General features: G+C 55.0%; 106 protein-coding genes, 4 tRNA genes, 2 rRNA genes and 1 riboswitch (2 of these 113 only partly in view). Of the genes, 54 read left to right on the forward strand and 58 right to left on the reverse strand.

The genetic code is table 11. The features are described 5' to 3' along the window. The 4 genes from ABDK75_RS03300 to ABDK75_RS03315 all read left to right on the forward strand — a co-directional run. Nucleotides 1–608 (forward strand): 23S ribosomal RNA (locus tag ABDK75_RS03300) (it extends 2,129 nt beyond the left edge of the window). Between the two features lie 80 nt (nt 609–688). Continuing rightward, nucleotides 689–803 (forward strand): 5S ribosomal RNA (gene rrf / locus ABDK75_RS03305). A 48-nt stretch (nt 804–851) separates the two neighbouring features. Beyond that, nucleotides 852–928 (forward strand) — tRNA-Met (locus ABDK75_RS03310). A gap of 222 nt (nt 929–1,150) precedes the next feature. Then, nucleotides 1,151–1,510 carry an arsenate reductase gene (locus tag ABDK75_RS03315; protein WP_346004961.1) on the forward strand — a complete coding sequence of 120 codons (360 nt, stop codon included), beginning with the start codon at nt 1,151–1,153 and terminating at the stop codon, nt 1,508–1,510. Nucleotides 1,511–1,519: 9 nt separating this feature from the next. On the opposite strand, the gene ABDK75_RS03320 is transcribed toward ABDK75_RS03315, so the two are convergent. Continuing rightward, a complete protein-coding gene (locus ABDK75_RS03320; protein ID WP_046900841.1) occupies nt 1,520–2,425 on the reverse strand; it encodes a helix-turn-helix domain-containing protein in 906 nt (301 codons plus the stop codon). Between the two features lie 407 nt (nt 2,426–2,832). On the opposite strand from ABDK75_RS03320, the gene ABDK75_RS03325 reads away from it, so the two are divergent. Together ABDK75_RS03325 and ABDK75_RS03330 are read left to right on the forward strand one after the other, a co-directional pair. After that, entirely contained in the window at nt 2,833–5,304 is a 2,472-nt protein-coding gene (locus ABDK75_RS03325; RefSeq protein ID WP_346004962.1) for a membrane-bound PQQ-dependent dehydrogenase, glucose/quinate/shikimate family, read from the forward strand. A gap of 74 nt (nt 5,305–5,378) precedes the next feature. Next, nucleotides 5,379–6,269 carry a transporter gene (locus ABDK75_RS03330; RefSeq protein WP_086633956.1) on the forward strand — a complete coding sequence of 297 codons (891 nt, stop codon included), beginning with the start codon at nt 5,379–5,381 and terminating at the stop codon, nt 6,267–6,269. Nucleotides 6,270–6,317: 48 nt separating this feature from the next. On the opposite strand, the gene ABDK75_RS03335 is transcribed toward ABDK75_RS03330, so the two are convergent. Continuing rightward, the gene (locus ABDK75_RS03335) at nt 6,318–7,217 is read right to left on the reverse strand and encodes a delta(1)-pyrroline-2-carboxylate reductase family protein (protein ID WP_346004963.1); all 900 of its coding nucleotides are present in this window, start codon (nt 7,215–7,217) and stop codon (nt 6,318–6,320) included. An 83-nt stretch (nt 7,218–7,300) separates the two neighbouring features. Further along, a complete protein-coding gene (locus ABDK75_RS03340; protein ID WP_346004964.1) occupies nt 7,301–8,776 on the reverse strand; it encodes an aminotransferase class V-fold PLP-dependent enzyme in 1,476 nt (491 codons plus the stop codon). Nucleotides 8,777–8,888: 112 nt separating this feature from the next. On the opposite strand from ABDK75_RS03340, the gene ABDK75_RS03345 reads away from it, so the two are divergent. Then, nucleotides 8,889–9,350 (forward strand): Lrp/AsnC family transcriptional regulator, encoded by a 462-nt coding sequence (locus tag ABDK75_RS03345; RefSeq protein WP_046900845.1) that lies wholly within the window; start codon nt 8,889–8,891, stop codon nt 9,348–9,350. Nucleotides 9,351–9,375: 25 nt separating this feature from the next. Continuing rightward, on the forward strand, nt 9,376–10,689 hold the full coding sequence (locus ABDK75_RS03350) for an amino acid permease (RefSeq protein ID WP_086633960.1): 1,314 nt from the start codon (nt 9,376–9,378) through the stop codon (nt 10,687–10,689). Here the strand turns inward: ABDK75_RS03350 and ABDK75_RS03355 are convergent. Continuing rightward, nucleotides 10,671–11,069 (reverse strand): DUF4186 domain-containing protein, encoded by a 399-nt coding sequence (locus ABDK75_RS03355; RefSeq protein WP_264649174.1) that lies wholly within the window; start codon nt 11,067–11,069, stop codon nt 10,671–10,673. The genes ABDK75_RS03350 and ABDK75_RS03355 overlap by 19 nt on opposite strands. Nucleotides 11,070–11,162: 93 nt before the next feature. On the opposite strand from ABDK75_RS03355, the gene ABDK75_RS03360 reads away from it, so the two are divergent. Then, nucleotides 11,163–12,200: an exodeoxyribonuclease VII large subunit gene (locus tag ABDK75_RS03360; RefSeq protein ID WP_346004965.1), complete on the forward strand. Its 1,038-nt coding sequence runs from the start codon at nt 11,163–11,165 to the stop codon at nt 12,198–12,200. A 3-nt stretch (nt 12,201–12,203) separates the two neighbouring features. On the opposite strand, the gene ABDK75_RS03365 is transcribed toward ABDK75_RS03360, so the two are convergent. Further along, nucleotides 12,204–13,646, reverse strand: a complete 1,443-nt coding sequence (locus tag ABDK75_RS03365; protein ID WP_346004966.1) for a glycosyltransferase family 2 protein — start codon at nt 13,644–13,646, stop codon at nt 12,204–12,206. 27 nt (nt 13,647–13,673) lie between these two features. Continuing rightward, the gene (locus tag ABDK75_RS03370) at nt 13,674–14,129 is read right to left on the reverse strand and encodes a hypothetical protein (RefSeq protein WP_346004967.1); all 456 of its coding nucleotides are present in this window, start codon (nt 14,127–14,129) and stop codon (nt 13,674–13,676) included. 186 nt (nt 14,130–14,315) lie between these two features. On the opposite strand from ABDK75_RS03370, the gene gap reads away from it, so the two are divergent. Both gap and ABDK75_RS03380 read left to right on the forward strand, forming a co-directional pair. Then, complete coding sequence (gene gap, locus ABDK75_RS03375) at nt 14,316–15,335, forward strand: type I glyceraldehyde-3-phosphate dehydrogenase (RefSeq protein WP_211501279.1); 1,020 nt, start codon at nt 14,316–14,318, stop codon at nt 15,333–15,335. A gap of 3 nt (nt 15,336–15,338) precedes the next feature. After that, nucleotides 15,339–16,553: a phosphoglycerate kinase gene (locus ABDK75_RS03380; protein WP_346004968.1), complete on the forward strand. Its 1,215-nt coding sequence runs from the start codon at nt 15,339–15,341 to the stop codon at nt 16,551–16,553. Nucleotides 16,554–16,602: 49 nt separating this feature from the next. On the opposite strand, the gene ABDK75_RS03385 is transcribed toward ABDK75_RS03380, so the two are convergent. Next, entirely contained in the window at nt 16,603–16,791 is a 189-nt protein-coding gene (locus tag ABDK75_RS03385) for a helix-turn-helix transcriptional regulator (RefSeq protein ID WP_346004969.1), read from the reverse strand. Next, nucleotides 16,788–17,168 (reverse strand): hypothetical protein, encoded by a 381-nt coding sequence (locus tag ABDK75_RS03390; protein WP_346004970.1) that lies wholly within the window; start codon nt 17,166–17,168, stop codon nt 16,788–16,790. The genes ABDK75_RS03385 and ABDK75_RS03390 overlap by 4 nt, the downstream gene beginning before the upstream one ends. 197 nt (nt 17,169–17,365) lie before the next feature. Between ABDK75_RS03390 and ABDK75_RS03395 the strand changes: the two genes are divergently transcribed. Next, nucleotides 17,366–17,818 carry a hypothetical protein gene (locus ABDK75_RS03395; RefSeq protein ID WP_346004971.1) on the forward strand — a complete coding sequence of 151 codons (453 nt, stop codon included), beginning with the start codon at nt 17,366–17,368 and terminating at the stop codon, nt 17,816–17,818. 4 nt (nt 17,819–17,822) lie between these two features. Here ABDK75_RS03395 and ABDK75_RS03400 read toward each other — a convergent pair whose 3' ends face one another. From ABDK75_RS03400 to ABDK75_RS03410, 3 genes are all read right to left on the reverse strand, one after another. Further along, on the reverse strand, nt 17,823–19,259 hold the full coding sequence (locus ABDK75_RS03400; RefSeq protein WP_346004972.1) for a glycosyltransferase family 39 protein: 1,437 nt from the start codon (nt 19,257–19,259) through the stop codon (nt 17,823–17,825). A 172-nt stretch (nt 19,260–19,431) separates the two neighbouring features. Further along, entirely contained in the window at nt 19,432–20,325 is an 894-nt protein-coding gene (gene rpoH / locus ABDK75_RS03405) for an RNA polymerase sigma factor RpoH (RefSeq protein WP_046900857.1), read from the reverse strand. Between the two features lie 224 nt (nt 20,326–20,549). Then, on the reverse strand, nt 20,550–21,536 hold the full coding sequence (locus tag ABDK75_RS03410) for an RluA family pseudouridine synthase (protein WP_046900858.1): 987 nt from the start codon (nt 21,534–21,536) through the stop codon (nt 20,550–20,552). Here ABDK75_RS03410 and ABDK75_RS03415 point away from each other — a divergent pair. Both ABDK75_RS03415 and ABDK75_RS03420 read left to right on the forward strand, forming a co-directional pair. Then, nucleotides 21,535–21,903, forward strand: coding sequence for a hypothetical protein (locus ABDK75_RS03415; protein WP_346004973.1), 369 nt, complete (start codon nt 21,535–21,537; stop codon nt 21,901–21,903). The two genes, ABDK75_RS03410 and ABDK75_RS03415, sit on opposite strands and share 2 nt — an antisense overlap. 68 nt (nt 21,904–21,971) lie before the next feature. Continuing rightward, on the forward strand, nt 21,972–22,448 hold the full coding sequence (locus ABDK75_RS03420; protein ID WP_099213073.1) for a TspO/MBR family protein: 477 nt from the start codon (nt 21,972–21,974) through the stop codon (nt 22,446–22,448). Here ABDK75_RS03420 and ABDK75_RS03425 read toward each other — a convergent pair. Next, entirely contained in the window at nt 22,421–22,753 is a 333-nt protein-coding gene (locus ABDK75_RS03425) for a helix-turn-helix transcriptional regulator (protein WP_046900860.1), read from the reverse strand. The genes ABDK75_RS03420 and ABDK75_RS03425 overlap by 28 nt on opposite strands. 95 nt (nt 22,754–22,848) lie before the next feature. On the opposite strand from ABDK75_RS03425, the gene ABDK75_RS03430 reads away from it, so the two are divergent. Continuing rightward, the gene (locus tag ABDK75_RS03430; protein ID WP_346004974.1) at nt 22,849–23,922 is read left to right on the forward strand and encodes an alkene reductase; all 1,074 of its coding nucleotides are present in this window, start codon (nt 22,849–22,851) and stop codon (nt 23,920–23,922) included. A 59-nt stretch (nt 23,923–23,981) separates the two neighbouring features. Here ABDK75_RS03430 and ABDK75_RS03435 read toward each other — a convergent pair whose 3' ends face one another. Continuing rightward, nucleotides 23,982–25,910: a Hint domain-containing protein gene (locus ABDK75_RS03435; RefSeq protein ID WP_346004975.1), complete on the reverse strand. Its 1,929-nt coding sequence runs from the start codon at nt 25,908–25,910 to the stop codon at nt 23,982–23,984. 305 nt (nt 25,911–26,215) lie between these two features. Beyond that, entirely contained in the window at nt 26,216–27,022 is an 807-nt protein-coding gene (rlmB, locus tag ABDK75_RS03440) for a 23S rRNA (guanosine(2251)-2'-O)-methyltransferase RlmB (RefSeq protein ID WP_346004976.1), read from the reverse strand. Nucleotides 27,023–27,092: 70 nt separating this feature from the next. On the opposite strand from rlmB, the gene ABDK75_RS03445 reads away from it, so the two are divergent. From ABDK75_RS03445 to ABDK75_RS03455, 3 genes are all read left to right on the forward strand, one after another. Beyond that, a tRNA-Tyr gene (locus tag ABDK75_RS03445) sits at nt 27,093–27,178 on the forward strand. 130 nt (nt 27,179–27,308) lie between these two features. After that, nucleotides 27,309–28,880, forward strand: coding sequence for a hypothetical protein (locus ABDK75_RS03450; RefSeq protein ID WP_346004977.1), 1,572 nt, complete (start codon nt 27,309–27,311; stop codon nt 28,878–28,880). A 55-nt stretch (nt 28,881–28,935) separates the two neighbouring features. Continuing rightward, nucleotides 28,936–29,691: a hypothetical protein gene (locus ABDK75_RS03455; protein WP_346004978.1), complete on the forward strand. Its 756-nt coding sequence runs from the start codon at nt 28,936–28,938 to the stop codon at nt 29,689–29,691. A gap of 126 nt (nt 29,692–29,817) precedes the next feature. Here the strand turns inward: ABDK75_RS03455 and ABDK75_RS03460 are convergent, their stop codons facing one another. Beyond that, nucleotides 29,818–31,221 (reverse strand): hypothetical protein, encoded by a 1,404-nt coding sequence (locus tag ABDK75_RS03460; RefSeq protein WP_346004979.1) that lies wholly within the window; start codon nt 31,219–31,221, stop codon nt 29,818–29,820. Between the two features lie 297 nt (nt 31,222–31,518). Beyond that, complete coding sequence (locus ABDK75_RS03465) at nt 31,519–31,938, reverse strand: hypothetical protein (protein ID WP_346004980.1); 420 nt, start codon at nt 31,936–31,938, stop codon at nt 31,519–31,521. 857 nt (nt 31,939–32,795) lie between these two features. Here ABDK75_RS03465 and ABDK75_RS03470 point away from each other — a divergent pair. Next, on the forward strand, nt 32,796–33,461 hold the full coding sequence (locus ABDK75_RS03470) for a recombinase family protein (RefSeq protein WP_346004981.1): 666 nt from the start codon (nt 32,796–32,798) through the stop codon (nt 33,459–33,461). An 18-nt stretch (nt 33,462–33,479) separates the two neighbouring features. Here the strand turns inward: ABDK75_RS03470 and ABDK75_RS03475 are convergent, their stop codons facing one another. After that, nucleotides 33,480–33,776, reverse strand: coding sequence for a hypothetical protein (locus tag ABDK75_RS03475; RefSeq protein ID WP_346004982.1), 297 nt, complete (start codon nt 33,774–33,776; stop codon nt 33,480–33,482). Nucleotides 33,777–34,610: 834 nt separating this feature from the next. Between ABDK75_RS03475 and ABDK75_RS03480 the strand changes: the two genes are divergently transcribed. Further along, nucleotides 34,611–34,862, forward strand: a complete 252-nt coding sequence (locus tag ABDK75_RS03480; RefSeq protein ID WP_086633972.1) for a hypothetical protein — start codon at nt 34,611–34,613, stop codon at nt 34,860–34,862. 118 nt (nt 34,863–34,980) lie between these two features. Here the strand turns inward: ABDK75_RS03480 and ABDK75_RS03485 are convergent, their stop codons facing one another. The 4 genes from ABDK75_RS03485 to ABDK75_RS03500 all read right to left on the reverse strand — a co-directional run bounded on the left by ABDK75_RS03485 (nt 34,981) and on the right by ABDK75_RS03500 (nt 39,187). Beyond that, a complete protein-coding gene (locus ABDK75_RS03485; protein WP_346004983.1) occupies nt 34,981–36,099 on the reverse strand; it encodes an L-dopachrome tautomerase-related protein in 1,119 nt (372 codons plus the stop codon). Between the two features lie 108 nt (nt 36,100–36,207). Next, nucleotides 36,208–37,431 carry a DUF2075 domain-containing protein gene (locus ABDK75_RS03490; protein ID WP_346004984.1) on the reverse strand — a complete coding sequence of 408 codons (1,224 nt, stop codon included), beginning with the start codon at nt 37,429–37,431 and terminating at the stop codon, nt 36,208–36,210. Then, nucleotides 37,415–37,894, reverse strand: coding sequence for a Cys-tRNA(Pro) deacylase (ybaK, locus tag ABDK75_RS03495; protein ID WP_346004985.1), 480 nt, complete (start codon nt 37,892–37,894; stop codon nt 37,415–37,417). Before ybaK ends, ABDK75_RS03490 begins: the two co-directional genes overlap by 17 nt. A 204-nt stretch (nt 37,895–38,098) precedes the next feature. Further along, complete coding sequence (locus ABDK75_RS03500) at nt 38,099–39,187, reverse strand: purine nucleoside permease (RefSeq protein WP_346004986.1); 1,089 nt, start codon at nt 39,185–39,187, stop codon at nt 38,099–38,101. A gap of 347 nt (nt 39,188–39,534) precedes the next feature. On the opposite strand from ABDK75_RS03500, the gene ABDK75_RS03505 reads away from it, so the two are divergent. Both ABDK75_RS03505 and ABDK75_RS03510 read left to right on the forward strand, forming a co-directional pair. Further along, nucleotides 39,535–41,919, forward strand: a complete 2,385-nt coding sequence (locus ABDK75_RS03505; RefSeq protein WP_064275127.1) for a TonB-dependent receptor — start codon at nt 39,535–39,537, stop codon at nt 41,917–41,919. Between the two features lie 106 nt (nt 41,920–42,025). After that, nucleotides 42,026–42,107, forward strand: a riboswitch (Fluoride riboswitch). A 36-nt stretch (nt 42,108–42,143) separates the two neighbouring features. Beyond that, complete coding sequence (locus ABDK75_RS03510; protein ID WP_346004987.1) at nt 42,144–43,460, forward strand: voltage-gated chloride channel family protein; 1,317 nt, start codon at nt 42,144–42,146, stop codon at nt 43,458–43,460. Nucleotides 43,461–43,462: 2 nt separating this feature from the next. Here the strand turns inward: ABDK75_RS03510 and ABDK75_RS03515 are convergent, their stop codons facing one another. Genes ABDK75_RS03515 through ABDK75_RS03530 form a run of 4 tightly spaced genes read right to left on the reverse strand, consistent with a single transcriptional unit; the run spans nt 43,463 to nt 47,673 of the window. After that, nucleotides 43,463–43,756, reverse strand: coding sequence for a hypothetical protein (locus ABDK75_RS03515; RefSeq protein ID WP_346004988.1), 294 nt, complete (start codon nt 43,754–43,756; stop codon nt 43,463–43,465). After that, the gene (locus ABDK75_RS03520; RefSeq protein ID WP_346004989.1) at nt 43,753–45,216 is read right to left on the reverse strand and encodes a PepSY-associated TM helix domain-containing protein; all 1,464 of its coding nucleotides are present in this window, start codon (nt 45,214–45,216) and stop codon (nt 43,753–43,755) included. Before ABDK75_RS03520 ends, ABDK75_RS03515 begins: the two co-directional genes overlap by 4 nt. Continuing rightward, nucleotides 45,213–45,536 carry a hypothetical protein gene (locus tag ABDK75_RS03525; RefSeq protein ID WP_346004990.1) on the reverse strand — a complete coding sequence of 108 codons (324 nt, stop codon included), beginning with the start codon at nt 45,534–45,536 and terminating at the stop codon, nt 45,213–45,215. Before ABDK75_RS03525 ends, ABDK75_RS03520 begins: the two co-directional genes overlap by 4 nt. Beyond that, nucleotides 45,490–47,673, reverse strand: a complete 2,184-nt coding sequence (locus ABDK75_RS03530) for a TonB-dependent siderophore receptor (protein ID WP_346004991.1) — start codon at nt 47,671–47,673, stop codon at nt 45,490–45,492. Before ABDK75_RS03530 ends, ABDK75_RS03525 begins: the two co-directional genes overlap by 47 nt. A gap of 309 nt (nt 47,674–47,982) precedes the next feature. Between ABDK75_RS03530 and galE the strand changes: the two genes are divergently transcribed. Next, on the forward strand, nt 47,983–48,969 hold the full coding sequence (galE, locus tag ABDK75_RS03535) for a UDP-glucose 4-epimerase GalE (protein ID WP_346004992.1): 987 nt from the start codon (nt 47,983–47,985) through the stop codon (nt 48,967–48,969). Between the two features lie 37 nt (nt 48,970–49,006). Here galE and ABDK75_RS03540 read toward each other — a convergent pair whose 3' ends face one another. Further along, entirely contained in the window at nt 49,007–50,440 is a 1,434-nt protein-coding gene (locus tag ABDK75_RS03540) for an LTA synthase family protein (RefSeq protein ID WP_346004993.1), read from the reverse strand. 268 nt (nt 50,441–50,708) lie between these two features. Here ABDK75_RS03540 and ABDK75_RS03545 point away from each other — a divergent pair, with 268 nt between their 5' ends. From ABDK75_RS03545 to ABDK75_RS03555, 3 genes are read left to right on the forward strand one after another with little or no spacing between them, the layout of a single operon-like run. Then, nucleotides 50,709–52,235 (forward strand): hypothetical protein, encoded by a 1,527-nt coding sequence (locus ABDK75_RS03545; protein WP_346004994.1) that lies wholly within the window; start codon nt 50,709–50,711, stop codon nt 52,233–52,235. Then, a complete protein-coding gene (locus ABDK75_RS03550) occupies nt 52,232–53,599 on the forward strand; it encodes a capsular biosynthesis protein (protein WP_346004995.1) in 1,368 nt (455 codons plus the stop codon). Before ABDK75_RS03545 ends, ABDK75_RS03550 begins: the two co-directional genes overlap by 4 nt. Then, the gene (locus ABDK75_RS03555) at nt 53,596–54,810 is read left to right on the forward strand and encodes a glycosyltransferase family 1 protein (protein WP_346004996.1); all 1,215 of its coding nucleotides are present in this window, start codon (nt 53,596–53,598) and stop codon (nt 54,808–54,810) included. Before ABDK75_RS03550 ends, ABDK75_RS03555 begins: the two co-directional genes overlap by 4 nt. A 67-nt stretch (nt 54,811–54,877) precedes the next feature. Here the strand turns inward: ABDK75_RS03555 and ABDK75_RS03560 are convergent, their stop codons facing one another. The 6 genes from ABDK75_RS03560 to ABDK75_RS03585 form a co-directional block, all read right to left on the reverse strand. Further along, a complete protein-coding gene (locus tag ABDK75_RS03560) occupies nt 54,878–56,026 on the reverse strand; it encodes a glycosyltransferase family 1 protein (protein WP_346004997.1) in 1,149 nt (382 codons plus the stop codon). Nucleotides 56,027–56,031: 5 nt separating this feature from the next. Next, a complete protein-coding gene (locus ABDK75_RS03565) occupies nt 56,032–56,565 on the reverse strand; it encodes a sterol desaturase family protein (RefSeq protein ID WP_346004998.1) in 534 nt (177 codons plus the stop codon). Nucleotides 56,566–57,171: 606 nt separating this feature from the next. Beyond that, on the reverse strand, nt 57,172–57,957 hold the full coding sequence (locus tag ABDK75_RS03570; protein ID WP_346004999.1) for an SDR family oxidoreductase: 786 nt from the start codon (nt 57,955–57,957) through the stop codon (nt 57,172–57,174). A gap of 58 nt (nt 57,958–58,015) precedes the next feature. Then, nucleotides 58,016–59,251 carry an MFS transporter gene (locus ABDK75_RS03575; protein WP_346005000.1) on the reverse strand — a complete coding sequence of 412 codons (1,236 nt, stop codon included), beginning with the start codon at nt 59,249–59,251 and terminating at the stop codon, nt 58,016–58,018. A 24-nt stretch (nt 59,252–59,275) separates the two neighbouring features. Further along, nucleotides 59,276–59,674, reverse strand: a complete 399-nt coding sequence (locus tag ABDK75_RS03580; RefSeq protein WP_211496727.1) for a heme-binding protein — start codon at nt 59,672–59,674, stop codon at nt 59,276–59,278. Between the two features lie 95 nt (nt 59,675–59,769). Then, a complete protein-coding gene (locus tag ABDK75_RS03585) occupies nt 59,770–60,495 on the reverse strand; it encodes an IclR family transcriptional regulator (protein ID WP_046901088.1) in 726 nt (241 codons plus the stop codon). An 854-nt stretch (nt 60,496–61,349) separates the two neighbouring features. On the opposite strand from ABDK75_RS03585, the gene ABDK75_RS03590 reads away from it, so the two are divergent. Then, nucleotides 61,350–63,725, forward strand: coding sequence for a Hint domain-containing protein (locus ABDK75_RS03590; protein WP_346005001.1), 2,376 nt, complete (start codon nt 61,350–61,352; stop codon nt 63,723–63,725). Nucleotides 63,726–64,237: 512 nt separating this feature from the next. On the opposite strand, the gene ABDK75_RS03595 is transcribed toward ABDK75_RS03590, so the two are convergent. From ABDK75_RS03595 to hisB, 8 genes are all read right to left on the reverse strand, one after another. Further along, nucleotides 64,238–64,313: transfer RNA gene (locus tag ABDK75_RS03595), tRNA-Glu, on the reverse strand. 50 nt (nt 64,314–64,363) lie between these two features. Continuing rightward, nucleotides 64,364–64,729, reverse strand: a complete 366-nt coding sequence (locus ABDK75_RS03600; protein ID WP_346005002.1) for a histidine triad nucleotide-binding protein — start codon at nt 64,727–64,729, stop codon at nt 64,364–64,366. Nucleotides 64,730–64,740: 11 nt separating this feature from the next. Beyond that, nucleotides 64,741–65,115 carry a phosphoribosyl-ATP diphosphatase gene (locus ABDK75_RS03605; protein WP_046901090.1) on the reverse strand — a complete coding sequence of 125 codons (375 nt, stop codon included), beginning with the start codon at nt 65,113–65,115 and terminating at the stop codon, nt 64,741–64,743. Between the two features lie 4 nt (nt 65,116–65,119). Further along, nucleotides 65,120–65,881, reverse strand: coding sequence for an imidazole glycerol phosphate synthase subunit HisF (hisF, locus tag ABDK75_RS03610; protein ID WP_346005003.1), 762 nt, complete (start codon nt 65,879–65,881; stop codon nt 65,120–65,122). After that, nucleotides 65,875–67,221, reverse strand: coding sequence for a 1-(5-phosphoribosyl)-5-[(5-phosphoribosylamino)methylideneamino]imidazole-4-carboxamide isomerase (hisA, locus tag ABDK75_RS03615; RefSeq protein ID WP_211496723.1), 1,347 nt, complete (start codon nt 67,219–67,221; stop codon nt 65,875–65,877). Before hisA ends, hisF begins: the two co-directional genes overlap by 7 nt. Beyond that, the gene (gene hisH / locus ABDK75_RS03620; RefSeq protein WP_211496722.1) at nt 67,218–67,856 is read right to left on the reverse strand and encodes an imidazole glycerol phosphate synthase subunit HisH; all 639 of its coding nucleotides are present in this window, start codon (nt 67,854–67,856) and stop codon (nt 67,218–67,220) included. The genes hisA and hisH overlap by 4 nt, the downstream gene beginning before the upstream one ends. Next, on the reverse strand, nt 67,841–68,233 hold the full coding sequence (locus tag ABDK75_RS03625) for a hypothetical protein (protein WP_346005004.1): 393 nt from the start codon (nt 68,231–68,233) through the stop codon (nt 67,841–67,843). The genes hisH and ABDK75_RS03625 overlap by 16 nt, the downstream gene beginning before the upstream one ends. Beyond that, entirely contained in the window at nt 68,230–68,826 is a 597-nt protein-coding gene (gene hisB / locus ABDK75_RS03630; protein WP_346005005.1) for an imidazoleglycerol-phosphate dehydratase HisB, read from the reverse strand. Before hisB ends, ABDK75_RS03625 begins: the two co-directional genes overlap by 4 nt. A 175-nt stretch (nt 68,827–69,001) precedes the next feature. Between hisB and ABDK75_RS03635 the strand changes: the two genes are divergently transcribed. From ABDK75_RS03635 to ABDK75_RS03645, 3 genes are read left to right on the forward strand one after another with little or no spacing between them, the layout of a single operon-like run. Continuing rightward, a complete protein-coding gene (locus ABDK75_RS03635; protein ID WP_046901096.1) occupies nt 69,002–69,604 on the forward strand; it encodes a nitroreductase in 603 nt (200 codons plus the stop codon). Between the two features lie 5 nt (nt 69,605–69,609). Next, nucleotides 69,610–70,794, forward strand: coding sequence for a 5-demethoxyubiquinol-8 5-hydroxylase UbiM (ubiM, locus tag ABDK75_RS03640; RefSeq protein WP_346005006.1), 1,185 nt, complete (start codon nt 69,610–69,612; stop codon nt 70,792–70,794). Between the two features lie 19 nt (nt 70,795–70,813). Beyond that, nucleotides 70,814–71,830, forward strand: coding sequence for a zinc-binding alcohol dehydrogenase family protein (locus ABDK75_RS03645; protein WP_086632838.1), 1,017 nt, complete (start codon nt 70,814–70,816; stop codon nt 71,828–71,830). 9 nt (nt 71,831–71,839) lie between these two features. Here ABDK75_RS03645 and ABDK75_RS03650 read toward each other — a convergent pair whose 3' ends face one another. The 4 genes from ABDK75_RS03650 to ABDK75_RS03665 form a co-directional block, all read right to left on the reverse strand. Next, nucleotides 71,840–73,297 carry a glycosyltransferase family 2 protein gene (locus tag ABDK75_RS03650; protein WP_346005007.1) on the reverse strand — a complete coding sequence of 486 codons (1,458 nt, stop codon included), beginning with the start codon at nt 73,295–73,297 and terminating at the stop codon, nt 71,840–71,842. Between the two features lie 17 nt (nt 73,298–73,314). Further along, complete coding sequence (locus tag ABDK75_RS03655) at nt 73,315–73,797, reverse strand: hypothetical protein (protein ID WP_346005008.1); 483 nt, start codon at nt 73,795–73,797, stop codon at nt 73,315–73,317. Between the two features lie 86 nt (nt 73,798–73,883). Then, complete coding sequence (locus ABDK75_RS03660) at nt 73,884–76,262, reverse strand: DUF3772 domain-containing protein (protein ID WP_346005009.1); 2,379 nt, start codon at nt 76,260–76,262, stop codon at nt 73,884–73,886. 184 nt (nt 76,263–76,446) lie between these two features. After that, nucleotides 76,447–77,520: a quinone-dependent dihydroorotate dehydrogenase gene (locus ABDK75_RS03665; RefSeq protein WP_346005010.1), complete on the reverse strand. Its 1,074-nt coding sequence runs from the start codon at nt 77,518–77,520 to the stop codon at nt 76,447–76,449. 102 nt (nt 77,521–77,622) lie between these two features. Here ABDK75_RS03665 and ABDK75_RS03670 point away from each other — a divergent pair, with 102 nt between their 5' ends. Further along, a complete protein-coding gene (locus ABDK75_RS03670; protein ID WP_346005821.1) occupies nt 77,623–77,838 on the forward strand; it encodes a hypothetical protein in 216 nt (71 codons plus the stop codon). A 2-nt stretch (nt 77,839–77,840) separates the two neighbouring features. Here the strand turns inward: ABDK75_RS03670 and ABDK75_RS03675 are convergent, their stop codons facing one another. Both ABDK75_RS03675 and ABDK75_RS03680 read right to left on the reverse strand, forming a co-directional pair. Then, nucleotides 77,841–78,686 (reverse strand): sugar phosphate isomerase/epimerase family protein, encoded by an 846-nt coding sequence (locus tag ABDK75_RS03675; RefSeq protein WP_346005011.1) that lies wholly within the window; start codon nt 78,684–78,686, stop codon nt 77,841–77,843. A gap of 5 nt (nt 78,687–78,691) precedes the next feature. Then, a complete protein-coding gene (locus tag ABDK75_RS03680; RefSeq protein ID WP_346005012.1) occupies nt 78,692–79,501 on the reverse strand; it encodes an alpha/beta hydrolase in 810 nt (269 codons plus the stop codon). Nucleotides 79,502–79,629: 128 nt separating this feature from the next. Between ABDK75_RS03680 and dusB the strand changes: the two genes are divergently transcribed. The 6 genes from dusB (at nt 79,630) to hflX (ending at nt 86,846) form a co-directional block, all read left to right on the forward strand. Further along, the gene (dusB, locus tag ABDK75_RS03685) at nt 79,630–80,721 is read left to right on the forward strand and encodes a tRNA dihydrouridine synthase DusB (protein ID WP_046901104.1); all 1,092 of its coding nucleotides are present in this window, start codon (nt 79,630–79,632) and stop codon (nt 80,719–80,721) included. A 21-nt stretch (nt 80,722–80,742) separates the two neighbouring features. Next, nucleotides 80,743–81,471 (forward strand): sigma 54-interacting transcriptional regulator, encoded by a 729-nt coding sequence (locus ABDK75_RS03690; protein WP_346005013.1) that lies wholly within the window; start codon nt 80,743–80,745, stop codon nt 81,469–81,471. 68 nt (nt 81,472–81,539) lie between these two features. Further along, a complete protein-coding gene (locus tag ABDK75_RS03695; RefSeq protein WP_244974490.1) occupies nt 81,540–83,834 on the forward strand; it encodes a PAS domain-containing sensor histidine kinase in 2,295 nt (764 codons plus the stop codon). Next, nucleotides 83,824–85,230 carry a sigma-54 dependent transcriptional regulator gene (locus tag ABDK75_RS03700; protein ID WP_046901107.1) on the forward strand — a complete coding sequence of 469 codons (1,407 nt, stop codon included), beginning with the start codon at nt 83,824–83,826 and terminating at the stop codon, nt 85,228–85,230. The genes ABDK75_RS03695 and ABDK75_RS03700 overlap by 11 nt, the downstream gene beginning before the upstream one ends. A 96-nt stretch (nt 85,231–85,326) precedes the next feature. After that, nucleotides 85,327–85,542: an RNA chaperone Hfq gene (gene hfq / locus ABDK75_RS03705; RefSeq protein WP_369826498.1), complete on the forward strand. Its 216-nt coding sequence runs from the start codon at nt 85,327–85,329 to the stop codon at nt 85,540–85,542. Beyond that, nucleotides 85,539–86,846 (forward strand): GTPase HflX, encoded by a 1,308-nt coding sequence (gene hflX / locus ABDK75_RS03710; protein WP_046901109.1) that lies wholly within the window; start codon nt 85,539–85,541, stop codon nt 86,844–86,846. Before hfq ends, hflX begins: the two co-directional genes overlap by 4 nt. On the opposite strand, the gene ABDK75_RS03715 is transcribed toward hflX, so the two are convergent. From ABDK75_RS03715 to ABDK75_RS03730, 4 genes are all read right to left on the reverse strand, one after another. Further along, entirely contained in the window at nt 86,819–87,985 is a 1,167-nt protein-coding gene (locus tag ABDK75_RS03715; RefSeq protein ID WP_211508654.1) for an OpgC family protein, read from the reverse strand. The two genes, hflX and ABDK75_RS03715, sit on opposite strands and share 28 nt — an antisense overlap. A gap of 203 nt (nt 87,986–88,188) precedes the next feature. Next, nucleotides 88,189–88,614, reverse strand: coding sequence for a cupin domain-containing protein (locus ABDK75_RS03720; RefSeq protein WP_264649219.1), 426 nt, complete (start codon nt 88,612–88,614; stop codon nt 88,189–88,191). Further along, the gene (locus ABDK75_RS03725; RefSeq protein WP_346005014.1) at nt 88,611–89,225 is read right to left on the reverse strand and encodes a cupin domain-containing protein; all 615 of its coding nucleotides are present in this window, start codon (nt 89,223–89,225) and stop codon (nt 88,611–88,613) included. The genes ABDK75_RS03720 and ABDK75_RS03725 overlap by 4 nt, the downstream gene beginning before the upstream one ends. An 84-nt stretch (nt 89,226–89,309) precedes the next feature. Continuing rightward, on the reverse strand, nt 89,310–90,764 hold the full coding sequence (locus ABDK75_RS03730; RefSeq protein WP_346005015.1) for a SulP family inorganic anion transporter: 1,455 nt from the start codon (nt 90,762–90,764) through the stop codon (nt 89,310–89,312). Nucleotides 90,765–90,937: 173 nt separating this feature from the next. On the opposite strand from ABDK75_RS03730, the gene ABDK75_RS03735 reads away from it, so the two are divergent. Together ABDK75_RS03735 and ABDK75_RS03740 are read left to right on the forward strand one after the other, a co-directional pair. Then, nucleotides 90,938–91,801, forward strand: coding sequence for an SDR family oxidoreductase (locus ABDK75_RS03735; protein WP_346005016.1), 864 nt, complete (start codon nt 90,938–90,940; stop codon nt 91,799–91,801). 76 nt (nt 91,802–91,877) lie between these two features. Beyond that, nucleotides 91,878–91,953: transfer RNA gene (locus ABDK75_RS03740), tRNA-His, on the forward strand. A 178-nt stretch (nt 91,954–92,131) separates the two neighbouring features. On the opposite strand, the gene ABDK75_RS03745 is transcribed toward ABDK75_RS03740, so the two are convergent. The 3 genes from ABDK75_RS03745 to rplM all read right to left on the reverse strand — a co-directional run bounded on the left by ABDK75_RS03745 (nt 92,132) and on the right by rplM (nt 94,376). After that, nucleotides 92,132–93,211 (reverse strand): branched-chain amino acid aminotransferase, encoded by a 1,080-nt coding sequence (locus ABDK75_RS03745; RefSeq protein WP_046901115.1) that lies wholly within the window; start codon nt 93,209–93,211, stop codon nt 92,132–92,134. Between the two features lie 190 nt (nt 93,212–93,401). Further along, nucleotides 93,402–93,893: a 30S ribosomal protein S9 gene (gene rpsI / locus ABDK75_RS03750; protein ID WP_010502298.1), complete on the reverse strand. Its 492-nt coding sequence runs from the start codon at nt 93,891–93,893 to the stop codon at nt 93,402–93,404. A 9-nt stretch (nt 93,894–93,902) separates the two neighbouring features. After that, nucleotides 93,903–94,376 carry a 50S ribosomal protein L13 gene (rplM, locus tag ABDK75_RS03755; RefSeq protein WP_346005018.1) on the reverse strand — a complete coding sequence of 158 codons (474 nt, stop codon included), beginning with the start codon at nt 94,374–94,376 and terminating at the stop codon, nt 93,903–93,905. A gap of 325 nt (nt 94,377–94,701) precedes the next feature. On the opposite strand from rplM, the gene ABDK75_RS03760 reads away from it, so the two are divergent. The 4 genes from ABDK75_RS03760 to ABDK75_RS03775 all read left to right on the forward strand — a co-directional run bounded on the left by ABDK75_RS03760 (nt 94,702) and on the right by ABDK75_RS03775 (nt 99,835). Next, nucleotides 94,702–96,117, forward strand: coding sequence for a hypothetical protein (locus ABDK75_RS03760; protein ID WP_346005019.1), 1,416 nt, complete (start codon nt 94,702–94,704; stop codon nt 96,115–96,117). After that, complete coding sequence (locus tag ABDK75_RS03765; protein WP_346005020.1) at nt 96,114–97,025, forward strand: NAD(P)H-binding protein; 912 nt, start codon at nt 96,114–96,116, stop codon at nt 97,023–97,025. The genes ABDK75_RS03760 and ABDK75_RS03765 overlap by 4 nt, the downstream gene beginning before the upstream one ends. Before the next feature lie 87 nt (nt 97,026–97,112). Continuing rightward, complete coding sequence (locus tag ABDK75_RS03770; protein WP_346005021.1) at nt 97,113–98,048, forward strand: DMT family transporter; 936 nt, start codon at nt 97,113–97,115, stop codon at nt 98,046–98,048. Nucleotides 98,049–98,413: 365 nt separating this feature from the next. Beyond that, entirely contained in the window at nt 98,414–99,835 is a 1,422-nt protein-coding gene (locus ABDK75_RS03775) for a mannose-1-phosphate guanylyltransferase/mannose-6-phosphate isomerase (protein ID WP_099213132.1), read from the forward strand. A gap of 9 nt (nt 99,836–99,844) precedes the next feature. Here ABDK75_RS03775 and ABDK75_RS03780 read toward each other — a convergent pair whose 3' ends face one another. Next, nucleotides 99,845–100,435: a nucleotidyltransferase family protein gene (locus ABDK75_RS03780; RefSeq protein WP_346005022.1), complete on the reverse strand. Its 591-nt coding sequence runs from the start codon at nt 100,433–100,435 to the stop codon at nt 99,845–99,847. Beyond that, nucleotides 100,435–101,400: an XdhC family protein gene (locus tag ABDK75_RS03785; RefSeq protein WP_346005023.1), complete on the reverse strand. Its 966-nt coding sequence runs from the start codon at nt 101,398–101,400 to the stop codon at nt 100,435–100,437. The genes ABDK75_RS03780 and ABDK75_RS03785 overlap by 1 nt, the downstream gene beginning before the upstream one ends. Nucleotides 101,401–101,546: 146 nt before the next feature. Between ABDK75_RS03785 and ABDK75_RS03790 the strand changes: the two genes are divergently transcribed. The 6 genes from ABDK75_RS03790 (at nt 101,547) to ABDK75_RS03815 (ending at nt 106,359) form a co-directional block, all read left to right on the forward strand. Continuing rightward, a complete protein-coding gene (locus ABDK75_RS03790; protein WP_346005024.1) occupies nt 101,547–102,743 on the forward strand; it encodes a molybdopterin molybdotransferase MoeA in 1,197 nt (398 codons plus the stop codon). Further along, nucleotides 102,733–103,770, forward strand: a complete 1,038-nt coding sequence (moaA, locus tag ABDK75_RS03795) for a GTP 3',8-cyclase MoaA (protein WP_346005025.1) — start codon at nt 102,733–102,735, stop codon at nt 103,768–103,770. Before ABDK75_RS03790 ends, moaA begins: the two co-directional genes overlap by 11 nt. Nucleotides 103,771–103,788: 18 nt before the next feature. Further along, a complete protein-coding gene (moaC, locus tag ABDK75_RS03800) occupies nt 103,789–104,271 on the forward strand; it encodes a cyclic pyranopterin monophosphate synthase MoaC (protein WP_346005026.1) in 483 nt (160 codons plus the stop codon). Continuing rightward, entirely contained in the window at nt 104,268–105,095 is an 828-nt protein-coding gene (locus ABDK75_RS03805; RefSeq protein ID WP_346005027.1) for a MoaD family protein, read from the forward strand. Before moaC ends, ABDK75_RS03805 begins: the two co-directional genes overlap by 4 nt. After that, on the forward strand, nt 105,092–105,598 hold the full coding sequence (locus tag ABDK75_RS03810; protein ID WP_099213138.1) for a molybdenum cofactor biosynthesis protein MoaE: 507 nt from the start codon (nt 105,092–105,094) through the stop codon (nt 105,596–105,598). Before ABDK75_RS03805 ends, ABDK75_RS03810 begins: the two co-directional genes overlap by 4 nt. Nucleotides 105,599–105,798: 200 nt before the next feature. After that, nucleotides 105,799–106,359, forward strand: a complete 561-nt coding sequence (locus ABDK75_RS03815; protein ID WP_198942027.1) for a hypothetical protein — start codon at nt 105,799–105,801, stop codon at nt 106,357–106,359. A gap of 128 nt (nt 106,360–106,487) precedes the next feature. Here ABDK75_RS03815 and ABDK75_RS03820 read toward each other — a convergent pair whose 3' ends face one another. Together ABDK75_RS03820 and ABDK75_RS03825 are read right to left on the reverse strand one after the other, a co-directional pair. After that, the gene (locus ABDK75_RS03820) at nt 106,488–106,694 is read right to left on the reverse strand and encodes a molybdopterin-binding protein (RefSeq protein ID WP_046901128.1); all 207 of its coding nucleotides are present in this window, start codon (nt 106,692–106,694) and stop codon (nt 106,488–106,490) included. Between the two features lie 118 nt (nt 106,695–106,812). Next, on the reverse strand, nt 106,813–107,952 hold the full coding sequence (locus tag ABDK75_RS03825) for a type III PLP-dependent enzyme (protein ID WP_211498528.1): 1,140 nt from the start codon (nt 107,950–107,952) through the stop codon (nt 106,813–106,815). Between the two features lie 383 nt (nt 107,953–108,335). Between ABDK75_RS03825 and ABDK75_RS03830 the strand changes: the two genes are divergently transcribed. Further along, on the forward strand, nt 108,336–109,484 hold the full coding sequence (locus ABDK75_RS03830) for a YihY/virulence factor BrkB family protein (RefSeq protein ID WP_346005028.1): 1,149 nt from the start codon (nt 108,336–108,338) through the stop codon (nt 109,482–109,484). A gap of 31 nt (nt 109,485–109,515) precedes the next feature. Here the strand turns inward: ABDK75_RS03830 and ABDK75_RS03835 are convergent, their stop codons facing one another. Continuing rightward, nucleotides 109,516–110,076 carry a septal ring lytic transglycosylase RlpA family protein gene (locus ABDK75_RS03835; RefSeq protein ID WP_408874420.1) on the reverse strand — a complete coding sequence of 187 codons (561 nt, stop codon included), beginning with the start codon at nt 110,074–110,076 and terminating at the stop codon, nt 109,516–109,518. A 212-nt stretch (nt 110,077–110,288) separates the two neighbouring features. On the opposite strand from ABDK75_RS03835, the gene aroQ reads away from it, so the two are divergent. The 4 genes in view from aroQ to ABDK75_RS03855 are tightly spaced (at most 15 nt apart) and all read left to right on the forward strand, a layout consistent with a single transcriptional unit that may run on beyond the window. Beyond that, nucleotides 110,289–110,738 (forward strand): type II 3-dehydroquinate dehydratase, encoded by a 450-nt coding sequence (gene aroQ, locus ABDK75_RS03840; RefSeq protein ID WP_023943307.1) that lies wholly within the window; start codon nt 110,289–110,291, stop codon nt 110,736–110,738. Then, nucleotides 110,735–111,190, forward strand: a complete 456-nt coding sequence (locus ABDK75_RS03845; RefSeq protein WP_099213141.1) for an acetyl-CoA carboxylase biotin carboxyl carrier protein subunit — start codon at nt 110,735–110,737, stop codon at nt 111,188–111,190. Before aroQ ends, ABDK75_RS03845 begins: the two co-directional genes overlap by 4 nt. Continuing rightward, nucleotides 111,190–112,539 carry an acetyl-CoA carboxylase biotin carboxylase subunit gene (gene accC, locus ABDK75_RS03850; RefSeq protein ID WP_046901132.1) on the forward strand — a complete coding sequence of 450 codons (1,350 nt, stop codon included), beginning with the start codon at nt 111,190–111,192 and terminating at the stop codon, nt 112,537–112,539. Before ABDK75_RS03845 ends, accC begins: the two co-directional genes overlap by 1 nt. A 15-nt stretch (nt 112,540–112,554) precedes the next feature. Beyond that, nucleotides 112,555–113,110, forward strand: the 5' portion of a protein-coding gene (locus ABDK75_RS03855; RefSeq protein ID WP_346005030.1) for an NIPSNAP family protein. Its footprint extends 14 nt past the window's final position; 556 of the gene's 570 nt are visible here — the first part of the coding sequence; it begins with the start codon at nt 112,555–112,557; the stop codon falls past the right edge of the window.

The following is a 113,110-nucleotide window of genomic DNA, read 5'->3' on the forward strand; positions in this document are numbered from 1 at the left end:
GGAGGCGCGCGATGGTGGGCTCAGGCCGGTCGGAAACCGGCTGTCGAGTGCAATGGCATAAGCCCGCCTGACTGCGAGAATGACAGTTCGAGCAGAGACGAAAGTCGGCCATAGTGATCCGGTGGTCCCACGTGGACGGGCCATCGCTCAACGGATAAAAGGTACTCTAGGGATAACAGGCTGATCTCCCCCAAGAGTCCACATCGACGGGGAGGTTTGGCACCTCGATGTCGGCTCATCACATCCTGGGGCTGGAGCAGGTCCCAAGGGTTCGGCTGTTCGCCGATTAAAGTGGTACGTGAGCTGGGTTTAGAACGTCGTGAGACAGTTCGGTCCCTATCTGCCGTGGGTGTAAGAGACTTGAGAGGATTTGTCCCTAGTACGAGAGGACCGGGATGAACATACCTCTGGTGCACCGGTTGTCACGCCAGTGGCACAGCCGGGTAGCTAAGTGTGGACGGGATAACCGCTGAAAGCATCTAAGCGGGAAACCCACCTCAAAACGAGGTCTCATAGAGCCGTGACAGACCATCACGTTGATAGGCCGGGTGTGAAAGTGCAGTAATGCATGCAGCTAACCGGTCCTAATCGCTCATACTTCTCACATCAAACACATGCACAGAAATCAGCCACACTCATAAAACACCAACCTCCACCCACTCTCAAAAAGACTGGGTGGGCTAGAAGACCTGGTGGCCATTGCGAGGGCCCTACACCCGATCCCTTCCCGAACTCGGCCGTGAAATCCCTCAGCGCCTATGATACTGCACCTCAAGGTGCGGAAAAGTCGGTCGCCGCCAGGTCCCCTAGCCCACTCATCACTCCCAAAACACCAACATCACCATTACCACCGCGGGGTGGAGCAGCCCGGTAGCTCGTCAGGCTCATAACCTGAAGGCCGTAGGTTCAAATCCTACCCCCGCAACCATATAATAAGTCCTGTCCAGGACCCACAAAAGCCACCCTCCAGGGTGGCCTTTTGCGTTCCAGACTACCCAATCACACCACACATCACTCGAAGACCAGAACCACCAATCGGTTGAAAAATATAGCTACCTAGGTCGGGCCAGAATTAATCACTTTGTTGATGCACAAGTGCACCCGAAACTCATGGTAGTGTAAGGGGCAGAAAGATTGTGAGGAAAACAGGATGGATAATCTAATCATATTGTATGGAATCAAAGCCTGTGACTCTATGAAAAGAGCCCAAGCTTGGTTGACTGATCACGATATTGATTACGCATTCCATGACTACAAGAAGAATGCGATCTCAAGGGCGGTTCTTGACGGTTGGGTCGGTCAGGTCGATTGGGAGATATTGCTCAACAAAGCGGGCACGACGTTTCGCAAGCTGCCACCAGAGCAGAAGGAAGATATGACCCAGGCGAAAGCTATTACCTTGATGCTTGCTCAACCTTCCATGATCAAACGACCTGTTCTGGAACGTGAGGGCAACATCGTGGGTGTCGGTTTTAAGCCTGTCGAGTACGAAGCACTATTCGCGAGCTAAACCCCATGCTTACGGCATCAGGTTTAGCATCTTGATTTTGCGATGAAGCGTAGAGCGGCTGATGCCAAGCGTCCGAGCTGCTGCGCTGACATTGCCCTGCGTGGTGGCTAGGGCTGAGCGGATGACATGGACCTCGGCTTTTCGGAAACTCAGCTCATCTTCTGAGTCCAGAAAGTTCATCAGAGCAGGCAGGTGCTCCAGTTCGCCTTCCGGCCAGTGCATGCGTTCCCGGCTCGCATGCGTGGCGCCTTGCACATGTCCATCAGTATTCAGCGCAACCAGCGGTGTTGAACTCGCTGTCGCCAGACCCAGCGTAATGATCGTCTCGTTGGGGAAAAATTCCCGGAACAGCCTTTCTTCGATCTTACGAGCCGTGGTCGTCATGGTCTCCATCAGCAGACCTGCAAATGGTAGGATATCGTTCCCCGCAAAGGAACAGATGTTCAGAACACCGGCGAGTTTTCCACTAGCATTATAAAGAGGGGCGGCAATGCCGGTCAGGCCCCGGAAGCATAGCCGCCAGTGCTGGCTTTGAAGCACCATGACAGGCTTCTTTTCCTGAAGGCATGTTCCGATGCTGTTGGTGCCGGCATTCGCTTCGTCCCAGAGTGCACCAGCCTGAAAACCCCACCGACGGCATCCTGTCAGATCGTCACGGCTGGTCTGGCGTGACAGTACAACCCCGTTTGCATCAGCCAGCATCACGGTAAAGCCGAGCGCCATCACCATCGTATGCAGGCGCTCCATTTCTGGCAGGGCATGCTGGATCAGGAGGCGCGTGCGGTTGCTGATAAAACGCAACTCCGGCTGGCTCAGAAGACGTGTTTCCCACCGCTCTGCCGGATCAAGGTTATAGCTGGTGGAGCACCGGATCCATGACTCGGACAGACCGGTTTGTGGCGTAATGCCGGTCATGAGTGTCTCTCGATTTTCAGATGTGTCTCAGAACTGCGACAGGTGGCGACGATGTAGTCACAATCGGGTGAAAGAGATCCGATCATGGATAGCGTCGCGCGGGTTGTGGAAGGAACAAGGCAGTCAGAGTGCGTGACTGACTGGTGCCCGTATCTTTCAGACGAAAGTTTCGTCCACCGGTAGCTCTCACCTTTCTGTTGTAACGCTCTTGGCGAGGGGTTGGATGCATGGATGAGAAACAAGCTTTTCAAGACAATCATCCGGCCGGCAGGGAAAGACCTGCGCAGCAGTTTTCTGCCCTCGCACAGTCATATGGGGGACGGATCATATCCTGCTCCTTAAGCGATTAAGAGAGACAAAATATTTCAGAAAAAGTGGTTTTCCATATTTTTGAAAAACGAGGTGTCATGTCTTCTTCTCTCCAGAGGGTGCTGTCTCCAGTAACCTCTATCCTGCTCGCGCTTGTTGGGCTGTTCCTGCTGGGTGGGGGCGGTTATCTGCTCGTGCTCGGTGGGTCTTGGTTCTATGCGCTGGCTGGTCTCGTCATGCTTGCGGCGGCTGCCGTCAGCCTGAAGAACCCGTCTCAGGCAGGCCGTATTTATGCAGGTCTGCTGCTGGTTGCCACGATCTGGTCTGTTGTTGAAGTCGGCTTCAACATCTGGGGGCTGGAAGTTCGTCTGTTCACTCTGGTTGGCATTGCCTGCTGGATGCTTCTGCCGTGGGTTTGGCGCTCCAATGCGTCCTGGGCTACGGACAAGCGGGAACTGGCTGGTTCTGCTGCCATCGCCGTTGTGGCGATCGTTGCAAGCTGCTTCACCTCCTACTCCATCAATGGCACGCTCCCGGCCGAGCGTATGGCTGCATCTGGCCAGGTTGACGAGACCGGCAAGGGCACGCCCGCAGCTGACTGGCCTGCTTATGGCCGTACGGTCGGCGGTGATCGTTACAGCCCGCTGGGTCAGATCACGCCTGCCAACATCAGCAACCTGAAGCGCGCCTGGGTTACCCAGACGGGTGACGTCCAGAAGGCTGACGAAGGTGTTGTGGCCGGTCCGGATCAAGGCCACGAGTTCAACCTCGAGGTTACCCCGATCAAGGTTGATGACACGCTCTACCTTTGCACGCCGCATAACTGGGTCATGGCCCTTGATGCCGCAACGGGTAAGGTGAAGTGGAAGTTCGATCCGAAGCCTGCTGCTGAAGATCTGGCTGCCAACGTCTATCTCGCCTGCCGCGGCGTCTCCTATTACAAGGCTCCGGACGACTATACCGCTCCTGATGGCTCCAAGGCCTGCCAGAAGCGTATCTTCTCCCCGGTTGGTGACGTTCGTCTTCTTGCTGTCGATGCCGAAACAGGCAAGCCCTGCGAAGACTTCGGCGAGCACGGCTTCATCTCCCTGCGCCAGTATCTTGGTCATGTGCCGCATGGCTTCCACTTCGTGACGTCTCCGCCGCTGGTGGTGAAGGATCGTGTGGTTCTTGGTGGCTGGATCTTTGATAACCAGGCGAACTTCGAGCCGTCCGGTGCAATCCGTGCGTTCAACCCGATTTCCGGTGAGATCGAGTGGGCCTGGGATGCCGGTCACAACCCGGAAAACTGGAAGCCCGGCCCGAACGACGAGCTGACGCGTGACACCCCGAATGCATGGGGCGTTTACACGGCAGATGAGAACCTCGGCCTGCTTTACCTGCCGATGGGTAACTCCCCGCCGGATAACTGGGGTGGTTCACGCCGTCCGTTCGACGACGCAACCTCCAGTGCAACGATTGCTCTCGACATCGAAACCGGTGAGCGTCGCTGGACCTTCCAGACCGTGCATCACGATCTGTGGGACATGGATCTGGCCATTGGCCCGTCGATGGTTGATTTGCCAGGCCCGAACGGTGAAACCGTCCCGGCTCTGATCCAGACCACGAAGCGCGGTGAGTTCTTCGTTCTGGACCGTCGCACAGGCAAGCCAGTTCCGGGTTACCCGGTTGAGGAACGTCCGGTTCCAACTGCTGGTGTTGCCGCAGACGACCATGTTTCTCCGACGCAGCCGTTTGCTGTTGGTCTGCCGTCTCTGACGCCGCCAGACCTCAAGGAAAGCGACATGTGGGGCGCGACGCTGCTGGATCAGATGATCTGCCGCATCCAGTTCCGTCAGTCCGCTTATGAAGGTCAGTTCACGCCGCCGCATGTTGGCAAGACGACGATCGTCTATCCGGCATTCTATGGTGTGGTTGACTGGCAGGGTGCGTCCATCGACCCGCAGCGCAAGCTGCTGATCGCCAACGCAAGCTACCTGCCATTCCGGATCCGTCTGGAGAAGCGTAACCACGCTGAAACCAGTGGTATCCTGCCGAAGTGGGATGGCAAGGGTGACAAGCCGGAAGCCAAGGGCGATGCGCTTAGTGTCTCTCCTGACTACGGTACGCCTTACATCGCTTACACCAGCCCGTGGCTGAACCCGCTTCAGATCCCCTGCAAGGGACCAGTCTGGGGTACGATCACCGCTATCGATCTGGTGACAAAGAAGATTGTCTGGCAGCACCCGGTTGGTACGACGCGCGACACCGGTCCTTTCCGGACGCACAACAACCTTCCGCTTCCGACCGGCATGTACAACATCGGTGGCAGTGTCATCACAAAGGGTGGCGTATCCTTCATGGGTGCGACAGCTGACGATTACCTGCGTGCCTTTGATGTTTCGACCGGTAAGGTTATCTGGCGTGACCGTCTGCCGGCTGGTGGACAGGCAACCCCGATGTCCTATCAAATCGGCGAGAAGCAGTATGTTTTGATTGCCGCTGGCGGTCATGGGGGCCTTGGCACCCGCAGCGGTGACTATATCATCGCTTACACGATTGACGGACAGCAGGGCGCAGCCGCGCACTGATCTGGCCTTATTACTGCTGGAGCGCTTTCTTTACTGGAGGCGCTCCAGTTTCTTCTTCTACGGAAATAAAAGTCATGGTTCGCAAAATCTGGTCCGGAGGGTGTCTCCGGGCCCTGAGCATTCTATTGCCCGCTTCCTCCCTCCTGCCAGCCCTTGCGGCACATGCTGCTGATATTCCTCTGGCCATCATTGGCCCGCATGAATACGACCTGCCGGTGGACTTCAAACCGTTCAACGTGCTCGTGCAGTACGGAGATGGAAATGTCGCGGGAAACACTTATGACAGTGGTGGCCGGCGTCAGCCCACTGGGGGAAGCCACACCTGGGCGGGTATGACGAAGTACGTGCATTTTCGCAGCTTTGACGCTCTGCCGCATGTCGGTTTTGCGTTTGAAGTCATTCAGTCGGAAAGCTTCGTTCTGGCACAGGGCAAGGATTACGGTGGCCTCGGTCCGACAATCGTGGGCCCTGCTGTCTGGTTCAAGCCGAATGCTCACAGCACCTTCGGTATCCAGACCTTCATGCAGACGCCGGTTGGCACACGGGATGCGTTGTCCCCGAGCTACTGGTCAAACCTGTCCAGCTTCATGTTCGATTATGAATGGAAGCATTTCAGCTTCGATGGGGATCTGGGTGCAATTGTAGCATCCACGAAGCACAAGACAGGCGAGCACAGCTATTCGCCCGGGACGGTCTTTCATTCCAACCTGCGTTTCAGCTGGAAAGCGAGCAAGATTGTTGAGCCGTTCTTTGCATTCGACTGGCAGAACACAGCCGGAATGCGGGACAACACGGCCAACAGTTGGGTCAGTGAATCCAGTGGGCGTGAAGTCGCACTGGGTGTGGGCGCCATGGTCAATATTTCCAAGCGCGTCTCATTAACCGGTCGGTATTCTCATTCTGTTGATGGCAGAAACGTGCCTGAGACGAATGCGTATTACATGAAGCTGGTCTATCTCTGGTAAAGATGGCTTCTCCCGTCCGAGCAGTATTCTCGGACGGGGTGCCACCTCCTAGAGGCCCAGTGTTTGTCGGGCGAGGCGACACGCTGCCAGATCCCAAGCAGCACAGCCGACACTCTTGAAAAATACTGGACCTTCCGGTTTTTCTTTGCCGGATAGGTAAGCAGCCAGAGGTTGGACCTCTTCCCAGTTTTTCCCTGCCTGAATGATATCTCCCGCCTCTGATGGTGCGCCAACGGGATCATCTACGACACAGGTGCTTCCGTTGACGATGGCTGGACCTATTTCAATCATTTCCGGTCGATAAGCCCCCACACCAATAATCAGCCGCGTAGACTTTGGCGGCGCGTCATACAGAATACTTTGGCTGCTGGTCACGGTGATGACTACATCCGGGTCGCAAGTTTCGTCATCATTGCGAAGCCTCAGGGCGGGGTATGCTTCGCTTCCTGTCAGTGCGGCTACGCTCTCGCCAGAGCGACCACGAATATAAACCGTGAGGCCCGGATAAAGCACATTCAGCGCTTCCAGATGAGCTTTGGCCTGTACGCCTGTACCAATGAGAAGAACCGTTTCCAGAGTGTCTGGGCGAAAGCACTCCAACCCCAGCATGGAGATGGCAGCGGTGCGTCGTTCCGTCGTAGCAACGCCGTCCAATGCGAACAGAAACTGACCATCGACAGCATCCATGCACATGACTTGCCCCTGAATAGCAGGAAGACTGCGTGCGGAGTTGCCAGAATAAAGGGTCAGAAGTTTTGTCGTGAGAATATCAGGCGCACACGCAACCATCGACATGACCGTTCCGGAGCGATCAAGCGTTGGCACAACCATGCGTTCAGGGCAGGAAATCTGTCCAGCATGATAGTCCTGAGCTGCTCTCCGAAGTGTTTCCACGAGAGCGGGAAAGGGAAGCAGTTTTCGCGTTTCGGCGGCGGTCAAAGTCTTCATGGAGCATCTTCCTGCTGTTGTCCGGAAGATGCCCCGTTTTGGCTTGAAGATGAAGGGATGGCGAGAGAGCGTCCCTGTCCCGGTTAAGCAGCCGCTTTTGGACGGAACCGGGCTGTCGAGATGTCGCATTCGTAAGCGGCTGCGACCGAATGCGGGTCGAGCGCCAGATCATCGACAGCATCGAGAATGCGTTCGACTTTGGCATCATCCATCAGCACGCTGAAATTCAGGCGTGTCCAGCCGGGCTTCTCGATTTCCTGCCCAGACAGAATGGCCTGACGAATTGCATCCGAGGCCGCTTCGTCAATGTCGAGCAGGCGATGGGCATACGGTCCTGCACAAGCGCATCCGCCACGCACCTGAATGCCATAGCGGTCCGACAGCATGCGCGTGAAAAGCTGCTGGTGGATGAAGCCACCTGTGCTTTCGTCCCGGACCTGGAAGGAGAAGATGGGCAGGGCTTCAGCTGTGGCGTGACCAAGAATGCGGATATTCGGGTTTTTGCTCCAACGGGCAACAGCGCGGGCGCGAAGCTCCGCATTGCGGTCGCTCATGAAAGTCTGGCCGATGACGTCCTTGACGATAAAGGCCAGTGCCGCGCGGATGTCTCCCACCACGTCTGGTGTTCCACTCTCTTCGAGAGCTGCAAGGCTCGTGGTGTAGTCATGGTTCCAGGGGGAAACGAACCGTACTGTTCCTCCGCCTGGGAGAACCGGGCCGCATCGCGTCACGACGTCATTGCGGACGATCAGAACGCCTGAGGCTGCCGGGCCACCGATAAACTTGTGACAGGACACCGCCACGGCATCTTTTTCGAAAGGCGTGCCGGGCTTCATGTCGATGGGAAGATACGGAGCGGCACCGGCATAATCCCAGATCGCCAGAGCACCGTGCTTTTTCAGAAGTTCCGTTACGGCATCTACATCCGTCATGATGCCGGTGACGTTTGATGCTGCCGAGAAAGAGCCGACTTTCAGGCGGCCTTCGTCGCAGGCGGTCAATGCCTGTTCAAGAATGGCAAGATCTGGACCACCATTCTCGGCTTCCGGGATCTCGATGATCTCGGCGCCACTTTCCCGCCAGGGGAGGATGTTGGAGTGATGCTCGTACGGGCCAATGAAAATGATCGGGCGATTTCCAGCAGCACAGCGGGCAGGGATTTCCAGCAGATGTACGAGACGGTTCAGGCCTGCCGTCGCGCCGTTGCCCATGAAAATGGTCGTGAAACGATCCTTGGGGGCATGGCAAAGGCGAGCAATCGCATCACGCGCCGCATTCCGCATCCGCGTCATGTATGCCCCACACAAAGACGCTTCAGTGTGGCTGTTGGCGTAGTAGGGAAGAACTTCGTTCATGACGAATGTCTCAACCTGAACAAGCGCGCGGCCTGAAGCGACATAGTCTGCATAAAGAAGCGACTGAACACCAAAAGGGCTCATGAACTTCGTGCCGTCTCCGAGAACGCCCTTGCGGAGGGCGTCGCGACCACCTGCACGGAGCATTTTCTCAAATTGCTCAAGCGCTGTTGCACTGTTGTCGAGACTGCCGATCGTTTCCATGATGCCCTGTCCTCTTACCTGATCTCGTAAGAGGAAAATATCTCAATGACGGCTAGGAAACTGTCTCTTTCTTGTAGACGAAAACCGGTTTTTTGTTGTCATTTACATCATTATGAGCAGAATTATCGATCAAACGGACCGTGCCATCCTTCGCATTCTCCAGAAGCAGGGGACGCCGTCCCAGCGCGAACTGGCCGAACAGGTTGGCCTTTCCCAGAATGCCTGCTGGAGGCGCCTGAACGCCCTGCGGGAAAGTGGAATCATCAGCCACGATACCGTCCGTCTCAATGCTCAGGCGCTTGGCCTGACATTGACGGTCTTTGTGCTGATGAGGACGCGTCATCATTCACACGAATGGTTTGAAACGTTCCGCAAAGTGGTCGTTTCGATCCCAAACATCGTTGATTTTTACCGGATTGCCGGTGAGTATGATTATCTTCTCAAGGTCGTGGCATGCGACATGAACGATTTCGATCGTGTCTATCAGCAGATCATCAGCAAGGTCGAGCTGGATGCCATCACCTCATACATGACCATGGAAACCCTGGCAGATAACAGGGATCTTCCAGTCTGACACAGACCACGGACAAGGACACTTCATGACCCAGACAGATCAGCTCGCCCAAAGTCTCCGGACGAGACATGTTGTCATGATTGCCTTGGGCGGGGTGATTGGTGCTGGGTTTTTCATCGGTTGCTCGGCTGCCCTGTCGATGGGTGGACCGGCCGTCATCGTGTCATACGTTCTGGCGGGACTTCTGGTCTGGCTTGTGAACGGCATGATGCGAGACCTTGCTTCACAGACACCAGGGCGAGCGTCATTTCTCGGACAGATCCGCCATGCTCTTGGAGATCGCTTTGGTTTCGTCGCAGGCTGGACCTACTGGCTGACCTGGGTGACGGTCATTGGCGTTGAAGCCATTGCCGTAACATCCATGCTCACGCCCTACATTCCGGTTCCTTATGCCGTTTTAGAACTTCTCGTTCTGGGCGTGATGACCGCCATTAATCTCCTGTCCGTCAAAGGGTATGGCGAGTTCGAGTACTGGTTTTCAGCCATCAAAGTGGCTGCCATCGTGCTTTTCATCGGAATTGGTATCTGGGCATTTGGGGCACATTCCATTCCCGTGCAGGAAAACCTGTTTGCGCATGGCGGTGTCATGCCCCACGGATTGATGGCACTTCTTGCTGTCATTCCGACAGTGCTGTTCTCAATGGGCGGCAGTGAGATTGCAACAGTGGCCGCGGTCGAGTCCGACAACACGGAAGTGAACATTGCCCGCGCAACACGGACCATTCCTCTTCGTATTGGTGGCTTCTACCTTGTGACCATCTCGATGATTCTGTGCCTGGTGCCGTGGAGTGACATCGTACCGGGCCAGTCACCATTCTTGTTGGTTCTGAACCGGTTCCATGTGCCTTTCGCCGGGTTGGCAATGGGCATTGTCATTCTCGTAGCGGCCCTTTCCAGCCTGAACTCCGGGATTTACGTCACCTCGCGCATCCTGTTCGAACTGGCTGAACAGGGAGATGCTCCCGCGGTCTTTCTGGCGGTTGAGCCTAAAACGCAGCTTCCTCGGCGCGCGCTTCTCGCCAGTGTTGGAAGTGCCATTCTGGTTGCGGTAACGGCCGTTCTGTCGCCGGGCGTCATTTTTGCTGTTCTTGTCAGCCTGACGGGCGGATTTATGCTTTTTAATAACGCCCTGCTTGTTCTGGGACGATTAAAGCTCATGCCCCAGAAGGCCGTTGGGGCCTACGTGGCGCTTGCGCTGATAGCCCTTGCGATCATTGCCATGATGATTCAGGCGGAAACCCGTTCGCAAATCGAAATGGGCGCTTTTGCGATTGTTGTTATTCTTCTGGCGGAGCGATTTCTGCCGCGAGGTAAGAAAATTCAGAACAACACGCCTTGAGCTGGCGTACTGGGAACATCTGCCCCCATGTCCTTCAGAATCCAGGCTCGTAACACGGCGAGGATTGCCTCTTGATCTTCGCTGGTTAGAGGCTTTCCTGCGGCAATACCATGCCATTTCGCGAGACATCCCCGGCAGCATGAGCCCGTTGCATGCTGTGCGATGAAAACTGGATGCCCTCGCATTGGCGTCTGCTTTCCGTCCTGTGCTGGCCATGCAGGCGCCAGACGATCCCGGATGAAGGCAGCACCATGTTCCATGACAGCATTCAGGCCGCGACTTTCCAGGTAGAGGCGGGCCTGTTCATCCAGATGAAACCGTGCCCGAAAACTGGACTTTTGAAGTCGGAGGAGAAGATCCTGAGGAGCAGAACCGGTCAAGACGGACCAACCTTCTGAAAATACATAAAAAAATGCTGTGAGGGCTGCTGCACCCTCTGTGAGAACATCTGTTCTTACTCCATATGGTGCGGCATGGACGCTTTTCCGAGACGCACCCGAACTGATTCTTCAGCCAGTGATATGGCTGCCATGCCAGTCCTGTCACCGCTTCAGGTTCAGGATCTGTTCACGGCCCGGCTGGATGAGATTTGTGCCCACTTCGAAGAGTGGGGTTTCCCGCTTGCGGTTGAGGGGCAACTGGGGGACGTCGCGCCTAACGCATACAAGAAATATTATCAGCTGCCCCTGGTCGATCCGCAGCTTGGGACATCCATTTCGCTGGAAGCGACCAAGCTGGTTCTGGCGGCAGCAGATGTGCGTGCCGGAGATTATGTCCGTGTGACAGGGTGTCTGCGAGCCCGCCATCTGCGGGGACAGGTTGCCCTCCGGTTTGAAGTGCTTACCGTTGAACCACATGATCCCGGCCGTCAGAAAGTGGACCGGGCAGAACGATCTCTGCTGGATGTTCTGAGAGGATTGAGCTGGCAGTTTCAGCCTTACCCTGACCGCCGGGACGCCCGACTGCTTCTCATTCATTCTGCGTCCTCCAGCGCACTAGTCTCGGAAGACTTCCTTCAGGCGCTGGGCGGCGGCTGGCGTTCAGAGCGTATCCGCGCACTTCCTGTTGCCATGACCGATCCGCACCGTATTGCGGACGCCATAGGCACGTGCCGGGAAGATATTATCGTTCTGATCCGTGGCGGCGGAGATGTTTCCGACTTCGCAGTGTTTGAGCATCCGCTGGTGCTGGAGGCGCTCTCCAACTGTGTGGCACATCGTGTTCTGGGTGTTGGGCATACCGCCAATCGGACGTTGGCGGAGCGGCTGGTGGATCATTCCGCAACGACGCCTGCTGATGCGGGCCATTACATACGCAGAATGAGCGGTCGTGTCTGGCAGCGGCAGGAGGAAGAGCGCGCGCAACAGGAAGAAATTGTCGCGCTGCGGGAGAGTGCAACGTCTATGGCAGCGCTCCCGGCGGGAGCACCATTTGGTGCCCGTCTGCGGAATGGCCTGATCTTGTTGGTTCTGGGAACGCTGGCCGGTCTGGTACTGTCACGTATTCTCTGAAAGTCAGAGGAACGTTTGCAATTCTGGTACAGCGTTTCCCAGATCTTTCCGTCCCATTTCAGAGAGCAGAGCTATCACGCGCGCTACATCTCTCAATGCGCAGTGAGGATGGCGAATAAACCACGCGCAGAATCCTTTGAAAGACAGACCTTCCGCTGTGTCGGGGGCTGGAAGGGCCGGCAGATCCAGAGAAATTGCCTCCTCGGTTGGCACGAACTGGAACAGGGTGTCACCAAACCCGCTATCATCCGCAAAAATGAATGTGTCGGCCTCAATCCAGCGTATTTTCAGAACAGGCCGCAGAAGAGACTGGTCCGCCAGTTGAACAGGATGCCCATTGAGAGACGAGAGCATCAAGATTTCAGGATGGCTATCCTGATAAATGCCGACCAGTTTGTCTGTCGTTTTTATATTCGGATCGCTGGAAAAGCGGGGAGATCCATCTGCCCTTACGACCAGAAAATCGCCCGTTACATCCTGAATGAAACAGGCCCGTGTGCGCGTTGGCAGAGGAGCACTCTGAGGCGTTAGAAGGAGCCGCTCTTCGGCAGATGGCCGGATACGATGGAAGGAAAACTGCTCATGCTGACCATGGTCCGGCATGGAGCTTCCTGCATCCGACAGTTCAGGGAGTGCCAGGGAAGGCTCTTGCGTCAGGCTTTGAAGAAGACTTTCCAATCCCCGATAGGCCTGAGTATCCATGAGATCGTGCCGGATCATGGAGACGTCAGGCAGTCGTCGTCTTGGGGATAGATCTTCCTCATCCCGGCAGAAATAATGATCTGCAAGATGAGGAGGCATATCTGGATCTCCTGTCCAGACATAATGAAGAATGCGCGCGCCTTTCCATGAGACAGCGACACCAGGGCCGATCCGATCGACTGGCGTGCCATCCGGATGGACGATGCATTCACGGGATAAGTCCGGAGACAGGACGTCTATCGAAGTTGGGAGTTTTTTCGTCCGGACAAGCAGACGGGCCATCCGGTTGTCAGGGAAAGTGACGGCACTCCGATAGGGGGACGCCTGAATGACAGAAGGAGCCGGAACAGGCTTGAGGGGCTTTCCGTAGATGCACCAGTTGATGGCGATGGCGTCAGCGTCTCCCGCTGTCGCCAGCAGGTTCTCCAGCGTTGTTTCCGGATCTAGAAATTCATCAACGTCCAAAACCAGGAGCCAATCCTGTTCCTGACCTACCAGACGAGCCGCCTCGGCCGTTAAAGTCTTGCGGAGCTCTTCAGGCGAGAGCTCATCGCCGCTGACGAACTCATGAAGTTCAACCGGGCCAATATGTTCTGCTGCGAGTGCAACAGCCTGCGTCTCGTCTGTGGACCCTGCATCGAGAACGAGAATGCGCTCGAAACCGAGTGCCAGGTGCCACAGCAGCCACTCCTTTAGAAGAGGGGCGGCATTATGGGTCAGGACGGCACAGGCTGCACTTGGCATAAAGTGATGTTTCCGTGGTGTCTGGTTTTAGCGAACATCCACGCGGATCAGCGGACGCTGGACCGATGGATCAGTGAGAGCATGCATCTCGAGCTGGATAGGCTGGGCACCGGCCGCGCTGATCCTGTGAGCAACAGGCTCCAGATCTGTTTGTGTAGCTTCTGTCATGGCTTTGGTTTGTGCTGCCGGATCAGACTGAAGCGGGACCAGAAGCCTGACGACAAAGAGGGCATTCTCCTTGCGGGCCAACGCTGACTTAACAGCCTGATCTACGACAGGTCCGTATTCGGATTCCGGAGTCCCACCTTCGATTTGCAGGAATGGCGGTTTCGCTTTCGGGGCCGGGGGCGGTGGCGGGATATACGGCTGAGGCGGTTTGCCTGCCTGCGGGTTGAACGTGCGCTGATCAACCAGTTTGCAGCCCGCAAGCAGGGGCGTAGCCAGCAGGATGCAGCCTGCCAGAGAGAGAGCGCGTGGAGCCATGATGCCTCGGGGCGAACGAAAATGTCGGACAAATGCAGCCATATTGCGCGGGACCGTCGCAGGAACGGAGGGTTTCGGCAAGATTAAGCGCATCAAGTTCATGAAAAACTATGCCAACCCCCTGTTGCTTCGCTGTGGCGGTGCTATGGAAGAAGCCCTTTCGTCAGAATAGCGGAGTAGGCAGGCATGGCGGTAAAAATCGCAATCAACGGTTTCGGACGTATCGGACGTCTCGTTCTGCGCGGCATCATTGAGAGCGGTCGTACGGACGTTGAGGTCGTAGCCATCAACGATCTTGGTTCGGTCGAAGCAAACGCACACCTTCTGGCCTATGACAGCGTTCATGGCCGCCTGCCGGGCAAGGTCCGCGCTGAAGGCAATACGCTCATCATTGAAGCAAACGGCCGTACCTACGGTCCGATTACCGTTTCTGCCGAGCGTGATCCGTCCAAGGTTCCATTTGAAGGCATCGATGTCGCCATGGAATGTACGGGTCTCTTCACCACGCGTGAAAAGGCCGCTGCCCTGCTGGATGCTGGCGCAAAGCGCGTCATCGTCTCCGCTCCTGCAACGGATGTGGATGCCACCATTGTTTTCGGTGTGAACGACGACGTTCTGACGCCGGACATGAAGGTCATTTCCAACGCATCCTGCACTACGAACTGCCTTGCTCCTGTCGCTTACGTTCTGGACGAAGCGTTCGGCATCGAGCGCGGCTACATGGTCACGATTCACTCCTACACCGGTGACCAGCGCACGGTGGACACCCTGCACAAGGATCCCCGTCGTGCCCGCGCTGCTGCCCTGAACATGATCCCGACGTCCACGGGCGCTGCGAAGGCTGTTGGCCTGGTTCTGCCGCACCTGAAGGGCAAGCTGGACGGCACGGCGATCCGCGTTCCGACGCCGAACGTCTCTCTTGTCTCGCTCGATTTCGTGCCGAAGACCGTTCCTGCTTCTGCTGAAGCCGTGAACGAAGCAATCCGCGTTGCGTCCGAAGGCAAGCTCAAGGGCGTTCTGGAGTACAACACGGCGCCGCTGGTCAGCACGGATTTCAACCACTCCCCTGCGTCTTCCACGTTTGATGCAACACAGACGGCACTGGTCGATGGCGGCCAGCTCGTTCGCATCTGTGCCTGGTATGACAATGAGTGGGGTTTCTCCAACCGCATGGCCGACACGGCTGCTGCTTTCGGGAGCCTCTGACCCATGGTTTTCCGCACGCTCGACACCCTGGAGGCACGCGGCAAGCGCGTGCTCGTCCGGGCTGATTTGAACGTGCCGATGCATGACGGCGTCATCACTGACGCCACGCGCATCGAGCGCGTTGCCCCGACCATCAATGAGCTTGCCGGTAAGGGCGCGCGCGTTGTGGTCCTCAGCCATTTCGACCGCCCGAAGGGTAAGGTCGTTCCTGGCATGTCCCTGCGTCCGATTGCTGAAAAGCTTGGGGAAGTTCTGGGTAAGCCTGTTGGTTTCGTTCCGGAATGCGTAGGTCCGACTGTTGAAGCCGCTGTTGCGGCTCTCAATGATGGGGAAGTGCTGGTTCTGGAAAACACGCGTTTCCATGCGGGTGAAGAAGCCAACGATCCGGAATTTGCTAAGGCGATTGCGCAGAATGGCGACATTTTCGTCAATGATGCCTTCTCGGCAGCGCATCGCGCCCATGCCTCTACGGAAGGTGTGGCGCACGATCTTCCGTCTTTCGCCGGGCGATTGATGCAGGCTGAGTTATCGGCTCTGTCGGCTGCGCTGGAGAATCCGGAGCGTCCGGTTGGTGCCATCATCGGTGGCTCCAAGATCTCCACGAAGCTGGATCTGATTGGCAATGTCATCGCTAAGGTGGACACACTGTTCATCACTGGTGCCATGGCCAACACGTTCCTGGCGGCAGAAGGTATGAATGTCGGCAAGTCCCTTCAGGAAGCGGACATGCACGAAACAGCTCGCAAGATTGCGCATCTGGCGCAGGAAAAGGGCTGTGAAATCATTCTGCCAGTGGATGCCGTTGTGGCGCGCGAGTTCAAGGCCGGTGCAGAAACCGAAACCTGCCTGATTGGCGAAGTGCCTGACGACGCCATGATCCTTGATGCTGGTCCGCGCACTGTTGCGCTGATCAACGAACGTCTGGCTACGTTGAAAACGCTGGTCTGGAACGGTCCACTCGGGGCGTTTGAGATCGAGCCGTTTGATCGTGCAACGGTTGAGGTTGCACAGGAAGCTGCTCGCCTGACACAGGAAGGCAAGCTTCGCACTGTGGCGGGCGGTGGAGACACCGTTTCCGCGCTGCGTCACGCCGGGGTTGCTGGCCAGATGAGCTACGTTTCCACGGCGGGTGGTGCATTTCTGGAATGGCTGGAAGGAAAAATTCTTCCAGGCATCGAGGTGCTTCGCACAACCGGACACCAGCTTGGTCTGGACTGAGTTCTGAAAAAGCGGGGAGGGCAATCTCCCCGCTCTTTTTATGGTCGGTTTACGGGAAGAAAATTTCCTCAATACTGCGGCCGAAAAGCTGTGAAATTGTGAACGCCAACGGCAGGCTCGGGTCGTAACGCCCCTTTTCAATGGCATTGACTGTCTGCCTTGAAACCGCCAGCTCTGCTGCCAGTTCGGCCTGGCTCCAGCTTCGTTCTGCCCGAAGTTCCTTGAGGCAGTTGTTCATCGATAACGCCTTTGAGCGACAAGACCACCGATCCACCAGAGGGTTCCCATGATCGGCCAGACTGCAAAGGCCCTGAGTTTCGGTAATCCGGCACTTTCGGCAAAGCCCCAGCCAAAGGTCAGTAGAGCGGTTCCCAAAAATGATATTGCAATGGCATCCAATTGAATCCGACGTTGTAATTCATCCATTCGCCAGATTGCACGCATGATGACCCATGCTGCTGTCACAGCTCCCACCATGGGGGTGAATGCCAGTATTATTCTTGTTAAAGGTGCCGGGTGGAGTGCCTGTTGCAGATAATTGGCTCCGAACAGCAGCACAAGATACAGCGCGAGCGCGCTACCGAGTTCGATGAGATATTGACGACCATACAGCATGTCTGAGCCCTCCTACTGTAAAGCAGGCTTTACTTTTTGGGCTTGAATGTCAAGTGAGCTTTACAAAATGCTCGTTTCAGATACCTGCGCGGATCACGTTTTGTGACGTCACGAAACTTTCTAATTTTTTCAATTGTAATTTGAGGCTTTGACCCACCACACTGCTTTCAGCTCTCTGTCGTGCTGGAATCCGCCTGATGCGCCTTCTGCCTATGCTGATGAAGTCTTTTCCATTGCTTGCTCTGGCAGTAGGGACGTGTAGTGCATTGGCTGCAGAGCCGGTGCAGCCAGTTTCGGCGGCAAAGAAGCCATTCTCAGCGTTTACGCACCCTTTCAACGCCTCGCTGTCACAGGAAGTATCGGCTGATCCGCGGCAAGGGGCGGCGCTGATGCGTGGTCTGGACCATCATCGGGCAGAAGTCGTGGCTCAGCAAATGACCTCGGGCTTTGGTGCGGCTCCAGTCCCCGATGAGAATATTGAAGGCCCTCAGGATTCTGGGCAGCCCGACGCCTATGTGAAGCCTGATTTTTTCTCTAATAAAGTGGGCGAAATCAACGACGCCGCTGCGGAAAATCATCCCGACCAGCATCGTAAAGGCGGCGGCGCAATGGCGGGCGGGCTAGCTTTGGCCGTGCCTCTCTCCCAGTAACAAGTTACTTGTGGCGGTAAATGTAGAGTGAGTCATTCACGCTCGTGAAGCGATATACTGGCGTGTAGTCTGCTTTGATAGCCTTAAAGACCTCACGCCGTGCCGCAATATTTTCCCGTAAGGGAGAGGCTTCTTCCGTGACGATATATTCAGGTTTTCTGGCAAGAACTCTATCGAGTTCCTGAAGAACATTCATCCCGGTCGCATGGGCTTCAACTGCTGTGTTGAAATGGCCCGGGAAAGGATGGTTGGTCAAAGAGCACCAATAAGGTGTGTCATACAGGGCAGGTGGCCCCTGATAAACAAAAACACAGCCCGGTTTTTGTTGGAAGACATCCAACATGGCCTGAAAACTTCGCTGATCGCCGTCGTTTATGCGGTGTCTGTGCAGACTAAGCTGTCCGACAACTGAAACGATGCAAAGAAGACCAATGAGCCATATCCGACCGGCTTTCCAGGTCCAGAGCGATGCGCAGGCCAGAGCTAGCGGGACATAAAGCGGCAAAATGTAATGAGGATACCATCCCCCAAATGCGATGACTCCCAAACAGGCAGCTCCGGCCCAGAGTATGAGAAAGACATAATGGGCAGGCCATGATTTCGTACGTGCGATCAGTATCGTGGCTATCAACCCTGGCAGGAGAGGAAGAGCCGCTTTCAGCATTTGAATTTCTAGGTGGTGCGCTTCTCCGTCTGGAAAATGACCGCGCAGGAAAATGGAATCCAGGTTGGCGAAAATCCATGCTCCTGGATGCCCGATCATGACATAGAAGAAAAAAGCAAGAAATGTAGGAAGAAGGCCGATAAGGGCCAGAAGACCAGTGTCTTTCAGGGGCTCGGAGACGGATCGGGAAGTTAGATACTGCCTGACGACATAGTAAATTCCAACGAACGCCCCTTCAAAGACGACAGTGTATTTTATCTGCATAGCGAGGCCGAACAGAAATATGGCGAACAGGGCTGTTTTTCTTCGAATTTTTCCATCGGGCTGCAGAAGATCATGCAAAACAAGAGCGATGGCGGCTGTTACGAGGAAATTATAGAAAATCGGGGTCTGACCTCCTTCTCCCCGTGAGAGATTGAGGAGGACTGGATAGAGCAAGGCTGAAAGGAAAGCAGCTGTCGTGGAAGCGATGGTTTTCCCCATGCGAAACAGAAGCCAGGCCGTACCCCAGACGGCAATCACCGCGCCGAACTGATAGGCGAAAATTCTGTAAGAGCCGAAAAGGTGGAAAAATGCGTAAAGCAGAAATATTCCAACCGGTTTTCTATCCCAGAATTGAAGGTAGGGAAGATCTCCATGTAGAATTCTACCGCCTCCGAAGAGATAAAATTCCTCGTCGGAATAGATGAGAGGATTTCCGAATGTCTGCGTTCTGCAGAGTATGATAAAAATTAATAAACTTACATTTAATAAAAATTCGTTTCGATTTTTGATCACAAGAAAATTTTCTGGTTATATTTTTATAAGACTTCATCCTATTACAGGTTAATTGTGTATTTTATTGTAATAAATTAGTTATTTCTATTTTTGATTAATCTCTCAAAGAGCCGACACAAAAAAAGCTGCCAGAAACATATCTGGCAGCTTTTCTGAAGAGTATTTTGTCTGTTCAGGCCTGAAGGCCATTCTCCCGACGACGAAGCTCAACTTCGGCCGACATGGCCTTCTGAAGCTTCTCCATGGCGCGTGCTTCAATCTGACGGATCCGCTCACGTGACACGTTGTAGTGGTGAGAAAGATCTTCCAGCGTAGATGGCTCTTCCTTGAGGCGACGCTCGGCCAGAATGTGACGTTCGCGCTCATTCAAGGTCATCATGGCCTGATCGAGAAGAGCTTTACGACCGCTGAACTCTTCGGACGCCGCGTAAGTCTGCTCCTGGTTTTCGTTATCGTCCACCAGCCAATCCTGCCACTCACCTTCGCCATCAATGCGCAGGGGCGCATTCAGGCTATGGTCCGGGGCGGCAAGACGCTGGTTCATGGACACCACGTCCTGTTCCGGAACGCCGAGCGTGGTGGCAATGGAATTCACCTGCTCGGGCTTCAGATCACCATCATCAATCGCCTGCATTTGCCCTTTCAGGCGACGGAGATTGAAGAACAGCTTTTTCTGCGAAGCTGTCGTACCGATTTTAACCAGTGACCAGCTGTGCAGGATATACTCCTGCATGGCAGCACGGATCCACCACATGGCGTAGGTTGCAAGGCGGAAGCCGCGCTCCGGGTCGAAGCGGCGGACAGCCTGCATCATACCGATGTTGCCCTCACTGATGAGTTCATTCACCGGGAGGCCATAGCCGCGATAGCCCATGGCAATCTTGGCCACGAGACGAAGGTGAGACGTCACCAGGCGGTGTGCCGCACTGGTGTCTTCATTCTTGCGCCAGGCACGGGAGAGATCGAGCTCTTCCTGCGGCGTCAGAAGGGGGAATTTGCGGATTTCCTGGAGATAACGGGTCAAGTTGTTTTCAGGACCCACGGAGATGACAGCTGGAGATGCCATGGTCTTCGATTCCTTTCGCCCGGGGGTGTGCCTGGCTCGATGAGGAGTAGACTCATACGAACTGGCAGAGGCAAAGTTCCTCACACCCAGGTGACGCATTGGGAAGGACTATCACGTCCCCAGCCGCTTACCCCCAGATTGGGCAGTGCACGGTGGTACGATCCGTTCCGGCGGCGCGTCAGCTCGTCGGATAAGTGAGTTTATGACAGGTGGAACCGAAAAGGTCAAGAACTTTCAGAGGTTGAGCCTGTCAGGCGCATTTTCAAGGTCTGGAAGTCTTCAGGAGGCGCAGTTTCGAAAGAAAGTGGCTTTTTTGTCCTGGGATGAATGAAGCCGAGTCGGGCGGCATGGAGAGCCTGGCGTGGGAAATCGAGAGCCGCTTCTTTCGCATCCTGAGGTAAACCGCGGGCTGCGGCCGGAATACGACGCAGATAAACGGGGTCTCCGAGGAGAGGGTGTCCTGCCTGTGAGAGATGAACACGAATCTGGTGGGTTCGCCCAGTGGCCAGTTTGCATTCGATCAAAGAGACGCTTGCATGGATCGGCTCCAGAAGCTTGAAGCGCGTGAGAGCGGTTTTTCCGCCTGACTGAACGACCGCCATGCGCTTGCGATCTTTCTTGTCCCGCCCGATGGCACCGTCAAATTCGCCGGATGAGGGCAGTAGACCCCAGGCAAGGGCCATGTAAGCACGATCTATGTCGCGCGCAGCGAACGCTTCAGACAGGGCGTTATGAGCCATGGCATTCTTGGCCACGACCATCAGGCCTGATGTGTCCTTATCGAGGCGATGTACGATTCCGGGGCGTTTTTCACCGCCAATGCCTTCAAACCCTTCGCCGCAATGTCCGAGAAGGGCATTGACCAGAGTGCCGGTTTCGTTGCCGGGGGCAGGATGGGTCACGAGCCCGGCCTGCTTATCCAGAACGATCAGGTCTCGGTCTTCATATAAGATCGTCAGGGGCAGATTTTCCGCCAGGGGACGAGCCGGAAGTGGGGTAGGGAACGAAAGCACAAGCTCCATCCCGTCACGAAGTGTATCGGCGGGCTCATTGACGATCTGGCCGTTGCGGGTCAGATGACCCTCTTCGATCAGGGTCTTGACCCGGGAGCGGGAAATCGTGCCGATGGCGTCAGCAAGGGCGCGATCAACGCGTTGGCCGGCCAGGCTGGCATCAACAACAAGACGGAACGGGGTTTCAGGATCTGACATGAATCAGGGTTTAGCCGAGGATCAAGCGGGCAGCGAGTCAGGTACACCGAAAGCGTTGCTCGGCGCCGTCATTATTATGGGGGTTATGATCGTCGCTGGCGTGGCGGTCATGATTGGTGTGATCGCCCATCGCGTTATGCATCCGCATCATGATGTCAGTATTTCTGCGCCGTCATCCGGGTCTTCGACGCGCCTTGCGTTGCCCTTGGGAGAGGGGGAACACATTACGGCTGTCACCGCACGGCCGGACGGCATGATGGCTGTAACATTAGGGCGCCCGGGCGCTGAACGCGTTCTCTTGTGGAGCCCTGAGGCAGGTCGCGTCATGGCAGAACTCGATTTCGGCGTGCCTCGCAGCGCCCCGTAAGGTCTTTCGGCTGAACATTCCAGTTCCTGATGCGTTGTTACTGACAAGATCATATCAGGACAGACATCATGGGACGCATTATTGACGCCGCTCTGGCTGCTGGAACAGTTTTCGGAGCTCAATATCTCGGCCGGGAGATCAGCCCGGCCGAAGATGGCTCAACCCGGCGGTGGTATCACCATCTGAACAAGCCAGAATTCTCGCCGCCAGCACCTGTGTATGCCGTGGTCTGGACCCTTCTGGACGGCCTGCTGGCATGGTCTGGGTATCGTCTTCTGCGAGCTGAACGTTCCTGCGCACGGACCGCAGCACTTTGGCTTTGGGCTATCTGCGTTGCTGGCGTAGCCGGCTTTCCGTTCGCAGTTTTCCGTAAACGGCGTCTGGATGCGGGATTGGCGATCTGCATTGGTCTGGTCGTGACGTCAGGCGCGTCGATCTGGACGGCAAAAAAAGCTGATCCGTCCGCCGCTAAGCTTCAGATACCGTTTTTCGTGTGGCTGACGTTCGCGGTGTTTGTTCAGGAAGAAGTCTGGCGCCGCAACTGAGTGGCGTCTGCCCCACCGAGGATTGATTGCATCAGCCCGGGAAAGCGTTCTTCAAGTTCCTGAAGGCGGAGGGAGTTATGGTGCTGCACGCCTTCAATTCGGGTGTGCAGAACACCGCTTTCTCTCAAAACCTGAAAATGATGGGACATGCTGGACTTTGGGCGCGCCCCGATCAGGGCGGCACAATTTGCCTCGCCCAGAACATATAGACGCTGAACAATGTCCAGACGCACGGGATCAGCCAGAGCCCTGAGGACCGTAATCAGATCGAGCTTTTTCAGATCGGGCGAGTCATGGCACGGCATACGGCGTCTTATCCCTTCCTTGAAGAATTGACGCAACACTTCTATAGTTCGATCGTTATCGAACTATAGAAGTTTCGATCAGGGAGTACCCTTTCATGCCCGATCTTTTTGATCCCATTGAACTTGGTGGATTTTCGGCAAAAAACCGCATTTTCATGTCTCCCCTCACGAGAGCGCGTGCGGGCCGGGACGCTGTTCCGACAGCGATCATGGCAAAGTATTACGCGCAGAGAGCGGAAGCCGGCCTCATCATCACAGAGGCAACAGGCATCTCCCGCGAAGGTCTGGGCTGGCCCTACGCGCCGGGCATCTGGTCAGACGAGCAGGTTGAGGCGTGGAAGCCAATCACGAAGGCTGTCCATGACAGGGGTGGGCGGATTGTCTGCCAGCTCTGGCATATGGGCCGGATGGTACATTCATCTGTCACGGGCCTGCAGCCGGTCGCACCTTCACCCACCACGGCGCCAGGTCAGTCTCACACCTATGATGGCAAGCAGCCTTATGAAGAGGCGCGCGCTCTGCGACTGGACGAAATTCCCCGTATTCTGGCGGAATATGAGCGTGCATCTCAAAATGCGATCAAGGCCGGCTTTGATGGCATTCAGCTTCACGCCGCCAATGGCTATCTGATTGACGAATTCCTGAAAGATGGAACCAATCATCGGACAGATGAGTATGGCGGATCGCCTGAAAATAGAATCCGGCTTCTCTCCCAGGTAACGGAACGGATCATCTCGACCATTGGTGGAGAGAGAACGGGGGTCAGGCTTTCTCCGAACGGAGACACGCAGGGATGCCTTGATTCCGCACCGGAAACCGTCTTCGTGCCAGCCGCTGCCGAACTGGAGCGTCTGGGTGTGGCGTGGCTTGAACTGCGTGAACCTGGACCGAACGGCACGTTCGGCAAGACGGATCAACCGCCGGTTTCTCCGCAAATTCGGAAGGTGTTCCGACGTCCGCTGGTGTTGAACCAGGATTACACGTTTGAAAACGCTCAGGATGCTGTCCGTGAAGGGCGGGCCGATGCCATTGCCTTTGGGCGCAAATTTATTTCAAACCCGGACCTGCCGACGCGTTTTGCGCAAAGCCTGCCGCTTCAGGCCGATGATATGGCGACGTGGTACAGCCGCGGGGAGCATGGATATACGGATTACTCGTTCGCTGAGTAATCCTGAAAAAGCCGGGACGACGTGTCGTCCCGGCTATCTTGGCGGAAATAGATGATGTCTTAGGCGAAGAGCGATTCAGCGCGCTGCTGGTCCTGATCTTCCAGCAGATACGGCCCTCCTGCCAGGACTTCGATAGCCAGCATCCCAAGACTATTGGCTGAGCGTTCTCCCAATGGAAGAACAGCATTACCATTCGTCCAGCGAATGTTGCCCTCTTCGACAGGATACCAACCTGCAAGATCACTTTCGGACTTCTTGGCAGACAGGCAGATTGATTTGCCGGAGTCATAGAAGGTGACATCGCCAACGCAAACGCCGAGCTGTCGCCGATCGTCAACGAATGGACCGACGGTATCGCAAGGGCGGCTGGAGCGTGACACCAGTCGTACCGATGTTACGGCAGAAGGAATCATGAATAGAACACGCCCACCCGTGATGCGGGTTTGATGAATGAGCAAGCCAGTGTCCGAAACGAGATGAAAATTTGAGTTCATCGTCATGGCAACAGGTGGTGTTTGACCGGGAATGCGGAGCTGTTTCGCTCGCTGTAGAATTCTCTCAAAGAGCGGCTGCACGAAATCGCGTGCCACCGTCAGAGAGGCTGCTGCATCGTTAATCCAGTCTTTGGGTTGATCCGATTTCGTTCGGCCTGAAATAACAGTCACGTTTCCATTCTGGCGGAAATGATGGCGATTTCCGGTGTCCAAATAACTCTCAGTCAGCATGCCATCAGCCATGATGACTGAGTGGTCTTCTGTCTCTATGTGAAAGTAGGTGTAGCTGGTGATGCTGCGGTCGTAGAAAATGGATCGTCCGTTGACCAGCATGCGGGCAGGCACAAAGTTACCGTTAAAAAACAGGCAGTGCTCTGGCGTTATGAGAAGATCCTTGTAGGGGACGCCTTCTGCAATGGCATTTTTCAAAATACGGACAGGATATCCTGCCTGATCGTCTGGAAGATCGGCTTTCGTACTAACGTGAGTGTGACCTGCCCAGATAACTTTAACGGTTTTTTGTGATTGACCGTTATAGGCCAATACGACGTCGCCAACTTCAATATCTTGGACGGCCTTGTCACCAGATGGCGTTGCAATCATGGAATCTGCAAGGAAGCAAACACCGACATAAGTATTGCCGTTATTATAGGTAACGGAAAGCGGGTTATTTTCGGTTGAATTAACGGAATTATATGTGCCGTTAGCAAGGGTGACGCCTGATGCTAAGGAAACACTATATTCAGCGACTTCTGTTCCATCGCTTCCATATAATGTTATAGTTTTTGTTGAATCTCCGGAGATTGTATATTTTGTTATGGCAGCTACGGTGTCCTGAAGCTCAATTGTATCTTTGGATGGGTCGTAGTTCTGGATTGTTGTCGCTGCCAGCGATCCTGAAGCCAGCAGGCTGATAGCCGTTTTGCCACCGTTTAGAATAAGTGTTCCGCCACCAGTTCCAAATGAAACGGTCGATCCTTCCAAAGCACTCGCCAGTGCGGCCCCAGTATTGAATGTACCGCCATACTCAATATTGACAGTGGAGCCATTCAAAGCGCCAACGAGTGCGCTTCCGCTGCTTCCAGTAAGTGTGGCGGTACCGCCAGCAACGTTAATGGTTGATCCCGTGACGAGATTGGCCAGGCCGGATATGGATGTTGTGCCGCCAATGTAATAAGTATTTGCTGTCGCGGCACCCACGCCAATAATGAAGTCGCCCGTCGCTCCCGGTACGCTGACGTATGTTCCGACACTGAGAAGATTCAAGAGAACGCTGGAATCCGATGAGCCGGTGATGACATCACCCGACGCAAGAAGCTGGACAAGCCCAAAAACGTTTACGCCGCGGTTAATATCAGTTGCGTTCAGTAATTCTGTGCCATCTGGCGCTGTAATGGTAACATCATATGAGTTATATACAGAGGGAAGTAAGGAAGTATTTGTAACTGTATAAGTTACCCCAGATGTGGTTGTATAAGTTTGGGCGCTGGCCATGTTTCTTCTCCTGCTTGTTTCATGATTTCCATGAGCAAACATTAGCTGCCGACATAATAGTCGTCGCTTTCGATACATGCGTAAGCTAGCAGTTAGAAATTTATTAATGCAAACCTTAATGTGATGAAATTTGACGATAATGAGGCATTTTCACAGGATCGTGATTAGAAAGTGGCCAAATTCGTTAAAATACATTATTCGTTATCAATTAGGTAACAAATATTATCTTTGGCCCGATCAATCAGTAAGGATGTCGATGATCTCTTACTGATTGATTTTTATAGGTTATTTTCGGAGCAATCCTGTTAGTTCTGAGGACGTGCCAGTTCATACAGAGCAACAGCCGCTGCATTGGACACGTTCAGGCTTTCCATGTTCCCAGGCATATAAACGCTGGAAATCTCATCACAGGTTTCCCGAGTCAGTCTGCGTAGTCCTGCACCTTCTGCACCAAGAACCAGAGCAACACGGCGCGTACCAAAGCTGCTTCCGTCGAGCTTTGATCCGCCTGCGTCCAGTCCGACAACCCAGACGTCCTGCGACTGAAGGGTTGCGAGCGCGCGCGACAGGTTCACTTCCCGGATGATGGGAACAAGATCCAGTGCGCCTGATGCCGCCTTGGCCATGGCACCGCTTTCCTGCGGGGTATTGCGATCCTGAACAAGCAGCGCGCAGGCGCCGAATGCGGCAGCGGAGCGTAAGATGGCGCCGATGTTCCGAGGATCTGTCACCTGATCCAGCACAAGAATTGGGCCGGGCCGTTCAAGTGCTTCATGAATGGTTGGCGGTTCAAGGGCTTCGACCCGCAGGCAGACGCCCTGATGAACGGCATCACGCTCACACAGGCGATCCAGTCGTTCGCGGTCAACGATCTGGGGTTGGGCACGGAGAGACTGACTGAACGATGATGCTGCTTCTCGGGTTGCGAGAAACTCGAGAATGGTTCGGTCGGGATTGTTGAGTGCGGCTTCTATGGCATGGTGGCCATAGATCCAGTATCCGGAGGCAGGTTTGCCTGAACGGGAGGAGCGCTCGGCATTGCCGGAACGTTGAGGGCCTCTGTCCCCAGAGTGGGACGGGGCGGCGGATCGGGAGTTTGGTCGTCTGGACATGAAAAAATCATATAATCGACGATAGGCGATTGACATAGCCGTTCATCCGCCATATTCCAACCGCCGACCCGGAGAGGTGCCCGAGTGGCTAAAGGGGGCGGACTGTAAATCCGCTGGCGTACGCCTACGTTGGTTCGAATCCAACTCTCTCCACCAGGTCCTCTTTTTCCTAAGAAAAACAAGTACTTAGCCAAAGTCAGCGTCACGTTAACGCTGCGTCACTGGTCTAGCGTCACCTTGATGCTATGGCTCGGTCCTGCCTTCGTTGATAGAAGGCGGCATGGATATGGCTAATCTAACCAATCGGGATGGACTCTATTATGTCCGCTTCATCATCCCGAAAGACCGCTGGCAGGATGCTGGCAAGGTGCTTGGTTCCCGGACGGGAATCCGAAAAGACATCCTCAAATCGCTCCAGACACGCACGCATAAAGATGCCCTGAGGCTTCGTGATGCCGCTCTTGAGGCAATCAGAAAGCAACTAAACAGGAAGCTGGTGGATGTAGGGCTGGCACCTCTTCATGGGGTTGATGTGCCGGATTGGCTGAACGAGGAACTGATGCTGACTGAGGCATTGGAGGCCCGGCGAAAGATCGCGTCTGCTTCTGATGGTGATGACTTCTATGACGAGCATACCGGCATCTCAGAAAGCCCAAGAGATCGCGTTGTGGAGGGCATGGACTGCTTTCTGGAAGGCAGGACGCATAAGCTCGACCATGCGGGAAAGGACGGGGCAGAGTATCAGGCCCGCTTCCGGGAGATAGCAATGGGTGTCCGTACACCGTTCGCTCTGGTGATGGACCGTTGGATGAAGGACCGGGAGAGCGATGTGGGTCATTCCGCCATATCGTTGGATCAGGCCGCGTTTAATCTCTTCTCTCGCTATCTGGCTCATTCTCAGGACCGTGAGGAACCTGAAAACCTCATGAACTTCCTTCGCGCTCAGATTGTCGAGGATGTGCCTGAGGTGGTCTTGGGAGGCTTTTCTGAGTGGCTCCTGAACGAACGCGGATTGAGTGCAAAGACAGTCAGTTGCCGCATATCATCGCTTAAAGGTTTATGGGCGTTTGCTATCCAGAAGCACATTCTGAAAGGCCCAAACCCATGGCAGGGCGCGACCGCTGGCCTCAAGCGAAAAGCTGGCAAGAAGAAGTCTGAGGTCAGGCCCTTCAACGAAGATGAACTGGTCCTTCTCCTGCGGGCGGACCCTGATGAGAAACGCAGATGGGCGTGGGGGCCGGCTATCCGTGACCTGATGCGCCTCGCTTTGCTGACTGGTGCAAGACAGAATGAACTTGCTTCGCTAACCGTTGGGCGAGTTCTCAACCAAGACGGGACTGAAGGGGAACTCTGGGGCATCCAAGTGACCGATGATGAAGCCAAGACAAAGAACTCTGTCAGACGCATACCGCTCCATCCTCTTGTGCAGCCAATTATTGCCAGACGCCTCAAGGAAGCCGGGGAGGGGAATGTTGACGCTTCATTGTTCCCTGAGTGCAAGCCGGGAGGAACAGGAATGAAGCGTAGTCATTTCTTTTCCCAACGCTTCACGGATTTCCGGAGAGACGTTCTTGGGAGAGAGACGGATGGTGAGGTGAACTTCCATAGCTTTAGGCGATGCTTCGCTACCTTCATGGCAACGGCTTTGGCCAATGGGGTGTCCGAGTGCTCTGAACTGGTGCGAGATCATCTTATCGGACACAAACCCATGGCGCTGGGCTCGAATACTTATGCCGCTAAGGACCTTGGATGGGACCTGTACAGTCGGGCTGTGCTTGGCATTGTGGAGAAGGGGACACCTGAGGCGATTATCTATACATTAGATTGCTACGCAAAGCCTCGCCAAAGCGTAGATTAGCGATGGCAAAACCATTTTCATGGACGATATTAATACCATTAGATAATGTCATTATATGAATATTGACGAACCAGATATCAGACGCAGGCTTTGGGCAGAAATGAGGAGTGATCTCATATCTCTCGTGCCGTCGTTAAAGGGCGATGAGCGGCTTATTTGTCCATTGTGTGGTAGGTTATTACCTTTTCAAGATTTTAGTTTGGAACATATTTTGCCTAAGCAGGCTCTTAGATGTGATCCAGCTGAAATCCGTAAAAGATACACACAAAATGAGAGAGCGGGTTTAACCTTAACATGTAAAAAACCACTGAAAATCAGGGGAAATAAATTAGCTGAAAATGGATGTAATGGGTGGAAAGGTTCTCATTACGACAAGGCAATTTCAGACACCATAAAATATTCAACCAACAAGCTAAGATCAAGTAGACATTTGATTGCTTCTTGTGTTGTATCATATTTGGGGTTGTTTAAATTATATGGTTATTCAGTTGTTCTGATTTTGTCTGGTGCTATTATGCGCCGTCAGTTTCTTTTTGTGAACAAATTTTGTTCGGAATTCCCTATTCGAAGTCAAATGTTACTAGCAGGTGGGGTGCCCGAAAAAGCTGAGTCTGTTCCAGATTTGTATTGGTCAAGACCATTTTGGGTGACTTTGCGAGGTGATGGGCAACCATTTTGTAATGCGGGCTATCGTTCAGTTAGCGTGATGTTGCCGTTGAGCCGTGATCCTCGCATTCCGATCTCTCATGCTGTGCCCTACGTTCCGAGCCGTTATATTTTCCGGCCTAATTTCCAGACATTCATAGATTGAAACCGAGTTTTGATGTTCAGTACGTAATTGGCGTGTCTTGCTTCGACGGTCGCCATTTTAACCCCGACTTGCCAGAAGCGGTTTTCGGCTGCTTCAAGCCACCATTTGGTTTTCGGTTGAGCCATCTTATTGGGTTTCCATCCTGATTTGTCGGTCTAGTCGATCCACACAGGCATCCTTCATAGCCTCTCGGGCAATTTCCATCTGTGAGCGGGGCACGATAAGGCTGTCATGTACGGGCAGGACAATGCCGCCTGTTTCCATGATGGAACTCATAGCCTTCCGCATGATGTCCGCTTCCGCGCCTGTCAGATATTGCCCTACGGCCCAGCTTCTCATGGGTTTCTCGACGCTCTTTAGCAGGGCTTCCGGAACGATGGATTTGATGTCCTTCAGGGCCGGATAGCGCTCGAACGCCGGGCCTGTAATGTCCGTGGGCGGGATGCTGTCACGGATGGTCTGAGGCGTCTTGTCGGACCATTTGTTGGGCGCTTTTCCGGTCTGCCAGAAGACGACAAACCACTGTTTGATGGCGGTGCGGTGAGCTTCTTCCAGTCCCGGAAGCGCATAAGGATCGCCCTCAGGAGCAGGTTGGTCCAGAAGAGCCAAGGCGATGGACAGGAACGATGCGGACAGGTCCAGCTCTGCTACAGGTTCGCCATTGATGGTAATGCGTTGGCGTTCGTCTTTGCTGATGCCGTTTTGATAGTTGTCTGGGCCTTGGGCATAGATGCGGCCACCAAACTCTCTCACTCCACTGAAACGGGCTTGAAATACAGGTTCCGCACATCCTGTGAATACGACATCAGCAAAGGAGCTTGTCAGGGCCTTCATGAACACTTGAAGGTCCTCACAGCCAGCTGGGATGTCCATTTTGCTTCTGCTGGCAGGGTCTATCCGTCCGTTTCTTTTGCGCGGAATAGTTGTGAAGGACAGCAGTTCATGAGTCGCCATGCGTTCAACAGGGGCAGGGTTTACCAACTTCCAATCCTGTGCAGCGGTTTGTGAAAGGCATCCGTACTGCTCCGCGAGTTCAAGCAGTTTCTTGGACGGACGCAGACGGGCAGCATGGCCCTGATAATCCCCAAAGGCACCTTTGAAGCTCTTGCCGGGAACATGGTCTAGCAAGCCCAGCGTTTGCATTGCATCGACCTTGGTCTGAAAGGCTGTGTGCTTCACGGGCAGCTTACGGGATGCCTTCCAGAACCATGTGCTGGGGCTTTCATTGACAGCTGACCAGTGGCCTTTCAGACCTCTTCTCAGGAGCCCTGCGAGGATAATCCCTGTCTCACGGAGACGCCTTTCCTTGCCTTTGTCACGATTTCCTAGAGCGGCTTTGGTGCGGCTGCCGAGGTGGGGACGAATGTCTTCCGCAATGCGGGCCACGAGCGCATGGGCAGCTTCAGTGTCCGGAATGCGGCCTAGAGAGAGCCAGTGTGCGGCTTCCAGATCGGCAGGGTCATGCTGGGGGGATGGAGGAGAGAACGGGCGCTGTTCTCTTGCGTGTGTGTTTGTCAGGCCATCGCCCAATGTCCGAAACCTTTCACCTTATACCCTATAGGGATTCCATGTAGAGGTCCTGTTCGTTGATGGCAAGCAAGTCTTCTTTAATAGGGCATCATACATATGAGATGATGTTAATGATGATGGAGGCAGGTGAAGGAGATGGCAGTCATAGAAGACAATACCACCTCCACCATTAGAAGAGACCATGCATCAGGACATGGAGAGCAGGACTACCAAGAAGGAACTATGAGGCGTCCTGTTCATGTGGTCTGCCACCACACCGAGGATATGGGTGCTTTCAGTGCGTCCTGAAGGGCCAGCTCAGGAAAGCAGAACTGGTGTGTCCTGAAACAGAAAGCCTTGCCCCTGAGGTTCATGGGTAGCCGTATGTTCCTGCCTGATAGCTTTCAGGATGCGCTTCACAGACCCCAGACTGGTATTGAGAACGCGAGCAATCGCCTTCATGCTGTGTCTTTCCTCATGCATCTTGTGGATGGTGGATCGCATGACAGGACTAATCCGGTTCCCTGTCCGGGACCTTCCTTTCTCCGCCATATCCTCCATGTTCTGTGCATGGGTGCCCACTTCGAGATGGCAGGGGTCGATGCAAGCCCGGTTATCGCAGCGATGAAGGGCATTCTGTTCTGGTGTGAGCGAAACATTATGGTAATGCTCATACATGAACCTGTGAGCCGGAACTGTTTTCATGCGCTCAGTGCCGTCTTTATCGCGGACGAACATGCTGATGCGGTCATAACCGTATCTGTCTAGCGATGCCCTTGGTCGTACCAAGCAAGGGCCGAGGTGAGGCATGTGCTTTGGTATGCTGGTCCTTTGTGCAGTAGCCATAAGGCGGTCGAAAGCGGGTGTCCGCGCTCGTCCCGGCCTTTTGCGTCCTGAACTTTCGGCGCTGGGCTCCTCAACTCTTTCTGAAAAGGATGCCTCAGGTTCGGAGAGCCGTGTCCATCCTTCAGACGGATAATCTGGTAGGAACGGACGAAAGCCATGCTGGCTGGCCGTTAGAGTATGGGCGAGCGTGCCCATGTCTGGGTGCATTAGGTTTCCTTTATGCTGTTTTGGGGATGGGGTAGATTTCTGAATGGCAGAACTGGACCTGTAGTCCGCGATCATCTCTATGGACCGTGGGCAGGGCAGTTTCTCTGAGATGGGCTTTATATCCAGAAAATCTCAATTTTTGGCTATTTTCTGGGGTTTGTTGCTTGTTACGTTTCGGCTTCGCATTGGTGCCTAAAATGGGACCCGTGAGCCTCAAAAAATGTCCACGCCGCTCGTCTGGATCGAACAACAAAACAACGCGGGGTTTAGGCCCCGAATTGGAACCGAACCCGGAACTTCGTCATGCCCTCGCGGTGGCCCGTTGGGACTCCCGTTTCCTGCCAAAGCAAAAGGTGTCCTTCCGTCTGCCTCATTTGTGCAGGCTTGAATCAGCTCTGAGATGGAAAATCAGGTTTGCGGGACTTGGCCGAAGCTATGCGTTTTAGGAATCGTCGGGATTCCGAAACTGCAAGAGTCATGCTGGCGCCAAACATGTATCACCAATGTCAACGACGGTTCACATTCAGCGAACGCAGGACGACATGACTACCACGGCCCCACTCTTCATCAGCTACTTCCGCGTCTCCACAACTCGTCAGGGTGCTTCAGGGCTTGGTATCGAGGCCCAGCAGAGGGCCGTTGCGCTCCATGTGGCCCAGACAGGCGGACGGGAGCTTGCATCCTTCACGGAGATTGAGAGCGGGAAGAATAACGAACGGCCCAAGCTTTCCGAGGCAATGGAGCGTTGCCGTCTGACGGGTGCCGTCTTGCTGATTGCAAAACTGGACAGACTTTCCCGAGATGCTCATTTCCTTCTTGGACTGGAAAAGGCTGGCATAGACTTCATTGCAGCGGACATGCCCAACGCTAACCGCCTGACAGTTGGGATTATGGCTCTGGTCGCCCAGCAGGAGCGAGAAGCTATCTCAGCACGGACCAAGGCCGCTCTTGCTGAAGCAAAGGCTCGGGGCCAGAAGTTGGGTGGTTATCGGCCCGGCGCTCGTAAGGTGGATTATCGGCTGTCCATAGAAGCACGTCAGAAAGCTGCTGAAGCGTTCCGTGCAAGCATTGGTCCAATGGTCGCCGGGCTACGGGAGGAGGGCATGAGCCTTCGCCAGATTGCAGAGCGTATGACAGAGCTGGGCATCAAGACTTCCAAAGGTGGGACGTGGACCGCTGCTACTGTGTCACGCGTCTTAATAAGTTGAACGCTTGTAGAAACGCACTTACTTAAGGCGAAACGTTTCTACTATTTCGAGGCTTTCAGGAGAAATGATAGACCGGCGATTTTTTCCGGTTAGTACACTTACGCGCCATCCTTTTCTTAGCAGGTCGGCAACTTCTTCTAAGCTATCTACTTCTCTTTTGCAGGGTGTTTCATTGGATTCAATGCCGATGGGTACGTCTTTAGTTGGTAGCCAGACCCCAAAACGACCTGTAGATTTCTCCCGTTCTACAGTCTCATCTGTATAGCCGGTTTCTGTGCGGCGAATTTCGACAACTCGGACTCTTTTCCAAGGCATGGTATTTTCTTTCCAATTTTATAGAGCCGCCGAATACTCCAAAATGTTCGGACCGTCCAAACAATTGGCTATAAATTTCTTTTTGCGCTCATCCTAAGTTGGAGAGGAGTTTTCGGGAATAGGCTAGGCCGTCTAGCACTCAGCTTCATGCAATATTTTGGCGAGTAACAAGCTTCGCTAAATCGGTGTGTCACTAAAAAGCACGAGACATGCACGTTTGACTTATTTGTCAGTGGGAGCATGAGCGTCACTAAAGAAAATCGGGCCTCATAAGGATTTCCTTGAGGAAACTCTAAGGCTCCGTTATGTCGTGACTAAAGCAGGATCGAACGTCAGTGACGTTGAGTTAACTTGCGAGTGTCACTGGTTTTTTGGCAGTTTTCTGCGGAAAATAACAGATTTGTGGAAAGTCCAACTCTCTCCACCAGGTCTTTTCTTCCAAGAAAATCAATTATTTTTCAGCGTGGGACCTCACTCAGTTCTCGCTGTGCGTAGGCTCTGTCGGCGGTATAGCTGCGTCAAGGGTTGATCTGTGCGAAAGACCGCACATTGAATCGCTCAACTGCACATTTCATCATGACGATGAAATCCAAGTGCCGGGTTAGTCGCTGAGAGCAACATTCAGAGTAGCATTATTGAGTTTTTTAAGCGCCGCTGGTTTGAACCTGCATATCGGACTTTAAAGTCCGCATCGGCCGGTTTCTTCTGCCGGTATTGTTTGCGAGTATTTTCTGCGGTCTTGCGAAATTTGTGTGACACAGGCCGTTCGCCTTGACGTGTGCCGCTGCGAACCCTCAATTTTTCACGGGATATTCTTTTAGGGGGGCGCCAGTCATGGAAAGACCTTGGTTTGCGGCGAAGCAATATGGTTATGGAGCAGGGCGCGCAATAACATGGGAAGGACGTGTGACCATTCTTGTGTCTATTGGCACGATCCTTCTGAGCAATATGATCATGATGTGGGCCAAAAGCGTGCCCGTTTTTATTATTTCCCTTATCGTGGATCTTGTGTCGGTCGTCGGACTGCTTTGGATTTGCTCGGCTAAAACGGAAGGCGGATGGAAGTGGCGATGGAAAGGCGAATAGCTGTTCCATCCACTGCTCAAATATAAGCTCTATCCCGGCGCATTATGCTTCCGGAAAACGAGTAGGCCGGTGCCGCAGAGCCCAGTGTTTCATTTGGATGCGGCCCCGGGATTAAGAGTTACTTAGGCAAAGTGATTTTTACGACAATATACGGTAATTCCTGCATGTCTTTTCCATTGTGGAAGTCTGGCAACCGCGCCCATTGTCCGATTGTGCAGTACAGGCCGTCTTTTCCGTAGGTCAGGCCATCTGGTTCAATCATACGCGGATCATGGGCCACGACTGATAATGTGCCATCAGGAGCATGCTTCAGGATTGCGTGGCGTTCGTCATCGGTAATGTAGAGAGAGCCGTCAGGTCCGGTTGCCATGCCGTCTCCCATCCCGCTTTCTCCTTTATCGAGGACGGAGGCTTCGATGCGCTTTTCTGTGGCTTTCCAGTCAGACAGAACTGACGTGGGCGCCGCATAGAGGCGACGGCTTGTCTGCGGTTGCCAATAGAGCGTTTGCTGATCTGGGCTGAGGCCAATGCCATTGGCGCCCCCTTGGGGCATTTCAGCTTTGGTTGGATTGTACCGGGCTGCTCTGCCATCCATGACAGCGACAAAACCGTTCTCGGGCATGACGGGTTTCGTATTGGCCAGAATGCGGCGCTGGTGCCCGGAAGCAAGATCCACGACGATCAGCGCCGGATGGGTGCTTGTCGAAGTGTCAGTAATAAACGCGGTCCCAGACTTTCCATGTGTCAGGTCAATCCGAACGTCATTGACGTGACTGTCTGGCAAAAGAGTTGGCGCCGACAGGGTCAGAACGTTCAGAACCTTGTTGGTCGTAGGATCGATTTCAAACAGCTTTTGCGTGCCTGTGATCGTTCCTTTGCCTGCCAGCATTCCTTCATCGAGCACCCAGAAGTGTTCTTTTGCATCAACGGTCATGCCGAGAGGGGACACGAAATCCTGTTGTGTTTCGGCATTTGGGAACGGCGTCAGGTGGCCGTCAGCATATGTGGCGAGACGTGGCCCGGAATGGTCTTTGACGCTCCGGGGAAAGCCAAGGACGAGCCGGCCATCTGGCAGTGCGGCAATGCCGGAGGGCTGCGCATCGGTAAAGCGCCCGATGATTTCAACGTTTCCGGAGGCTGTGAAACCTTTGTCTGTTGTTTCCGCAGCGTGGGCAGTGGAAGCAATTAATGGGGCGCCAACAAGTGCGGCAAGAAGGGCTGGATAGCGAAGTGTCATGAACCAATCTCCTTGCCGCACTGGATCAGAACGCTGTGCGGGTAACAATTCAAGTTAAGTTGAGCGTTAAAGTTCCAGGCTGGAAAGTTATCATGCAGCAGGCTGGCCCTAGCTGTTGCGTAGTCGCTCTCGAAGCGCAGGGTCATGCGCGTATAGGTAAAGACCTTTCATCCCGCGGGTGAGCAGGACATTCAGCGCATTCAGAATGATGCGTTCTTTCGCCATCTGGGGAGCAACAATTCCGCTCTGTCCCTGAAAGGCAGCACTGTCTTCGTAGCGGGTCGGATCGACGCGGATACTGTCAGTCTGAGCATCATACGACAGAGAAGGGCCTAGAATGACGCCAGCATAGTTCAGGTCAAAGCCCTGGATTGTATAGACCGAGCCGACTTCGTCGATCGTATCGGGGCGTTCAGCCCAAGGAAGCTTTTCATCGGGTTTGGAGCGATCCCATCGCAGGCGGAAACGTCCTTCTTTGATGAAGTGGTCTTCTCCATCCAGCCGATAAGGGTAGTCGTAAGTTGAGAGCAGACGGCATAGGCCGACTTCGTTATTCCGCTCTTTCAGATCATCGTAAAGCTGGGCGCAGTCGTCATAAACGCGCAGATCAAAGTCTGGGTCTTTAGGGCGCCTTCCCACGTGTCCCGCTGCAAGTTGGTCCAGCCAATGCCGGACTTCTGGACCCGCTTCGACGCGAAATTGCGTGGTTAAGTGCAGGGTCTGGGTTGCCCGACCCGTTTTGAAACGATCAAGCAGATCCGCAGACCAGTGACTCTTGAATTTCAGCACCTGTAACGGGTCAAACACCACAACGACTACGCGGGCCAACGCCAGAATTTCTTCGAGATGGTTTTGTTGCTGGAAATGATTGTATCGGTCAGCCCGGGTGAGAAGCAGATGGGCTTCATCGACCAGAACAATGTCTGCCGTCTGATTGGTTTTGTGCAGGCGGTTGATGAACGTCGTAGGTCTGTCGAAATCGGCCTTGCGAAGAGTTGGCGTCTCCGCAGCGACATTACGGTAAAGCTTCAGCATTTCCGGATGATTGACCAGCAGCATGTTGCGGGTGCCCGTCATGGGATCATCTGGGTTCTTTGAGCGTGCGCGTGTCTGAATTGCATTGAAAATTGCGTTGAGGACAACGCTCTTCCCTGTGCCGGCAGCGCCTTCAATGATGAGGAGCGCGCTCTGATCTGACAGATGCGCGGAGCAGAACGAGAGGACCTCGTTTAAAAGATCTTTCTGCTCAGCGGACAAGTGACGCGACAGGGAAAATTTTGTGACTGCGGCGTTTGTTTGTGCTGAAGAGGGCGTCTCAGTCTGCGGCAACATCGGCCACCTTGGCATCGGTGATACGCTGAGCGTCTGCGGGGGAAATGCGCACCACGAACCCTTGATGGCCAGCGTTGATGTAGACGGCTTCCTGTCCCATGGCATCCTGAGACAGGACAACGGGAATAGATGTGGTCTGGCCGAAGGGGCTTGTCCCGCCGGATTGATAGCCTGTCAGTTCGTGGGCCTTTTCCGGATTCATCATTCTTGCGTTCCGGCCGCCGAATAAGGCTGCGACCTTCTTCAAATTCAGCTTCTGATGAGCGGGGGCCACGACACAGACTGGCTGTTTCTTGTCGATTTCGACAACGAGGGTTTTGAGCACACTGCCTGGATCAGCGCCGATGGCATCAGCCGCCTGCATGCCGATCAGGCCGCCATTCGGATTGTATTCGTAGTCATGCAGACTGAACGGCACGCCCTGTTTTTCAAGAAAAAGAGTGGCGCTGGTTTCTCGGCTCATGTGTGATCCCCTGTCTGGCCGCGAAGCACCTTGCAGGAGCCGTCAAAGGGGGCACGATCAATCGATAAACATGTCCGGTCGGCGGCTGAAGCGGATAGGCGCTTCTGTGTCAGGCTCCCTCACGGAAAAGAGAGTCTGACATGCTGTATGAACCCTTCAGCAAGACTTCGCAATATTATGCCAGCAACAGAAGGTGAGGCTTCTTCAGGGCGTTTGGGTGCCGAATTTGTCCCAGTGTTGCAGCAGTTCATGAATGATGCGGGAGCCCACACGGTATCCATTATCCAAGGCTACCTTTTCTCCGTCATAGCCGCTGTTCATGGATTGGACGGCTGTCATGCCGTGAGGCTGCTCAGTGTAATTTGAGGCGCTGCGAAGAACCAGAACACGGCTGCTGTCCACGCGACCGGCCTGCCCAAGGCGTGTCAGGGCTTCGAGAATGCCAGAGTCTTCCATGTCACTGGACACAAAATGGCTCTTGCCCTGTGTGAGAAGATGTACCCAGTCCCGAGCAAAACCGGTCATAATCTTGCCATGCCAGAAGGTATCCGAGCCGAAGTCTCCGCCCGTCACGACAGCTGGGCGTCCAGCAGCGATGTCGGTTGGTTTGTAGAGCTTGCGCTGGGCTTCGAGTTGCGGAGGATCAGACAGTGTGACGGTCTGGGTCAGGTCATAAGCCCAGTGCACCAGAGAAGAATTTAGCTGGAATGCATTATTGTGCTGAATGCTGCCATCGGGCGCATCCCCGCCCGACAGAGCGTATTGATTGGGCTTCTGAGCGGTGATCATGAAATAGCCGTATGGCCATTCTTTCGGAGCTTCCCGCTTGTCGATGTAACGCGTGATGTCTCCAACCACATAGTCCGCGATTGAAACTGAACCGACGGACGCGACGGTGGGGTCAAAGCCGGAAATACCATCCACCATCCAGTAAGCATGGCGCAGATCGAATCTCGGATCCGTTGCGAGGGCCATGACGGATGTCGTTGCCGAGGCAATCGGTGTTCCCGTTACGACGACTAACAGATGATGTTGCGCATCCGTGTAGATCGGATGAATGCCGAGAGGGAACGGAACCTTCTCTGTGAGATGCTCTCCTTCGATCCAGGGCTGGAATTCTCCTGCCCGGTCTCCGGTATCTTCACCAATTTCGTATGTGGTGAGTACGACGGCGCGGATATCCCAAGGCTGTTCTTTGGCTTTGGCCGGCGCTGTTGTGAGTGCGAGTGCTGCCAGGCAGCCCATGGAAAAGGCGGGTGGCATGATTTGTTGCACAAAAGAGATAAGTTTCATGTATTTCTACCGTCGTTCCGCTCTCATAATGAGGACACCATACAGGAAAGATATCGAAAAGAAATATTCATCTCCGATAGGTGTTCTATTATAGGCAACAGATTGATGCTATTTGTAGGTACAGTAATATTTTAAAGTATATATTGGAATATTTGAGAATTTACTGCTGTATAAATAAATTATATCAAAATATATATTGTCTATATGTGTGATTTAAAAGACACATACGATAAAAAACCATAATAAAATTCAAAATATAGGATCAGTAAGTTCTTAGCCCGACTTGCTTTGGTCGACGTTCTGAATATTTTCTGCCGCAAAACGACACATCTTAGGATCGCGTGAAGATGAATTTTGGTGCCAGACGTCTCACACTGCTGACAGCCACTGTACTGGCCGGAGTATTTTGTGATGCAGCAGCCTATGCTGCGGTCTCACAGGCTCGGGGTAAGCATGCTGCGCCAGTTCATCCTCATGTGGCACCTGCTCATCATCGCACGGCTGTTGATGCCAAGGACGCGGAAGCAATTTCTGTCCGTGTGTCCCGTCAGGCGCTGAATGGTGGCGGTGGCATGATGCGCCACGAAATGGCATCGCACTCGGTTCAGACCGTCACGCGCCAGTATATCGAGATGCAGAGCCCAGCCAGTACGGCGCTGGACATGATCAAGAACCTGCCCAGCGTCACGGTTTCTACTGTCGATAGCTCTGGTATTCTTGGTGGCAAGATCAACAGCCGAAGCCTGACCGATTCAGACATGGGCATTCTGTTGAATGGTGTGCCTGTCGCGACCGCGTATTACCTGAATCAGAACGTTGATACTGAAAACGTCAACATGATCTCCGTTACGCCGGGATCGTCTGCCATTGATCTGCCGGTAACGTCCGCTGCCGCGGGTATCATGGACTCTCAGACCATGACGCCGTCTCATAAGTTCGGCGGCCTGATGGATTTCTCGTACGGCACAAACAACATGTCCCGTGAGTTCCTTCGTGTTGAGAGCGGTGACATCGGCAATTCCGGCATCCGCACGTTTGCGTCCTTCTCCCATACACATGCCCGGAACTGGAATGGGCCAGGAACGAACGAGCGTCGTCATCTCGATTTCGGTGCCGCGAAGGACTTTGAGGATGGCTCTTCCGTCAACCTCTTTGTCTCATGGAACCACCAGTTCACGATGGAGCCGCTCAAGCCGACGGCAAAGCAGTTCTATGACAAGAAAGACGGGATCGGGACGTATAATTACTCGTCCAGCTATGATCCGTCGAACCCGTCAAAATACGGGATGCTGAATGGCAATATGTGGGATCAGGTCTTCGTAACGCTGCCTGTCCACATTCATCTGCCGGCGAAATTCTCTTTCGATTTCAAGCCATATTACGTTTACAACGGTGGCTATACCTATAACGGAAGCCTCTTTAGCGGAGCGGGCCGTAACGCGACCATTGGCCAGGGTGGAACGCCCATTTCCGGCAGTGTGCCCTCAGCCTCTTACTACAGCGTTTATCGTCCGCACGCTGGGACGGTGGCGAAGCTGAATTATGATCCGGTCAGTTGGGATCATATGGAGTTGGGATACTGGTTCGATTATCAGGATAATCAGGTCAACAACATGTATTCCGTGTTGCAGACCAATGGCAGCCAGTACTTCCCGTACAATACCTCCAAGGGGCTGTATGTGAATGGAACCCGCTATATGCCGTACCAGGGGGATGCCGGGTGGAAGATCCATTCGCTGTTCTTCCAGAATACGGCCAAGTTCCTGCATGATCGCCTGACGCTGAATGGCGGCATCAAGGTCGCCATGATCAATCGCTGGACGGTCAATGGCGCATCGTCAACGCCCCGCACCGAGCAGAACCAGGTTGTGCCTCTGCCGCAGGTTGGCATCAGCTATCGGATTGATCAGCATAATCTGATCTATGTGAATGCCGAAGGCGACTTCCGCATGCCAGATCCGGGATCGCTGGGGCAGGTTTATGATGCACAGACGGGTGGCTATGTTGGCAATCCGTACAACCCGAAGCCGCAGTATTCGATCAAGGAAGAACTCGGCTGGCGCTTTGATAACGATTACTTTATGACGGATCTGGAGCTGTTCAACTACTCCATTACCAACCGTCTGTTGTCCACGAGCGTTTACATCAACAATCAGGCCATCAGTTCCACCATTAACGCGGGTAACCAGACCGCGCGCGGTGTTGACTTCATGATATCAGCACATCCGTGGCACCATCTCAGCCCGTATGTTTCCGTCGAATATCTGAACGCCACGATGGATTCCAATATCCTCACGACGGGCACCCTGAATGGTCAGACGGTCAGTGATCTGCTGCCGACCAAGGGCAAGACGGCCGTTCAGTCTCCGCATGTGCATGCGAGTGCGGGCCTGACGTATGATGATGGCCATTTCTTTGCGAATGGCAGCGTCAGCTACGTGTCGTCCCAGTATTCGACGTTCATGAATGACGAGAAAATCCCAGGGTATCTGACGGACAATCTGTCACTGGGTTATCGCTTCAACTCCTACGGCCGGTTCAAGGCACCGAAGTTCCAGCTGAATTTCAGCAATCTGGGCGGCGATTTCGTCCGGACTGGCGCCTACAGCCTCGTGTCCAATGCCAAGGCAGCCAAGGGTGTTTACGGCAGCACGATCAGTGCCAGCGGAACGCCGACCTATTACCTCTATCCGCGCTTTAGTGTGACGGGGAATATCTCTGTCGGGTTCTGATCTGGCGGCGATATGCATTTGAGAGAAGGACGGCTCTTCCTGGAAACAGGGAGGGCCGTTTTTTTTGTATTGCGAGGATGACAGCGCTGGCTTTGAACGCTAGCATTTCGACAACGGTAATGGATTCTGCCTGACCATACTGGTCGAACCGCTCTCCTCCCCGAGATGCTGATGATTCCTGTCAAACTCGCTTCTTTAGAAGCATGACAGGAGAATTGCGTCCGATGCCTGCTTTCCATAATTTCCCCCGCGTGGCTGTGACGACATTGCGATGGGGCTTTCTGCTTCTGCTGCTTGGCGGAAGTGTCGGATCTGTTTGTGCCCTGTTTCTCTGGTTGTTGGACCAGGCCACGGACATACGGTTTGAGGCCCCTTGGCTGATCTTTGGCCTTCCGCTGGCCGGAGTGGGCGTTGCGCTGTTGTATCAGTGGTTTGGCGGGAAATCAGCCGCCGACAATAACCTGATTATTGATGAAATTCATAAGCCGGGTGGGGGCGTCCCTTTCCGCATGGCGCCTTTGGTTTTGTTTGGAACGGTTGTCAGTCATCTTTTCGGCGCATCTGTTGGTCGGGAAGGAACGGCCGTTCAGATCGGAGGAAGCTTTGCTGCTGCAATTGGCCGCCTGTTTCGGCTGCACGTGCAGGACATGCGCCTGTTGCTCATGGCGGGGATTGCCGCAGGTTTTGGTGCCGTTTTCGGAACGCCTGTTGCAGGGGCTGTTTTCGGACTGGAAGTTCTGACGCTTGGCCGGCTTGATTATGCGGCTCTGTTGCCGGTTGCGGTGGCCTCGATTGTCGCAGACTGGACGTGTCATGCATGGGGTATCCACCATGCCGTTTATCATGTCGGCTTTCGGGGGATCGCCGCGGCAGACGGTTCGATGTTTCACGTCAACGCCGTTTTGCTGGTGAAGGTCGGTTTTGCTGCCGTGTGTTTCGGTCTCGCAAGCCGGGCGTTTGCGGACGGTGTTCATCGCCTGGCAGGCGTCTTCCAGCGCCTTTGTCCATCAGCCTGGATACGGCCTGCAATTGGTGGCGTGCTGACGTTGCTGCTGGTCTGGATACTCGGAACGCGGGACTACCTTGGCCTCGGCACTGTCTCACATGTGGAGGGCGGGGCGAGCATTCTGAACTTCTTTGGGGCTGGATATTATCCCTGGAGCTGGTTCTGGAAATTGGTCTTTACTCTTGTCGCATTGGCAACCGGCTTCAAAGGCGGCGAAGTGACGCCCCTTTTCTTTATCGGGGCGGGTTTGGGAAACGCATTGTCTCCTCTGCTGGGTGTGCCAGTTGATCTTCTGGCAGGGGTGGGGTTTGTGGCCGTGTTTGCCGGGGCAGCCAATACACCTCTCGCCTGTACATTCATGGCGGTGGAGCTCTTCGGCGCGACCGATGTGATTTATTACGCGACTGGTTGTTTCGTCGCTTATCTCGTGTCCGGCCATACCGGCATCTATCTTTCCCAAAGGATCGGGACGCCTAAACTGGCTCTTTTCTCAAAAGAGCAGGGGCAGTCGCTGCGAGATGTCTGCAATCGTTGATGCTATTTCCGGCGCGGTGGATTTTTCTTGGCGTTCAATGTCGTGCAGAGCAGGGCTGCCAGCAATATTTCTACGCTGAGCAGGCCAAGCCATGTGATGACATCAATGATGGGCGTTTGCGATCCATGGAGTTGAAGCATCAGGCTTAAACCCAGCAGTGCGAAGCCTGTCAGTCTGAGGCCGAGCAGATAGGACGCCGACGTGGCTTTTTTGAAGAAAACTCCGCTGCCACGAGCAGAACCCGCCGCCATCAACAGAATGGAAATCTGCCCACACAGCAGCGTCGCCCCCATCATGGGGAAAGTCTTTTCTTGCGATAGGTATTGATGGCGGCATAGGCGAACGACCCGGCAAAAAGTGCGGCCGTTACACTTGTCGCGGCGCTGACACTATCACGCCATGGCGCCCCCAGGGCAGCAATGGCCAGACATGCCAGAGCGCAGGCAGCCAGAAGTTCGGTCCAGGCTGCTTCTGATTTACGGAACAGGGCGAAAATCAGGGCGAGAGCCCACATGATGAAAACGCACTGAATTTCATGATTTTCCCGTCCCGAAAGGCCAGCGGGGAGGATGCGGTTTGCAAGAAAATAGGATGCAAACGCCAGGGAAAGCCCGGCCAGAACCCCCACATTCAGGCGTTCTGTCAGCACGTGTCCGAGATGAGGGTTGCTTCTCAGGCGTTTGATCGTCCAGAGGCGCATTCCGCTTCCAATAACGGCGGTCAGCATCAGTCCGCACACAAAATAAAGCCATCTCGTCACACCGGGCGCAAAGCGTGCGACGTGAAGACCATACAGGAATGTGTAAGCACCAATGAGTGGCCGCTTTTCGACATGTTCGCTGAGAAGGTGGCCGTTCGTGCCGTCAAAATTCAGGGTGTGTGATGTCATGCTGACGGTGTTCGTGTTGCCCGATGTGATGGTAATCACTGACGCCTGATCGGTCGGATTGAAGATATAGATCTGTGCGATGCCGGCTTCACCGATGCGTCTTTCTGCATCCTGAAGAATGGGAAGGATGGGCGCGAGATGGCCCGGATGGCCGCTGGGCGGACGGGTATTCAAGGCCGGATTCAGATCTGTGTAAGACGCCATCAGATCATGTTTGTAAATGGCCTGTGTGCTCCATGGGAGAAGCAGGGTCCCCAGCGTAACTGCGCCTGTGAAGGAGATCATGAGGTGGAAGGGCAGGGCCAGAACGCCTAGAAGGTTATGCGCATCCAGCCAGCTTCTCTGTCCTTTTCCCGGACGGAATGTAAAGAAATCCGTGAAGATCCGACGGTGAATAATGACGCCGGAAATCAGGCCGACGACAAGGGCCAGCGCGGCGATGGCGGCGATCAGGCGACCAAACGGGTAGGGGAGTTGAAGCTCGAAATGGAAGCGGTAGAAAAACTCGCCGCCAAAGGTTTGTCGAATGCCGTCAGGGCTGCCGGTTTGTGGGCTGAGTGCTTTCTGCAAATACACGCCTTTGGGGTCAGACCAGACCCCTAGTGTGAATGGCTCCTGTTGTGTCGGTGCATTCAGATACCAGGCCGGAGATGCGGGGGCATTCTGTGTGAGCCACTCTACGGCGTGAGCGCTTGCTTCAATCGGGGAGATACTGGTGGCGCTCAGTTCTGGCCGCATCCAGACGCTGATTTCCTGGCGGAACACACTCAGCGTTCCGGACAGGGCAATTGCGAAGAGAACCCATCCAGTTATCAGCCCAAGGCCCGTGTGCAGCCAGGCCATGGAGACGCGAAAATTGCTTTTCACGGTCTCCAGCCCTCTAAAAGAGCCAGTCCTCCTGTAAGGAGTGTCGCAAGCAGCGTGACGCCAAAAGCTTTGCGACCATCGGCAACGCTAAAGCAGGCCATGAACGTAACCGGCCAGACCAGCAGGCCGACAAGGATGCCGGCCATAGCGCAATCTGCGCGGGAGAGGGGGAGCCAGAGGCTCAGGCAGATCCCTCCAAGCGCTGACAATGCGTATCCGCCGGGCAATGCCGCCAGTAAACGCAAGGTCAGATGCTGGCGCGCCGGACCGGACTTACCAGGTGTAGCCAACGCTCGCCTGTGCGTTGCGGCGTTCGCCATAATAGCAGAATTCCTGATTGTAAGAGGCGTAAGCAAGGCAGTTCGCCACATAGTTCTTATCAAACAGGTTGCGGACACTGGCAGCAACTGTCCAGCCATGCAGTCTGTGGGATAGATTGTTGAGATCGTAGCGGATAGATCCGTCAAAGAGTGCATACTGCGGAATCCAGACGCTGCCATAAGATGCTTCGCCACCATAGGTCTTAGCAGAATATCGCATACCGCCGCCAAAGCCGAAGCCCTTCAGAGGGCCGGATGGCATCGTGTAGAAAACAAACAGCGAGGAATTCCCTTTGCCCGATTGCATCAGGGGTTTGCCGGTTGAATCGTCACGGACTTTCTGGAAGCTGACGGATGCTGTGACCATCAGGTTCTTATATGGCTCAGCATGTGCTTCGAACTCGAAACCATCTGAATGAACCAGACCACTGGCGGTGCTGTACCCCGTATTCCCGACAGCAACCAGAACGTTGGTTTGTTCGATGTGGAAACCGGTCGCTGTCAGCAGGATGCTGGTTCCCGGAACCTGATATTTCACACCGCCTTCAAGCTGCTTTCCGAGAGACGGGGCAGCCTGATGCATGGTCTTTCCGCCATCGCTGGACACGGCGCCAGACTGTGGTTGGAAAGATGTCGAATAGCTGATGTACGGCGCGAGACCGAAATCAAAATGGTAGAGGCCGGAGGCGCGCCAGGTAATCTGGCTGGGGCTCTGACGGCTGTCTGAATTGTAGTTGGACTCAACCTGATGGGAGCGATACCAGTCGTTGCGGATGCTGCCCGTCAGGATCAGGCGGTCCCAGCGGATCTCATCCTGCCCATAAGCGCCCACCTGATGGGAGTCCGTCCGATAGTTGACCCATGGAGACATCGGATCAATGGCCATTTTGTAGTTCGGATGAAAGACGTTCAGGTCTGGTGCTGCGCCATAAAATCCCACTTCTGTCGCGCTCTGTTGCATGTAATCAAAACCGAACATCAGCGTGTGCTGCAGCGGGCCTGTCCGGACTTTGCCTTTGAATTGGCTATCAAACGCCAGGTTGTGGGTACGTTCGTACGTCTCGATTGCTGAGCGGGCCAGCGTATCGTCGCTGACATAATACCCCATGTCATAGACGCTGCGGTATTGGGTCTTTACATCGTCATAACGGCCGCGAGACGTGAAGCTCCAGTCATTATTGAATGTATGAGTGAAGATGTAGGTGATGGCCCCTTGGCGACGATTGTATTTTTCGAAGGATGAATCACCATCATAGAAATTTCTGGGCAGATAGCCGTATGACGCCCGCTTGAGCGAGCCTACCAATGGGACGCCACCGTAAGTCCCGTTCTCAGGGTCGTACTGGTAATTTCCAAGCAGCGTGAGAGTTGTTGGCCCATTCCCGCCGAAGGTCACCGCAGGGCTGATGGAAAAGCGGCGGCTTCCTGTGCGGGTTAGCTGTGTGTGTTGCCCGTTGACGGTGCCATAGAGGCGGTACCGAACAAACCCATTGTCTGTTGCGTATCCGCCAACATCTGCATCGACGCGATAAAGGTCGAACATGCCTCCCGTTGTATTGATCCCGCCGTAGAAGCGCTGGTCGGTGGGTAGTTTGCTGGAGAGGGCCGTCAGGCCGCCGGGGCTGGATTGGCCATACAGTGCAGACGCGGGGCCTTTGAGAATTTCAACCCGATCCAGACGTGATGTATCGGTCTGCGCCACCGCGTATCCTGTGGGGCTGTCCTGGAGTTTCAATCCATCCAGAAACGTTGGGACGGAGAAGCCGCGGAGAGCAAACAGATCGTAACGCGTGCCAACCGCACCGCCGCGCTGGTCCGCAGTGACGCCTGCTGTGTAGCGGACTGCCTGATTGAGGTTCAGAACGCCTCGAACGTCCATCTCATTACGTGTAATGACCGTGACAGACTGAGCCGTCTCGATCAGCGGCGTATCCGACTTCGTTGCAGACGTCGCCACGGTCGCCATTCTGCGTGCCCGTACGGAGATATGCTCCATCTTGGCAGGAGTGGACGTCGATTTCCTGTTCGTATGGTTGTCTGATGGGGTTGTCGTCGTTGTCTGGTCAGCGGCGTGAGCGTGGCTGAAAACAAGGCACAAACCGGCAATAGCAGGGGTAATTCGGGAATTGCTGGGCACGGGACTCACGCGGTGGCTTGATGAAGGAAGCGGGACTATTATTCAAATGATAATTATTCGCAATAAGAATTTTTTGAAAAAATTATTGTTTTCGGGTGAGCATTGTGGGTGAGTAGGTTCAGGTTAAAATTTTTGACGATGAACTATGTTATTTTTCCGTAATTATTATTGCTTTCAATTTATATTGTAATATTTTTGATTTGAATGTGGTGGCAGTTTATTTTTATTTGCTCGAAAAAATATTTCTGGTATTCGTGAGTTGGGAATATTTTTTTATCGTGTAATTTACATAATTTCTGGGTAGTCTGGATGCGTTTCCTGATTGTTGGCGGAGCCGGCTTTGTCGGTAGTCATGTCGTTCTTGCTCTGCTCGATGGCGGTCACGATGTTGTCGTTCTTGATAACCTGAGTACTGGCCATCGTGCGGCTCTGCCGGACAGTGTTGGCTTTCACCAGGTCGATCTTCTGGATTTTTCCGCAACAGCTAAAATCGTTGCGCAAGGACCTTGGGATGGCGTGATGCATTTTGCGGCACTTTCAGTTGTCGCAGACAGCATGCGTGAACCCTTGCATTATTTACGTCAGAATTATCTAACTTCGTTAAATCTCATACAGGCCTGTATCGACAATAAAGTTAAGAAATTTATTTTTTCTTCGACCGCTTCACTCTTCGGTGGACCTGAGCGTTTGGAGCCTATTCCAGAGAATGCTGCTGTGCAGCCAGGATCCCCTTACGGTGAAAGCAAGTTTTTCATTGAGCGCGTTTTGCTTTGGGCAGATGCTATTTACGGCTTAAGAAGTGCGACACTTCGATATTTCAATGCTGCTGGGGCTGATCCAGCGGGACGTGCCGGCGAAGACCATAATCCCGAAACACATCTTATTCCATTGACTATCGATGTAGCATTGGGGCGGCGTCCTGCGCTTAAGCTTTTTGGGATGGATTACCCTACCCGGGACGGTTCCTGTATTCGCGATTATATTCACGTTACCGACCTTGCTGATGCACATATCCGTGCGTTGTGTCAGCTCGACACCCGAAGCGTGGCTTATAATATCGGCACTGGGCGTGGGTATTCAAATTTGGAAATTATCCAGAGCGTAGAGCGGGTCAGTGGGAAGAAAGTCCTATGGGAGGCTGCTCCTCGTCGTGGAGGAGATCCTGCAATGCTTATAGCGAATTCTAATACGTTCCGAAAAGAAACCGGCTGGACACCGAGGGTTAGTGATCTCGACAGTATTGTTGATACGGCCATGCAATGGCGGAAAAAACACCCATATGGGTATGAAAATTAAATGAATTAGAAAATTGTAAATTTTATAATTAACTTTATTATGCAAGAACTTTTAAAATCATATCTTGTAATTCTGAGGGATGTATTTTGGGATTATTGCAAAGTTTCTCACTTTTATGAGTGTTGTAGGAAAGAGAAATAAAAGGCGTTGACCGTATTTTTGAAGGCGTAACGTATCCCGGAATTGACGGGCGATGGTCGCCGAAAAATATGAGATGTGCGGGGCGCCCACAGTCACGCAATGTACGGTCCAGATTCCCCAATAAAGCGTCACCATTTCGAGCGTGGCGTTCCCAGGCCGTTAGAGCATCTGGGGCATCCAGGCGGCCTGCGTCCCATGGGCCATGATTTTCCATGGTCACGACGTAAATCAGTTCCGGCTTTTCAGCCGACACGATGCGGTCGTGAAGGTATTCACCGATTGCTTTGTCGCTGATGTAGGGGCCGGCTGTTTCAGCGTGTACAAAATCATCTGGGCCGACGAGTGTGGTAAAGCCTAACGCAGGCATCAGGCGATCTCGACCGTAAAACCTGAGATCGTGAGGGTGGACGAAAAGCCGTTTTTCATAAAGGGCTGCAAGCCGATTTGGTAACCCAAAGGTATGCTCATCCTGAGCTGTAAGAAAGGGGTCAAAGGCTCGAAAACCAAGCTCCTCCTCACTGCGCCCACAGAGCACAGCATATTCCGTGCGCATTGTGTATGCGCCGAAACCGCTGACGGAGAGCGCCCCATAGTGGTCGGAATTTTTCTTTAGTCGCTCAAAGTTATGGAGGGGAGCAAGTGGATGGTTGGGAACTAGATCTTTAGGATCTGCAAAGGACTCACACTGTACGATGATCAGAAAAGGGGCTGGATCTGTGTCTGCTTTCCGCGCGGGCAGTGGCTGGGCAGGCGCCGGTGACGGTGTTGCTCGCCATCTGAGCGTGTAAATGAGCAATACCGGAAGTAATCCGCATTGCACGATGTCTGCTTCAAGATTGGGCCGCAACATAACATTGGAACGCCAGTAAAATTTCCAGCCAGCACTGAGGCCCAGGAGAGAGATCAGCAGTATCAGCAACCCGGCGAAATGAGCTGTAAGTGCAGTAGAAGAAAATGCGATGACGCATCCGAAGACAAGCAATGCAGCAGGTATTAAGATAATCTTCAGAAAAGTCGGGATCGCATCAAGATAAAAGCGTGGATAACGCAGGAATGAGGCAGCGACCGCCAGGTCAGAGAAAACTAAGGGTTCGCCCAACACTCGAAACTTGATGTTGGAAGCAATGACAAGGGCTAGAAACAATGCGTCCGTGAGAACGCAGGCAACCCAAAAGCCCCCTGTCAACGCAAGTGTTGCGCCGTAAAAAGTCAGGATAGACAGGGTATGAAGTGTGTATCCGCGCCAGCCACTGCGATCTGGCCGAATGAATCTGTCAAATAAGATCGAAAATACGACCGTGCAGCAAAGGGAGAACAGAAAGTTCTTCACAGAAACGACGCAGAAAAAAGATAAATCATGAATTCGAAATCGGCTTTCGGATGCAGCAGGCTTTCAGTTAGAAAGCATGTCTATGAGATTTCATCCATCAAGCACAGGCTCTACGATTGACTCGGTCTTGCTCAGGCGACCGCCAAGGGCCGAGAGCAAGGATGTTGAACTGGGATGTATCTCCTCATTCTCTAGCAAAAATCCAGGTCATTCTGCTGCATCGATCCTGCATGACATCCTGCGTGCAAAGATTGGGGGAGCTTTCTGGTTGCCGTCAGTAGTGCTTTCCGCTGAGCGCAATACTCTCCTGTCGCTGCCAGCAGACGCGGCTCTTGCCTGGAGTTTGTGGAAGCATGTTACGGCTCAGGTAGATGCACGGAAAGTCGTCGTTATTTCCCAGCATTTGCATCATGCCGATGCGATCAGAGCCGCAGGCGGCCATGTTGTGTCTCAGGTGGACCCGCACAGCATGCTTGAACAGGTTGATGAAGTCTGGACAACGGGTCGGGACGACGTAGCGCTTCTAGGTGCAGTTTATGGTCGGTTAGTGAGAATATGGTCTCCTGAAGAAGGCGGGGCCGTATTTTCCGAAACAATGGCTCTCGAATGGCTGACACGGGCCATTTCCTGGCGTAGCCCGTTCGATGGCAGGTCAATCGATCTAACCGAAGCGGTAAGGATCGTTTCTGACGACCGTCGTGCCTGGGAGCGGACGCGGGATGTGGCGGTCTGCGTTGGCATGGCATGGTGGAAACGCGAGCGTATTCGCGAGTTTTTCAACGTGAGCCGGAAGAGGATATTTTTTCGGCATTCCATGTATGGCGCTTTAAGCGAAGCGCAACGTCGCAAAGGAATAATTGCTGCCTGGTCCAGCCGTATCCCGTCTGGACTGAAAAATAAGGCAAAGGCTCAGGGTGTGGGCATTTGCCAGGTTGAAGATGGCTTTCTGCGGTCTGTCGGGCTCGGAAGTGATCTTCTCCCTCCCTGTTCTATCGTGCTCGATCGGTCGGGTATCTATTTTGATCCTTCTCGCCCCAGTGATCTTGAAAAGATCCTGATGGAGACTTCTTTCGATGACAGCCTGCGGGCTCGCGCTCGCCATTTGATTGACACACTCGTAGCGCGGAATGTCTCCAAATACGGGAGTACGGCTGACGTTGGTTCCTTGCTTTCACGTCCTGCCGGGAAGACGGTTATTTTGGTGCCGGGGCAGGTCAGTAACGATCTATCCATCCGGTTGGGCTGCGGGGACGTCAGCGACAACCTCTCCTTGCTTCGTAATGTTCGTGATCGGATGCCCGATGCGCATATTGTTTTTCGTCCTCACCCGGATGTGGATGCAGGTCATCGCCCCGGTGCAGTCAGAGATGATATCGCCCTGCAGTATGCAGACGAGATCGTACGAGGTGGCCCAATGGTCTCTTTGATTGCTCAGGTAGACGAAGTTCATACCATGACGTCGCTTGCAGGCTTTGAAGCGTTGTTACGGGGGCGCGCGGTGACGACTTATGGAAATCCATTCTACGCAGGATGGGGGCTGACGTGCGATCTGGCTCCGAGCACCGGCCGTAGGGGACGAAAGCTGCAACTGGAAGAGCTTGTGGCAGGGGCGCTCATTCTCTATCCGCTTTATTTGGATCCGGTCACCCGAACACCCTGTGGTCCTGAAGTTCTTGTTGAGAGACTTTCAGACCCAACAATATGGACAACATCTTTCACTGTGCGTTTACGAAGATTGCAAGGTCGTTTACGTAGGAAAATGCAATATACACGCATGAGGATCTGGCCGAAATGAAGGCACCGGGCGATAGCCACTTCGGCAAGAAACATCTCAAACCTCTAAAAACGCGGCATTTCCTGTTTCTACAGGGATTGATGGGGCCGTTTTTTGAGCGCGTCGGAGAAGCCCTGCTGGCGGATGGCTACAAGGTCTCCAAAATTAACTTCAACGGCGGAGACAAGCTTTTCTGGCGCCTCCCAGGTGGTGTGGACTATCGGGGAAGCCTTGAAGACTGGCCTGATTTTCTGCGCAACTTCATTGTGCAACGCGAAATTACGGATGTCGTTATTTTCGGAGACTGTCGCCTGCATCACATGGCCGCAGCGAAGGTCTGTGAAGAGCTCCAGGTTCCGATGCATGTCTTTGAAGAAGGGTATCTCAGGCCGGACTGGGTGACGCTTGAACTTGGGGGCGTGAACGGCCACTCGCGTTTACCGCGCGATCCCGACTATTACCGCGTGGAGGCGCAATTGCTTCCTCCCCAACTGCCTCACAGGTCCGTGCCATCTTCTTTTCAAAGGCGTGCAGCGGAAGGTATTGCCTATAATACTGCTGACCTTCTTTTGAGATGGTATTTCCCGCATTGGACAAATCATCGTCCTTGGCATCCCCTTGTTGAGGGAATGGGCTGGCTGAAGCGGTTTTCGCGTCGTAAGGCTGTTACCGAACGTACGAAGAAAGTTCTGAGCAGGCTTGAGGCCTGTAAAGCGCCTTATATGCTCTTTCCTCTTCAGTTGGATGCGGATGCTCAGGTCCGTCTCCATTCGGGCTTTAGTGGCATGCAGGAGGCGATTGAATACGTCATTTCTTCCTTTGCGGCTCACGCACCGGCAAATATGCGGCTGATTATCAAGCAGCATCCTCTGGATAATGGTCTGCGCGATTGGCGGCATATTATTGCGTGCTCCGGGCGCCGTCATGGAGTGCTCGGGCGGATAGGCTTTATCGAAGGGGGTGACATTGCCTTGCTGGTCAAGCAGGCTGAAGGCGTCATCACAATCAATAGTACGACTGGTACATTGGCTCTGGCAGAAGGTATTCCGGTTATTACGCTGGGGCAGGCCATCTACAATATTCCCGGCATTACATACGAGGGAACACTCGACGCATTCTGGAAGACCCCGGAAAAGCCGGATATGGAGCTTTTCGCGGCATTCAGGCGCGTTCTGGTCGAATACTGTCTTGTCGCCGGTGGCTTTTTCTCAGACGAAGCCATGTCCAAGCTGGTGCAAGGTGTCGTGGCAAAGCTTGAACGACATTCGCCTCAACTGTTTCAGACACGGGCGACTGAGGAAGGGCATGAATTCTGGCATGGAATGAGCCGTCCGCTCTTACGTCTTTCAGAAAAGGTTGCGGACGCAGTAGGGGCTCCTGAGTGAAGGAAAGTCAGGCAACATCTCCGTTTCTTCTTGATATTTCACGCCTTCTTTCCCGTTCGGGAGCGAGTGTACCAACGGGCATTGATCGGGTCGAGCTGGCCTATGCGCGATACCTGTTGGCTCATGTATCAGAACAAACGCGCTTTTGTGCCATGCACCCAATTGGTGTGATGGGAATGATTGACCAGGCCACGGCGCGGCGGTTCATACAGGCCCTGGAACTTCAGTGGGGACAATCTGGTTCCGGTCGGCCGGCCGCGCGCCTATGCGGTGCGATTAATCGTGGCCTGTTCTGGCATCGGCCTGCGGCAATGGCTCCTGGCACAATATACCTTAATGTTTCACATCATCATCTGACACGCCCTAAAGTGGTCGGTGCCTTTCTCAAGCAGACAGGTGCTCGGTGCGTGGTGATGATTCATGATCTTATTCCGATAGACTACCCGGAATATTCTCGCCCGAGAGAGCCCGCGCGGCATGAAATCCGTCTCAAGACAGTCGCACATTATGCTGATTCCATTATTGTACCGTCGCACTACGTGAAGGAAACGGTCTGTCGACATCTGAGGGAACTCTCAGTCGATATTCCAGTCCACGCAGTTCTTCACGGGGTCGATGCTCCTCACCTCCATACACGCACGATGGAACTGGACGCATCAATTCGCGATCAGCTCAAAGGACGACCCTATTTTGTATGTTTGGGCACCATTGAGCCACGTAAGAACCATCTTCTCTTGCTCAATGTTTGGCGTCGTCTTGTTGAACAGGCACCATCCTCGGCCCCTGTACTGGTAATCGTAGGAAAGCGTGGCTGGGAGAACGAGAATATTCTTGATCTTTTAGATCGCGCACCAGCCCTCAAGGGACACGTCATTGAGTGCCAGTCATTGCCTGACACGATGGTTCAAACCCTTCTGAAAGGCAGCTCCGGGCTCCTGTTCCCATCATTTGTCGAAGGTTTCGGGCTTCCACTTGCGGAAGCTTTGTCGCTGGGCGTGCCTGCGCTTTGTTCCGATATTCCAGTTTTACGAGAGGTCGGAGGATATGCGGCGAGCTATCTCGATCCTCTGGACGGGCCGGCATGGTTGGACGCGATTATGCATTACGCTGCTTCGGGGTGTGACAGGACAGACCATACGTTACAGACAGAAAGCTTCTGCACCCTTTCCTGGGAAGAGAGCGTAGCGCAAGCACTTTCACTGATACAGTAATCTGAAAGTATTTATCGAAATTCCATTTAAAATAACTGCTAGATGACTGGTTTTCTATCGCGGGCGATCACCCATCCAGCAGGGTTTGGTAGAATTTCTTCATGCGTCGTGCATAGGGTTCAATAGCAAAGTCCTGTGCACGTTTCCGGCCTGAAGACGAAAGAGCCGCCCATAATGCATCGTCTTGGTCGAGCGTTTTAATGCCTCCAGCCAATGCTTCTACGTTTGTGCTGTCTACAAGAAGCGCTGAAGTTCCTGAAATTTCCTCTGTTGCATGCCCCAGGCTCGTCAAAACGGGGGTGCCTAGAAGCATGGCTTCCAGAATAGGCAGACCAAAGCCTTCCGCCAGAGACGGAAAAGCGACGCATCGTGCTTCTCTGATGGCGCGAACTAAGGCCGGGCGGCTGCACCAGGGCAGGATCCGCACGCGCTCAGGAACTGGATGATGCTTGAGGGCATGAAGCTCTTCTGCTCCCCCAAATCCTAAAGCGCCGATTATGGTCAACGGGCGAGTTGTTCCAGAGCGACCATGGGCTTCGATCAGTCGTCCAACATTTTTGCGACGTTCAATCGTGCCGAAGTAGAGAAAACCGTCTTTTGGACAAGGAGCCTCGACAGTCAGCGCTTCAGCCATGAGGTCTGTTGGAAACGAAACCGATTGAGACAGCATGCTGATTTTCTCCGGAGGTAGTCCGAAGAAACGGATCAGATCCTGCCGGACCGCTTCTGAAACCGTGACAATGGCATCAGCATTGTCACACCAGAATTTCAGACGTCTATGAAGGCGCTTGACCGGAGTGTCGCTGAACTCAGGGTGGAGCAGTGGAATAATGTCGTGGATCGTCACGACATTGGGAATGCCTGGCCACCGCAGGGGAACCGGATAGGTCCAATGCATCAGAGCCGGTGGCACGTCAGCTTTTATGGAAATCGGCCTATGAAGCGTCCGGTCCCTTATTTCGGCTGTTCGATAAAGGTCGTGACCAATATAGCCGTCACCTGTCTGCTGGACGCAACTATTGGGCCAAGTGCTACGGACGAGGCGTTTGATTTTCCGGGGAAAGTTATGAACATTTGCGTGCGTGGCCATGTCATCATGTAGCCACGCCGGGCGAATGCCTGCCTCGTTGTAGGCTTCTCCCAAAGTCGCTGCGTATGTTGCAACGCCCGTACCACCAGCACGGCCCGTATTGCGGGTATCAAGTCCAATCCGCATTGGTATCAGGGAGAGCGCCCGGTCTTGGTGTGGAAAATCCGATCCCAGACATCGTTGCTTACCGCGAAATTTTTTTCTGGCGCAGCGTAATGATGAATGAGGTGGTGACGACGCAGTTTGCGAAGAATGCCCCGCTTTGGTCGATACTGATGACAGGCGTAGTGAACAAGATCGTAGACAATATAGCCCGCGAGAAAGCCGAGGAAAAATGTGGTGCCGTTATGGCCCCCTAAAAAATGCGCCAAAGCCCAGAGCAAGCCTGCAAGGGGAAGGCTGACGGACAGGGGCATCATGTTGCGGAGCTTCTCTCCGGGCTCGTCATGATGATTGCCGTGGATCAGGAAGATAAATCGCTTGCCAAGCTCGTGCGAGAGATCGAGGTGGAAAAGGAAACGATGACCCAGGTATTCAAAAAAAGACCAGAAGATGAGGCCCATAAGGAACAGGGCTACAAATGGAGCCACCGCCATCGGCATACAGTCCAGACAGACAAGGGAAAATATGACGACCCAGACCGGGATGAAAACTGACAACGGCATATATGTAAGCCGTTCCAGCCAGTCATTTCTGAAAAGCCTCAATGACACTCGGCAGAATTCCCCTGAAACCTTTGTTGTCTGTGCTGAATTCCCTCTTTTTTCGGAAAACAGAACGCGTTGATCCATGCGATCATATCGATGTTCTCAAGACACGCATAGTAATGTTTGAGCTTCAAACTGAAGGATGTGCCCTTCCTGCACCAGCTCAGCAGGTTAACGAAGGCTTTCAAACTAGTCAGACCACTCAACTTGGTTCCAAACATTTCTGAAGAAGTGGTTTGTTTGAACGAACACATCTTCAGATTTCGTAAAACGTCAGAAATTTACGAAGGTTTTTTTCAAATTTCAGGTCGCAAGACGTAGTTTCTCGATACATCCCGCATGTGATCATTGCTCTGACGCTGCCATTGGAGCGAGTTCACCTGGAGCGTCAAATCTGTTCATCATTCTGAGGTTACGATGAGCATGGGGCTGCTTGTCGTATGGAAATATGGCTTTTTTAGCGATCTATAATTTTGGCCAAATGAAGTTCCTGCGGCCGAAGCGCGCAGGACATCCATCAACGGCAAACATTGTCGCTGAAGTAATCGGTTGCCCTTTTGAAGATTACAAGATCGTCGGGACAATGCCGCCTTCGCACCTGATCGCAGCACCATTGGTAACGGCGCCGAATGGGCTTGAAAGCAACGCAATCTGAGCTGCAATTTCCTCCGGATGGATGAGGCGCTGGAGAAGGGAAAGGGGGCGCATTGTTTTGAAGAATTCTGCTTCCCGCTCTTCTTCTGACGCGTCCTTGTTCGTAACAGCCGCCTTGATGAAGGCCGTACTGCCTTCGGATTTTGTTGGGCCCGGAAGAACGCAATTGACGGTAACGCCGGTTCCCTTGGTTTCTTCAGCCAGGCCGCGTGATACAGCAAGCTGCGCTGTCTTGGTCATGGCATAGTGAATGGTGTCTCCCGGTGTCACGACGCCGCATTCGCTGGAGACAAAGATGATGCGTCCCCAGTTCTGCGCAATCATGTTTGGGAAATAGTGCCGGGAAAGCCGGACGCCACTCATGATATTGACTTCGAAGATATGGCTCCATTCTTCGTCCGCGATATCGGCAAAAGCTTTGGGTTCAAAAATGCCAAGGTTGTTGATCAGGATATCAACGGAGGGGACGGCTTCAACCAAAGCTGCAACTCCGGCCTGTGTTCCGGCATCAGCCTGAACGGCACGAACCTGCGTTGGTGCATTCAATTCTGCCGTGGCTGCATCCAGCTTTGACTGGCTTCGACCGCAAATGACGACATTGACGCCCTCCGCCACGAAACGCTTGGCAATGGCCAGTCCGATCCCGGACGTTGAGCCAGTAATCAGAGCGGTTTTACCTTTAAGGTTCAGATCCATGGTGACCTCGCATCTATTGTTTTGTTTAATTTGAGAGAGTGCTGAAAAATTCGCTGGCTTAATCTATGGAACCACGGACCTCCCTGAGACCGCTGCGTTTCAAAGCTGCAAGCGCGATGAAATACACTGCCAGACCGCCTGCCGAGAGCAGTGCGCTTCCGATACCAAGTGAGCCATAACCAAGCTGCCGCCCCAGAAGCACACTCCCAAGAGAGGCGCCCAGAGCGTTGGCAATATTGAAAGCCGAATGGTTAAGGGACGCAGCAAGTGTTTGTGCGTCTTCTGCAAAGTCCATAAGGCGCGTTTGCAGGGCTGGACCAAGAGCATTCACAAAGGCTGGGATAAAGAAAACATCTGCCATCAGGCCAAGTGGATTGTGCATGACGTAAGGGAACAGAAGCATCACGAAAATGCTGCCTGACAGGGCCAGGATAATGGCAAGATTGATGTTTCGATCAACAATCCATGCGCCAACGTTGGTTCCGGCCAACATGCCGCATCCCCAGATGACCATGTAAAGCATGACCTCCCATTCGGGCACATGCGTGACGTTTTGCACGACGCTCGTCAGATACGTGTAGATTGCAAACATTCCCCCAAAGCCGATCGCCGCGGTCAGAAGCGTTAGCAGAACCTGCGTATTTCCGAGGGCTTTTACTTCTCGCAGAGGGGAATTTTTCCGGTTCGGTACGTCGGCTGGAATATAGCGCAAAACACCCAGGAATATGACGAAGCCCAGACTTCCAATAATGAGATAGGCAATGCGCCAGCCGAAATGATTGGCGGCAAACGTGGAAAATGGTGCGCCAATCAGGGTTGATATCGCAATGCCGGACAGCACACGGCCGACAGCCCAGCCTCTATGCGAGCGCTCGACCATAGAGGCCGCGATGAGCGCAGATATGCCGAATAATGCGCCATGCGGGAGCCCTGTGATGAAGCGCGCCACTTCAATCAGGCCGGGGGTGGGCATGGCGACGCTCAGGGCGTTTCCAAAACAGAATAGCAGCAGGAGAACGAGCATCAGTTCCCGGCGAGAGAGGCGTGCTCCAAGGATAGTGATAAGCGGGGCGCCAACGACGACACCGAGCGCATAGGCCGTAATCGCATGACCAGCATCTGCGGGTGTGAGGCCGAGAGATGCTGCGAACTCGGGCAGCATGCCCATAATGGCGAATTCGCCTGTCCCGACTACGAACGTCCCGAAAGTCAGGAGAAGGAGGGCGGCAGTTCTACCATGAGGAGGCGCAACCAGAGGCGCGCTTCCTTCAGGATGCAGTGTCTCTGAGGGCATGGAGTGATCCAGTGTTGATGGTCTTCAGGATGTCAGGGCTTTTGAGGCAACACGAGCAATAGCAATATCGTCTTCAGAGCTGGCACCAGATACGCCGATGCCTCCAATCACCGTACCGTCAGCAGACTTCAGGACGATCCCGCCGCCAAAGCTTGTCAGGCCGCCATTCGTATTTTCGAGCGAATATGCCTGCCCGTCTGGATGCGCGATTTTGGCGAAGTCGGCGCTGTCCATCTGGAACAGGACGGCAGTTCTTGCCTTTTTTTGACTGACATCAATCGAGCCAAGTGGCGTCCCGTCCATGCGTAAGAAAGCCATGGGCCACGCTGCCATATCCACGATGGAGATGCAGACTTTCAGGTTGAGCCTTTCGGCTTCCTGGACCGCAGCCTGAAGCATGGTCTGTGCAAAGGACATTTTCATGGGGAGAGAACCTGTCTTTCTGAAGAAAAAGTTACTGCGTCAGTCCCCGATGAATAAGGGAACGCTATCTTTCTTCAAACGGCACGAGTTCAGCATTATTGGATATTTGCGCGTTCCACATGCTTCATCATGATCCATGCCAAGCGGATTAAGCGATGGCGTGGGAAGTTCTGCGCTGGGCCGGCAACAGCTATGCTGGCCCGGACTTCGCCGCTTTCTCTCAGGGGAATGGCAACTGCGTTTATGCCTGGATGATAGGCTTCTAGATCAAGCGCATACCCTTTGATCCGGACATTCTCGATCTCTGCCAGTGTCGCATCATTGAGCGCATTGGATCGCGTGGTCAGGACGCGTTGCCCTAGACCCGGAACAAATGCGAGGAACACGAGACCCACAGCTGATCCTTCGAGTTTTTCCCTGCTCATCAGGCGAGAGGCAGCGATATTTGGCTCTTCCAGGTCCACAATGTCGAGATAAGCCGTTTCATCGCCACTTGGGACACCGAGGTAAACAGTTGCGTGGCTTTCTTGCGCAATGATCTCAAGCACGGGACGTATTCTATCTCGCAGAAGGTGATCATCTCCTACAATCCGGGCCAAATTCAGAATGCGGCCACCTAAATGGTAACGCATGTCTCCCGGACGGCGGTGGACATAGCCCAGATATTCAAGGGTTTGCAGAATATTGTGGGCGGTCGTTTTCCCAAGACCGGAAATTGTCGCGAGGTCTTTTAGCCTTGCGCCTCCGCCCTGTTGCGCAATGATTTCGAGCAGGGCGGCAGACCGCTCGATAGACTGAATAAGCTTTGGTGACTTTCCCATTAAGCGGTTTCACCTTCTATTACCCTGCACGTAAAGGGCAGCCCTTAAAAATCCGACTTGTATGTGTCTGACTATTAGCAGTCAGCGGCAGAAATATTCACGTGCGTTGCAGTAATTGATTGATTAAATTCCCGGACCGGTTCGGAAATATTGTCTATAGAATGTGCTGATTTCTATTGGTTGAAATCGGTAGTGTTGCAGGATCGCTGTTCATAAGAGTGCAACCTTTGCTCTAGTTCAAAATCCAGAGCGGGACGTTTCTGCAAAGTCATCACTTGTCGCTCACGGCTCCCCAACTGGCAAGCAGACAAGCTTCAAATATGGATTTGCGATCCATTCATGCACGTCCAGTATGCCTTTAACGTCATCGATAGAGAGGACGAGGAATTAAAGAATTGGAATTCCGAGAAAAGAGGAAAGTGCCATTTCGGACCTTGTTTCTCAAATGAGTTAAATCAAGAATCGTACAAAACGAATTCGAATCCAGAGAATGGTGGTGAAGATAAGAAAAAAATCTTCTTATTTTTGGTTCAATATTTCTTAGGTGGACATTAGGCGTATTTTTGACCCTGAAGTGGGCGGACATAAAAAATCGTGATTATTCCAAAGGTTTTTTAATTCTTCTTTTTTGCGGATTGGTTCCGTCCCTCATTCGTAAATAAAACATTAAAATTCCGCCTATTATCTCCGCTGGAAAAAGCTTGAACTCATGTTTCCGCAGTGTTTACATTTTCCTCTCACCGCCGCTGCTCCCATAAAACTGACGGGTAATTGCAGTGAGGACAGTTCACTTGGCCAGGGCGTGAACCCTTTCACATTCCGCTCAGTGACTGATGATTGAGGATGCACACGCAATGGCGACTTATATAGTTTCTTCTGGGCAAGTGGTCTCGAATGCTCTCGTGTATGGGGATGTGGAGGTTGTCTCATCCGGCGGTGTCACGCAGGATCAAACCAACGGAGGGCAACGGTATGTTGGCTTCGGTGGCATTGTCCGTAACGGCGTAGTCGGTAGCGCAGGTCAGGATTATATCTCTAGCGGTGGCTCTTCTTATCAGGGGGTTATTCAAAGTGGTGGTATCCGGCATGTTTATGTTGGCGGAACAGCCGATAATCCTTTCATTGCTGGCGGCGGGACTGTTGATGCCCAGAGTGGTTCGACCATACTCTCCCCCTATGCTTTCAGCGGTGGTGTACTGAGTGCTACTTCCGGCGTAACTATTAGTGGTGGAACGATCACTACTGGCGCATCTGTTATCGCGGACGCAGCTACCCTCCTGACGGGCACGATCAAGAATGCTGCCACTATTTCTGGCGGGCTTCTCTCCGGAGCTGGCACGACAGAAATTACGTCTTCGGGGGCAGTAGTAGCTAATCAAACAATCGGAAGTGGCGCCTCTGCAACTCTTCTTGCAAATACAAGTGCAGGAAGAAATCTGATCATTAGTGGTGGAACGCTGGATCTTTATACGAATAACACGTCAAATACGACTATTGTTGGTACTGGCGGTAACTTCATTCTGGAGTCTGGTGTAACCTTTACGGCTACCAGTGGAAATTACGCTACCAGCGGAAACACAATTACCGTTAATTCGGGCGCCGTTCTGTCTGGATCGCGTATTTCTTCCGGTGGTACGATAAATGTTCAGGGTGGCGTTGTATCCAGCACGGTAGTTGATGGCGGAACGCTGAATGTTTACACAGTAACCAGCGGAACCAACAACACAACCTTCACGTCAAATGGAGGCGTTGTTAATCTGGAATCTGGATTTAAAGATACCAGAACCTGGACCGTTTCTAATAACGTTACCTTTAATGTTCTGAGCGGTGCCGCGATCTCCACGCCCACAGTTCAGAATGGCGGTACTGTAGCTGTTGCCTCCGGCGGTACGATTGCAGGGCAGGCAGTTGTCTCTTCGGGCGGTACTCTGGTTGTCAACGGCACTGTTGGCAGCAATAGCATCCTGCTCTCTGGTGATGGTGCGCGTTTGGTTGTCAGCGGCACCTCCATGCCAACGAATACAATTTCTGGCTGGTCTCCCAAGGACACGATCGATCTTGCCTCCATTCCGCAGGCCAGTGTTACCAGTGTCAGCACGACTGCAAGTGGCATCACGTTTTATACGACCGGCGGCACATACTCGCTCAATGTACCGGGCGCCAGCAGCTACGGTTACACCCTGTCGTCTGACAGTAATGGTGGCCTGATTTACACGACGTGCTTTGCAGAAGGTACCTCGCTCACGACGCCGGACGGCGAAGCAACTGTCGAGACCCTTGTACCGGGTACGCTGGTCATGACACCCAAAGGCGCCATGCCCGTCAAATGGCTGGGTCATCGCTCCATCACGGTCGCCGACCAGCGTGTGCCAGAAGAAAACTGGCTCGTCCGCATCCGCGAGGGCGCTCTCGCCGATGGCGTTCCGTCCCGTGATCTGCTGGTCACGCAGGAACACTGCATGGTCTTTGAGGGCAAGCTTGTTCCCGCCCGTATGCTGGTTAACGGTGTCTCGATCCTGATTGATCGCACGATCAACAGCTACACCTATTACCATGTGGAGCTGGAGAGCCATGAAGCAGTCTGGGCTGAAAAGGCACTGACCGAGAGCTATCTCGATACAGGTAACCGCAGCCAGTTCGACAACCACACAGTGACCGCAATCTTTGGCGGCTCAAAGGCTGGCGGTTCGGAAACACTGCCGCTGGAGACGTCCCGGGCGTTTGTCGAGCCGATCCATGCCGCGATTGCCGCACGTGCTGCAAGTGCTGTGCCTCAGCCCGAGCTGACGACGGATCCAGATCTGCACCTGGTGACAAACTTTGGGCAGATTATCCGTCCGCTGCGTCAGGCGAACGATCGGGTCACATTCATGATCCCTGCGAATGTCGCAACTGTTCGTCTGGTTTCGCGGACAAGCCGTCCGAGTGACACGATCGGACCGTTCGTAGATGATCGTCGTGACCTGGGTGTTCTTGTCGGGGACGTTTCACTCTTTGCTTCGCGTCAGACAATCAGTCTGACAGCGCATCTTTCCCTGTCTCACCTGTCAGGATGGCACGAGCTGGAATCTTCCAGATACCGCTGGACAGATGGGGATGCAGCCCTGTCGCTGCAGAGCGGAGATATCGTTAGCAGAGAGCCAAGCATTCTCTCCATTCAGGTTGTGTCCGGCGGACCATACCTTGAGGAAGATCACACTGTGCGCTCTGATCTGCGTCAGGTCGGATAACACGCTATTAAATGATGATGGGGAGGTGGTTGCCTCCCCATCACGTCAGACGTTTGTCAGTGCAAGTAAAAATTTAAAATAGGCGCACCTGTACTATCCCTGAGCAAAGCGATGTCTGCATATTTTCATTAATGTGTGAATTTGGCATTCTGTTCTAAACCGTATCATTCATTTTTGCTGCACGAGTGATTATTCGGTCTACCGAATGCTTCTCCATTTTCGTTTCGTCTTCTTTGCCAAAATTTTTTCTATGCTGGTCATTCATTAAGGCGCGAGTATAGATTCGTGAGTATTGTATCGGAGTTTGCTTCGCATTCACTCAGATAATGTGATGCCGAATTCTTGATAGATGTTTTAGCTGAAGCCGTGCTGTTTCGGCTGAGCCGATGCTTCTGACAGCAGAGAGCCATATTTTCCTGATTGGCTCAGGAATGGCTCAAAATCCAATATATGGAAAGTCAGGATATTATCCAATTACCACTAAAGTCCGCAGAAAACTGCGATAAATTAGATGGTGTCCCATAGGGGATTCGAACCCCTGTTGCCGCCGTGAGAGGGCAGTGTCCTAGGCCTCTAGACGAATGGGACCAGAGCGAGGGCGTTAATAGAAGAGGCCCTCTGGGTTTGCAAGTACTATTTTACAGTTTTTGCGAAAGCAAAGGACCTAGTGCCGCGCCGCCAAAAAGGTGGACGTGGAAGTGAGGAACTTCTTGGCCTGAATTGGCGCCGGAGTTGCTGATAAGGCGAAAACCGTCTTTCGTCAGATCCTCTGCTTCAGCCACTTTTGCGACCGCTCTCCAGAAGCCAGTAATTTCATCGGCGGACGCTGTCGCACTGAAGTCCGCAATGGAGACATATGGCCCTTTGGGGATGACCAGCACATGGATAGGTGCCTGCGGGGCGATGTCGTAAAAGGCCAGCGCGTAGTCGTCTTCGTAAACCGTGCGGGAGGGGATCTCCTTACGGAGGATACGCGCAAAGATATTACTGTGATCGTACGTCATGGCTTTGTCCCTTAACCAAGCTTTTCCTTGGGGCGCGATGCTTTTTCGGCAATCCCGCTCGTGCCTTCGCGACGCTTCAGTTCAGCCCACACATCGTCAGGGGAGACGCCTGCGTCCACCCACATGACGATGAGATGATAAAGAACGTCAGCGCTCTCTCCGACGAGTTCCTTGCGGTTGCCGTTGACGGCTTCAATCAAGCATTCAACAGCTTCTTCGCCAAATTTCTGGGCGATCTTGTTGCGACCACGGGCCATCAGACGGGCTGAATGGCTCAGCGTCGGGTCTGTGCCGCGACGGGACTGAACGGTTTCGAACAAGCGCTCCAGCACGTGCTCTCTGGCCGGTGTCGTTTTGCGCTCTTCCGGCTTTGCTGCTTTTGCCATTGCCTTATTCTCCAAGTCTGACCGGAAGGCCGGCCTCGTTCAGTGCCTGTTTGACGTCCCCAACGTGGAACTGTCCGAAATGGAAGACGCTGGCGGCTAAAAGACCACTCGCGCCAACCTGCGCGCCTTCAACAAAGTGATGCAATTCGCCAACGCCGCCGGATGCAACAACAGGGATGGTCACTGTACCACAGACCGCTCTGAGCAGATCCAGATCGAAACCGGACTTCGTGCCATCACGGTCCATGCTGGTGAGCAGGATTTCTCCTGCGCCCAGATCATGCATCTTTTTGGCCCATTCCACCGCGTCCAGCCCAGTAGGTTCGCGGCCGCCCTTGGCATAGACTTCCCAGCCGCCGCGTCCATTCGATCGCGCATCAATCGCCACGACCACGCACTGGCTGCCAAAGCGTTGAGAGGCTTCGCGGATCAGTTCCGGGCGTGTGATCGCCGCCGAATTCACGGCGCATTTGTCAGCGCCAGCCAGAAGCAGGCGCCGCATATCCTCACAGGTACGAACACCACCGCCGACCGTCAGGGGAAGGCAGATGGCTTCAGCCGTGCGGCGGACGACATCCAGAATGGTATCGCGGTTTTCGACGCTGGCCGTGATGTCCAAAAAAGTCAGCTCATCAGCACCGGCAGCATCGTAAAGCTTGGCTTGCTCTACCGGGTCACCTGCATCACGCAGGGAGACGAAATTCACACCTTTGACGACGCGGCCGTCCTTGACGTCAAGGCAGGGAATGACGCGGAGTTTCAGCATGAACCGAGTACGTCCAGGGCGTCCTTGAGAGAGATGCGCCCATCATACAGCGCCCGGCCGACGATGGCGCCGGAAATGCCCGGTACATCGCGGGCAATAGTGCGCAGGTCCCGAAGATGGTCGAGGGTGCCGACGCCACCGCTCGCAATGACAGGAATGGAGAGGCGGCGTGCCATGTCCGCCGTCTGTTCGAGATCAAGCCCGGCCAGCATCCCATCGCGGGTGATTTCGGTGAAGATGATGGCTGCAACGCCTGCATCTTCCATACGGAGTGCTAGATCGTTGGCTTCAAGTTCCGAAACTTCTGCCCAGCCTTCTGTTGCAACGCGGCCTTGGCGGGCGTCAATCCCAGCAACAATCTGGCCCGGGAAGGCGCGTGCAGCCTGTCGAACCAGTTCCGGGTCTTTTACCGCCACGGAACCGAGGATGATGCGAGAAACGCCTGCTTCCAGCCAGCGCTCAATGGCGGCCATATCGCGGATGCCGCCACCAAGTTGCACCGGCAGGCCAGTAGCTTTCACGATGGATTCAATGGCTGGCACATTCGTTGATTTGCCAGCGAAAGCACCATTGAGGTCAACGACGTGCAGATGGCGGCAGCCTGCTTCTTCAAACAGCTTGGCCTGTGCCGCAGGGTCGTCGGAATAGTGAGTGGCATCTTCCATCTCGCCACGGCGAAGCCGAACGCAGGCGCCGTCTTTCAGGTCGATGGCGGGGTAGAGCATCAGGCCCTGATGGCTTTTGGTGGTCTCGGAGGAAACAGGCGCGCCGCCGGCATCCGGTGCAGCAATGCTGGACTGCCAGCGGGCCGCTTCATGTTCACCGGCGAGTAGTTTGGAGAAGAAAAGTCCGCGCACCGTCTGGCCTCCGATCCGTGCATAATAGGGATGGGTGCCCCAGTGCTCAAAACCGAGCGACCGGAACAGCCCGATGGCAGCAGCATGCGTTTCACGCACGTCGCAGTTGATAACTTTGCTACCCATGGCTTTTGCGCCCTGGATCATGGCCTGAATTAAAGCGCGCCCCAACCCTCGCCCTCGGGCGTAGGGTGCAACGAAGAAGCCTGTCAGATTGACTGTGGCGGCATGAGCTTCGTAGCTGGAAGGCGGACGCACAAGCTGTCCCGCACCGCAAATGATGCCGTCTTCGCGCAGCACATACAGGCTGCGTTCCTGCACCAGAAGCAGGCCTTCGAAATAACGCTCCAGAGCCTGATTTCCGGGCGGCTGAAGCCAGCCGAAACCGCCGCCATCCAGAATGCCCGCCGTTACCGCTTCGCAGAGCGCTTCCATGTCATCGGGGGAGAGGGATGAAACGACCCGTTCGCAAACAACGGTCATGACGTCCACCTCAGAAAGTTGCCCATGATGGTCAGGCCAACAGTCTGGCTTTTCTCGACGTGAAACTGTGTTCCACACCGGTTACCGCGCGCAACGATGGCGGGGACCGAATTTCCGTACTGTGCGGTCGCCACCAGTTCGTCCTCATGCCCGTCATGCAAGGCATAGGAATGAACAAAATAGCCGTGCATTCCGGGCTCCAGGCCCTGCGTCAGCAAATGTGCGCCCGGTTTGAAATCAAGCGTGTTCCAGCCCATGTGGGGCAGGCGCAGACCTGCATTGGCGGCTTCATCCATGCGACGGATATTGCCTGAAATCCAGCCCAGTCCCTCGGTACGGCCATGCTCCAGGCCATATTCGCTCATGAGCTGCATGCCCACACAGATGCCAAGGAAAGGCGTGCCTTTAGCCGTTGCAGTCTCAAGAGTATTGCGAAGATCCGGCCCAAGGCCTGCGGCACAATCGGCAAATGCGCCCTGACCCGGCAGGATCAGGCGATCGGCATTCAGGATGGCTTCCGCATCGCGCGTAATGGTGACGTCTGCGTCAAGTCCCCGCAATGCCGCGGCCTTTTTGGCGGCCTGAGCGGCCGATGCAAGATTGCCACCATTATAGTCAATTACGACGACGCGCATGGGAACTCCGGGGGGCTAACAGGTGATGTGTGCCGGTCCGCCCAGCGGATCAGCGCAATGTCCTTGCTTGGGGCAGGAATTGGCAGGCCCATCTGGCGGCCATTGAGGCGCATTTCCCACAGACGGATTTCTGCCGTGAACGTGGCAAGGACAGCGTGAATGCCTACGATGATCGCAACGTCCCAGCGTGAAGCAATAAAGACATGCAGCAGGATGGACACGGCCGCGGCAAGAAGTCCGGAGATCCAGGCGCCATAAGTGAGAAGGCCCAGCCATCCAAAAAACATGACACGCCAGGAAAAGCCGTTCTGCACCATGACAGGCAAACCCAGCGGCCGCGATGAGGCGGGGTCCGTACAGGGCGTGAAAAGCTTCACAGGACGCCTTTGGTGGAGGGAATGGCGCCCGCCGCACGGGGGTCCATCGAGACGGCAACGCGTAGGGCCCGGGCCACCGCTTTGAAGCCGCTTTCCGCAATATGGTGGGCGTTTGTTCCTGCCTTGCAGGTCAGGTGCAGCGCGATGTGCGCAGACATTGCAAAAGCACGGAAAAATTCTTCAAAAAGCTCGGTATCCATCGTGCCGATCTTCTCGCGTGGGAAAACCACGTTCCATGCCAGATAGGGGCGGCCGGAAATATCCACCACGGCTTCGCACAGGGCTTCGTCCAGCGGCACCATTGCATGACCGAAGCGCTCGATGCCGCGCTTGTCCCCGATCGCCTGACGGAAAGCCTGCCCAAACACGATGCCAACATCTTCGACCGTATGGTGCCCGTCAATGTGCAGATCACCCTTGGCGAGCAATTCCAGATCGAAGCCGCCATGTTTGGCAAGTGCCGTCAGCATATGGTCGAAAAAGCCGATGCCACTGTCCACGGTTGAGCGTCCCTGCCCATCAAGAGACAGGGCAAGGGTGATATCGGTTTCGCTTGTCGCGCGGTGCAGACGGGCGTGACGGGGTTCGGTCATGGTGGTTCTGCTACACCAGCGGGAGGGTTATTTCCACGCTGTCCCTGAGATAAAGGATGAAAAAGAAGGGTCCTAGAGTGCCGCAGAACGGGAAGACTGTCACCTGTCTTCAAGAGTTTGGGCGAGACTCTGTCGCCCCCTTGGCGGATGAGGCTGATCGCGCCATATCTGAACCATGGCACATCATCACTCCTCCCTCGACTTCCTTCTCTCCCGCGCCTCGACCGATAACCTCGTTGAGCCGACCCCCAAGGGCGAGCAGCTTCGCAATATCCTGTCTGCAGGTTTGCGAGCGCCGGATCATGGCCGGATGCGACCGTGGCGCTACACGGTCATCAAAGGAAAGCATCGGGAGGCCTTTGCCCAGGTGGTGCTGGACGCCATGGAACGGCAGGAGCCTGATGCTCCATCTGCCAAGAAGGAAAAGCGACGGGATCGTTTCTCCAACATGCCCATGATTATCGCTCTGGGGATGCATATTGTTCCTGATGGCAAGATCCCGGTCATCGAGCAGGAAATGTCCGTGGCTGCTGGGGCGATGAATGTTCTTAACGCTTTGCACGCCGAAGGCTTTGGCGGAGTTTGGGTCACGGGACCTTTCTGCGAAGACCGGGCGCTTCTCGAATCGCTGGGATTAAAAGATCCGCATCGTCTTGCAGGTTTCCTCTTCGTCGGAACGCCGGAAAAGCCGGTCGAGGGTCGTAAGCGCCCGGACATCGAAAATTATATGGCAGTCTGGAAAGGCGAGCCCATTACATTCGATGCAGACGCAGGCTGAACAGAATGCGGTATGATGTGATTGTTGCGGGTGGCGGCCCGGTTGGTCTGGCTTGTGGCATTTCTCTTGCCCGGGATGGCCGCAAGGTCTGTGTCATTGAGCGCTCGCCAGTATCTGTTCTGGCTGATCCGCCTTTTGACGGGCGAGAAATTGCTCTGACGCATCATGCCGCGAACTGGCTGAAAGATGCAGGAGCCTGGGCTGAGATCCCGGCAACGTCCATCTGCCCCATGCACACGGCGCGTATTGAAACCGGCACGGCTGGCAGTCCGCCGCTTTTGTTCGATGCGCCAGCCGATGGCCCTGATGCACTGGGATATCTTGTTGCCAATCATCTGATTCGCCGGGCTCTGTATCGTGTGGCAGAGCGGACACCTGGCCTCGAAATCCGCGCCGGGGAAGGGATTGAGACGGCACGACATAACGCGCAGTCCGCTTCTGTAACACTGACAGATGGTACGGAACTGACTGCAGATCTTCTGGTCGGAGCAGATGGACGCTTCTCGCGATTGCGCGACAATGCGGGTATCGGTGCAATCGTTCATGATTTTGGCCGGAGCATTCTGGTCTGTCGGATGCATCATCCCGAAAGTCACGCTCATACCGCGCTTCAGTGGTTTGACGAGGGACAGACAATTGCCCTTTTGCCAATCGCTCCTGACGGGCGTGAAGGGGCTTCGTCCTCGCTCGTTCTAACCTTGGAAAACGATGAAATTGCGCGACTGAAGACGCTCGACGCCGACGCATTCAACGCCGAGATCACGGAGCGGACGCAGGGACGTATGGGTCCAATGGAGTTGGAGAGCCCGCGGTGTTCCTATCCCTTGAAAGCGGTCTATGCTCATCGCTTTCATGCGCCACGTTTTGCCTTGATCGGGGATGCTGCCGTGGGGATGCATCCGATTACGGCGCATGGCTTCAATCTTGGTCTTAAAGGACAGGAAACGCTCGCGCGTGCCATCGCTGATGGCCCTGGAGATGCGGGAGCACCCATCGTGCTCTCGAAGTTCGCCCGTACGCATCGGATGGCGACGGCGCCACTGTTTGCTGCAACCAATGCGATCGCGACAGTTTATACGCGTGACGAGACGCCATTTCTGGCTGCCAGAAAGTTGGGCCTGGCCGTTGCCAACCGCCTTCTTCCTTTCAAATCAGCTGTGACAAGCATGCTGATGGATCGTAATTCCTGAGTACCCTGCGGAGCCCGTGATGAAAGCCTTCGGACACACCCGTGCGACCCGCATCGAAGAAACAGATGCGCTCGTGGAATTGAATATCCCGACCCCCGAGCCGGGCCCGCGGGATGTTGTTGTCGAAGTTTCGGCTGTTTCCGTGAACCCGGTTGATACAAAGCTCCGATCTGTCGCTCCTCCAGAAGGAGAGGCGCGCGTTCTGGGTTACGATGCCGTGGGTCGGGTTGTAGCAACGGGTGGCCAGGTTCGCGGGTTTCGTGCGGGTGATCGTGTCTTCTACGCTGGCAGTAATCTGAGGCAGGGCAGTAATGCCCGCTTTCAGGCAGTGGATGAGCGCCTTGTTGCATGTGCCCCGCAAAGCCTGACGGATGTTGAAGCTGCGGCTCTGCCTCTCACTGCTTTAACGGCTTGGGAGTTGCTATTCGACCGTCTGGGCCTCACGGCTGGGCAAATGGAAAGCCCGGATGCACTTCTGATTGTCGGCGGGGCTGGAGGCGTCGGGTCCATTCTCACGCAGATCGCGCGTCGTTTGACTGGCCTGAAGGTCATTGCAACTGCATCCCGGCCTGAGACCGTGGAATGGTGTAAATCCATGGGTGCACATCATGTCATCGATCACCGTCGACCGCTTGATCAGGAACTCGCCCGGATCGGCCTGCCGCATGTGCAATATGTGGCCGGTTTGACGGCAACCGGGCAGCACAAGGATGCGATTGTTCGCGCGCTGGCCCCGCAGGGTGCGCTAGCGATGATCGATGATCCGGGCGAATTTGATATTATGCCCTTCAAGCGGAAATCACTGTCAGTCCATTGGGAATACATGTTTGCACGCCCAGCGTTCAATACGCCGGACATGGCTGTGCAAGGGCGTATTCTCGGGCAGATTGCATCGCTGGTTGATGCTGGATTGCTTCGGACAACTTTGCACCAGACCCTGGGCCCTATCACACTGGAAAATCTACGCCTTGCGCATGAAATTCTGGAGAGTGGCAAAGGAATTGGGAAAGTCGTGCTGTCAGGCTTCCCGGACTAAAATTTGCTGTCAGGCTGGAAGTTTAGCTTCCAGCATCTCGCGCTCTGCATCCTCTAGAAAGTCCATCAGGAGGGGGAGGACGGAAACGGTCAGGCGCAAATCTTTCTTGGCCAGAGCGCTTATGGTTGCGAGAGAGACAGGCTGAGACAATGCGGCGCGTGCGAAGCTCAGCGTCGGTCCGTTCAAAATGTCGTCTGATACAGCTGTATTTTCAAACGGCCGCAACTGAAAGATCTCGGCGTCTTTGAAAGTCTGACTGTCTGACGGAACGCTCTCGTCTAAAATTTCAGAATTTACGCTCAGGAAAAAATTGTTGGCTGTCTGGCGTAACGCCACAGATTGGTGCTCGGTTGTGGAAACCGTATCGTAAGATAAAAAATCGAGCAGGTGTGGATTACCATCAGGGTTGATTGATGTCGGGTTGCCATCTGCTCCGATAGTAGTGAGAAAAACTCTGGAAGTAGCTTCGCCGATCCTGATTGCAAGAAGTGGCCGGACTATTGGCGATTTGTCCGCTATTTCCAGTTTCGTGTCTCTGACGCAGATACAATTTCCTTCATGGGACCAGACTGAAAATACATGCAGTGTCGGTACCGACGGCGGAAGAGGTGTCAGTTGGTCTGAACTGGGTAGAGCATCAAGAACACGCGCATATCCTTGTCGTATGACGCGGCGTACCCATTCACGTATCTTGTTCGTGCTATCATGCGGGGTAGGATCACAAATTTCGTTATGATCTGCCTCAGTAAAGTTGCGTAAACTAAGGTTAAGGTCTTTTCGACGTTTTGTACGTTCTACGTAATGCTCCATACTTCTCAGCTGGTAATGCATTATTTTTGAGTTCTTCCAGCATGGGCTATTTTTCGTGATGCCTGGCGTGTCAGACCACTCGATATCACGCCCTGAGTCGTCTACGTAACGATACGGGCTAACATCAAAATAGTGGACATTGAACCATCTTCCGTTCCAGTAATCTGGCCGGACGAACGACTTAATGTGACGGTTTATATTGTTCTCAGGCTTGTAATGATGCGTAAAGGCATGAAAGGCAGGAGCGAGGGGCTTCGTAACATGGCCTGAGCTACCGTAATTACACCAGTTGATGCCCACCGCCCCAACATCATTGTTCATCTCGCTTAGGAACTGATGGATGGTATTGTGGTTTGGGAAAAATACATATTCATCAGCATCCAGAAAGCCAACCCAGTCAAACTCGTTTTTGAGGTGTTCCAGGGCTTCCAGGTAGACCTGTTTCTGTCGTTCTATATGAGATCCGCCAGCACTCTCGATGCGATAAAGCCGGATATCGTGCACACAGGCCGCATCGGCAACAATGCGATCCGTACCGTCTTTTGAGCCGTCATCAAAGACGATGATGGTATCTACGCCAAGACTGACATACCAGCCGAGCCACCAGAGGATATCAGAGACCTCATCGCGGACGATGGCAATAACGGCAACTTTCATACGGGGCTAATTTCGACTCAGTTGAAGTGGGTACGTAGGAGCGGTGTGGGTGAAATGCACAGAAGGATAAAGCCAAAAATGGCCATGACCTTCAGGATGAAGAACACCATATGCTGGCATACTTCCCCATTCGTGGCCATCATCATGAAGGGGTCCGGTGGGGGAAGAGTAGCCTTTGGATCTGTCTGCAAGCGCTCAAGGCTGGAATTACGCTGGTTGGCGTATTCTGCTCTGCGGCGCGCCATTTCGGTGCTGGAAATATCAGCTTTACCGTAAAGGTGAACGAGATAGTTCTCGAGGTCTTCCCGTCGGTACGCGGGCTTCCCATTCGGCATATGACCGCGCTCTGGGCCTGTTCCGAGCATGGAAAGCAGTCTCAAACGGCGCAGTGACAATCCCAGATAGGCCGCAGCTTCGTTGACGGCGAGCATACGTGCGCGAATGGGCAGATGGAAAAGCTGCCCGGAGCTGTTCTGTTCGGAAATATGTGATGGCGGCATGGTCTGTGTCCCTGCGGTTCAGACACTCATCACCTTAAAAGACGCCCCGTGGAAAAGCGAGGTTTTCCACGGGGCGCTCGGAAATATCAGGCAGTTGTGAGCGTGACATTTTCCGCATTGAAGCGGCGGAAAACATCGAACAGGATTGCATCTTGTATGGCGGATGCGTCCCGGGCGGACAGGATCCGGACGGTCAGGCTCATAGTAAGGCTAAAGCTTGCAAGCGCACTGATCCGCACCACAGGCGCGGGATTGGACAGAATTTCAGGGCGCTGGGCAGCCACTTCAATGAGCAGAGATTTGGCTTTTTCCAGATCGGTCGTGGTTGGCACCTTGAAGTTCAGTGTCAGAGCGCTTGTTGAGCCGGACAGGGTACAGTTCTTGACGCTGGACGTGATGAACTGCGAGTTCGGAACAATCAGCGTTGAACCGTCGCCAAGGCCAATGTCCGTAGCCCGGATGCTGATGCGCTTGACGTCACCTTTGGCGCCCGCAATTTCCACCATATCCCCGACCCGGACTGGTCGTTCTGCCATCAGGATCATGCCGGAGACGAAGTTCTGTACAATGGACTGAAGGCCGAAACCGATACCCACCGACAGCGCACTCACCACCCAGGTGAGGTTCTGAACAGACAGTCCCGCAATGGACAGAATGCCAAGGCCAACCAGGATCCACGAGCAGTATGTGAAAATGCTCAGGATGGATGTCCGTGCACCGATATCAAGTTGCGTGGTGGGCAGGAAACGATCTCGGATCCAGTGCTTTGTCTGGCGAATGATGTAGTAAGCGACGCTTACCAGCACGACGCAGAGAACGACCGTATCGAGCGAGATCTTTACGCCATGGACGGTATTGCCGACGAACAGCAGGCGCAGGCGGCTGCCAATATCGCCCATGCTGAAGCTTCCGTCGGTCTGGGCGATCGAGAAGAGCAGCAGCAGCAGCAAAATGTTCCCGATGCCGGAGAGCAGAACACCGATCTGCGTGAGGCGGCGCGAGGACAGGCCGAGCGGGTGCAGACGTGCACTAAAGCGGCCCTCTGGATCAAAAAGATGATCCAGAATGCTACGCCAGCACAGACCCAGAAGCACAACGACGGCCAGACCCGTTCCCAATGACAGGAGCCAGCCGTTCAGGGAGAATGCAAAGGAGACATATCCCAGCAGCACGGCGATGAGCGAGATGCCGAAAATCAGGGAAGACAGTCCCAGCGCGGTGGGTGCGAACTGGCGTGTATCGTCCTGCTTGCCCAACCGGCGGAAGGTATCGATTGCACAGATGCCGATCGCCAGAGAGAACGCCATTTCCAGGACGGTCTGAAGCGTGGGGCCGAAGACATCCTGAGCGCGGAAAGAGCGAAGAAGGTTCAGGACAAGAATGCTGAGTGCCAGCATCCAGTCCACACCACGGAGGGCACGGCGTTCGTTGGGGTTACCCTCCAGAACACCTTTTCGTCCAAAGACTGGAAGCCCGGCCCCAATGATAAAGCCACAGATTGGAAGGCTCTCGCCCAGAACGGCGGCGATCGGGCCGCCATCTGCGTCGAGTACGGCAGCGCTCCAGATCAGCCAGGTAATTCCTCCCAGAAGGGCACACAGAATACCATTAAGCGTGATGGCGATGATGCTGCTTGCCAGTGCATCCTTCACACCGGTTTCTGCGGATGAGCGGAATTTCGCCCCCGCACGCTTTAACAGACGCAGAATAACAGGAGACGCAATCCCGATCAGGAACAATGTTCCCGCCGTGCCGATCAGGAGCATCATCCATGCTGACAGTACGCCGTCTTCATGAAGCGACGACTTGTTTTCCGGGCGTTCTGTCAGGAGGGCATGCCAGAATTTGGGAGCCAGCGGAGATACTGTCCGCTCGGATAGGGCGGCATTTTGCAGGCGTGTCCGACGCGTGGCGATGGCGGAATTGAGCTGCTTGGCCTGAAGATTGTAAAGCTTGGACCGCATCAGGGCGGACTTCACACCCTGAGAGTTCTGCTGCAGTCGCGCACGCTGTTCCGTGACAGACGGGTCTTCGTTCTCTGCGGCCTTGGGCCCAAGAATTTGAAGATAGGAGTCCGTGATGTCGTCGTAGTTCTGGATCTGTGTCAGTGCGTCCTGCGTATTCTGCTGAACACGCTGAGCACGCGCAGACAGATTGTCCAACTCGGTACTGCCAAGATTGGCATCTGTCCGGTTAAGAACATTGAGGATCTGTTTCAGCGTTGCTGAACTGTCTTCAAGCTGGCGGTTGATCGTATCCGATACGGCTGTCCAGCCCAGACCGCCGTTCTTGTCCACAACGGCTTTCTGGGTTGTTGTTGGTGCTGCTGCCTGCGCGGCCGCAGCGGGGGCGGCATGGCCTGTGATCGGTACGCCACACAAGAGCGTCAGGGCAAGGAAAGCGCTTCTGCACGTAAAGCGGGTTCGCCGGCGGGTTTCCGGCCCTGTGAGGTGGGGCTCTTGCATGTGGGGCTTTCACTCCTGGTTTTGATGTTGGGTTTTAACGATCTGAAGAGCCACAAGGTTCAGGAAAGCCTTGCAGAGGCGACGATCGGTGTCTTTTTCGGCGGGTGAGCAAAAGAAAGCGCCTCTGCCGGACTGGCAAAGGCGCTGGTATTGATTGCTCTAATTTTGAAACGAGACGCAGGCTTCAGACGGAAAGAGCGGTCCCGTGTGCGTCGGCAATGGTTTCGAACCCCTCTCGACGCATGGCATCCAGAAGTTCCGTCTTAAGGCGGCTGAGAAGAGCGGGCCCCTGGAGCACGAAAGACGTGTAGATCTGGACCATGTCCGCCCCCATGCGGATACGGTCCAGCACGTCTTCTCCTGTTTCGATACCACCGCAGGAAATGAGCGCGATGCGGCCCTTGTTCAGGTTTGAGACAACCTTCAGAACTTCACGCGACCGGGATGCCAGAGGTCTGCCAGACAGGCCACCGGTCTCGGCTGCCAAGGGGCTCGTTAAACTTGCTGGACGGGCAATTGTCGTGTTGGTCAGGATTAGTCCTTGTGCTCCGCCCGCGATGGCAGCCTCAAGAATGGGCTCGTAGGAGCTGTCGTCCATGTCCGGGGCCAGCTTGACCAGCAGAGGCAGGCGATCCGGGTTGCGCGTGTTGATGGCACTCAGCAGGTCCGTCAGCATCTGGGCGGACTGAAGGTCCCGCAGGCCGGGCGTGTTGGGTGAGGACAGGTTCATCGTCACGTAGTCCACATAGGGACTGACACGGGAGACGAGTTCCGGATAATCCCGCAGAGGCTCTGCGCCGATCTTGTTAATGCCGATGTTCGCGCCCAGAGGCACTGTCGCACCGCGTGTGCGACCATTGGGCATTGGGCGATGCAGGCGTGCGAGGTTGCGGCAGAACCGGTCAATTCCGCAGCCATTGAACCCCATGCGATTGATGATCGCGCCGTCTTCCGGGAGGCGGAACAGGCGCGGTTGGGGATTTCCGGATTGCGGTCGTGGTGTCACGGTGCCCGCTTCCACATGGCCGAATCCGAGTTTGGCCAAGGGGCGAACGGCGCGCGCATTTTTGTCGAAACCCGCAGCCAGACCAATTGGGTTCGGAAAGCGGAGTCCGAAAGCGCGGGTGGCAAGTGCCGGTACGTCTTTCGGAGCAGACCCTCCCAGCCCAAGGGCCATGGAGTTTATGGCAAGCTCGTGCGCCGTCTCCGGATCGAAGCGATGCAGGAGGGGCGTGGCCAGTTTTCCAAGATCAATCATGAGTCTTTCCCTTACCGCAAACCTGAGCAGCGTGCACGTGGTGGGGCAGAACGTGATGGGGAGGGGTTGGCGGGAGCATGGGGACGCGATAGACGCGAAACAATGTGGGAAGAACCCTATCTAGAAACATGTTGCCGCTCGACCCTGCACCGAATTCTGCTTTGCGGCGATGCAGGGCGGCCGACAGGTCTACGCGATCAGCCCTGCCTTGAGCGCCTGGAGCGCATGGGGTTCGTTCGCCTGCGCGAAGACGGTCGTTTTGTGATCACGGATGCCGGCATGACCCGGCATCGGCTGGAAATTGGTCCGACTGGCTGATGTCAGGCCTTGTTCCAGGCATTCTCCAGTCCCTTGCGTGATTGACTGATGAGAGCCTCGAGGTCTCCGTCATAGAGACTGTCCGGAACCTCTGACGAGAAAATTTCTACGGTGCAGGCTCCACGAAAGCCCGCCTCCCAGGTGGCGTGAAGCATATCATGCAGGGGAATCACGCCATCGCCGGGAATGAGCCGATCCGTGGCAGAATATGGCGTCCGCCAGTCGCTCACCTGAAGAACGTTGATTTTCTTGCCAGCTTTTCGAATGGCGCCACAGACGTCGTCTTGCTGCCAGATGTTCCAGTAATCCAGACAAAGGCCCATCGCTGGGTGGCCAACACCCTCAATGATCTCCAGGGCCTGCTCTATCGTCCAGATTGCGCTCTCAACATTGACGGATGTGGGATTTAGCGGCTCCAGCGACAGGGAAACGCCAAGATCAGCCGCCAGCGGGCACAAGTCCCGCAGGTAACGTGCAGTCTCATCCATGACACGATGCATGTTCCCATTGGGTGGAGCACCTGTGTTGGTGACGAAAACGGCGCCCGGCGCATAGGGCGCAAGAGTCTCAAGGCTTTTCCTGAGGCGTGCTGCACGCCGGGCCGGGTCGGCTGGTTCAGGGGCCATCTTGCTGTCGAAGAAGGTACGGACAGAAGGCTGAATGGCGCTGATGGTCATGCCGCTGTTGGCAGCAAGAGTCATCTGTTCATGGATGCGTGCAGGGTCCAGCTTCGCTTCGCAGATCTCGATGGCCTGGACGCCTGCTGCTTTGTAGCGTGCGACGTCTTCTTCGAAGGACCAGGGCTGGGTAGTAAATTCGTTCATGCCGAACAGAAAGGGCAGGGACATCGGAATCAGCCTTTCAGGAATTCGATAACAGTTCGATTGAATTTTTTGGTTTCGTCGATGAAGACCATATGCGCGCTATCCTTGAAGAAAACGGCTTCACAGTTCGGCATATGATCGGCCACCCAGGCTGGCCCCCCTGCGGGCAGGATTTTGTCCTTCTCCGCGACCATCATAAGGGATCGCAGGTTGAGGTGCGGCAAAACGTCCCGCCAGTCCTGTGTGGTGTGATCGGCCATCATGGCGGCACGGGCATAGTCCGGGCTGGCGGCCATTTCCCGAAGCAGGAAAGCTTTCTCGTCTTCTGGAATGTCCTGGCTCAGGCAGTCTGCCAGATTGCCACGGTCAAAGTTTTCAGCATCCAGAAAAACCTGCTGCTGAAGGTAAGCCAGACCGGCCTGATCGTAGCAGGTTGCGTGACCCAGCTTCCATTCCGGAGAGTAATACTGTTTCGGCGTCTGTTGAACGAAAATGGCGCTTCTGAGCCGATCCTGCCCGAACAGTTCCAGATAGGACCAGATCACGGGGCACCCGATGGACCAGCCCAGAACGGTCGCATCCTTGAGGTTCAATGCACCAATCAGGTCTCGCAGGTCTGCGGCTAGTCTTGCGATGCGGTAACCGTGTTTGGGTTTGTCCGAGCGTCCGTGTCCGCGCAGATCCATGGTGATGACACGTGCATGCTCGGACAGGGCCTCGACGTTGCGATGGAAAAACCGGCCCGAAAACGTCCATCCATGGATCAGGACGAGGGGGCGTCCATGCCCCTGCTCTTCGTAATGAATGCGTGTTCCGTCGCTCGCGGTGATGTGGGGCATGAAAACCTCCTGCGTCGCTGTGCAGAGTATGGAAGGGATGCAAGGCGATAGCGTTTCAGGGGCGTTAACGGTTTCGTGGCAAAGGAGCGTTTGCGCTTGAGGGAGTGCATCGGTAAATTAACAGTGTCATGACAGCTTCCTCCTCTTCCGCTCCCCCGAACCGCGTTCTCGCGCCCATTGATCTTGGCCAGGGCGTGGTGATTGAAGATCCGGTGATCCTTGCTCCGCTTTCAGGAGTTACGGATCTGCCGTTCCGCCAGCTTGCGCGCGACCTTGGCGCGGGACTGGTCGTGTCTGAAATGATCGCATCCTGGGCAATGATCCGGGAGAACGAGAACACCATGCGCATGGCGCGTTCGGCCGGAAATGGCCCGAACGCGGTTCAGCTCGCCGGGTGTGATCCGGATGCGATGGCGCAGGCTGCGAAGATTGCGGTTGATGGCGGTGCAAACCTCATCGACATCAATTTCGGTTGCCCTGTGAAGAAGGTCGCGATCGGCCAGATGGCGGGGTCCGCCCTGATGCGGGACGAAGTGCAGGCTGGAAAAATTCTTGAGGCTACGGCGCGGGCTGTGAATGTTCCCGTGACGCTCAAGATGCGGATGGGCTGGGATCACGATTCCCTCAACGCACCACGGCTTGCGAAAATTGCGGAAGAAAGCGGAATCCGGCTCGTGACGGTTCATGGGCGCACCCGTCAGATGTTCTATAACGGAACTGCAGACTGGCGTTTCGTAAAGACCGTGAAGGATGCTGTGGGTCTGCCGGTGATCGTGAATGGCGACATCAATACGATCCGTGATGCCCGTGAGGCGCTCCATCAGTCTGGCGCGGATGGCGTGATGATCGGCCGAGGCTGTTATGGCCGTCCATGGTTCACGGCACAGGTGGCTCAGTCCCTGAAAACCGGGCAGGACGTTCCGGACCCGGATCTGGCAACGGAAAAGTCCATTGCCCTGCGTCATTACAGGATGATGCTGGATCATTTCGGGGAGCGCCCCGGTCTGCGTCTGGCGCGCAAGCATGTGTCCTGGTACTCCGGCGGTCTGCCCGGCTCTGCAACATTCCGCTCCGCCATTAATCGTGTGGATAACGCGCCGGAAGCAATCTCCATGCTGGAAGAGTTCTATGACCGGAACATCGAAGCGGGCGTTGTCCGGGACCGTGAGAACGGACCAGCCGGCAGCATGCCGCGTGATGGATGTAGTGAAGCAGCCTGACCGGCAAAGGTTTAGTCAGGGATGGTGATGCAGGCTGAGCCCTTGCTGGCGGATGAAGCATGCCGTCCGATGTTTCTGTATGGGGCATCCCGGCTTGATCGTCAGGACGTGGCGCGTCGACTGCACACGCATAGTGCGCGGGCGCAGCAGCCTTTTGTGGTCGCTGCTCTAACGGCTACCCCCTGTGCATTGCGCGAAGATGCTCTGTTCGGAGGGCGTGAAAGCGGCTGGTTCGAGCAGGCGCAGGGCGGGACTCTGCTTGTCGATGAGATTGACTGCCTGTGCCCTGCGTTACAGGTCCGGTTTGTTTCGGAGATTGAGCGTCCCGAGACAGATCTGCGTGTGATTGCTGCGAGCAGGCACGACCTGACCCTTCTGCTGCGGCAGGGTAATTTTCAAAGCGGTCTGCATCGCTGGTTGGCCACATTTGAGCCGTCGCAGCGCTTGGGACCTGAGCGCATCAGTGCGGTGTGCCGCCTGCCGGGGACAGGAAATGAGCGTCCACGGGGGCTGGCGCGAGCGCTTGAGCGGTCGTTAACTGAGTATTTCGAGACCGGGCTGGAAAACGACGCGGGTGATTTGCATGCCAGTGTGGTGGGCGAAGTCGAGCGACCGCTTATCACCATGGTCCTGCGAAGAACAGGCGGGAACCAGCTTCGCGCGGCCGCCATGCTTGGCCTGAACCGCAACACGTTGCGCAAGAAAATCAGGGAACTGGATATTACAGTTCCAAAGGGAAGTGACGAGTGAGTTCTTTTTCTCCGGGGCGTGTGCTGAGACGACTGACAAGCGCCAACGGGGTGGTTCTTCTAACCGTCATGGCACTGATTTTGGCGTTCGCGACTTTTGTCGTTCTCGCGGGCGGCATGTCGCTGGCGCATCGTCCGCAGGTGCAGGCCATCATCTTCCTGCTCGACTTTATCATGCTCATGCTGATCACGGCAGCAGGGGTGGTGCAGATCGGGCGCATGATGGCAGAACGGCGGCTTGGGCTAGCCGGTGCAAGGCTTCATGCGCGCCTCATTACCCTGTTTGGAATTGTCGCAGTTGCACCGACCATCGTCGTGGGAGCTGTTGCAGCGCTATTCTTCCATTACGGCGTGGAGATCTGGTTTTCCAATCGAGTCAGTAATGCTCTGACGGAGGCCCGCTCTGTAGCAGCGGGGTATCTGCGGGAGCATAACGACAATATCCGTACAGAAGCATTTGCGCTCGCAAATACGCTGATCCTTATTCAGAACGATGAACTGTTCACGCACGGGACAGACCTGTTCCACAATCCATCCCGTCTGCAGGAATTGCTGGACGATGAGGTTTACGAGCGTGGTTTGACCGATGCGGAGGTCTTTGATCCGCTCACGGACAAAGTTCTGGGTGTCGGTGGCCTTCTCGGCAAGACGGACATGAATACCCTGCCGCCTTTACCGCCCAAGTCTGTGGTGGAGATGGCACGCGGGGGAGATGTCGCCATTCTCAACCGCCCTGATCAGCGCATGGTGCGGGCCATTGTCTCACTGGGCGGAAATTCGGGGCTCATGCTGGTCATTACCCGACCCGTCGATCCTGATGTCCTCGAGCATATGCGGCGTACAAACGAGCTCGTGCAGGACTACCAGCACATGATTGCCAATCGGGGCAAAACGCAGGTCACTGTTGTGGTGATCTTCGGCCTGATGGGACTGCTGGTTTTGGCTGTTGGCATGTTGACGGGGCTTGCGCTGGCCAACCGTATTGCAAACCCGCTAGGCCTTCTCATTCTTGCAGCAACGCGCATTTCCCAAGGTGATCTGGGTGTTCGTGTTCCGGTGCCAGCAAAGACGAGCCGCGAAAAGGACGATGAGGTTGTGGGGCTCTCTCGCGCCTTCAATCGTATGACCGACCAGCTTGAGAGTCAGCGGTCAGAACTGATGCAGGCTTACGATCAGATCAATGAGCGTCGGCGATTTACGGAAACTGTTCTGGCAGGTGTGTCGGCGGGTGTCATTGGTCTGGACCGGGGACAGGTGATCGAACTGCCGAATAGGGCTGCTTCCGTCGTGCTCCAGCGGGATTTGCAACCTGCGATCGGTATGAGGCTCTCTGTCAGTGTCCCGGAATTTTCAGCTCTGCTGGACAAGGCAAGGCAGGCGCCCGAACGCGTCCATACTGATGAAATCCAGGTGGATACGGATGGCGCGCAGCGCCCGGGAGGGCCAGGTGACGGTGGCGGTGCCGGTGCCGGACGAACACTCCTGGTGCGGATCGTGGCCGAACTCCGCGGCACGGATGTCGCCGGTTATGTCGTAACCTTCGATGACATCACGGCGCTTCAGTCAGCGCAGCGTAAAGCGGCCTGGGCTGACGTGGCCCGACGCGTGGCGCATGAAATCAAGAACCCCCTGACGCCAATCCAGCTTGCAGCAGAGCGGCTGAAAAGGCGCTTCCTGAAAGAAATTCAGAGCGATCCAGACACATATACGCAGCTTGTCGACACGATTGTCCGGCAGGTTGGGGATATCGGCCGGATGGTGGATGAGTTCTCTGCTTTTGCACGGATGCCACAACCCGTGATGCAGAACGAGGACTTTTCCCGGATCTGCCGGGAAGCGCTGGTGCTACAAAGAAACGCTCATCCCGACATTGTGTTCGAAACACGGGATCTGCCGCCCTCAGGGCCTATCGTCCGGTGTGATCGGCGACTCATAGGGCAGGCACTAACAAACCTTCTGCAGAATGCGGCAGATGCCATAACCATGACAGACCGCGGAAAATTGCGGGAAAACGCGTCTGACGCCCTGATGCAGCCAATTGGACACATTGTGGTGGGCTTGCACATTCGGGACGGGCATGTCCTGCTAGGGATAGAAGATGACGGGATTGGTCTGCCGACTGGGGAACGCCACCGGTTGACCGAGCCTTATGTGACACACAAGGCGAAGGGCACAGGTCTTGGCCTTGCGATTGTCAAAAAGATCATGGAGGACCATGCCGGGATGCTTCAGCTCACCGATCGGGACCCCGATCCGTCATCGGGACGGCGCGGGACACTCGTCACACTGTCTCTGCCTCTGGCGGAGCTGGGTGGTGCAGGAGAGAAGGAAGACCGGATCATGAGGGTGACAGATGGAACATGAGATTCTGATCGTCGATGACGAGCCGGATATCCGGTTCCTGATCGAAGGTATCCTGAACGACGAAGGATATGCGACCCGCACGGCCGCGAACTCCGATCAGGCTTTGGAGCTTTTCAGGGCACACAGGCCGTCCCTGGCCATTTTGGACATCTGGTTGCAGGGTTCCAAGCTGGACGGGATTGAACTGCTCAAGGTCATGCAGGCTGAAGAGCCAGGTCTGCCGACGCTGATGATTTCGGGTCACGGCACTATTGAGACGGCTGTCGCCAGTCTTAAGCATGGCGCCTATGACTTCATTGAGAAGCCGTTCCAGTCAGATCGTCTGCTTCTGGTGGTTCAGCGTGCCTTGGAAGCTGCCCGCTTGCAGCGCGAAAATGCAGAGCTGCGACTGCGGGCCGGGCCTGAGACGACGCTATCGGGGGAAGGGGCTGCTGTTTCGGCTGTTCGTGCCCAGATCGAACGCGTGGCCCCGACCAATTCCCGGGTGCTGATTACCGGCCCAGCCGGTTCAGGCAAGGAAGTGGCCGCACGGATGATTCATGCGCGCTCCCGTCGTGCGGAAGGTCCGTTCATCGCGCTGAACTGTGCCACGCTCGCGCCGAACCGTTTTGAAGAAGAGCTGTTCGGTCTGGATGGTACGGACGGCCAGCCCGCACGCCGTGGCGTTCTGGAGCGTGCTCATCGCGGAACGTTGCTGCTCGATGAGGTGGCAGATATGCCGCTGGAGACGCAGGGCAAGATCGTTCGTGCCTTGCAGGACCAGACTTTTGAGCGGATTGGAGGCAACACGCGCCTCAAGGTTGATGTGCGCGTCATTGCCACGACAAACCGTGATCTTCAGTCCGAAATCATGGCGCATCGCTTCCGGGAAGATCTGTATTACCGGTTGGCAGTGGTCCCTCTGCGCATCCCTTCACTCCGGGAGCGCCGTGAAGATATTCCGGGACTGGCCAAACACTTTCTGGAGCGTTGCGCGCAGTCTTCGGGATTGCCGATCCGCGAACTTTCCGTGGATGCGCTTGCGGCGTTGCAGGCTTATGAGTGGCCCGGCAATGTGCGTGAACTGCGCAACCTGATGGAGCGTCTGCTCATCATGATGCCGGGCTCGGGGAGTGACCCGATCCGGGCTGATATGCTGCCATCCAGTATCAGCCAGGGTGCGCCGTCCATGACGCGCCTGAACTCCGGGGCAGACGTTATGAGTCTGCCGCTTCGAGAGGCCCGAGACCTGTTTGAAACGCAGTATCTACAGGTTCAGCTCATGCGGTTTGGCGGCAATATCAGCCGGACGGCCAATTTCGTCTGCATGGAACGCAGTGCATTGCATCGCAAGCTGAAGCAGCTTGGTGTTACCACACAGGAAGATCGCTCGACGTCACCGGCAGTCGGGGGATAAACGGGCAGTGATCCCAATTCCTTTTTTCCTCAGGGCCGGCGAGTCAAAATTATCGTGACGTCAGAAACTTCATCCACTTCCGCCGGAAGAGACGCTGTGCAGGAAGTTTTCCTCCAGCATCTCCATCAGATCGAGGCACCGGTCACGGTGTTTCTCGTCAATGGCGTGAAGCTTCAGGGGGTCGTAGCTCAGTTTGACAGCCACACGCTGCTGCTGCGCCGGGATGGGCATGTTCAACTCATTTACAAGCATGCCATCAGTACAATCATGCCCGTGGGAGCCCTCCCGCGGTTTGCGGACAATGAACTTTGAGCGGATTTGATACCAAGAAGCCTGCCACGCGTGCTGCTGTCATTCTCCCGTGGGAGAAATCGGGACAGCAGGAAGATATCCGGGCTGCAGATGCCCGTCTGGAAGAAGCGGTCGGTCTTGCTGCCTCCATCGGACTGGTGATCGTTCGGCAGGCGGCAATTCTGCTTCGGGCGCGTCGCCCGGCAACGCTGCTGGGTAGCGGGCAGGTCGAACAGCTTGCCGAAGCCGTGAAGCTGGATCAGGTCGATGTCGTCATTATCGATGCCCGCCTGTCTCCGGGGCAGCAGCGCAATCTGGAAAAGGCGCTGGGGTGCAAGGTTATGGATCGGACGGGTCTGATCCTTGATATTTTCGGTGCCCGTGCCGCCACCCGAGAGGGTGTGTTGCAGGTCGAACTGGCCCATCTCGAATATCAGCGCTCCCGTCTTGTACGTCTGTGGACCCATCTTGAGCGTCAGCGCGGTGGCTTCGGCTTCCTTGGTGGACCGGGCGAAACGCAGATCGAAGCAGATAAGCGAATGCTCGCGGACCGGATAGGCCGGATCAAAAAAGAGCTGGAGCAGGTTCGGCGCACACGTGGCTTGCATCGGGATGCGCGCAAGCGGGTTCCATTCCCGATTGTTGCCCTTGTGGGATATACCAATGCGGGTAAGTCCACGCTCTTCAACGCGCTGACAGGCGCGGCAGTCCATGCTGAAAACCAGCTCTTCGCGACGCTGGATCCCACGATGCGCGCGCTGCGTTTGCCGTCAGGGCGGAACGTTATCCTGTCTGATACAGTGGGCTTCATCAGCGATCTGCCGACAGAACTGATTGCTGCCTTCCGGGCAACCTTGGAAGAAGTCTCGCAGGCAGATGTCATTCTGCATGTTCGTGATGTGGCTCATCCGGATAGTGCCGCTCAGCGTGCTGACGTGCTGAATGTTCTGGACGGCATGGTGCGGGACGGCATGCTGGATGCCCAATGGCCGGAACGAACCATCGAGGTTCTGAACAAAGCAGACCTGATCGGCGGTGTTGAAGCCGTGCCGAAGCGTGACAACGCTGTGGTGATTTCGGCCATCACAGGCGATGGTATTCCTGATCTGTTCGAGACGCTGGACCAGTACCTGACGCAGTCCATGCAGGATGTAAAAGTCAGTCTGTCTCTGCAGGATGGTGCTGCACTGGCCTGGCTTTACCAGCATGGCGAAGTGGTCGAGCGGTTTGATCATGAGGGCGGGATGGATGTGCAGGTCCGTCTCTTCCCCATGGACTGTGAGCGCTTTGAAATCAGCTATCCCGGACGTGCTGCTACGGCTTGAGGGGCCATGCGTGCACGGGCCGCTTTCGCCTTCTGGCGGGAGCGGTCTAGCGGGATTGCCAGTGCGAAGGTGAGAATAAGCCCCAGGACATTAATAATGATCTGAAGGCCCAGGCCTGTTCCAAAGCTTCCAAGGATCAGGCGTCCCAGCAAATCCAGCACTGTGCCGAACGAAAACACTTCCAGCGAATTTCTGCCAAGCAAGGCCAGAATCTGGCCCAGACGATCGGCTGAAAAACGACGTAGAACACGTGAAGATTGTACGAGATAAAAGATCGACATGATGTCGAACAATCGCCAGACGGCGAGCGTCGATTTCCCATTGTTGGGTGGGGCCGGAAACAGGCGCAGCCCGCTCAGGTGCCAGTATTCATACGGAAAGCAGAGGATAAAGGCGCCAATCAGGTAGCTTCCACACAGCACCTTGGCCCATGTTCGGGCTGGCAGGTCGCCATTATGCTTTGATGCCCAAACGGCCCCGAGCACACCCAGAATATATAGAAACTGCCAACCGAACGGATTCATATACCAGCCATTCGGGTCCAGCCAGTTTGGAACCGTGATGCGCGGATCGATATTGGCAATCGCCCAGATGGCCGCACTGACGCCAAGCAGCAGCCAGACGCTTTTTTTCAGGGCAGCGTAGATCAGCGGGAAAAGAGCCAGAAGAACGATATAAAGCGGTAGAATGTTCAGGTAGCTCGGGAGCGCATCGAACGTCAGGATGCGCCATAGCCAGCCGTATCCGTGAGCCAGCTGAGGCTCAAGAATATATTCAGGTACGGGCTCGTAATGGCGCCAGTGCCGGACGGTCCAGACGAATACCAGTGTCATGGCTGTCTGATAAATATACAGCTTGGCGCAACGTGACAGGATGCGGCGGATACCGCTGGTCCAGCCGTCGCGGTCGATCAACCGACCATATGCCAGATAGGACGCATATCCTGCCAGCATGACGAAGATTTCAGCTGCGTCGGCAAAGCCGAAATTGCGAATGGTAATTCTGTTGATGAGATTATCAGGCACATGGTCAGCCAGCATCATCAGCAGAGCTGCGCCTCGCAGTGCATCGACACGATGATCGCGGGTATGCTTGCGCGGTAAAGGCTGTGCATCGGACGAAGAGGCTGGCAGCTGCATAGGGCCTTAATACAGTTTTCATCAAACCGGAGTATGAAGACTCGATTACCGCAACATTAAAGATTGTATGGAAAACAGAACCGCAGGGTGAAAGCAGACTGTTTCTTCTGCTTCACAAGAACGGTGATGTAATTCTTTTAATATTGATAAAATTTCAGAGATATTAAATTTCCTGAAGGAAATCGCTCCTGAAATGAAATCCGCTAGCGAGGAGGCGTCTGAACGTAGTCGTCTGCGGAGAAAGGCGGAGCCGAAATCGCGTAAAAACTCAGAGATGAGTGGGGGGTAGCCGCGATTTTATGCTTCAGGTGTGGACTGATGCGAATGACGTCCCCGGCTTTGACGGGATTAGCCTGATCTCCGAGCCAGACCGTGCCCTCTCCCTCATGAATCAGGAAGATTTCTTCCGAGTGTCGATTGTAGCTCTCAGGGTAGGCCGTTCCGGCAGTCAGGGTGAAGAGTGCGATGCTCTGGTGATGGGAGGGAAGTGCAGCGCCAATACCGATGAATTCCTGTAGCGTGCTTCCCGGTGCGGGATAAATGGCTGGAACATGGTCGGGGTGAACAACCTGTGCGGCAGCCAAGCCAGGTGCAAACAGAAGCGACAGAATACCAAGGCTGATCTTCATTGGACCTTGTCTTTCACACGGGTGAGGGCAGAGATCTGCTTGCGGAAGGCAGGGTAACGCTCGCTAAGGGCGTTGCGTTCACCTAACTGAAAATCTTCTGGAATAAAGCCTGGCGCCATGGTCGTGCCGACAAATGACCAGCCTGATGGCCCAGCGGGGGCTGAACCCTGCCAAACACCTTCCGGCACGACATAAGCGGGATGGTCTTTATCCAGCGTAATGCTCTCGCCCTGTCCATTAGGGTGAAGCAGTAGAAGATGAACGGGGTCTCCAGCATAGAAATGCCAGATCTCGGCTGTCTTCAGGCTGTGAAGTGCGGAGAAGTCACGCCGTGTTTCTACAAAGAGGATTGCTGTGGACAAAGGGTGCGTGACGCCATCATAACGGGCAGGCAAAGCCGAGCCAGCAATAGTCTCTGTGGTGCGCTGAAGCTGGGAAAACCAGCCGCCTTCTACAGGAACTGGCTGCATCTTGTAGCGATTGATCAGAGCTTGTGCCGCGGCAGAGATCTGGGCCACAGCGTCGCTGTCCTGAGACGCGGGCTGCGCGGAAGCTGAAGCCCCAGATGCTACGATGGAGCATATGAGGCTGGCAATAATAAATCTGCGCATCCGGGCAGCTTTCCTTCTCACGATCATGAGGAGGCCTTTGTATCCTGCTTCCTGCCCGGACGCGATTATTTCCTTAGAGGCGTCTCACATCGCCAGAAGCGTATTGTCTGACTGGGATGCAATTATGCCATGCTGCTCATGCTTCAAGCCTGTGACTTCAACTGTACGTCCATGACTTCGAAGCTTGTCCAGAACCTTTTCCAGTGCCTGAACGGACGTGACATCCCAGAACCGTGCATGCGTTAAATCGAGTACGACGAGGTCAGCGTTCGTCAGATAGTCAATTTCAGCCGAAAGGCCGTCTGCGGATGCAAAAAAGACCTGTCCGGAAATGGTGTAGGTCTCTGTTGATCCCTCGCGGTGGCTGGTTACGGTCAGGAGGCTGGCAGCGCGCCAGGCAAAAAACACACCTGACAGCAGCACCCCGGCAAGAACACCGGCAGCCAGATCATGCGTCAGCACGACCACAATAACGGTCACAAGCATTGTCAGGCTTGAAAGCTTGGGCTGACGTGTGACGTCTCGCAGGCTGCCCCAGGAAAAGGTGCTGATCGAAACCATGATCATGATGGCGACCAAGGCGGCCATCGGAACCTGTCCCACCCAGCGATGAAGAAGGACCATCAGGGCGAGCAGAAAAGCGCCTGCCGTGAAGGTGGAGAGACGTCCACGGCCGCCGTAACGCAGATTTCCGACTGTCTGGCCGATCATGCCACACCCGGCAATGCCGCCGAATGCTCCAACGAGGATGTTGGAGATGCCAAGGCCTGTGCACTCCATACGTTGATTGCCGTGCGTGTCCGTCAGGTCATCGACGACTGATGCTGTCATCATGGATTCCAGCAAACCCACGGCAGCCATGGCGACGGCATAGGGAATAACGGCGGACAGGGTCGCCCAATCCAGGTTGATGTGGGGAAGAGTGAGGTGAGGGAGACCGGTTGGGAGTTCCCCCAGATCTGACACCGTGTGAACAGGCATTGGATGGACCATTGTGATGGCCGTCAGCAGGACAATGCAGATCAATGGGGATGGGATGGCGTCAGAAATCTTGGGAAGCAGGTAGATGATGACGAGACCCAGAGCGATCAGGGCGTAAGTTTCCCAGCCAACGCCCAGCAACTGTGGCACCTGTGCGGAAAAGATCATGATGGCCAGCGCATTGACGAAGCCTGTGCGCACTTCCGCAGAAACAAACCGCATAACGGCCTGAAGGCGCAGAAGGCCGAAGACGATCTGTAGAGCGCCGGCAATCAGGGTGGCGAGCAGCATGGCCTGCACGCCGTGGGCATGTACGAGTGGCGCGGCAACGAGAGCAACAGATCCTGCGGCTCCTGAGATCATTCCGGGTCGGCCGCCAAAAATTGCGATTGAGACCGAAATGACAAAAGACGCGAACAGCGAGACCGCAGGTGAAACACCGGCGATGTAAGAGAAGGCAATGACTTCGGGAATGAGGGCAAACGTGCCGACCATGCCAGCCAGAACCTCACGCAGCGGGTTTTGTCCCCACTGGCGGCGGTAGAGAGCGGGTGTCATGACAATCCTTGAGAGTGAAGAGCTACAGGGTGCGACGTATTCGGGCCCGGCGCGGCAATGATGCGGCCAGTGTAACGTGCCTTGAAGCGGGATTGAAGATGTTCACGTCGAAAGATGATTGAACATTCACTGCATTAACGGCGTTGGCATGGCGACAACTTAAGGAGTTCGACATGAGCCGATATCCGAAGCCCCCGTTTGACACGCCATTGCAGAAGCATATTCCTGGCCAGACATCGGAAATGACACCCAAGCCTGATCATGGTGAGCAGACCTATGTGGGGAATGGGCGCCTGCGGGGTAAAACAGCGATCATTACCGGAGGGGATTCCGGGATCGGCCGAGCTGTCGCGATTGCCTTTGCGCGGGAAGGCGCAGACGTGGCGTTATCGTTCCTGCCCGAAGAAATGGACGACGCACGTGAGACTGCTGCGTGGGTCGAGAAGGCTGGCAGAAAAGCGCTGCTCGTGCCGGGAGACATTAAAGAGCGCTTCGTTTGTAAGGAAATCGTCGACAAGACGGTGGCCGAGTTCGGCAAGGTGGATGTGCTCGTCAATAATGCTGCCTTTCAAATCGAACGTGAATCTCTGGCAGATGTCAGCGAAGACGAATGGGACCTGACGTTCGATACGAATTCAGGCGCAGTGTTCCGTCTATCGCGGCTGGTTGTTCCTCATATGCCTGAAGGCGGTTCCCTGATTCACACCGTCTCTGTCAATGCGGATCGGCCAAAGCCAAAGCTGTTGGCCTATTCTGCAACCAAAAGCGCCATATTGAACTTCAGTGGTGGTCTGGCAGAGTTGCTGGCGGAACAGGGAATACGTTCAAATACGGTTGCTCCCGGGCCAATCTGGACGCCGCTGATTCCCGCAACCATGGGTGGAGAGCACGTTCGCGACTTTGGAGCAGATGGTCCGATGAAAAGACCGGGGCAACCTGCGGAGCTCGCCGGGGCCTATGTCTTTCTGGCCAGTGATGAGGCAAGTTACGTTTCGGGCGCCAATATCGCTGTAACTGGTGGTGTCCCTGTTATCTAAGCAGAAAATTGAAGAAAACTTTGAGAAAGGGCTAGACGCCAGCTGAACCTTTCTCTAAAGAACGCATCGCTGTGTGGCGGATGTAGCTCAGTCGGTAGAGCGCCGGTTTGTGGTACCGGTTGTCGCGGGTTCGATCCCCGTCATTCGCCCCAGCAATCTCTCTTAAAAATATTGCCTGACTAAAGCCCAGTACGGGTTTGGGTACGTTCTTTCGGATGTGTAGCTGCGCAATCCGTATCTGATGCCGATCAGAAGCTAAAAGCCTGATCTGTGATTATTAAAGTTATAAAAAACTCCTGCCAGTATTGAACTGACAGGAGTTTTTTGTCGTCAGACGATGCGATGCACCCAGCCATGGGCGTCATTGGTGCGGCCACCCTGAAGATCGGTCAAAATTTTCTTCAGTTTGGTTGCCACCGGACCCGGCGTCTCGCCGTCACCAAACACGGCTTCCCCAGAAGGGCGGACTAGCTTGCCAACGGGTGAAAGCACCGCAGCAGTGCCGCAGGCGAAGGCTTCGGTGTATTTCCCGGATGCAGCTCCTGTGAAGATTTCGTCGATTTCAACGGGTTCTTCAATGACTTCGATGCCGTTGTCGGCAGCGAGTCTGATCAGGCTGTCACGGGTGATGCCGCGTAGAATGGTGCCTCCGAGGGGAGGCGTGACGATCTTGCCGTCGTTGCGCACGAACATCACGTTCATGCCGCCCATTTCTTCAACATAACGGCGTTCACGGGCATCGAGGAACAGAACCTGATCGCAGCCTTTCTCTTTGGCTTCGGCCTGAGCGACAAGGCTGCCGGCATAGTTGCCGCCGCACTTGGCTTCGCCCGTGCCACCAATGGCTGCTCGGGTGTAGAACTCGGAAACCCAGACAGAGACGCAGCCTGCACTGAAATAGGCGCCTACCGGGCAGGCGATGACAATGAACAGGTATTCGCTTGCAGGCTTTACGCCGAGGAACACCTCATTGGAGATCATGAAGGGGCGAAGATAGAGGCTTTGTCCTTCACCAGCCGGAACCCAGTCCTGGTCGATCCGGACGAGTTCATCAACGGCTTGAATGAAAAGGTCTTCGGGCAGTTCAGCCATGCCCATCCGGCGGGCTGAGGCTGCGAAACGGGCTGCGTTGGCTTGCGGACGGAACGTCGCAATATGACCATCAGCTTCCCGATAGGCTTTCATGCCCTCGAAAATTTCCTGTCCGTAGTGCAGGACTGTGGACGCCGGATCGATGCTCAGGGGGCGGCGCGCTGTAATTTTGGCGTCGTGCCAGCCTTTTTCGCTCGTATAGCGGATGGTCGCCATATGATCAGTGAAAACACGACCGAAAGCCGGGCTGACAAGAAGCTGCGCGCGATGAGCCGGGTCCATCGGGGTTTCGGTTTTTTCAATAGTGAAGGTCGTCATGAAAAGAACTTCCGCAAGCTACTCTGATAAACGTGCGGGGCACTCTGCCACAGGAGTTGGGGAGAGGCGATAGGGAAATATTATTTCCAAATTCACTTTCTGATAGAAATTAAAGTTTGCGCGTCAGGCATGAAAAAACCCCGGCCACATCGTGACCGGGGTTTCTCCAAAGCTTCGAAAAGCTGACGGATCAGCGCTTCGAGAACTGGAAGGAACGACGTGCCTTCGCACGGCCGTACTTCTTACGCTCGACAATACGGCTGTCACGCGTCAGGAAGCCAGCAGCCTTCAGGATGCCACGCAGGCTCGGCTCGTAGTGCGTCAGTGCACGGGAGATACCGTGACGAACTGCACCAGCCTGGCCGGACAGACCACCACCAGCGACTGTGCAATACACGTCGAACTGGTTGTAACGGTCAGCGATCAGGAACGGCTGCGTCAGAAGCATGCGCAGAACCGGACGGGCAAAATACGTCGTGACCGGACGGCCATTGACGATGATGTCACCCTTGCCAGGCTTGATCCACACACGGGCTACGGCGTCCTTACGACGGCCGGTAGCATAGGAACGGCCCTGGGCGTCACGCTTTACTTCGTGAACCGGGGCGGCGTTGGTGGCTACTGCAGGAGCAACGCTCGCAAGGTCCTGCAGCGTGCCGGTGCGCTCTTGGGTCTCGGACATGGTCAGGCCTTACGACTCGTGTGAGATTGTGTTCTTGCGGTTCAGGGCAGCCACGTCCAGCTTGACAGGCTTCTGGCCGTCATGCGGGTGCTCGGAACCAGCGTAAACATAAAGGTGCTTCATCTGAGCACGCTGCAGCGGACCGCGCGTGATCATGCGCTCAACAGCCTTCTCGACAACGTGACCCGGGTTCTTGCCCGTGAGACGCTGCGTGATGGTGCGCTCGTTGATGCCACCCGGATGACCCGTGTGGTAATGGAAGAGCTTCTGGCCGAACTTGTTACCCGTCAGAGCGATCTTTTCTGCGTTGATGACAACAATGTTGTCACCGCAGTCGACGTGCGGGGTGAACTGCGGCTTGTGCTTGCCGCGGAGACGAGTAGCGATGATGGTGGCGAGACGGCCGAGAACGAGCCCTTCGGCGTCGATCAGCACCCAGTTCTTCGTCACCTCCGCCGGCTTCAGCGAACGTGTGGTCTTCATTAGTGACATTCCAGCTTGGGGCGCGACAGGGCCGCGCCGTGGATGGCGCTTTCACAAACAGAAAAATTCTCTGATGAGAATGCTGCTGCCTGGAAAGCGGATCAGGTGCGGCCTTATTGCGGGCTCGCGCCTTTCCGTCAAGTCATCTTTTGGAATCATGATGGCTGATTCGGCCCGGTTTCCAGCCGTTTTGAGCTATGAGGTATTATAATACCGCAATTTTTTTGGGTCTGATTTGCCCCGGACGCCCGGAATGGTATCCTGCCCTCAATTCAGGGACCGCATCTTCCTGTCCCCAGTGTCGATGAAAAACAGGAAAAACAACGTGAAACGCCCTTGGCTCACAACGAGCCTGCTCGCAGTCATCGCTGGAATGAGCGCGATTGGTATCCATCACGCAGCCTCTGTTGCGCTTGATCGGGGGATTTCCCGGTTCCGTGCCTCCCTTCCTGTGGGAGCAACCCTGAGCTATTCCGCCGCGCGCCCGGCCATCCTCGCCCGTGGAGCGTTGCTGACGGATGTCATTCTTCAGAATGGCAACATGACGTTCCGGGCACATACTTTACGTCTGGGTCATCCAATCCCGACACCTGATGGTGGCCTGACGCTGTCCCATATGGATATGGTGGATCCGTCTCTCCAGACGCCTACTGCGGTCATCCGGGCTCATTCCGTCACTCTGAATCATCTGGTGACTCCTCCGCCTCCCGCAGGGAAAAGCGGTCTGGAGTCGCTTGATCTGGGGCATCTGAATCTGGAGCGTGGATATATTGATCATCTGTCGGTGCAGAATCTTTCGCAGGTTCTTCAGCCGAACAGCATGCACTTCAACAGTCTGACGTCAGATTCGATCCAGATTGATGGTTACGGCCCGGGACGCACGACAACGATCGCGATCCAGAACGGCCTTGCCATTGCGTCCCGTACGACGCTTCAGCCTGACGGAACGCCTCGCGCCATGTCAGTGCAGATGTCTCTGAAAAATTTCCAGCTTCGCCAGCCTGAACTTGCCACCCGGATTGCCTACGAGCAGGCGGGGAACGAGGCCGCTGCCTATGCGCTGCCACCTCTTGAAAGCATGAAGCTGAGCGGCACGCAGATCATTTCGGCAGACAGAACGTTCAGCATGGATACGCTGATTGGCACTGGAACGCGTAAAAGCGGCAAAGACACGACGGTTTTCGAAGGAGAGGGTTTTCACACACACTCTTCAAGCGGCAAAGTGCCGGTCCATATTGATGGGCATTCTTCAACCTTGAAATATGCGCAGGAGCGGATTGCGCAGACGGGCGAACTGCATGTGCAGGGTGTCTTGAACATTCCAAACTTCACCGAAGCTCATTTCGGCATGAATTTGCTCGGTCCTTCGGATCAGCAGCTCAAGGTTGGAACAGCCAAAAATCCGCATGATGCCATTCAGCTGGCGCAGGTGACGCTCACGTTGCATGGCGATCGTTTGGTCCAGTCTCTTCCGTCCCTGAATGCAGGACGCCCTCTGGACGGTGCCGCTCAGGACCAGGCAAGAACGGTTCTCGCGCAGGGAATGGAAATGGGGCTGTCGCCATACCCTGCCCTGGCGGCTCTGCCGGATTACTTCGCGAACCCCAATGACCGCACGTTATCGATTACTCTGACACCAAAGCCGCCTTTGACGCTCACAGCATTAGCAGCAATAGCGTCGTCGCCTACGGCAGCCATGACGTTGATGTCGCCGGACAATCTCAAGGTGACCGTCCAGTGAGCCAAAGCGCCAGCACGTCTACGATCTGCATTATTGGCGCCAGTGGTCGTTCAGGCTCGGCGCTCTCTCGTCAGCTGATTAACCAAGGGCACAATGTCATCGCTGTTGTGCGGAGCCGAGGAAAACTGGCTCCTGATCTTGCAGAGATGTGCACAGCCGTAAGACAGGCCGATCTGACAGATCCGGTTGCTCTTCCAATTGCGCTGGAGCAGGCGGACGTTGTCGTGAATACAGCTCATGCCCGTCATCTTTCAGCCATTCTGCGTGCAACCCGTGCGCCTGTTGTTGCTCTTGGCAGTACTCGCAAGTTTACGCGTTGGCTGGATGATCATGGTCGCGGGGTGCTGGCAGGCGAAGCTGCCCTCAAGGCAGATGGCCGCCCTTCCATTCTTCTGCACCCGACGATGATTTATGGTGCTCAGGGAGAGGATAATGTGCAGCGGCTTGCGAGGCTTCTGGAGCGTCTGCCGATTGTTCCACTTCCTGGCGGTGGGCGCTCGCTGGTTCAGCCCATTCATCAGCAGGACGTCACGCGCTGCGTTGTTGCGGCCATTGATCTTATTCTGGGTGGGAAAGTCAGCGGGCCAGAGGTTTTTGTCATCGCTGGCCCCAATGCTGTTCCCTACCGAACGTTTGTTCGGATGATTCTCTACTTTTCAGGGCTCGGTGGTCGGCCAATCATCTCGCTTCCTGCGTGGTTTCTGATCGCTGCTGCTCACATCATGCGGCACGTTCCTAAGCTGCCCACAATTGCGCCGGAAGAAATCCGACGCCTTTTGGAAGACAAGAACTTCGATATTGCTCCGATGAAGGAGCGCCTGGGCGTGAACCCGATGCCGTTTGAGATAGGGCTGCAGAATCTTTTGGCAGTGCCGCCCGCTCATCAGGATCATACAGATTGGTTTTAATGTTTTGTCACATTGACTGCGCGGCAGATGAGGTCTCCATAGTCTCCGGGCCATTATGACGGTCCGGAATGCGTGGAGACTCATCGGGTGAATCTGAAGTTCCTCTCATCAGGCATGATGTTGTCTTTCGCCGCTTTTGCCCTTTTTTCCATTAGCGATGCCTGTTCCAAAGGCCTTGCTGGGCAACTGGATCCGTTTGAAGTCGCTTTTTCAGGCGGTATTTTCGGTTTCCTAATTCTGCCGTTCATCCGAAAGCCACAGGAATCCTATTCCGATATTTTCGCGACGGATCGCCCGTCCATGTGGCTGTTGCGTGCGTTTGCAACATTTGTGTCCACGGCTTCCAGTGTCATGGCTTTTATGCTGCTGCCGATGCCAGAAGCATTGTCACTCATGTTCCTGATGCCATTTTTCGTGACCCTGATTTCCGTCGGAATTCTGAAAGAAAAGGTCTCCGGGTGGACCTGGCTTTCAGTTGGTGTTGGATTTCTCGGGGTCTTGATCGTTCTACGACCGGGCGTGCGGGCGTTTCATCTGGGGCACTTCTGTGCGGTGATCGCAGCCATGGCGAATGCTGCCAGTGTGATTGCCTACAGACTGGCAGGCAACCAGAGCGCCCGACTGTCCTTGTTTGGGTCAAGCCTGTTTGGCCCGCTGATCGGTGATGGTCTTTTGATGCTGGCACACGCCACCTGGCCACATGGTGCTGGGAACTGGGCGCTTCTGTTCGGATACGGTTTTCTGGCCGCTCTTGGTCAGCTCTTTATGATGATGGCAACGGCTCTGGCGCCGGCTAACCGGGTTGCACTGCCCCAGTACAGTCAGATGCTCTGGGCAGTTGCATTCAGTTATCTGCTTTTTCATCAGCCGTTGGATAACTGGACGTTTGTGGGCATCGTTATCGTAACACTTTCCGGCATGCTGCATTGGGTGCGCCAGAAGCTTCATTATGAACGGCTGGCCCTAGAAGGGCACTGGCAAAAACATCATCCGTCTTCTCGTCCGCCTGCTGAAGTGGCTTGAGTGGCGGGTAGCGGGCTGGTGCCTTTATGAGGGGCTGGCTGAGTATTTTCTGAGACATTCAGAAGCGTTGAGTAGCGAGACGTTTCTGCAGAAACGTATGTTTCTCTTATAAAAGATTAGTGATCGTCAGAATAAGATGCGGTTTCGTTTTTGCGGTAGTCTTGTGAGTATCTGCAATTGTCTCAGTTTTTGACCTGAGCATCTCATTTTTGTCGCGATGTGTCCGTATGTACTTTTGGGCGTCTCCAAGGTTCTTTGTGCGTGACGCGATTGGCAATGCTCGTTAGCCCCTGTAAAATCGTTCGCAACTATGGCTGCGGACGTGCGTGGCTACTTTTATTAACTGGTGGAAGAATATCTGCTCCATGGTTCAGAACGTCGTCCCAGTCATCCTCTCTGGTGGGTCCGGAAGCCGCCTGTGGCCGGTTTCACGCAAAAGCTATCCAAAGCAGTTCTGGCCTCTTCTGAGTGATAAGACGCTCATCCAGGAAACTGCTCTTCGAGGGCGAGCTGCGGGCTTTGCCGATCCGGTTGTCATCTGCAATTCAGAGCATCGCTTCATCGTTGCTGAGCAACTGCGCGACGCGGGGATTCACAAGGCCAAAATCGTTCTTGAGCCGGTTGGCCGAAACTCTGCTCCTGCTATTGCTGCTGCGGCTTTCATGGTCGCAGAGCAGGATCCAGACGCCATCCTCTGGATTATGGCAGCCGATGCAGCCATTACCGATGAGACCGCTCTTCAGCACTCCCTGAAAGATGCCCTGAAGGCGGCAGAGGCTGGCCGGATCGTCACGTTTGGAATGAAGCCGACGCGACCGGAAACGGGTTATGGATACATCGAAGCCGGTGCTGAACTGGCTGGTGTACAGGGCGTCTATGAAGTGTCCCGCTTCATTGAAAAGCCGCAGGCAGCCAAAGCCGAAGAACTTTTCCAGTCCGAGAAGTGTCTCTGGAATTCGGGAATGTTCTTTGCGAAGGCTGGCGTATTCCTGAAAGAGACGGAACAGTTCGAACCCCGGATTTACGAAACCGTTGGGCAGTCGGTACGCAATCGCCATACCGATATGGATTTCGAGCGACTGGAAGAAGAAAGCTTTTCCGCTGCGCCAGATATCTCCGTTGATTACGCTATTGCCGAGCGCACCAAGCTTGCAGCCGTGGTGCCGGGTAATTTCGGGTGGTCGGATATTGGCAGCTGGGATGCTCTCTGGGATCTGACGCCTAAGGATGCAGAGGGAAATGCGACCTTCGGCGATGTTTTCCTTGATGATGCGCGCAACTGTTACGTCCGTTCAGACGGTATCATCGCCACAGTTGCTGGTGTGGATGATCTGATCGTGGTGGTGACACCGGATGCGGTAATGGTCTCGCATCGTGATCGTGCTCAGGATGTGAAGCACATGGTAAACCGGCTGGCGCAGGCAGGCCGCAAGGAAGCTGTCGCGCACAACCGGTGCTATCGTCCGTGGGGCTTCTACGAAAGCCTCATCCAGGCCGATCGTTTCCAGGTCAAGCGTATCGTGGTGGAGCCAGGGGCGAAGCTCTCCTTGCAGAAGCATTTCCATCGTGCGGAGCACTGGGTCGTTGTTGGTGGAACCGCCATGGTGACACGTGACGAAGACCTGGTGATGGTTCGTGAAAACGAAAGCATCTATCTGCCGTTGGGCTGTGTTCACCGTCTGGAAAATCCGGGCAAGATCCCTTTGACCCTGATTGAAGTTCAGTCCGGTCCTTATCTCGGGGAAGATGATATCGTTCGCATTGAGGACGTATACGCACGAAGCTGATCTGAGACGTCAGGCAGGCGGATCAATCCACCCTGCCTTGACGGCTTCGGCCATTTGATCAGGAGTATCGAGGTCTTCGAGCAATTCGGGGGCCTCGATTTTTTTTGGTGGCAGGTCTGCCCACAGGTCCCGAAATCCTTTGTCCCCACTGACTTCGGGGGCCTTGGCTAATGTGGCGGCAGAGACGCGAACCGGAATCCCCATCGCGCCTTTTTTGTACTGTGTGACGACATTTGCATTGGCAGGGAGGGTGTCTCGCAACCGGAGCAGGTGTGGGAGAGATAGCCTCGGCTGATCTGTTCCCGCGATGAGAATTGACCTGTCCCGTCCCCTCAAAGCTCGTGCTGCGCATTGAATGGAACTTGCCAGGCCGGTGTTCCAGAGCGGGTTGTAGCATATGTCCACAGGGAGCCCTTGAAGGGCTAAGGCGACGGCTTCGGCGGAGCCTCCGGTGATGATGACCAATCGGTCCGGAGATGTGCTCAGGAGAAGTTCTGCAACGTACCGGACAAGCGGTGTGCCCTGACGGGTGAGCAACTGCTTGGGACGATTCAGTCTCGTGCTGCCGCCTGCGGCAAGAAGAACTGCGTCATGGGGCATTACGCTGGGCGGTTCGCTGTGATCTGGGATAAAATTGACAGAGCGATCTGCATCGGATTGCGTGCGTTGATGTCCATCCCTGCGGGCAGGTGAAGTTTCTCCAGATCTTCTGCGGTGATGCCGGCAGCATGTAACGCAGCAAGCCGATTGGAGATTTTGCGCCGGCTGCCCAGAATTCCAACGCAGAAGGCGTCGGATTTCAGAGCTTTCGAGGCGATGGCCAAGTCAGTGTGAGCATCGTGGGTCAGAGCGTAAACTGCGCTCCAGGCGTCCAGATGCAAATCATGCAAAGCCTCGTCCAGATAGCGACGATCGTAGCACTCCGGCGCCAGTCCTTCCGGCGGAAGCGCAGGACCCAGTGGGCGCAGCAGGAAAGGCTCAACCCCGAACTGGGGGGCCAGCTTCAGAAGAGCCAGTGTCACCGGATCTCCCCCCGCGACAATCAGTCGAATCGGTGGCGCGTATCGTCGTACAAATAGATTACCTTGGGTTTGCATAGCTGAAGGCGAAACATGCATCTCGCCGGTTTCAAGATTCGTTTGGACGATGATGGCCTGACGGGCTTCTCTCGCCTGACGAAGCGCAGCGACATAAGCGGCAAGGTTTGCGATGGGCCGAACGAAAATGCCGATCCTGCCACCACAGGTTAATTGAATATCCAGAACCGGGCTGCCTGCGCCATAATCCAGAGATCTGGGCTGGCGGTCTTTCAGGCATTGCAGGGCTTCTGCTGCGACTGCTGCTTCCACGCATCCGCCAGATACATAGCCCTGTACGTCTCCCGCACTGGAAATGGCCATTTCACTGCCAAGGGGGCGGGGAGATGATCCGGTGATTGACACCAGCGTAGCAAGGGCTACCTCTTTCCCCTGTGCCAGCCAGATCTCCAGGTACGGGAGGAGATCGTCTGTCAGGCCATAGTCTGGCCACTGGGGAAGAGGAACAAGCCCGTCCGGCCCAATCATGAAATATCCTTTCCTTTATGGGGCCATGAGACTAATCCCAAATGCGTTTGTGACATAGCCTGTCATGCCGGGGAGTTGATCGGGGTGGCATCAGGTCTATATCGGCAAAGATGAACTCCGGACACGGATCATCAGTGGAGCGGAAATTGGTTGAACTCCTGAGCGTCGCGCAGGCCGTGGATCTTGTCCTCGGATATGCAGGTCATTTTGGAACGGAACATGTTCCACTGGCCGAGGCTTCTGGCCGCATCCTGCAACAGAGTGTCCATGCCGAACGTGATCAGCCTCCTTATGATCGGGTCATGATGGATGGCGTGGCTTACCGTTACGGCGCAGGCGCAGTTCTGGGCTGCCATGGTGTCCAGCGCGCAGGGATACCCGCGCGGCCTCTTCCAGATGGAGCGACTTGCCTGGATGTCATGACGGGAGCCGTTTTGCCGGAAGGGGCTGACACCGTTGTTCCCGTTGAGCGACTGATCCGTGATGGCAAGCATGTGCATTTCGAAGCCGGATATGAGCCCCAGAAAGGCCAGTTTGTTCATCTGAAAGGATCAGACTGCGAGGCGGGGCATGAACTCCTGAAGCCTGGTCTGCGCCTGAATGGGCCTGCATTGGCGGTGCTGGCTGGTAATGGATATCCCACCGTTGAAGTCTCCAAAGTGCCTTCAATCGGCATTGTGGCCACGGGTGATGAACTGGTCGATGTCGGGACGGCTGTTCAGAGTTGGGAAATCAGGCGTTCAAATGAATACGCTTTGACGGGAGCTTTGGCTTCGAGAGGCTTTACCCGTCTTGAACGTTCCGTTGTCCCCGATGATCTGGCCGAGACCATGCTGGCACTGGAAAAGCAGCTCGCCCGGCATGAGGTGCTGATCCTGAGCGGCGGCGTCTCGATGGGGCAGTTTGATCACGTCCCCAAGGCGCTGACGAAACTTGGTGTGGAGCGGGTTTTTCATAAGGTTGCGCAACGTCCCGGCAAGCCACTCTGGTTTGGGGTTGGTCCTGAAGGGCAGCGCGTTTTTGGTCTGCCGGGAAATCCCGTGTCGGCCACCTGTTGTGCCACACGTTACGTTATTCCCATGCTTCTGGCGGGGCAGGGCGTCAATCGGCCAGAAACCTACTCTGTTAAGCTCGATGCTGATGCTGCACGTGTGTCGACATTGACCCGCTATCTGCCCGTTCGTGTCCGGCATGATGCCTCCGGGCAGGCATGGGCAAGCCCTTATCCGATGCCCACATCTGGCGATTTCAGCTTTCTTGCGGCAACGGATGGGTTCGTGGAGTTGGCGCCTGGCGATGTCGCTGCCCCAGCCGGGTCCCATGCTGTGTTCCATGGCTGGTAGCACGTCTCCCGATCCTGTACGGGACCGCTTCAATCGCCCGCTGCATGATTTGCGGATTTCGGTGATGGACCGGTGCAACTTCCGATGCCCTTACTGCATGCCGGAAGCGACGTATCATGAACATTTTCGCTTTCTGGAGCCCAAGGAACGTCTGAGCTTTGACGAAATTGTCCGGGTCGCAGAGGCGGCGGTATCGCTGGGCGTCACCAAATTGCGTCTCACAGGGGGTGAACCTCTTCTGAGGCCTGATCTCGTCTCTTTGGTGCGCAGGCTGGTCGCAATTCCAGGCGTCGAAGATGTGGCACTGACGACCAATGGTGTTCTGCTAGGCCGACATGCGCAGTCTTTGAAGGATGCTGGTCTAGGGCGCATTACGGTAAGCCTGGACAGTCTCGATCCCGCTATTTTTGCACGAATGAGCGGGGGGCGGGCGCAACTCGAACCGGTTCTGGAGGCTATCGAGCACGCGCAGGCATTGTCGTTTCCCGGTGGGGTTAAGCTGAACACCGTTGTGCAGCGTGGGGTGAATGATGACGGGGTCGAAGCTTTGGCTGCCCGCTTCCGCCATACGGGTGTTATCGTCCGTTTCATTGAATACATGGACGTCGGCACGCGGAATCACTGGGAGCTGGGTGAAGTTGTTCCATCCCGTGAACTGGTCGAGCGGTTGAACGCCCACTGGCCGCTTGAGCCACTGGGCGCGCAGTATCAGGGTGAGGTTGCGCGTCGGTATCGGTATCAGGATGGTGCGGGTGAGATTGGGTTCATTTCTTCCGTAACAGCGCCGTTCTGTGGGGATTGTTCACGGGCGCGACTGTCTTCGGAAGGGCAGATTTATACGTGCCTTTTCGCCTCGGAAGGGACAGACCTGCGGTCACTTCTTCGCAGCGGGGCAGATGACGAGGCTTTACGCGAGCGTCTGGCTTCGGTGTGGCGGATGCGTACCGACAGGTACAGCGAAGAACGAACCGCCGGTGAGGCATCTTCGACGAAACGTCGGATAGAAATGAATTATATCGGTGGTTAGATCGGGAGATCAGGACGGATGAAAACGCTCACTCATGTTGATGAACGTGGTGAAGATCCGCGCATGGTGGATGTCAGCGGCAAGACCGTGACAGACCGCACGGCTCATGCTCAGGCCCGTGTTCTCTTTCCCCGGGACGTTGCGCAGACGCTGAGTGAAGCCGGGTTCATGACCAAGAAGGGTGCGGTTCTGACTGTCGCGCAGATTGCGGGTGTCATGGGTGTGAAAGCGACGTCCCAGCTGATCCCGCTGTGTCATCCTCTATCCCTGAACGGATGTCGTGTGGAAATCACGATGGAGGGCGATGAAGCCGTCATTGACTGCCGCGTGTCCTGCCTGGGCAAAACAGGTGTGGAAATGGAAGCCCTGACGGGTGCCTCAGTCGCTGCTCTGACGATCTATGACATGTGTAAGGCCCTGTCTCATGACATGGTCATTCGCGAAGTGAAGCTTATGGGAAAGGCCGGTGGAAAGCGTGACTTCCAGCGGATTGAAGCATGAGGCCGCTTTACGGTCTGGTTCTGGCGGGTGGCGTTAGTGCGCGGATGGGGCAGGACAAGGCTGAGCTGACCTATCACGGAGCACCCCAGTTACAGGTGGCGTATGAAACGCTTTCTCCGCTTGTAGAACGCTGTTTTGTCTCTGTGCGTCCGGCACAGAAAGAGGACCGGTTACGGGCACGGTTTCCTCAGATTGTTGACACTGTCGCTGTAGACGGTCCAGCCGCTGGCCTTCTGTCTGCACATCAGGCATTCCCGGAGGCCGCCTGGTTGGTTCTGGCGTGTGATCTGCCGCTTCTGGATCAGGTTACGCTTGAAACTCTGATTACTGCCCGTGATGATCGGCATGTGGCAGTGTCTTACCGCAGCGAACATGACGGACTGCCAGAACCTCTCTGTGCGATCTGGGAGCCGAGGGCGCTGGATGCTCTGGCGCTTCAGGTCGAAGGAGGACGGAAGTGTCCTCGCAAGCTTCTTATCAATAGCCAGACGTTACTGCTTTCCCCGCGGACAGTCGGTGCTCTGGATAACATCAATACTCCGGAAGAACGTGCAAGCGTCTCACGGCGATTGGGAGGACAGATGATCCGCCTCGATGTGGAATATTTTGCTCAGATGCGTGAACTCGCAGGGCAGAAAATGGAAACTGTGGAAACGCATTTCGGAACGGTCGGTCCGCTTTATGAGCAGCTGAAAGAAAAATACGGCTTTCCGTTCGAGGCTGATCGCCTGCGGGTTGCTTTGAATGGAGATTTCGCACCTTGGACGCAGCCTTTGAAGAGCGGGGACCACGTTGTGTTTATTCCGCCGGTGACGGGCGGATGACCCATTTTTTGATGGCTGATGCGCCAGTCGATCTGAACATGCTGCGAGAGGGCTTACATCTGGCTGAAGCTGGTGGCTTCTGCACTTTTGAAGGCTGGGTTCGCAATAGCAACGAGGGCCGTCCAGTGGATGGTCTGGAATATGAATCCTACGCTGCTCTCGCTGAAAAAGAGGGTGCGCGGATTATTGAAGAAGCATTGGCTAGATTTGAAATCAGCCATGCTGTGGCCATGCACCGGACGGGAACACTACGGGTTGGGGATGTTGCCGTCTGGATCGGCGTGTCCGCGCCTCATCGCGATGCTGCATTCCGAGCCTGTCGTTATATCATCGACGAGATCAAGCACCGGGTGCCCGTCTGGAAGAAAGAGCATTATCTGGATGGTGACGCCGAATGGGTGGCCTGCCATCACTGTCAGGTCGCTCCCCGGATAAGCGATGACGATCACGGGCACGACCATCATCACCACCATGATCATGGGTCTTGCGGTCACAAGCACTGATCTATTGCCCGGCGAGTGCGTCCGACTATGGCCGGGCATTCTCTTCTTTCTGAAAAATCAAAGTGTTGCTGTCCTCTTTCCAGGAGAGGGCAGCGAGCATTTTTTTCGTGCAACAAGCGTGCGGTCACGCATTTTTAGTTTGATATTGCAAATCATTCTCAATTAGAGTGTCTCTGGTTCTGCTGATTCGGAGATTGATCATGACACGGACACCGCTTTTCCTGTCTGACCTGTGCTGCTGCGAAAGACTGGCACTCTGGAGTATCCGGTGTCTGGTCAGCCGATACCGCCTGCCGTACTGCCATGAAACCCGCACGACGGATGGCATGTTTCCGGCATCTTTCCGTCCTGTTCTTGATGCCGCGGAGCGCGCGTTCGAGGATGCAGCCCAGCATCTGAGAGAAGCCGGGCAGCCTGTGCTGGATATCAATCCGCCGGGCTCTCAGGGGCTAAGTGCGATGGAGGAGCGCTTTCTCCAGGGGATCCAGACGGTGCAGAATGATGGCCAGAAGGAAGTCTTTCACCTTCTCGCCGACCTTTTTCCCGAGCGACTGATGCAGGGCTACATCGTCACGGCTCTCGCCCTGATTTCAGACTGTATGGCTGGGATCGGTCATTGGCTTCCGCGGCATGAGCGCAAGACGGCAGGGGCCGGAGCTTTGTCATCTCTGGCACGATGGAAAAAGATCCATCCGGCTGAAATGCGGGTGCTTTGGCCACGGGATATCCCTCAGGCCTGGGCGGGACGCACTCTACACTGAATTCTGCTGAAATTTGCAGAAGACGAAATACCACAGCCTGCGGGGCTTGGATTTAAAAGCGGTCAGACCTCACCAGACTGCCCTGCAATCATTCATGAGTGAAGTCTGGACCAAATGGGTGTGTGGACTCAGTCCACGCCAACCATGACGCTGGAAGCCTTGATAACGGCATAGGCTTCCTTGCCCACTGTCAGTGACAATTCCTCAACAGCTTCATTGGTGATGGCACTTGTAATAATCGTGCCGTTGACGTCGATCGTGATGTGAGACGTCGTTGCGCCTTTTACGATCTGTGTAATCTGACCTTTGAGCTGATTACGTGCGCTGAGTTTCATGGTGCTGTCCTTTTGCTACCCCCTTGGAGGTGGGGATGACACATTAGGACACAAGGCCTGAGAAAGCAGACAAGGCTTTTTTCGGGGATGGCCTGTGCCACCCCCAATCAGAACCGCCTTAGATATAGTGCTCGGTCAGAGGCGGAAAACCATTGAACCCGACGGAGCAGTAGGTCGAGACGTAAGCGCCAGTCGCGAGGATCTCGATGCGATCTCCAGACTTCAGGCTGTTCGGTAGCGGGATGCGGTTCTTCTCATAGAGAATATCGACACCATCGCAGCTTGGTCCTGCCACGACGCAGGGGGAACGTGAGCTGTCTGTGTCGTCGCGAGACGTGCGGAATGTGTAGCGAATGGCTTCACCTTCCGTCTCCGCGAGGCCACCGAAGCGTCCGATGTCCAGATAGACCCAGCGTGGGTCTGTTTCTGCACCGCCACGACGGCTCACAAGAATGACCTCGCTCGACACTACACCAGCTTGGCCAACCATATATCGGCCTGGCTCCAGCAGAACCTCTGGCTGGCCATCAGGAAAGTGCTCGCGGAGAGCGGCCTGAATGGCGGCGCCAAATTCCTGCACAGACGGAATGTCTTCCCGATAATGGGTTGGGAAGCCACCGCCCAGATTGATCATCTGAAGGTCAAGGCCTTCGGCGCGCAGCTCATGATAGAGGCGTGCGGCCGTTGCAATGGCGTGCTGGTAAGCGGCGATACCCGTCTGCTGGCTTCCGACATGGAACGAGAGGCCATAGGGATGCAGGCCCAGATCGCGCGCGCGGATCATCAGGTCGCGGGCGTGGGCAATTGTTGTGCCGAACTTGCGCGACAGCGGCCAGTCAGCGCCTTCATTCTCAACGGCCAGACGGCAGAAGACACGGGCACCTGGTGCGTTCTCTGCAATCTTTTCGAGCTCTTCCATGCTGTCGAGCACGAAGAGATCAATGCCCATGTCTCGGGCTTCACGGATGGCACCAACCTTCTTGAGCGTATTGCCATAGGAGATGCGATCAGGTGTGGCGCCAGCTTTCAGGCACATCCGGATTTCTTCGAGCGATGCTGCATCGAAAGACGACCCCAGAGCGACAAGGCGCTTCAGGATGGACGGTGCCGGATTGGCCTTGATGGCGTAATAGATCTTGCCAGCTGGTAGGGCGTCGTGAAGGGCACGATAGTTGCTTTCCACAACATCGAGATCAACGACGAGGCAGGGGGTTGCCGGCTGCTGCTCGGCAAGAAAACGGGTGATTTTGGGAGTCATGACACTCTTTCCCAGAACCGGACTCGTCAGGGAACAGTTACACCCTGCGAGTGTGTTGCGAAACGGTCGAACGGACCAGCGAATAGCGGGGACCCAAAAGAAGCGGGACCCGGAAGGCCAGAACGCTTGACGTCGTTGCGTAACCTCGAGAGGGCCAGTGGCACGTGCGTTGCTGCGTGACGGGGCGTATGAAACCAAAGCCCCGCCGTTGCAAGAGCTAATTTTGCATTATTTGTGTTTTGGAAATATTGAGGGGATTGAAATCGGGGCAAATTCGGAACGCAGAAGGCGATTTCTGCGTATGCTAGGTTCTGTCGATCCTGAGAACGGAACGACTTAATCTCGCCTGTTGCCCATAACAGGAACTGCCGAGGACCCCCTGAGTGAGCTTATTTCCCGATTCTGCGTCAGCTTCCGGTCCAGCGCCAGACGCACCTTCGGAGCCTGACCGGAAAAAAATCCACCAGGACATCCAGCGTGTCCATGAACTGGCGCCTGAACCTAGCGAAGAAGATATTCGCAAGGCGCGTGAACTTGGTCCTGATGCCCCGGGTACGGGAGCGAACTCCCCTCTGAGTATGCCCAGAGCGGGGTGGAAGATCGTCCTGCGCCAGGTTTTCTCGGAAGTAGGATCGTCCCAGACGTCCCTTTCTGCTGCGGGCTGCGCGTTTTATGCCACGCTCTCTCTCTTCCCAACCATATCGAGCCTGATCTCGCTTTATGGTCTGGCGTTTGATCTGCAGACCGTTGAGCCGCAGCTTGAAGTGCTGCGTCATCTGCTGCCCCCAACAGCTTATTCGCTGATTGGCAACCGGATCCACGAGCTGGTTTCCCAGCCGCATACGTCTCTGACCATCGGGCTGATTTTTTCTGTTTCCGTCGCGTTGTGGTCTGCTTCAGCCAGTACGAAGTCCATCCTGTCCGCGTTGAATATGGCGTATAATGCCACCGAGACGCGCGGCTTCCTGAGGTTCCAGGCGACTGCTCTGGCTACCACTCTGATGGCTGTTGTTGGTGCTGCGCTGACATTGGCGCTGATGGTGGCTGCGCCTGCGTTGGTCGATTACCTTCCGCGGTATCTGGGCTTCAGAAAGCCGCCGCCGCCGTTTGATCTTCTGGTGTCTTACGGTGCGCCGCTTGTCGTGCACACGCTTGCACCGATCCTGATGCTGCTGTTCGTCTTCGTGGCAGTAACGATGCTTTATCGCTTTGCCCCCAGTCGGGAGCCAGCAAAGTGGCGGTGGATATTTCCCGGATCAGCGCTGGCGACCGTCCTGTGGGTTCTCATGTCGCTCGGATTTTCGTGGTACGTCGCGCACTTCGCGAGCTACGGCGCAACCTATGGACCCTTGGGCGCAGTTGCGGCGATTATGATGTGGTTCTTTGTCAGTGCGTATGTTGTGCTCTTCGGAGCAGAGCTGAATGCGGGGCTGGAAGAGCGCATTAAAGGTGCGCAGCCTCGGATTGCTGGTCTGCCACAGACAGACCCTTTGATTGCTGAAGCCGTTACGGCCGAAAGTACGCCCCGGTAACCACCGGGGTAACTAAGCCCGCCCGTCGTTATTAACGTTGGGTGGGCTGCTTTGTGGTGTCAGATTGGTTGCCCGCAGCCTTGATGGCTTGTTCGCTCGTATCCTTGGACTCGGCTTCCGCGACTTCGCTCGCGGCATCTGACGCAGGCTTGTCAGCCATACGGGCAATGGTGACGTGGGCAGTTCCGCTGTTCAGCATGCCGATCTTCGCCGCTGCCGCATGTGAAAGATCGATGATGCGGCTATTAAACGGCCCGCGATCGTTCACTGTGACAACAACAGAACGACCCGTATCTTCAGACGTCACCAGCAGTTTTGTGCCAATCGGCAGGGAAGGGTGTGCGGCTGTCAGATCATTTGTGTTGAAGATCGTCCCGCTACTGGTGCGGCGTCCGTGGAAATGACGTCCATACCAGCTCGCCATGCCATGCTGGGTCCAGGACGCGGCCTTGTGGGCCCGGTTTGCCAGCGCGGATCGAACAGAAGCTGCCCAGCTGGTCCGGACCGTCCCCGCTGCATCACCAGAAGAATCGTCTGCTGCATGAGCAGTCGTTCCACCTGCAATTCCGGCAAGCGCGAGTGCAAATGTCATGCTGCGCAGGGGAGACAGTCGACGGGATGAGCGAATGGCAGGCGGGGCAAATTTCACTAGACTGGTATCTTCTCCAGTGGACGAAAACGGGCTTGAGCCGTGCTTCCTAGCACAAAACCATGGGCCTGTCCCCCTTTTGAAGCCTGCGAAGACGGCAGGATTAGGGCGATGACGCTTTCATGACGGCTCCGAAAGTGCTATCGCGCGGCCAGATGAAACGTCCTCTCATTGCCGTTCTGAACGGTCCGAATCTCAATATGCTGGGTCTGCGCCAGCCTGGAATCTACGGTCACGCTACGCTCGACGATGTCGAGCAGGTGTGTATTCAGGCTGCTGAACGCCTCGATGTCGCGATCGATTTCCGCCAGACCAACGGTGAGGGAGAACTTGTGTCCTGGGTGCAGGAGTGTCGCGGCCGCGCTGATGGAATCGTGATCAATCCTGCTGCTTATGGGCATACCTCGATTGCCCTGCTCGACGCGCTTCTTGCTGTTGAGTTGCCGATAGTTGAGGTTCATATTTCCAACATTCATCGCCGGGAGCCATTCCGCCATCATACCTACGTCTCGCAGGCCGCCATCGGTGTGATCTGCGGCCTCGGCGTCAGGGGATACGCGCATGCGCTTCAGGCAATAACCGACATGATCGAAGACGAAGGATGAGCCGCATGCTCGTGGACAAGGATGCCATTCGGGCATTGGCCGATATTCTGACGCAGACCGGCCTGACTGAAATCGAGATCTCCGAAGCTGATAGCCGCATTCGCGTGGCGCGCAACGTCAACGTGGTTCAGGCTGCTGCACCAGCCGTTGCTGCTGCTCCCGCCGCAGCACCAGCCGCTGCTCCTGTTGCGGCACCTCCGGCTGATCCTGCCAAGCATCCTGGTGCGGTTCCAAGCCCGATGGTGGGTGTCGCCTATCTGGCGCCGGATCCGGCTTCCCCGGCATTCGCTCAGGAAGGTCAGACCGTTTCTGCCGGTCAGACGATCATGCTGATCGAAGCCATGAAAACCTTTAACCAGATCAAGGCTCCTCGCTCTGGTACCCTGACAAAGTTCTTTGTCGAGTCCGGGCAGCCTGTTGAATTTGGCGAAGCTCTGGCGATCATCGAGTAATGATTTCTAAAGTCCTTATTGCCAATCGAGGCGAGATCGCGCTGCGTATCCAGCGCGCCTGCCGTGAGATGGGCATCAAAACCGTGGCTGTGCATTCGACGGCCGACGCCGATGCAATGCATGTGCGTCTTGCCGATGAAGCCGTCTGCATCGGTCCGCCGAGTGCACGCGATTCTTATCTGAACGTCGCTGCCATTCTGTCAGCTGCTATGATTACGGGCGCGGATGCCATTCATCCGGGTTATGGCTTTCTGTCAGAAAATGCCGAGTTCGCCGAGACTGTTGAAGAGCATGGTCTGGCGTTCATTGGCCCGACGGCGGAGCATATCCGCACGATGGGCGACAAGATCACTGCCAAGACGACCATGCGTGCGCTTGGCGTGCCGCTGGTGCCGGGTTCCGATGGAGCACTGGTCGATATTCAGGCTGCCCGTGAAGTCGCCGAGAAGGTCGGTTATCCGGTCCTGATCAAGGCCGCTGCCGGCGGCGGTGGTCGCGGCATGAAGGTTGCGCAGACCGCAGATGATATCGAGGAAGCCTGGTCGGTAGCTCGTGCCGAAGCCCGTGCTGCCTTCGGCAACGACGAGGTCTATCTCGAGAAGTATCTTGATCGCCCGCGTCATATCGAGCTTCAGATCCTTGGTGATGCCCATGGCAACGTGGTGCATTTTGGCGAGCGTGACTGCTCTCTCCAGCGTCGTCACCAGAAGCTGCTTGAAGAAGCCGGGTCCCCGGCTCTGACGGATGCCGAACGTGAAGAAATTGGTCGTACTTCGACCGAGGCTCTGGCACGCATGGGCTACCGGAATGCTGGCACGCTTGAGTTCCTGTATCAGGACGGCCAGTTCTGCTTCATCGAGATGAATACCCGCCTTCAGGTGGAACATCCGGTGACGGAAATGGTGTGCAGTGTCGATCTGGTGCGTGAGCAGATCCGGATCGCTGCTGGTGAGCAACTCGGTTATACGCAAAAGGACATCAAGATGTCCGGCCATGCGATCGAGTGCCGCATCAACGCTGAGAACCCGGAAACCTTTGCGCCGAGCCCGGGCACGGTCAATGTTTTCCATGCCCCAGGTGGCCTTGGTGTGCGAATGGACAGCGCCATTTACGCTGGCTATCGCATCCCGCCTTACTATGACAGCATGATCGCCAAGCTTATCGTTCATGCGCCGACGCGCCAGGAAGCCATTGCCCGCATGCAGCGTGCTTTGGATGAATGTGTGGTGGATGGAGTGGAAACGGTTATTCCGCTGCATCGGAAAATTCTGGCGGATCCGACTTTCCAGAAAGGTGACTACACAATTCACTGGCTGGAAAACTTTGTCGCCGCCCAGACCAAGTCCTGAAGCGGAGATGATGTGATGAGTTATGTAGAGACCATCTTTCTGGACGTTCAGCCTGGGCATATCCCGCAGGTGGTCTCTGCTCTCTCAGATCTTGAGGGGGTAGGGGCATGGGTGACCGAAATAGGTCGCCTGAACCGCATTACTCTTCTCAGGACAGCGCAGACCTACGAGGCGCTTTTGAATGGCCGTCCAGATGTCCTGTCTAGCCTGCCTCATGAGAACCTGGTTCGGGTGGAAGTGACATCCTGGCGCGCCATCACGCCTGTCGCCAATCCCGGCTCTTATGGAAGTGTCTATGAATGGCGCTGCTATGAGGCCAATCCGGATGGCATGCCTGACGTTGAGGAGCGTTTCCTCGCGGCTGTGCCGGAGAGAGAAACAGTCTCCCCGCCGACGTGCACACTCGTCTCTCTTGAGGGCACGCCGCGCATTGCGCATCTGTGGCCTTATGCAGACCTGAATGCGCGATCGGAAAAGAGGGCCGCTGCTGTGGCTACCGGAAGCTGGCCGCCAAAAGTCGCGCCGTTTCTGACGCGGATGGAAAGCGAGATCTTGCTGCCATTGGCGATCT

Source organism: Gluconobacter sp. OJA (genome assembly GCF_039638325.1).
In the GTDB taxonomy this organism is placed as follows: domain Bacteria; phylum Pseudomonadota; class Alphaproteobacteria; order Acetobacterales; family Acetobacteraceae; genus Gluconobacter; species Gluconobacter cerinus.

What these genes read in the sequence shown, in the direction of transcription:
- ABDK75_RS03315 (WP_346004961.1), top strand. Translation starts at nt 1,151, where the DNA reads ATGGATAATCTAATCATATTGTATGGAATCAAAGCCTGTGACTCTATG.
- ABDK75_RS03320 (WP_046900841.1), bottom strand. Translation starts at nt 2,425, where the DNA reads ATGACCGGCATTACGCCACAAACCGGTCTGTCCGAGTCATGGATCCGG.
- ABDK75_RS03325 (WP_346004962.1), top strand. Translation starts at nt 2,833, where the DNA reads ATGTCTTCTTCTCTCCAGAGGGTGCTGTCTCCAGTAACCTCTATCCTG.
- ABDK75_RS03330 (WP_086633956.1), top strand. Translation starts at nt 5,379, where the DNA reads ATGGTTCGCAAAATCTGGTCCGGAGGGTGTCTCCGGGCCCTGAGCATT.
- ABDK75_RS03335 (WP_346004963.1), bottom strand. Translation starts at nt 7,217, where the DNA reads ATGAAGACTTTGACCGCCGCCGAAACGCGAAAACTGCTTCCCTTTCCC.
- ABDK75_RS03340 (WP_346004964.1), bottom strand. Translation starts at nt 8,776, where the DNA reads ATGGAAACGATCGGCAGTCTCGACAACAGTGCAACAGCGCTTGAGCAA.
- ABDK75_RS03345 (WP_046900845.1), top strand. Translation starts at nt 8,889, where the DNA reads ATGAGCAGAATTATCGATCAAACGGACCGTGCCATCCTTCGCATTCTC.
- ABDK75_RS03350 (WP_086633960.1), top strand. Translation starts at nt 9,376, where the DNA reads ATGACCCAGACAGATCAGCTCGCCCAAAGTCTCCGGACGAGACATGTT.
- ABDK75_RS03360 (WP_346004965.1), top strand. Translation starts at nt 11,163, where the DNA reads ATGGACGCTTTTCCGAGACGCACCCGAACTGATTCTTCAGCCAGTGAT.
- ABDK75_RS03365 (WP_346004966.1), bottom strand. Translation starts at nt 13,646, where the DNA reads ATGCCAAGTGCAGCCTGTGCCGTCCTGACCCATAATGCCGCCCCTCTT.
- ABDK75_RS03370 (WP_346004967.1), bottom strand. Translation starts at nt 14,129, where the DNA reads ATGGCTCCACGCGCTCTCTCTCTGGCAGGCTGCATCCTGCTGGCTACG.
- gap (WP_211501279.1), top strand. Translation starts at nt 14,316, where the DNA reads ATGGCGGTAAAAATCGCAATCAACGGTTTCGGACGTATCGGACGTCTC.
- ABDK75_RS03380 (WP_346004968.1), top strand. Translation starts at nt 15,339, where the DNA reads ATGGTTTTCCGCACGCTCGACACCCTGGAGGCACGCGGCAAGCGCGTG.
- ABDK75_RS03385 (WP_346004969.1), bottom strand. Translation starts at nt 16,791, where the DNA reads ATGAACAACTGCCTCAAGGAACTTCGGGCAGAACGAAGCTGGAGCCAG.
- ABDK75_RS03390 (WP_346004970.1), bottom strand. Translation starts at nt 17,168, where the DNA reads ATGCTGTATGGTCGTCAATATCTCATCGAACTCGGTAGCGCGCTCGCG.
- ABDK75_RS03395 (WP_346004971.1), top strand. Translation starts at nt 17,366, where the DNA reads ATGCGCCTTCTGCCTATGCTGATGAAGTCTTTTCCATTGCTTGCTCTG.
- rpoH (WP_046900857.1), bottom strand. Translation starts at nt 20,325, where the DNA reads ATGGCATCTCCAGCTGTCATCTCCGTGGGTCCTGAAAACAACTTGACC.
- ABDK75_RS03415 (WP_346004973.1), top strand. Translation starts at nt 21,535, where the DNA reads ATGAATCAGGGTTTAGCCGAGGATCAAGCGGGCAGCGAGTCAGGTACA.
- ABDK75_RS03410 (WP_046900858.1), bottom strand. Translation starts at nt 21,536, where the DNA reads ATGTCAGATCCTGAAACCCCGTTCCGTCTTGTTGTTGATGCCAGCCTG.
- ABDK75_RS03420 (WP_099213073.1), top strand. Translation starts at nt 21,972, where the DNA reads ATGGGACGCATTATTGACGCCGCTCTGGCTGCTGGAACAGTTTTCGGA.
- ABDK75_RS03425 (WP_046900860.1), bottom strand. Translation starts at nt 22,753, where the DNA reads ATGCCGTGCCATGACTCGCCCGATCTGAAAAAGCTCGATCTGATTACG.
- ABDK75_RS03430 (WP_346004974.1), top strand. Translation starts at nt 22,849, where the DNA reads ATGCCCGATCTTTTTGATCCCATTGAACTTGGTGGATTTTCGGCAAAA.
- ABDK75_RS03435 (WP_346004975.1), bottom strand. Translation starts at nt 25,910, where the DNA reads ATGGCCAGCGCCCAAACTTATACAACCACATCTGGGGTAACTTATACA.
- rlmB (WP_346004976.1), bottom strand. Translation starts at nt 27,022, where the DNA reads ATGTCCAGACGACCAAACTCCCGATCCGCCGCCCCGTCCCACTCTGGG.
- ABDK75_RS03450 (WP_346004977.1), top strand. Translation starts at nt 27,309, where the DNA reads ATGGCTAATCTAACCAATCGGGATGGACTCTATTATGTCCGCTTCATC.
- ABDK75_RS03455 (WP_346004978.1), top strand. Translation starts at nt 28,936, where the DNA reads ATGAATATTGACGAACCAGATATCAGACGCAGGCTTTGGGCAGAAATG.
- ABDK75_RS03465 (WP_346004980.1), bottom strand. Translation starts at nt 31,938, where the DNA reads ATGTTCGTCCGCGATAAAGACGGCACTGAGCGCATGAAAACAGTTCCG.
- ABDK75_RS03470 (WP_346004981.1), top strand. Translation starts at nt 32,796, where the DNA reads ATGACTACCACGGCCCCACTCTTCATCAGCTACTTCCGCGTCTCCACA.
- ABDK75_RS03475 (WP_346004982.1), bottom strand. Translation starts at nt 33,776, where the DNA reads ATGCCTTGGAAAAGAGTCCGAGTTGTCGAAATTCGCCGCACAGAAACC.
- ABDK75_RS03480 (WP_086633972.1), top strand. Translation starts at nt 34,611, where the DNA reads ATGGAAAGACCTTGGTTTGCGGCGAAGCAATATGGTTATGGAGCAGGG.
- ABDK75_RS03485 (WP_346004983.1), bottom strand. Translation starts at nt 36,099, where the DNA reads ATGACACTTCGCTATCCAGCCCTTCTTGCCGCACTTGTTGGCGCCCCA.
- ABDK75_RS03490 (WP_346004984.1), bottom strand. Translation starts at nt 37,431, where the DNA reads ATGTTGCCGCAGACTGAGACGCCCTCTTCAGCACAAACAAACGCCGCA.
- ybaK (WP_346004985.1), bottom strand. Translation starts at nt 37,894, where the DNA reads ATGAGCCGAGAAACCAGCGCCACTCTTTTTCTTGAAAAACAGGGCGTG.
- ABDK75_RS03500 (WP_346004986.1), bottom strand. Translation starts at nt 39,187, where the DNA reads ATGAAACTTATCTCTTTTGTGCAACAAATCATGCCACCCGCCTTTTCC.
- ABDK75_RS03505 (WP_064275127.1), top strand. Translation starts at nt 39,535, where the DNA reads ATGAATTTTGGTGCCAGACGTCTCACACTGCTGACAGCCACTGTACTG.
- ABDK75_RS03510 (WP_346004987.1), top strand. Translation starts at nt 42,144, where the DNA reads ATGCCTGCTTTCCATAATTTCCCCCGCGTGGCTGTGACGACATTGCGA.
- ABDK75_RS03515 (WP_346004988.1), bottom strand. Translation starts at nt 43,756, where the DNA reads ATGATGGGGGCGACGCTGCTGTGTGGGCAGATTTCCATTCTGTTGATG.
- ABDK75_RS03525 (WP_346004990.1), bottom strand. Translation starts at nt 45,536, where the DNA reads ATGGCGAACGCCGCAACGCACAGGCGAGCGTTGGCTACACCTGGTAAG.
- galE (WP_346004992.1), top strand. Translation starts at nt 47,983, where the DNA reads ATGCGTTTCCTGATTGTTGGCGGAGCCGGCTTTGTCGGTAGTCATGTC.
- ABDK75_RS03550 (WP_346004995.1), top strand. Translation starts at nt 52,232, where the DNA reads ATGAAGGCACCGGGCGATAGCCACTTCGGCAAGAAACATCTCAAACCT.
- ABDK75_RS03560 (WP_346004997.1), bottom strand. Translation starts at nt 56,026, where the DNA reads ATGCGGATTGGACTTGATACCCGCAATACGGGCCGTGCTGGTGGTACG.
- ABDK75_RS03565 (WP_346004998.1), bottom strand. Translation starts at nt 56,565, where the DNA reads ATGCCGTTGTCAGTTTTCATCCCGGTCTGGGTCGTCATATTTTCCCTT.
- ABDK75_RS03570 (WP_346004999.1), bottom strand. Translation starts at nt 57,957, where the DNA reads ATGGATCTGAACCTTAAAGGTAAAACCGCTCTGATTACTGGCTCAACG.
- ABDK75_RS03575 (WP_346005000.1), bottom strand. Translation starts at nt 59,251, where the DNA reads ATGCCCTCAGAGACACTGCATCCTGAAGGAAGCGCGCCTCTGGTTGCG.
- ABDK75_RS03580 (WP_211496727.1), bottom strand. Translation starts at nt 59,674, where the DNA reads ATGAAAATGTCCTTTGCACAGACCATGCTTCAGGCTGCGGTCCAGGAA.
- ABDK75_RS03585 (WP_046901088.1), bottom strand. Translation starts at nt 60,495, where the DNA reads ATGGGAAAGTCACCAAAGCTTATTCAGTCTATCGAGCGGTCTGCCGCC.
- ABDK75_RS03590 (WP_346005001.1), top strand. Translation starts at nt 61,350, where the DNA reads ATGGCGACTTATATAGTTTCTTCTGGGCAAGTGGTCTCGAATGCTCTC.
- ABDK75_RS03600 (WP_346005002.1), bottom strand. Translation starts at nt 64,729, where the DNA reads ATGACGTACGATCACAGTAATATCTTTGCGCGTATCCTCCGTAAGGAG.
- ABDK75_RS03605 (WP_046901090.1), bottom strand. Translation starts at nt 65,115, where the DNA reads ATGGCAAAAGCAGCAAAGCCGGAAGAGCGCAAAACGACACCGGCCAGA.
- hisF (WP_346005003.1), bottom strand. Translation starts at nt 65,881, where the DNA reads ATGCTGAAACTCCGCGTCATTCCCTGCCTTGACGTCAAGGACGGCCGC.
- hisA (WP_211496723.1), bottom strand. Translation starts at nt 67,221, where the DNA reads ATGACCGTTGTTTGCGAACGGGTCGTTTCATCCCTCTCCCCCGATGAC.
- hisH (WP_211496722.1), bottom strand. Translation starts at nt 67,856, where the DNA reads ATGCGCGTCGTCGTAATTGACTATAATGGTGGCAATCTTGCATCGGCC.
- hisB (WP_346005005.1), bottom strand. Translation starts at nt 68,826, where the DNA reads ATGACCGAACCCCGTCACGCCCGTCTGCACCGCGCGACAAGCGAAACC.
- ABDK75_RS03635 (WP_046901096.1), top strand. Translation starts at nt 69,002, where the DNA reads ATGGCACATCATCACTCCTCCCTCGACTTCCTTCTCTCCCGCGCCTCG.
- ubiM (WP_346005006.1), top strand. Translation starts at nt 69,610, where the DNA reads ATGCGGTATGATGTGATTGTTGCGGGTGGCGGCCCGGTTGGTCTGGCT.
- ABDK75_RS03645 (WP_086632838.1), top strand. Translation starts at nt 70,814, where the DNA reads ATGAAAGCCTTCGGACACACCCGTGCGACCCGCATCGAAGAAACAGAT.
- ABDK75_RS03650 (WP_346005007.1), bottom strand. Translation starts at nt 73,297, where the DNA reads ATGAAAGTTGCCGTTATTGCCATCGTCCGCGATGAGGTCTCTGATATC.
- ABDK75_RS03655 (WP_346005008.1), bottom strand. Translation starts at nt 73,797, where the DNA reads ATGCCGCCATCACATATTTCCGAACAGAACAGCTCCGGGCAGCTTTTC.
- ABDK75_RS03660 (WP_346005009.1), bottom strand. Translation starts at nt 76,262, where the DNA reads ATGCAAGAGCCCCACCTCACAGGGCCGGAAACCCGCCGGCGAACCCGC.
- ABDK75_RS03665 (WP_346005010.1), bottom strand. Translation starts at nt 77,520, where the DNA reads ATGATTGATCTTGGAAAACTGGCCACGCCCCTCCTGCATCGCTTCGAT.
- ABDK75_RS03670 (WP_346005821.1), top strand. Translation starts at nt 77,623, where the DNA reads ATGTGGGAAGAACCCTATCTAGAAACATGTTGCCGCTCGACCCTGCAC.
- ABDK75_RS03675 (WP_346005011.1), bottom strand. Translation starts at nt 78,686, where the DNA reads ATGTCCCTGCCCTTTCTGTTCGGCATGAACGAATTTACTACCCAGCCC.
- ABDK75_RS03680 (WP_346005012.1), bottom strand. Translation starts at nt 79,501, where the DNA reads ATGCCCCACATCACCGCGAGCGACGGAACACGCATTCATTACGAAGAG.
- dusB (WP_046901104.1), top strand. Translation starts at nt 79,630, where the DNA reads ATGACAGCTTCCTCCTCTTCCGCTCCCCCGAACCGCGTTCTCGCGCCC.
- ABDK75_RS03690 (WP_346005013.1), top strand. Translation starts at nt 80,743, where the DNA reads ATGGTGATGCAGGCTGAGCCCTTGCTGGCGGATGAAGCATGCCGTCCG.
- ABDK75_RS03695 (WP_244974490.1), top strand. Translation starts at nt 81,540, where the DNA reads ATGGCACTGATTTTGGCGTTCGCGACTTTTGTCGTTCTCGCGGGCGGC.
- ABDK75_RS03700 (WP_046901107.1), top strand. Translation starts at nt 83,824, where the DNA reads ATGGAACATGAGATTCTGATCGTCGATGACGAGCCGGATATCCGGTTC.
- ABDK75_RS03715 (WP_211508654.1), bottom strand. Translation starts at nt 87,985, where the DNA reads ATGCAGCTGCCAGCCTCTTCGTCCGATGCACAGCCTTTACCGCGCAAG.
- ABDK75_RS03720 (WP_264649219.1), bottom strand. Translation starts at nt 88,614, where the DNA reads ATGAAGATCAGCCTTGGTATTCTGTCGCTTCTGTTTGCACCTGGCTTG.
- ABDK75_RS03725 (WP_346005014.1), bottom strand. Translation starts at nt 89,225, where the DNA reads ATGCGCAGATTTATTATTGCCAGCCTCATATGCTCCATCGTAGCATCT.
- ABDK75_RS03730 (WP_346005015.1), bottom strand. Translation starts at nt 90,764, where the DNA reads ATGACACCCGCTCTCTACCGCCGCCAGTGGGGACAAAACCCGCTGCGT.
- ABDK75_RS03735 (WP_346005016.1), top strand. Translation starts at nt 90,938, where the DNA reads ATGAGCCGATATCCGAAGCCCCCGTTTGACACGCCATTGCAGAAGCAT.
- ABDK75_RS03745 (WP_046901115.1), bottom strand. Translation starts at nt 93,211, where the DNA reads ATGACGACCTTCACTATTGAAAAAACCGAAACCCCGATGGACCCGGCT.
- rpsI (WP_010502298.1), bottom strand. Translation starts at nt 93,893, where the DNA reads ATGTCCGAGACCCAAGAGCGCACCGGCACGCTGCAGGACCTTGCGAGC.
- rplM (WP_346005018.1), bottom strand. Translation starts at nt 94,376, where the DNA reads ATGAAGACCACACGTTCGCTGAAGCCGGCGGAGGTGACGAAGAACTGG.
- ABDK75_RS03775 (WP_099213132.1), top strand. Translation starts at nt 98,414, where the DNA reads ATGGTTCAGAACGTCGTCCCAGTCATCCTCTCTGGTGGGTCCGGAAGC.
- ABDK75_RS03780 (WP_346005022.1), bottom strand. Translation starts at nt 100,435, where the DNA reads ATGCCCCATGACGCAGTTCTTCTTGCCGCAGGCGGCAGCACGAGACTG.
- ABDK75_RS03785 (WP_346005023.1), bottom strand. Translation starts at nt 101,400, where the DNA reads ATGATTGGGCCGGACGGGCTTGTTCCTCTTCCCCAGTGGCCAGACTAT.
- moaA (WP_346005025.1), top strand. Translation starts at nt 102,733, where the DNA reads ATGGCTGGTAGCACGTCTCCCGATCCTGTACGGGACCGCTTCAATCGC.
- moaC (WP_346005026.1), top strand. Translation starts at nt 103,789, where the DNA reads ATGAAAACGCTCACTCATGTTGATGAACGTGGTGAAGATCCGCGCATG.
- ABDK75_RS03805 (WP_346005027.1), top strand. Translation starts at nt 104,268, where the DNA reads ATGAGGCCGCTTTACGGTCTGGTTCTGGCGGGTGGCGTTAGTGCGCGG.
- ABDK75_RS03810 (WP_099213138.1), top strand. Translation starts at nt 105,092, where the DNA reads ATGACCCATTTTTTGATGGCTGATGCGCCAGTCGATCTGAACATGCTG.
- ABDK75_RS03815 (WP_198942027.1), top strand. Translation starts at nt 105,799, where the DNA reads ATGACACGGACACCGCTTTTCCTGTCTGACCTGTGCTGCTGCGAAAGA.
- ABDK75_RS03820 (WP_046901128.1), bottom strand. Translation starts at nt 106,694, where the DNA reads ATGAAACTCAGCGCACGTAATCAGCTCAAAGGTCAGATTACACAGATC.
- ABDK75_RS03825 (WP_211498528.1), bottom strand. Translation starts at nt 107,952, where the DNA reads ATGACTCCCAAAATCACCCGTTTTCTTGCCGAGCAGCAGCCGGCAACC.
- ABDK75_RS03835 (WP_408874420.1), bottom strand. Translation starts at nt 110,076, where the DNA reads ATGACATTTGCACTCGCGCTTGCCGGAATTGCAGGTGGAACGACTGCT.
- aroQ (WP_023943307.1), top strand. Translation starts at nt 110,289, where the DNA reads ATGAAACGTCCTCTCATTGCCGTTCTGAACGGTCCGAATCTCAATATG.
- ABDK75_RS03845 (WP_099213141.1), top strand. Translation starts at nt 110,735, where the DNA reads ATGAGCCGCATGCTCGTGGACAAGGATGCCATTCGGGCATTGGCCGAT.
- accC (WP_046901132.1), top strand. Translation starts at nt 111,190, where the DNA reads ATGATTTCTAAAGTCCTTATTGCCAATCGAGGCGAGATCGCGCTGCGT.